The sequence below is a fragment of the Streptomyces sp. NPDC001816 genome (genome assembly GCF_042892235.1).
GTDB lineage: Bacteria > Actinomycetota > Actinomycetes > Streptomycetales > Streptomycetaceae > Streptomyces.
Genome location: NZ_JBIATY010000013.1, coordinates 112,104 through 224,628, shown reverse-complemented (window position 1 = coordinate 224,628; position 112,525 = coordinate 112,104). Strand labels below are relative to the sequence as shown.

Below are 112,525 nucleotides of genomic sequence, written 5' to 3'. Positions count from 1 at the left end.
GTGATCTCGTCGCCGTCCAGCCAGATCGCTCCGTCGTCGATCTCCTCCAGGAGGTTGGCGCAGCGCAGCAGTGTGGACTTGCCCGACCCGGAGGCGCCGATCAGCGCGGTCACCGTGTGCGGGGCGACCTCCAGGTCGACGTCCCGCAGTACGACGGAACTCCCGAAGGTCTTGCGGACGGATTCCATCCGCAGCACCGGGGAGCCGTCCTGGGGTGCCGTACTCATATCGATCCTCCCTGGGCCCGCTGCCGGTCCATCCTGGCCGTCACCCAGTCCGTGAAACGCGTCATCGGGATGGTCAGCGCAACGAAGACCAGGCCCGCGACGATGTACGGCGTGTAGTTGAGGCTCCGGCCCACGATGATGTCGGCGGCCCGTACGGCGTCCACCGCGCCGCCGATCGACACCAGGCCGGTGTCCTTCTGCAGCGACACCAGGTCGTTGAGCAGCGGCGGCACCTGACGGCGCACCGCCTGCGGCAGCACGACGTAGCGCAGGGCCTGCCGGTTGGTGAGGCCCAGCGAGCGGGCCGCGGCGCGCTGCGAGGGGTGGATGGACTCGATGCCGGCCCGGAACACCTCGGCCACGTACGCCGAGTACGTCAGCGTCAGCGCCGTACCGCCGAGCAGCACCGGATCCACCGTCACGCCCTGCAGTCGCAGCGCGGGCACGCCCAGCACCACGATCATCAAGTTGATGATGAGCGGCAGACCGCGGAAGAAGTCCGTGTACGCCGCCGCCAGCACGCGCAGCGGGAAGAACACGGGGCCGCGCAGGGTGCGGGCCACGGCGATGAGCATGCCGAGGACCAGCACGGCGGCACCGCAGACGATCAGGAGGCGGACGTTCAGCCACAGTCCTTCGAGGACCTTGGGGAACGCCTCGCGCGCGTACTGCGCGCTGAAGAACGTCTCCTTGGTGCGCGGCCAGCCCGGAGCGTTGACGACGACCAGGTAGAGCACGGCGGCCGTGACCAGGGTGGAGAGCGCCGCGACGGCCGTGGCGCGGCGGGCCCGCGTCCGCTTGTGGCGCTCGCGCTCCAGCCGCCGCTCGGAGGGCACGTAGCGGTCACCGGCGCCGGGCACCGCGTCCCCGGCGCCGCCGGTCATGTCACCCTTGTCGTCCGCCCCCTCCGCCGCGGACTCGCCCTTGGTGACCGTCACTTGAGCACCGGTGCGTCGACGGCGTCGGAGAGCCACTGCTTCTCGATCCGCGCCAGCGTGCCGTCCTTGCGCAGCGCGTCGACGGCGCCGGTCACGCACGAGGTCAGCGCGCTGCCCTTGTCGAGCACGAGCCCGAACTGCTCGGGCGTGCCGCCCTGGTTCTCGAACTGGCCGACGATCTTCGCGCTCGTCACCTCGGCCGCGGTGATGTAGAACGCGGTCGGCAGGTCCGTGACGACGGCGTCGACCTGACCGTTCTTCAGCGCGGACTTGGCCTGGTCGTTCTTCGCGTACACGGCGGCCTCCTGCTTCGGCTTCACCACGTCGGTGATGTAGTCGAGGCTCGTGGTGCCCACCTGGGCGCCCAGCTTGAGGTTCTTCAGGTCCGCGATGCTCGTCGCCTTGGCGGCCTTGCTGCCCTTGAGCGCGATGACGGCCTGACGCACGTCGTAGTAACCGGAGGAGAAGTCCACGGCCTTCTTGCGCTCCGTGCTGATCGACACCTGGTTGATGTCGAAGTCGAAGGTCTTCACACCGGGCGCGAACGCCTTGTTGAAGGGCACGCTCTGCCAGACCACGGCGCTCTTGTCGTAGCCCAGCCGCTGCGCCACGGCGTAGGCCACCGCGGACTCGAAGCCCTTGCCGTTGCTGGGCTTGTCGTCCTTGAACCACGGCTCGTACGCGGGCTCGTCCGTCGCGATCGTCAGCTTCCCGGACGTCTTGGTGGCCAACTTGCCCTTGGCGCAGCTCTTCTCGGCGGACCCGGACGGGGCGGCCGACGCCTTGTCCTCGGGCTGCGGAGCACAGCCGACGGCGGTGGCGAGCAGGGCTATGGTGGCGGCGGCTACCGCGCGGCGCAGTGCGCGAGAGGCAAGGTGCATGGCGGGAGATTGGCAGCGAACCCCGTGTTTGTCCAGGTCACGGCGTTCATTGTCCGCATACTGGGAACGGGTGTTGCGGTCGTGTGAACGCTGCCGCTCGAGGTCGCCCTGGCCTGGGCCGCCGGCCGAGGGCGGGGTTGGAAGACCGGCGGCCCATACCGCGCAGGAGCCGTCATCCTGTGCGGGGCTGCCACCAGTTGACTGCGTGACACGGCGCGAGGGGAGCGCGCATGCGCCGTCGGCGCGTGCGAACAGTTCACACGGGGCGCGCGCCCGGCGCGGAATCGCCGACTTCTTGAGCTACGTCCGCTTCACCAGGGGCGCGAGGCCACGAACCAGGCGCCCCGAGCCATCAGGCGCCCGGAACATCACCACCCGCGCGCGTGCCACTCCGGCAGATGCGGCCGCTCCGCCCCCAGCGTGGTGTCGTTGCCGTGCCCCGGGTACACCCAGGTCTCGTCCGGCAGCACATCGAAGATCTTCGTCTCCACGTCGCGGATCAGACTCGCGAACGCCTCCGGGTCCTTGCGCGTGTTGCCGACGCCGCCCGGGAAGAGGCAGTCCCCGGTGAAGACGTGCGGGTGGCCGTGCGGGTCGTCGTAGACCAGCGCGATGGAGCCCGGAGTGTGCCCCACGAGGTGACGCGCGGTGAGTTCCACGCGCCCCACCCTGATGACGTCACCGTCGTCGACCAGGACGTCCGTGGGCACCGGGATGCCCGGGGCGTCCTCCCGGCCGGCGTACGTACGGGCACCCGTGGCGGCGGCGACCTCGGCGAGCGCCTGCCAGTGGTCGCCGTGCTGATGCGTGGTGACGACGGACGCGATGCCGTCGTCGCCGATCATGGTGAGCAGGGTCGGTGCCTCGTTGGCGGCGTCGATCAGGAGTTGCTCGTCAGTGGCCCGGCAGCGCAGCAGATACGCGTTGTTGTCCATCGGGCCGACCGCGATCTTCGTGATCATCAGGTCCTTCAGCTCGTGCACGTCCGCCGGGCCGCCGACCTTGACCTCTCCGCTGTACGTCATGGTGATCAGCCTATAGCGGGGGAGTGCCCGGCGGGCCGTCGTCGCGCTACAGCGGAGGCAGCTTCGGGAGCGCGCCGCCCGTGGCCTCCAGCGCGGTGCCCTCGCGGCGTCCGGCGAGCCAGCCCAGCAGGTCCGCCGGAGACCCGCTGACCGTGATCTCGGGCTCGGCGGCCTCGCGTCCCGTGCTCCACGTGCGCGTGCCGTCCGTGACGCGGGTCGCCGGGACGTCGGGGTTCCCGGAGAACCGCTGTGTCAGGAACTCGATCTCCCGCTCGGTGAACTCCGCCGGCAGGTCCTCCAGCTCGTACCCGGTCCCGAGGTCCACATGGTGCAGGTCGACCTCGACCCAGCGCCGGAACGGCACCCGGGACGCGGAGTCGGTGACCCCGTTGCGCAGCTCCACCGTGCGCGTCCAGTCCGCCGGCGCGGCCCCCCTCTCCTGGAAGCGGTCCCCGCTCTCGCGCACGTCGGCGAGCTGGACGTCCAGGGGGCGCGGGGCGTCCCGCTCGATGTCGGCGTCCCGGGCCTCGGCACTCGCGTACATGGGACGGCCGTCGAGGACGTTCACGAGCGCGTCCGCGTTGCGGGCGAGGTGGGCGAGGACGTGTCCGCGGGTCCAGCCGGGCAGGCGTGACGGCTCGGCGAGAGATGCGTTGTCCAGCTTGGCGACAGCGGTGAGGAGTCGCTCGGTCGCTTCGCGTACACAGGCCAGGTCATGAGCGTGATCAATCATGGGCCTGACCTTAGCCCCGCCACACGTTTGGGTGAAGGTGGTGAACCCCCACCGAAAATCGAAAGCACGTGCTATATCGTCGGGGGTGGCGTCGGGCATGCTGGATGACCGGGGGTTGTTATGCAACCGGGAAATCCGACCGGCGTTGTCAGTGGCTCCCCCTAGTCTCGAAGAAGCACGGGGGCCCCGCCCCTGTCACTTCTCTCAAGAAAGGTGCGGACCGGCGTGGCCGACCGTCTCATCGTCCGTGGCGCGCGCGAGCACAACCTGAAGAATGTCTCGCTCGACCTGCCGCGTGACTCGCTCATCGTCTTCACGGGCCTGTCGGGGTCGGGCAAGTCCTCGCTGGCCTTCGACACGATCTTCGCCGAGGGCCAGCGCCGTTACGTGGAGTCGCTCTCCTCGTACGCCCGCCAGTTCCTCGGCCAGATGGACAAGCCGGACGTCGACTTCATCGAGGGTCTGTCCCCGGCGGTCTCCATCGACCAGAAGTCGACCTCGCGCAACCCGCGCTCGACGGTCGGCACCATCACCGAGGTCTACGACTACCTGCGTCTGCTCTTCGCGCGCATCGGCAAGCCGCACTGTCCCGAGTGCGGCCGCCCGATCTCGCGCCAGTCGCCGCAGGCCATCGTCGACAAGGTCCTGGAGCTGCCGGAGGGGAGCCGCTTCCAGGTGCTGTCGCCGCTGGTGCGCGAGCGCAAGGGCGAGTTCGTCGACCTCTTCGCCGACCTGCAGACCAAGGGCTACTCACGCGCGCGCGTGGACGGCGAGACCATCCAGCTGTCCGACCCGCCGACCCTGAAGAAGCAGGAGAAGCACACCATCGAGGTGGTCATCGACCGCCTCACGGTGAAGGACTCCGCCAAGCGCCGCCTCACCGACTCCGTGGAGACCGCCCTCGGCCTGTCCGGCGGCATGGTCGTGCTCGACTTCGTGGACCTCCCCGAGGACGACCCCGAGCGCGAGCGCATGTACTCGGAGCACCTGCACTGCCCGTACGACGACCTGTCCTTCGAGGAGCTGGAGCCCCGCTCCTTCTCCTTCAACTCGCCCTTCGGCGCCTGCCCCGAGTGCACCGGCATCGGCACGCGCATGGAGGTCGACCCGGAGCTGATCGTCCCGGACGAGGACAAGTCCCTGGACGAGGGCGCCATCCACCCCTGGTCGCACGGACACACCAAGGACTACTTCGGCCGCCTGATCGGCGCCCTCGCGGACGCGCTCGGCTTCCGTACCGACATCCCCTTCGCGGGTCTGCCGCAGCGGGCCAAGAAGGCCCTGCTCCACGGCCACAAGACCCAGATCGAGGTCCGGTACCGCAACCGGTACGGCCGCGAGCGCGTGTACACCACGCCCTTCGAGGGTGCGGTGCCCTTCGTGAAGCGCCGGCACAGCGAGGCCGAGAGCGACGCCAGCCGCGAGCGCTTCGAGGGCTACATGCGCGAGGTGCCCTGCCCCTCCTGCGAGGGCACGCGCCTGAAGCCGATCGTCCTCGCCGTCACGATCATGGAGAAGTCGATCGCCGAGGTCTCCGCGATGTCGATCAGCGACTGCGCGGACTTCCTGGGCGAGCTGACGCTGAGCGCCCGCGACAAGAAGATCGCCGAGCGCGTCCTGAAGGAGGTCAACGAGCGGCTGCGCTTCCTGGTCGACGTCGGCCTCGACTACCTCTCCCTCAACCGCGCGGCCGGCACCCTGTCCGGCGGCGAGGCCCAGCGCATCCGCCTGGCCACCCAGATCGGCTCCGGCCTCGTCGGCGTCCTGTACGTCCTGGACGAGCCGTCCATCGGCCTGCACCAGCGCGACAACCACCGGCTGATCGAGACCCTGGTCCGACTGCGCGACATGGGCAACACCCTCATCGTCGTGGAGCACGACGAGGACACGATCAAGGTCGCCGACTGGATCGTCGACATCGGTCCGGGCGCCGGTGAGCACGGCGGCAAGGTCGTGCACAGCGGCTCCCTGAAGGAACTGCTCGCCAACACCGAGTCGCAGACCGGCCAGTACCTCTCGGGCCGCAAGGCCATCCCGCTGCCGGACGTACGGCGCCCGCAGGACCCGACCCGCCGGCTGACCGTGCACGGCGCCCGGGAGAACAACCTGCAGGACATCGACGTGTCCTTCCCGCTCGGCTTGTTCACGGCCGTCACGGGCGTGTCCGGATCCGGCAAGTCGACGCTGGTCAACGACATCCTCTATACGCACCTGGCCCGCGAGCTGAACGGCGCGCGCAGCGTCCCCGGACGGCACACGCGCGTGGACGGCGACGACCTCGTCGACAAGGTCGTGCACGTCGACCAGTCGCCCATCGGCCGCACCCCGCGGTCCAACCCGGCGACGTACACCGGCGTCTTCGACCACGTCCGCAAGCTGTTCGCCGAGACCACCGAGGCGAAGGTCCGCGGCTACCTGCCCGGGCGGTTCTCCTTCAACGTCAAGGGCGGCCGCTGCGAGAACTGCGCGGGCGACGGCACCATCAAGATCGAGATGAACTTCCTCCCGGACGTCTACGTCCCGTGCGAGGTCTGCCACGGCGCCCGGTACAACCGGGAGACCCTGGAGGTCCACTACAAGGGCAAGTCCATCGCCGACGTGCTGAACATGCCGATCGAGGAGGCGACCGAGTTCTTCGAGGCGGTCCCGGCCATCTCCCGGCACCTGAGGACGCTGAAGGACGTCGGCCTCGGGTACGTGCGGCTCGGCCAGTCCGCGACCACCCTGTCCGGCGGTGAGGCGCAGCGTGTGAAGCTCGCCAGCGAGCTGCAGAAGCGCTCCACCGGACGCACGGTCTACGTCCTGGACGAGCCCACCACCGGCCTGCACTTCGAGGACATCAGCAAGCTGCTGAAGGTCCTCGCCGGCCTGGTCGACAAGGGCAACACGGTCATCGTCATCGAGCACAACCTCGACGTGATCAAGACCGCCGACTGGGTCGTCGACATGGGTCCGGAAGGCGGCGCCGGCGGTGGGCTCGTGGTCGCCGAGGGCACGCCCGAGGAGATCGCAGGCGTTCCGGCCAGCCACACCGGCAAGTTCCTGCGCGAGATCCTCGACGCCGACCGCATCAGCGACGCGGCAACGGTGAAGGCACCGCGTGGCGCGGCGGCCAAGAAGACGGCCGCGGCCAGGTCGACGGCGAAGAAGACCGTGACGGCCAAGGCCAACAACACGGCGACCAAGAAGGCCGCCGGGGCCACGAAGAAGACGACACCGGCGAAGAAGACGACGACGCGGGCTCGCAAGGCCTGAGGTCGGTTCGGGTCATGCCCTGACACGTCATCAAAAAAGCGGCGCCCCGCGGGAACTCCCCGCGGGGCGTCGCTCGTTCCACCATCAGCCACCCCGGCTCCGCGGTCCGGCCGTTCCACGAACCGCGGGTCCGGCCGAACCTTGACACGAGCACAGAGGAAAGAGACCGCTCACAACTCGCCCAGCTCGGCCGCGTACGGCGGCTCCGCACCCGCGCGTGAGCAGGTGATCGCCGCCGCGCGTGCCGCGAACCGCAGCAGTCGCCGCCAGCCGTCCCGTCCCAGGGTGGCGAGTCCCTCCGGCGACAGCGCGTCCTGAGCGGACAGGCCGTGCAGCAGGGCCGCGTTCACCGTGTCACCGGCGCCGATGGTGTCCACGACCTCGACCTTCTCGCCCGATACGGAGTACTCCGCGCCGTCCCGGGTGTGGACGGTGAGACCGTCGCCGCCCCGGGTCACCACGACGGCCGCCGGTCCCGCGGCCAGCCACTCGCGCGGGGTGCCGCCCAGCCACTCCGCGTCCTCCGCGGACAGCTTCAGCAGCGTCACCGAGGGCAGCCAGCTCTTGAAACGCGCCCGGTAGGCGTCCGCGTCCGGGATGAGGCCCGTCCGGATGTTGGGGTCGAGGGCGGTGAACAGGCCCTGCGCGGCCGCGGTCCGCATCAGCTCCTCGTAGGCGCTCGCCCCCGGTTCCAGGACGAGCGAACAGGTGCCGAAGGACACCGCGCGCGTGCCGGCGGGGAGACCGGCGGGGGCGCTGAAGAGACGGTCGGCGGTGCCGTCAACATAGAAGGAGTAGGCGGCCGAGCCCCCGCCGTCGATCGTGGCGACCGCGAGCGTGGTCGGCTCGGGGCCGCGCTGCACGCCGGACACGTCCACCCCGGCCCGGCGCAGCCCGTCCAGCAGGGCCTCGCCGAAGGCGTCGTGCGAGGTGCGGGAGCAAAACGCGGTCGGGGAGCCGAGGCGGCCGAGGGCCACGGCGGTGTTGTACGGGCCGCCGCCGAGCGCCGGCTTCAGGTCCGCCAGCGCACCCGGGCCGTGCGGTACCAGGTCGATCAGTGCCTCACCGGCGACGACGATCACGAGGCGGTTCCCTTCTCGGACAGCGCGGGCAGCGCGGAATGTGCGGAGGCGGAATGTGCGCAGAGCGCGGCCGGTTCGGTCGTCCCACCGGTCCCGGCCGGCCTTGCGTCTCTTGCACCTGCGATCTCGTCCCGGTCCTCCGGGCATCCGCAGGAGGTGCGGTGGACGAGGGTGCAGGGCAGCCGGACGGTCCGGGCGGGCCGGCTGGGGTCGGCCAGCCGGTCCAGGAGCACCCGGACGGCCTGGGCGCCGATCTCCCTACTGGGCTGGGCGACGGCGGTGAGCCGGGGCGAGAACAGATCGGCCCAGGCGAAGTCGTCGAAGCAGCACAGGGCGATGTCGTCCGGGACGGTCAGGCCCTCCCGGCGCAGGGCGCGCAGGGCGCCGATGGTCATGGCGTTGTTGGCGGTGACCAGCGCCGTGGGCGGCGTCGGCAGGGAGAGCAGGGCGGCCGTGGCCCGCTCGGCACCCGCCGACTCGGAGTTGCCGGACACCACGAGGCCCTTGTCGTGGGCCAGCCCGGCGGCGGCGAGTCCCTGCTGGTAGCCGGTGATCCGCTCAGCGGTGGTGCTGAGCCCGGGCAGGCCCGCGACCAGGCCGATCCGGCGATGCCCGAGCCCGGCGAGATGGGTGACGATGCGGGCCGTCGGACCCTCGTTCTCGGCGCAGACCTGGTCGAAACGGGCCTGCTCGGGGAGCACCCGGTCCAGGAACACCGTCGGAACCTCGTGGCGGCCGAGGTAGGCGACGAGGTCGTGCGGGTGTGCGGACGGAGCGACGATCATGCCGTCCACCCGGCGCTCGTGAAGAAGTTGGACGACCTTCCGCTCGTGCGCGGGGTCGTCGTGCGGGTCGGCGATGAGCAGGCTGTAGCCCGCCTCCAGGGCGGCGGCCTCGACGCCCTGCAGGATCTCCGTGAAGTACGGGTTGCTGATCGCCGACACCGCGAGGCCGATGGAGCGGGTGCGGGAGGTCACCAGGGAGCGGGCGAGGGTGTTGGGCGTGTAGCCGAGGGCGTCGACTGCGTCCAGCACGGCCTGGCGGGTGTGGGGCAGCACCGGACGCGTGCCGTTGAGCACGTGGGAGACGGTCGCCACGGAGACTCCGGCACTCCGGGCGACGTCCGCCATGGTGGCCATCGCGTTTTCCTCTCCCTGAACCGCTGAACCGCTGAACCGCTGAACCGCTGAACCGCTGAACCGCCGAGCCGCCGAGAGGCGGCACTGTCGAGCCGGCAGGACTGCCGGACGCCGGGAAGGTATCCCATCCACCCCCTCCGCGTAAACGCTTACGCAAACGTTTACGCGCCCGCGCCGCCCGTGGATCCGCGCTCCTCCCCGTTCACCACCCCCGCCCCGGAGTCGGCCGTTCCGTCCGGGTATCGTCGGCCTGCACACCCCCTGACCAGTGGAGACATGATGTCCGCCCGATCGGCCCGCCCGTCCACGAGTCGTCGTACCGTCCTTCGAGGAGCCGCCGTGGTTCCGGTGGCAGGGCTCGGACTGGCCGCCTGCTCGGCGCCGGGCGGCACCACCGCCGACGCGACCCCGACCGCGCCGGTCGACCTCGGTGCCGAGAGCGAGGTCGCGAAGGGCGGCGCGAAGCTCTACCGGGACCACAACGTGGTGGTCAGCCGGGACGAGAGCGGGGCCCTCAAGGCGTACAGCACCATCTGCACGCACGCGGGGTGCCCCATCAACAAGCTCCAGGGGACGACTCTGATCTGCCCCTGCCACGGCAGCCAGTTCGACGCTGTGACGGGCAAGGTGGTCCAGACGCCGGCCACCGTGCCGTTGAACGAGCTGCCGGTGAAGGCGTCGAACGGCAGGATCATCGCCGGTCCGGGCGCCTGACGGACCGCACCGCCGAGCGGCGCCCAGGTACTTGCACCTGGCCCCCGCCGCGCCGGCTCCGGGCGTTCCGGCCCCGCGTCACTCCCAGTCCCAGGCGATGCCGACCAGGCCCGGACGGATCCGGGGTTCGACCACGTGGACGCTGTGGTGCGGCCCGCTGACCGTCAGCTCGTGGCGGCCGCTGCGCGGCGCCGCGGGGGAGTGCTGGGAGAAGCGGTGGCAGCGGGTCGGCAGCGCGGCCCGGTCGAAGCGCACCTGCAGCGCGTACTGACCGCCCGGGAAGCCGAACCCGTGGGCGAACTCGCGCGAGACCCCCGCCGTGCCGTCCTCGATGCCGTACCGGAAGAGGAAGGTGTCGCCGGCGCGCAGCCGGGTGCCGAAGAGGAGCTCGGCCACCAGTACACCCGTGTCCTGGTCCAGGCGGACGCGCCCGGTCCGGCAGTTCTCCAGGGCGTGCACCGCCATGGCGCGGGGGCTGCAGCCGGGGTCGCCGTGGTGGACGGCGAGGAAGCGGTCGACGCCGTCGCGGTGGGCCCGCACGATGTGGTGGGACTCGAGGCCGGCCAGCTCGCGGCGGGCGCCGATCCGGACCCGCTCGTGGTGGCCGAGGGTGTGCAGGCCGCCGTCGAGGGACCAGCCCAGGTCGCCCTGGAGCCGGTTCAGGGCGTCGGAGGCCTCGATCAGGGAGCGGTAGGAACGGGCCGAGGGGCGCCGGACGGAGGAGGGTTCGCTGGATTCGGTGAGCAGCCGGATCAGGGACTCGTCCGGCAGCTGGAGGATCTCCTCCAGGGCCCGTACGGCGCGCAGTGACTCGGGGCGCTGCGGGCGGCGGGCGCCCTGCTGCCAGTAACTCAGGCTGGTGACACCGACCTTGACCCCATGGCGCGACAGATGGTGCTGCACACGCTGGAGCGGCAGTCCGCGGGCGGCGATCGCGGCGCGCAGCGCCACGTGGAAGGGGCCGCCCCGCAGGGCCGTGTCCAGTTCCGCGGTGGGGACGTCCGCGTGCTCTGTGGCTTGCCGCATGCACAGGGGCCTTTCTGTGAGGTGTCGCGACGGCTGGTCAGACCGCTGGCGCAGGTGCGCGGGGCCACCCCCGTGGGCGTCGGGAGACGCCCCTGTGCACGCACACCGCGTCCGTACGCCGGCGTGCACGGCCCCGAGTTCCCCCGCATTGAAGCGTGTTGACCAGACCCCGACAACACCTCGGACCCGGTCACGGCGTTCTCCTGGCCGAGCCGCACCCCCTACGCATGCGGGCCGAGGCCGCCACGGGCCGCAGGAGGGCAGCCCGGGTGCCCTGCCGGGCAGGTCCGCAGGGTCCGGCATGGCCGGAAATGCAGCCCTCGGGGGCAGTGCGGCGAGGGACCGCACCGATCGGGGCTGACCGGGGATCTGCGCCGGTGGGCGTTGTCCACAGGCGCGACGCGGTGTCGGTGCTCGCCAGTAGGGTGTGAGACATGGCCGACCCCTCCAGCTACCGCCCCAGGCCGGGTGAGATCCCGGACTCCCCGGGGGTGTACAGGTTCCGTGACGAGCACCGCCGGGTGATCTACGTCGGAAAGGCGAAGAGCCTGCGTCAGCGCCTGGCGAACTACTTCCAGGACCTGGCGAACCTGCACCCGCGCACCCGGACGATGGTGACCACCGCCGCGTCCGTGGAGTGGACCGTGGTGTCCACGGAGGTCGAGGCGCTGCAGCTGGAGTACTCCTGGATCAAGGAGTACGACCCCCGGTTCAACGTCAAGTACCGCGACGACAAGAGCTACCCGTACCTCGCGGTGACGATGAACGAGGAGTTCCCGCGCGTCCAGGTGATGCGCGGTCACAAGAAGAAGGGCGTCAGGTACTTCGGTCCGTACGGCCACGCCTGGGCCATCCGGGACACCGTCGACCTGCTGCTGCGGGTCTTCCCGGTGCGCACCTGCTCGGCCGGCGTCTTCAAGAACGCCTCCCGCACCGGCCGCCCCTGCCTGCTCGGCTACATCGGCAAGTGCTCCGCCCCCTGCGTCGGCCGGATCGCCCCCGAGGACCACCGGGATCTGGCCGAGGAGTTCTGCGACTTCATGGCGGGCCGCACCGGCACCTACCTCCGCCGTCTGGAGAAGCAGATGATGGAGGCGGCCGAGGAGATGGAGTACGAGCGGGCCGCCCGCCTGCGCGACGACATCGAGGCCCTGAAGAAGGCCATGGAGAAGAACGCGGTCGTGCTCGCCGACGCGACCGACGCGGACCTCATGGCCGTCGCCGAGGACGAGCTGGAGGCGGCCGTCCAGATCTTCCACGTGCGCGGCGGCCGGGTGCGCGGCCAGCGCGGCTGGGTGACCGACAAGGTCGAGGAGGTCACCACCAGTGCCCTCGTCGAGCACGCCCTGCAGCAGCTGTACGGCGAGGAGACCGGGGACGCCGTCCCCAAGGAGGTCCTGGTCCCGGCCCTGCCCGAGCCGGTCGAGCCGGTCCAGGAGTGGCTGACCGGCCGCCGCGGCTCGAACGTCTCGCTGCGCATTCCGCAGCGCGGCGACAAGAAGGCGCTCATGGAGACCGTGGAGCGCAACGCCCAGCAGGCCCTCGCCCTGCACAAGACCAAGCGCGCCTCCGACCTGACGACGCGCTCCCGGGCACTGGAGGAGATCGCCGACGCCCTCGACCTGGACAGCGCCCCGCTGCGGATCGAGTGCTATGACATCTCCCACCTGCAGGGAGACGACGTGGTCGCCTCCATGGTCGTGTTCGAGGACGGCCTGCAGCGCAAGAGCGAGTACCGCCGCTTCCAGATCAAGGGCTTCGCCGGCCAGGACGACGTCCGCTCCATGCACGAGGTCATCACCCGCCGCTTCCGGCGTTATCTCGCCGAGAAGGAGAAGACGGGGGAGTGGGCCGACGGCGAGGAAGCACTCACCGACGGTGAGCCGGCCCTCGGCGAGGGCGATCCCCTCACCAGCTCCCTCAAGGACGACGACGGCCGCCCCAGGAAGTTCGCCTATCCGCCGCAGCTCGTCGTGGTCGACGGCGGGCAGCCGCAGGTCGCGGCGGCCCGGCGGGCGCTGGACGAGCTGGGCATCGACGACATCGCCGTGTGCGGCCTCGCCAAGCGCCTGGAGGAGGTCTGGGTGCCCGGTGACGACGACCCGGTGGTCCTGCCCCGTTCCAGCGAGGGCCTCTATCTGCTCCAGCGCGTCCGCGACGAGGCGCACCGCTTCGCGATCACCTACCAGCGCGCCAAACGCGCCAAGCGCTTCCGTGCCGGCCCCCTGGACGACGTGCCCGGCCTCGGCGAGACCCGTAAACAGGCGCTCATCAAGCATTTCGGTTCGGTGAAGAAGCTGCGGTCCGCCACAATCGAGCAGATCCAGGAGGTGCCCGGGATAGGCCGGAAGACGGCCGAGACCATCGCAGTGGCCCTCGCCCAGGCGGCTCCGGCCGCACCCGCCGTGAACACGGCGACCGGAGAGATCATTGATGACGAGGAACCCGATACGACGGCGGGTTCCTCGGGGGAGCCCGTGTCCGCGGGTCTCCCGGACGAACGACGGGGGCAGGAGAGATGACCGAGCACGACGCACAGCCCGCAGCGGACCGAGATCAGGCGGCCGCGGGGGAGCCGCAGCAGGCGGCTCAGGAAAACGGAGCACAGGTGAGTACGGATGCCACGCCGGCCGGGGCGCCCGAAGCGGCCATCCCCGAGCTGGTGATCATCTCCGGCATGTCCGGAGCGGGCCGGTCGACGGCCGCGAAGTGTCTGGAGGACCTCGGCTGGTTCGTCGTGGACAACCTCCCGCCCGCCCTGATCCCCACCATGGTGGAGCTGGGTGCCCGCTCGCAGGGCAACGTGGCGCGGATCGCGGTCGTCGTCGACGTCCGCGGGCGGAGGTTCTTCGACAACCTGCGCGAGTCCCTCGCCGACCTCGACACCAGGGGCGTCACGCGCCGGATCGTCTTCCTGGAGTCCTCGGACGACGCCCTGGTGCGCCGCTTCGAGTCGGTGCGCCGCCCGCACCCCCTCCAGGGCGACGGCCGGATCGTCGACGGCATCGCCGCCGAGCGCGAGCTGCTGCGCGAGCTGCGCGGCGACGCGGACCTGGTGATCGACACCTCCAGCCTCAACGTGCACGAGCTGCGCGCCAAGATGGACGCCCAGTTCGCGGGCGAGGAGGAGCCCGAGCTGCGGGCGACCGTGATGTCCTTCGGCTTCAAGTACGGCCTGCCGGTCGACGCCGACCTGGTCGCGGACATGCGGTTCCTGCCCAACCCGCACTGGGTCCCGGAGCTGCGCCCGTACACCGGCCTCAACGAGGAGGTCGCCGCCTATGTCTTCAACCAGCCCGGCGCCAAGGAGTTCCTCGACCGCTACGCCGAGCTGCTGCGGCTCATCGCGGCCGGGTACCGGCGCGAGGGCAAGCGGTATGTGACCATCGCGATCGGCTGCACCGGCGGCAAGCACCGCTCGGTCGCGATGTCGGAGAAGCTCGCCGCACGTCTCGCGGCCGAGGGCGTGGAGACGGTGCTCGTACACCGGGACATGGGACGGGAATGACGGAACGTACACCGCGGCTGAGCAGGCTGCGCCGGGTGGTGCCGGAGGGCCGTGCGAGCCGTGCCGCGACCGACGCGCGGGCGGCTCGCCCCGTCGAGGCCCGCGGCGGCCGGGTCCGCCGGCGCGGCGCCCAGCCCAAGGTCGTCGCCCTCGGCGGCGGCATGGGCCTGTCCGCCTCGCTCGCCGCGCTGCGCCGGATCACCGGCGACCTCACCGCCGTCGTCACGGTGGCCGACGACGGCGGCTCCAGCGGCCGCCTGCGCGACGAGCTGGGGGTGCTTCCCCCGGGTGATCTGCGCAAGGCCCTGGCCGCGCTGTGCGGCGACGACGACTGGGGCCAGACCTGGGCCCGGGTCATCCAGCACCGCTTCCAGTCCCAGGGCGAGATGCACGGCCACGCGGTCGGCAACCTGCTGATCGTGGCCCTGTGGGAGCAGCTCGGCGACCACGTCCAGGCCCTGGACCTGGTCGGCAAGCTGCTCGGCGCGCACGGGCGCGTGCTGCCCATGTCCGCCGTGCCGCTGGAGCTGCAGGCCCTGGTCAAGGGGCACGACCCGGAGCGCCCGGACGAGGTCGACACCGTGCGCGGGCAGGCGACCGTCGCCCTCACCCCCGGTGAGGTGCAGTCCGTGCACCTCGTGCCGCACGACCCGCCCGCCGTCCCCGAGGCCGTCGCGGCGGTCCTGGACGCGGACTGGGTCGTGCTCGGCCCCGGTTCCTGGTTCTCCTCGGTCATCCCGCACCTGCTCGTCCCGGAGCTGCTGGACGCCCTCACCGAGACCAAGGCGCGCAGGGTCCTGTCCCTGAACCTCGCCCCGCAGCCCGGAGAAACCGAGGGCTTCTCCCCGCAGCGTCATTTGGAGGTTTTGGGGCGACACGCCCCTAAACTCGCCCTGGACGTGGTGCTGGCCGACGAGGCCGCGGTGCCCGACCGCGACTCGCTCACCGAGGCCGCCAAGCGGCTGGGAGCCGCGGTCGAGCTGGCGCCGGTGGCCCGGACCGACGGCAGCCCCCGGCACGACCCGGAGCTGCTGGCCGCCGCGTACGACCGTATTTTTCGGATGCATGGAAGGATCGGCCCATGGCGATGACGGCAGCGGTGAAGGACGAGATCTCCCGGCTCCCCGTCACCCGGACCTGCTGCAGGAAGGCGGAGGTCTCCGCCATTCTGCGGTTCGCCGGCGGCCTCCACCTGGTGAGCGGGCGCATCGTGATCGAGGCGGAGCTGGACACCGCGATGGCGGCCCGCCGGCTCAAGCGGGACATCCTGGAGATCTTCGGCCACAGTTCGGAACTGATCGTGATGGCGCCCGGCGGCCTGCGCCGCGGCTCGCGCTACGTGGTGCGCGTGGTCGCGGGCGGCGACCAGCTGGCCCGCCAGACCGGCCTGGTCGACGGCCGGGGCCGCCCGATCCGCGGCCTGCCCCCGCAGGTGGTCTCCGGGGCCACCTGTGACGCGGAGGCGGCCTGGCGCGGGGCCTTCCTGGCGCACGGCTCGCTGACCGAGCCCGGCCGCTCCTCCTCCCTGGAGGTGACCTGCCCGGGCCCGGAGGCCGCGCTCGCGCTGGTGGGCGCCGCACGCCGGCTGTCCATCGCGGCGAAGGCCCGCGAGGTGCGCGGGGTGGACCGGGTCGTCGTACGCGACGGTGACGCGATCGGTGCCCTGCTGACCCGGCTCGGTGCGCACGAGTCCGTGCTGGCCTGGGAGGAGCGCCGGATGCGGCGCGAGGTGCGGGCCACCGCCAACCGGCTCGCCAACTTCGACGACGCCAACCTGCGCCGCTCGGCCCGCGCCGCCGTGGCCGCCGGTGCCCGTGTCCAGCGCGCCCTGGAGATCCTCGGCGACGAGGTGCCCGAGCATCTCGCGGCCGCCGGCCGGCTGCGCATGGAGCACAAGCAGGCCTCCCTGGAGGAGCTGGGCGCTCTCGCCGACCCGCCGCTGACCAAGGACGCGGTCGCCGGCCGGATCCGCCGTCTGCTGGCGATGGCCGACAAGCGCGCCGCCGACCTGGGCATCCCGAGCACGGAGGCCAACCTCAGCGAGGAGCTGGCGGACAACCTGGCGGGCTGACCCGAAACACCGTCAACTCGCCGGTGCCGACGTCCATTCGGGTGGTCGGCACCGGCGTTTGTATGTCCATGAGGCGCCCTTGACTCGATCATGATGTGACATGAGCCTGGCAACCTGTTCGCCGCTGTGGCGAACCACTGGTAGGGGGGTTCATGAGACCCAGAGCGAGATCGATCCTCGCTGTCGGCGCGCTCCTGATCGGGGGAGCGAGCCTTGCACCCATCGCCCAGGCGCAGAGCGGAAGTCCAGGCCCGTCCGACCCCGACGCGGTCAAGGTCTTCCGAGCAGACGTCACCCAGAAGCAGATTCCCCTGCTCCTCAAGGCCGGGCAGGACGGCCAGGAACTCGGCGAGCAGGTGGCCGGGCACGGGAAGACCACCGTCGAGGTCTACCTCACCGACAAGCAGGCGAGGAAGCTCGAGAAACAGGGCGTCCGGCTCACCGAGCACGCCCTCACGGCCAGGGCCGAGGCACGCGTCGAGGGCGCCGCCCAGGGCGTGTTCCGGCCCTACGGCGGGAGCGGAGGTCTGGAGCAGGAGATCGTCCGGACCGGGCAGGACCACCCCGGTCTCACCAAGGTCGAGTCCATCGGCAAGACGATCGACGGCCAGGACATCCTCGCGCTCAAGCTGACCAGGAACGCGCAGAAGTCGAAGGACGGCTCCAAGGCGGCCGTGCTGTACCTGTCCAACCAGCACGCGCGCGAGTGGATCACGCCGGAGATGACCCGCCGTCTGATGCACTACTACCTGGACAACTACAGGACGGACCGGCGCATCAAGAAGATCGTCGACTCCACCGAGCTGTGGTTCGTCCTGTCGGCCAACCCCGACGGCTACGACTACACGTTCAAGGACTCCACCACCCGCCTGTGGCGCAAGAACCTGCGGGACGTCAACGGCGACGGCGCCATCAGCACGGGTGACGGCGTCGACCTCAACCGCAACTTCCCCTACAAGTGGGGCTACGACGACGAGGGCTCGTCCCCGAACCCCACCAGCCAGACCTACCGCGGCGCGAGTCCCGAGTCCGAGCCCGAGACCAAGGCCCTCGACGCCTTCGAGAAGCGCATCGGATTCACGTACGGCATCAACTACCACTCCGCCGCCGAACTCCTCCTCTACGGCGTCGGCTGGCAGGTCGCCACGCCCACCCCGGACGACGTGCTCTACAAGGCGCTCGCCGGCACTCCCGACAACCCGGCGATCCCGGGCTACCGCTCGCAGGTCTCCTCGGAGCTGTACACCACCAACGGCGAAGCGGACGGCCACGCCTCGAACGTCAACGGCATGGCGATGTTCACCCCCGAGATGTCGACCTGTCAGACCGCGTCGAACCTCGACCCGAACGACGCCTGGAAGGCGTCCGACTGCCAGTCGGTCTTCAACTTCCCCGACGACGAGAAGCTGATCCGGCAGGAGTTCGAGAAGAACGTCCCGTTCGCGCTCTCCGTCGCCGAGACCGCAGCCCACCCCGACCGGCCGGTCTCCTCGGTCGGCCTGAGCGCCGCCGACTTCACCCCGGCCGCGTTCTCCACGTCGTACGCCCGGGGCGCGGACCAGGAGGTCTCGGTCGTTGTCCGCAAGGCCGTGCGCCACAAGGAGCTCAAGTACCGCGTCAACGGCGGCCGTACGCGGGACCGGACGCTCAGACACTGGAAGGGCGGCGAGACCTACGGCGGCGGGGACGACCTCTACTTCGACGAGTACCGGGCCAAGGTCCGAGGCGGCGAACCGGGCGACAAGGTCGAGGTGTGGTTCACCGGTGAGACGAGGAGCGGCAAGAAGGTCTCCAGCTCCCACTTCACCTACACCGTCGCCGAGCGGCCCAGGGCCGACACCCTCGTCGTCGCCGAGGAGGGCGCGGCCGCCACGCAGGCGCAGGCGTACGTGGACGCGCTGAAGGCGGCCGGGCACCGGGCGATCGTCTGGGACGTCGCCACCCAGGGTGCGCCCGACGCGCTCGGCGTGCTGGGGCACTTCAGGACCGTCGTGCACTACTCGGGTGCCGACGGCCCGGGCAACGCCACCCAGCTCCAGCTGCGCGCCTACCTCAACGAGGGCGGCCGGCTGATCGAGGCCGGCGAGCTGGCCGGCGGCAGCGTCGACCTCGGCCGCGGCACCCTCTCGGACGACTTCAGCCAGTACTACCTGGGCGCCTACAGCCGTACGTCGACCAAGGGGGCCACCGCCTTCACCGGCTCCGGCGGCCTCGACGGCTACACCGGCGCCCTCGGTGACGTGTCCGGCAACCCGCTCGACAAGGCCGGCACCTACGGCGTCACCTCGGACGAACTGCCCACCGCCACGTACCCGCAGTTCAAGAGCGCGGGTGCGGGCCGGTTCGCCGGGAGCGTCAGCCCGTACGGCCCGTACTCCGGCTCCTACATGGCCGCGGCCCTGCACACCGACGACGCCTACAAGCGCCTCACCCGCACCATCGATCTCACCGGGGTCACCGCCGCCGACCAGCCGGCCCTGCGCACCCGGCTGTTGTGGGACACCGAGCCCGGCTACGACCACGCGGTCGTCGAGGCCCACACCGTGGGCGCCGACGACTGGACGACCCTCCCGGAGGCCGGCGGCGCCACGAAGACGGCCGTACCGGCCGAGTGCGGGGCCGGGTTCCTGATCGGGGAGCACCCCTGGCTCAGGCACTACCTCACGCTCGCGGACAACACCTGCACCGCGACCGGCACCACCGGCTCGTGGCACAGCCTCACCGGCAGCTCCGGCGGCTGGCAGCAGGTGAGCTTCGACCTGAGCGCGTACGTCGGCAAGTCCGTCGAGATCTCGGTCAGCTACCTCACCGACCCGGGCAGCGGCGGACACGGCGTCCTCGTCGACGACGCCTCGCTCGTGGCCGGCGGCGTGGCGAAGGAGACCGAGGGTTTCGAGACGTCCCTGGGTGCCTGGAAGGCGGCCGGACCGCCCGCGGGCAGCCCGGCGGTCCTGAGGGACTGGACGCGCACCGGAACGCTCTTCCAGACCTACGGAGCGGTCACCACCGCGGACACCGTTCTGCTCGGCTTCGGTCTGGAACAGGTGCCGTCGGCGGCCGACCGGGCGGCCCTGCTGAGGAAGGCGTTCGGCTCGCTCGACAGATGAGACAGCCGTATTCAACATGTGAGCGGGACCCCCACTCAACGGTGCGCGAGAACGGCACCTATCAGGTGAGCCGACCCGCTCACGAACGAGTGAAAAGGGCGCCAACAGGCGGCGGCATTACGTAACAAAGAGCGGCAAAACGACCGCCGATCCGAGGTGGTCCGTACCCTACTGGCCGGTACGGACCGCCTGCCCTTTTATGCGGCATCTCGATGTCACCGCGGGGCCCCCAGAGGGGTAGGGTCGGGGGTGGTCGGGGACATCCCAAATACAGCTCGCCGGCACCGCATGGCCGGCGTACCAACGAGGAGATCGGTTCGTGACGATCCGCGTAGGCATCAACGGCTTCGGCCGTATCGGGCGTAACTACTTCCGCGCACTGCTGGAGCAGGGTGCCGACATCGAGATCGTGGCTGTCAACGACCTGGGTGACACCGCGACCACCGCTCACCTGCTGAAGTACGACACCATCCTGGGCCGTCTGAAGCAGGAGGTGTCCCACACCGCCGACACCATCACCGTCGACGGTCACACCATCAAGGTGCTCTCCGAGCGCAACCCGGCCGACATCCCCTGGGGCGAGCTGGGCGTCGACATCGTCATCGAGTCGACCGGCATCTTCACCAAGAAGGATGACGCCGCGAAGCACATCGCCGGCGGCGCCAAGAAGGTCCTCATCTCGGCTCCGGCCTCCGGCGAGGACATCACCATCGTGATGGGCGTCAACCAGGACAAGTACGACCCGGCGAACCACCACGTCATCTCCAACGCCTCCTGCACCACCAACTGTGTGGCGCCGATGGCGAAGGTCCTCGACGAGAACTTCGGCATCGTCAAGGGTCTGATGACCACGGTGCACGCGTACACGAACGACCAGCGCATCCTCGACTTCCCGCACAAGGACCTGCGCCGCGCCCGTGCCGCCGCCGAGAACATCATCCCGACCACCACCGGTGCCGCCAAGGCCACCGCCCTGGTCCTCCCGCAGCTCAAGGGCAAGCTGGACGGCATCGCCATGCGCGTCCCGGTCCCCACCGGCTCGGTCACCGACCTCGTCCTGGAGCTCGGCCGCGAGGTCACCAAGGAAGAGATCAACGCCGCCTTCCAGAAGGCCGCCGAGGGCGAGCTCAAGGGCATCCTGGAGTACACCGAGGACCCGATCGTCTCCTCCGACATCGTCAACGCCCCGGCGTCCTGCACGTTCGACTCGTCCCTGACCATGGTCCAGGACGGCAAGAACGTGAAGGTCATCGGTTGGTACGACAACGAGTGGGGCTACTCCAACCGCCTCGTGGACCTGACGGTCTTCGTCGGCACCCAGCTCTGATCGGCCGCAGCAGGCCGCTGATGCGTCACGCAGGGCTCGGGCAGCGCACCGTCGCGCTGCCCGAGCCCTGACGCGCGTGCAGGCCGCCCCGGCCGACCTGCGAAGATCGGCCCTCGTAGGAACAAGAGCCCTCAGGAGTCCCCTCTCATGAAGACCATCGACGAACTTCTCTCCGCGGGCGTGGACGGCAAGCGGGTCTTCGTCCGTGCCGACCTCAACGTCCCGCTCGCCGACGGCGTCATCACCGACGACGGCCGCATCCGCGCCGTCCTGCCCACCGTCAAGGCCCTCGCCGAGGCGGGCGCCAAGGTGGTCGTCGCCTCGCACCTGGGCCGTCCCAAGGGCGCCCCGGACCCCGCCTTCTCGCTGCTGCCCGCCGCCGAGCGGCTCGGTGAACTCCTCGGCGCGCCGGTCGCGTTCGCCCAGGACACCGTCGGCCCCGCCGCCCACGACGCCGTGAACGGCCTGCAGCCCGGCCAGGTCGCGGTCATCGAGAACCTGCGCTTCAACGCCGGCGAGACCTCCAAGGACGACACCGAGCGCGGCGAGTTCGCCGACCGGCTCGCGGCCCTCGCCGACGTCTACGTCGGTGACGGCTTCGGCGCGGTGCACCGGGGGCACGCCTCGGTCTACGACCTCCCGGCCCGCCTGCCGCACTACGCCGGCTACCTGATCGCCACCGAGGTCGGCGTCCTGAAGAAGCTCACCGAGGACGTCGAGCGCCCCTACGTCGTCGCGCTCGGCGGTGCCAAGGTCTCCGACAAGCTCGCCGTCATCGACGAGCTGCTCGGCAAGGCCGACCGCCTCCTCATCGGCGGCGGCATGGCCTACACCTTCCTCAAGGCCAAGGGCTACGAGGTCGGCATCTCCCTCCTCCAGGAGGACCAGGTCCCGGCCGTCACCGAGTACATGGAGCGTGCTCAGAAGCAGGGCGTCGAGCTGCTGCTCCCCGTGGACGTCGTGGTCTCCCGGGAGTTCCCGGACCTGAAGGCCAAGGCTCCCACCGAGAACACCGTGGTCGACGCGGACAAGATCCCCGCCGACCAGGAGGGGCTGGACATCGGCCCCAGGACCCGAGAGCTGTACGCCTCGAAGCTCGCCGACGCCCGGACCGTGTTCTGGAACGGTCCCATGGGTGTCTTCGAGCACCCCGACTACGCCGAGGGCACCAAGGCGGTCGCCCAGGCCCTCGTGGAATCCGACGGCTTCAGCGTCGTCGGTGGCGGCGACTCCGCCGCGGCCGTGCGTACGCTCGGCTTCGACGAGAACGCATTCGGCCACATCTCGACCGGTGGCGGCGCCTCCCTCGAATACCTCGAGGGCAAGACGCTCCCCGGCCTCGCCGCACTGGAGGACTGACCTACATGAGCACGCGCACGCCGCTGATGGCGGGCAACTGGAAGATGAACCTCAACCACCTCGAGGCCATCGCCCACGTCCAGAAGCTCGCCTTCGCCCTGGCCGACAAGGACTACGAGGCCGTCGAGGTCGCCGTCCTGCCGCCCTTCACCGACCTGCGCTCCGTGCAGACCCTGGTCGACGGCGACAAGCTCAAGATCAAGTACGGCGCCCAGGACCTCTCGGCGCACGACTCCGGCGCCTACACGGGCGAGATCTCGGGCCCGATGCTGGCCAAGCTGAAGTGCACCTACGTGGCCATCGGGCACTCCGAGCGCCGCCAGTACCACAACGAGACCGACGAGGTCGTGAACGCCAAGGTCAAGGCCGCCTACAAGCACGGTCTGACCCCGATCATGTGCGTCGGCGAGGAGCTGGACGTCCGTGAGGCGGGCAACCACGTCACCCACACCCTCGCCCAGGTCGAGGGCGGTCTGAAGGACCTCCCGGCCGAGCAGGCCGAGACCATCGTGATCGCCTACGAGCCCGTCTGGGCCATCGGTACCGGCAAGGTCTGCGGCGCCGAGGACGCTCAGGAGGTCTGCGCCGCCATCCGCGCCAAGATCGCCGAGCTGTACTCCCAGGAGCTGGCCGACCAGGTCCGCATCCAGTACGGCGGCTCCGTGAAGTCCGGCAACGTCGCCGAGATCATGGCGCAGGCCGACATCGACGGCGCCCTGGTGGGCGGTGCCTCGCTGGACGCCGACGAGTTCGTCAAGATCGTGCGCTTCCGCGACCAGTGAGTATGCGCTAGACGCGATCCGTCGTACCCTGGCGGGGACACAGCCGTGGTGCTGTGTCCCCGTCGTTCATCCGAATCCGAGGAAGTTGGTCCAGCCGTGGTTTTGGGGTTCTCGATCGCCCTGATCGTCTTCAGCCTGCTGCTGATGCTGCTGGTGCTGATGCACAAGGGGAAGGGCGGCGGCCTCTCCGACATGTTCGGTGGCGGCATGCAGTCGTCCGTCGGCGGCTCCTCGGTCGCCGAGCGCAACCTCGACCGCATCACCATCGTGATCGGTCTGCTCTGGTTCGCGTGCATCGTCGTCCTCGGCATCCTGATGAAGACGACCAGCTGATCGGCGTCTCGCAAGCACATACATTCCGTACGTAAGGCCCCATGTTCGGTACGCGCTCCTGAGCGCGGCCTATCATGGGGCTTGCGTCTAGGTGTGGGGGCTGTAACTCCAATCACTGGACGCGCGTTGGGCCTTACGTAGACTGAGGCGCTCGCGGCGAAGCGGAACGCCGACTCGCTTCGCGGCACCATCACGCAGGGAGTTACACCGTGGCAAGTGGCAACGCGATCCGAGGAAGTCGGGTCGGGGCGGGGCCGATGGGCGAGGCCGAGCGCGGCGAGTCCGCGCCGCGTCTGCGCATCTCCTTCTGGTGCTCCAACGGGCACGAGACGCAGCCGAGCTTCGCCAGCGACGCACAGGTGCCCGAGACCTGGGACTGCCCGCGCTGCGGCTTCCCGGCCGGCCAGGACCGGGACAACCCGCCGGACCCGCCGCGCACCGAGCCGTACAAGACGCACCTCGCGTACGTACGGGAGCGGCGCAGCGATGCGGACGGCGAGGCGATCCTCGCGGAGGCGCTCGCGAAACTGCGCGGCGAGATCTAGGACTTGTCATCGGCCGGGTGCCCCACACGGTGCCTGGCCGAAGCCGTTCCTCCCCGCAGGTCCGGCCGACTGTCAGTGGCACCCCCTACGGTTTTCGTGAAGGCGTGAACCGCGAGGGGGAGTTGTGACGGGGGCCGGAGTGGCGGAGTCGGGTGTGCTCGCGTGGCGCGGGGGATTCGGGCGGCTGTGGAGTGCCGCGGTGCTCTCCAGCTTCGGTGACGCGCTGCGTACGGCCGCGCTGCCGCTGCTGGCCGCCTCGCTGACCGACAAGCCCCTGCTCATCGCCTCGGTCACCGCCTGCGGCTATCTGCCCTGGATCGTCTTCGGGCTGCTCGGCGGCGCCGTCGCCGACCGGGTGGACCAGCGGCGGGCCATGTGGACGGTGGACGCGCTGCGGGGCCTCCTGGTCGCCGGATTCGCGGTGGCCGTCGCGCTGGGGCAGGCCTCGATCGGCCTGCTGATCCTGCTGGCCTTCACCCTGACCACGCTCCAGACGCTGTTCGACAACGCGTCCACGGCCCTGCTGCCCGCTCTGGTGGAGGCCGAGGCCCTCGGCAGCGCGAACGCCCGGCTGATGACCGGACAGCGGATCGCCGGCGGACTGCTCGGCGCGCCGGCCGTGCCGCTGCTGATCGCCGCCGGGGCAGCCCTCCCCTTCGCCGTCGACGCGGCCACGTTCCTGGTGGCCGCCGCCCTGGTCGCCACCCTCCCGGTCACCCGGCGGGCGGCCGGCCCCGGGGGCGGCACCCTGCGCCGGGACATCGCGGACGGACTGCGCACACTGTGGCGCGACGGCGCCCTGCGCGGACTCTGTGCCGCCACCGCCCTGTGCAACATCGGCATGGGCGCACTGCTCGCCACCCTGGTCGTCCTGGTCACCGGCTGGCTGGACGCGGGACCTGCCGGATTCGCGGCAGCGGGCACCGCCGTCACCCTGGGCAACCTGGCCGGAGGTCTGGTGAACGGCCGGCTGGTGGACCGCCTCGGCCGGACGGGCTCCGTCCTGCTCGCCGGCGCGGTGCAGACCGGGTCGCTCGTCGTCATGGGCACCGTGCGCAGCCTGGCCGTGCTGGTGGGGGCGCTCGCCGTCTTCGGGGTCATGGGCATGGTGTGGAACGTCAACACGACGACCCTGATGCAGGAGCGCAGCCCCGCCGAGCTGCTCGGCCGGGTCGCCGCGGCCTTCCGGACCCTGGCCTGCGCCGGAGTGCCCCTGGGCGCCCTGCTGGGCGGCGCCGTCGCGACCGCCTGGGGCCGCAACACCCCGCCGCTGCTCGCGGCCGGCTTCTTCGTCCTCGCCGTCATCGCGCTGATACCCGCGCGTAAGCCGGACGTACCTGTTGTTGCCCCGCAGGACGGCGCCGCAGCAGCTCAGGGCACCCACTGATCAACTAGGTTGGAACCGGCAGCGGGGCAAGGTACGCAACAGGACAGGTTGCAGGAAAGAAGGCTGAAGTCGGATATGAACGCAGACGGACGTACCAGGCTCAACCAGACGCCCGAGTGGACCGCTCTCACCAAGCACCGGGAGGAGCTGGCCGACACCCATCTGCGCGAGCTGTTCGCCGCCGATCAGGAGCGTGGCGCCGGATACACCCTGCAGGTCGGCGACCTGTACATCGACTACTCGAAGCACCTGGTCACCGACGAGACGCTGCGGCTGCTGCGTGAGCTGGCCGCCGCGACGGACGTCTTCGGCCTCAGGGACGCCATGTTCCGCGGCCAGAAGATCAACGTCACCGAGAACCGGGCGGTGCTGCACACCGCGCTGCGCGCCCCACGGGACGCGGTGATCGAGGTCGACGGGGAGAACGTCGTCCCGGCCGTGCACGCCGTCCTGGACAGGATGAGCGACTTCGCCGAGCGCGTGCGTTCGGGCGCGTGGACGGGGCACACCGGCAAGCGCATCAAGAACGTGATCAACGTCGGCATCGGCGGCTCCGACCTGGGTCCCGCGATGGCCTACGAGGTGCTGCGCAGCTTCACCGACCGCGACCTCACCGTCCGCTTCGTCTCCAACGTGGACGGCGCCGACCTGCACGAGGCCACCCGCGACCTGGACCCGGCCGAGACGCTGTTCATCATCGCCTCCAAGACCTTCACCACCATCGAGACGATCACCAACGCCACCTCGGCCCGGAAGTGGCTGCTGGACGCGCTCGGTGCCGAGTCCGCGGTGGCCAAGCACTTCGTGGCCCTGTCGACCAACGCCGAGAAGGTCGCCGAGTTCGGCATCGACACGGCCAACATGTTCGAGTTCTGGGACTGGGTCGGCGGCCGCTACTCCTACGACTCCGCGATCGGCCTGTCCCTGATGATCGCCATCGGGCCCGACCGCTTCCGGGAGATGCTCGACGGCTTCCGCCTGATCGACGACCACTTCCGCACCGCGCCCGCCGAGTCCAACGTGCCACTGCTCCTGGGCCTGTTGGGCATCTGGTACGACAACTTCCACGACGCCCAGTCGCACGCGGTGCTGCCGTACAGCCACTACCTGTCCAAGTTCACGGCGTACCTGCAGCAGCTGGACATGGAGTCCAATGGCAAGTACGTGGCGCGGGACGGCAAGAGGGTCGAGTGGCAGACCGGCCCGGTGGTCTGGGGCACGCCCGGCACCAACGGACAGCACGCCTACTACCAGTTGATCCACCAGGGCACCAAGCTGATCCCGGCGGACTTCATCGGCTTCGCCGAGCCGGTCGCCGAGCTGAGCGGTGAACTCAAGGCCCAGCACGACCTGTTGATGGCCAACTTCTTCGCCCAGACCCAGGCCCTCGCGTTCGGCAAGACGGCCGAGGAGGTCCGTGCGGAGGGCGTGCCCGAGGAGCTGGTCCCGCACAAGACGTTCCCGGGCAACCGGCCGACGACCACGATCCTCGCGCGCGAGCTGACCCCGTCGGTGCTCGGCCAGCTCGTCGCGCTCTACGAGCACAAGGTGTTCGTCCAGGGCGCCGTCTGGAACATCGACTCCTTCGACCAGTGGGGCGTGGAGCTGGGCAAGGTCCTCGCCAAGCGCGTCGAGCCGGCCCTGACCGAGGGCACTGAAGTCCCCGGCCTGGACGTCTCCACGAAGGCCCTGGTCGCGAAGTACCGGGAGCTGCGCGGCCGTAGCTGACGCCATCGCCCGAGCGCTGCCGCGGACGATTCTTCTGTGCGTTTTCTGTGCGCGTCCCCTAGGGTTCCCCTGGATTCAGGGGAGGACACGCGTGAGACGCAGGAGGTTCGCCGCGGCAGTCGCGGTGGCCGTGTTGGGAGTGTCGGCGGTGGGCTGCGGCAGCAGAGACCAGCAGCCGGAGGCGGAGAGCAGCGGGCCCGCGGTCATGGCGGAGACCAAGCCGGCCTATTCCGGACTGGAAGCCGTGCCGGAGCGGCTGGAGGCGGACGGGACGACCATCACCGTCGGTGACCCGCACGCCAGGGTGACCGTGCACCTGTACGAGGATCTGCGGTGCCCGGTCTGCGAGGAGTTCGAAAGCACCGGGGGAGCCCCGCGACTGCGCGAGGCCATGATCCGGCGGGGGGCGAAGACCGAGTACACCCTCGCCTCCTTCCTGGACGACCGGCTCGGCGGCAACGGCTCCAAGAAGGCGGTCAACGCCCTGCGGGCCGCGCTGGACGCGGGCAAGTTCGCCGAGTACCACGACCTGCTGTACGCCAACCAGCCCGCCGAGAGCGTCGACGGATTCACCGACGCCTACCTGCTCAAGCTGGCAGGGCGGATCCCCGGGCTGCGCGGCAAGGCGTTCGACTCGGCCGTCACAACCATGAAGTACCGCTCGTTCGTGACCGCCGCCCAGAAGGCGTACGTACGCGCGGGCGGGACCCGGGATCCGCAGGGACCGGGCACCCCCACCGCCGAGATCAACGACGTACGCGTCCCGCCGGAGAGCAACGGTGTGCTGTTCGATCCGGACGTGTTCGGCCTGCTGCTGTTGAAGTTCGGGGCGGGGCCGGGGAAGTAGCAGGACGCCGATTTCCGGGCCTGCGGAACCGGGCTCAGGCCACCGCGCTCAGCGTGTCCGCCAGGCGGCGGCGGGCCGCCCGGGCCGCGGGGAGGGCGGCCAGGGCCGCGGCTCCCAGTACGGCGCCCGCGGCCAGCAGGAGCAGCAGGCCGGGCGAGGGCGACTGGGCGATGCCGGCGCCGATGCCGTTGGAGCTGCCCTGGGCGTCGATCAGCCGGTGCGCCAGCGGCAGCCCCAGGGCCGTACCGGCGAGGACCGCGGCCAGGGCCGTGCAGGTCGTCGCCGTGACGGTGATCGCGGTGATCTGCCGAGGGGACATGCCGATCGCCCGGAGAGCGAGCATGTCGCGCTCGCCCTCCCGGACGCTTCCGCCGATCGCGGTGAGCAGCTCGACGAGCCCGATGAGGGCGAGCACGGCGATGAGCCCGGCGACGACCGCGCGCAGCGGGGACAGCCCGTCGGCCGGGTTGGTCACGGCGTGCACGTCCAGGTGCCCGTTTCCGGCTGTGGCCAGGGCGGAGGCGACCTGATGCGGGTCGGCGCCAGGGCGCAGCCGCAGCTGGTAGAAGGCCGGGGACAGCCGCGGGTCGTTCTCGCGCAGGGTGTCCAGGGAGGTCGTCACGACCCGGCCGGCGTTCTGCGGTTCGATGCTGCGGCCCACGATGTGCAGGATCTGCGGCTGCTCGCCCAGCGTCATCCGCACCCAGTCGCCGACCCGCACATGCAGCAGGTCCAGCAGGCCCTGGCCGGCCACGGCCTCGTCCGGTCCGTGCGCGGCCCGGCCCTCGGCGAGGGTGTAGGGGTAGGGCTGCGAGCGCGTGCCGAGGCCGCGCAGGGCGATCGTCCCGGTCTGACCGGGGACCAGCGCGGCGAGTTCGACGCCCGGGTAGGCGGCGGTGACCTGGTGGTTCGCCGCCAGCAGGGCCCGCACGTCCGGGTCGCTCAGATTGCCGTCCGAGCGGAGGGTGAGCGCCGTCGGCAGGCCCACCCGTTCCGGGCTGCTGTGGAACCGGTCGATGGTGGTCCATGCGCTGAGCGCCACCACGATCAGCAGCAGCGGAAGCGTCAGCCGGGCCACGCCGGCCAGCGACCGGCCGCGGCCGGCGAACGCCTTGTGGCAGCCCAGGACCAGCGCGGCCGGCAGCCGCAGCCCCAGGGCACGGCGGGCCAGGCCGGTCAGCCGGCCGCCCGCCGGAGCCGACGGGCGGGGCACCGGCACCGGAGGCACCCGGCCCGCCCGCCAGGCCGCGAGTCCCGTGGTCAGGCCGATGAACAGCACCGCTGCCACGGGCACCGCGGACAGCGCCACGGTGTGCCCCGGCAACCCCTGCCACACGCCCACCGCGTCGCCGAGCCGCCCAGGGACCCGGGTGCCGAGACTCTCGGTCACCGCGGCTGCGGCCACCGCACCCAGCGCGGCGTACGCCAGATGCTGGAGCAGGAAGATCCGTACGACCTGGCCCGGCGTGAAGCCGATCGCCTTCAGCACCGAGATGTCCCGCAGATGGCCCCGGATGCGGGTGCCGATCGCCCCGTGCACCGCGAATCCCGCGGCCACCAGGGCGCCGATCCCGAACAGGCCGAGCACCTGGCCGAGGAGCCGGTTCTCGCCCTGTGCGTCGGCCCGCGCCTGCTGCCAGGTGGAGACCTCGCCGACCGCGCCCGCGCCCAGCACGGTGACCGCGCGCTGGACCGCGTAGTCCGTGTCGGAGGGGTCCTTCAGGCGCAGCCCGGTCACCTGGCCGCCGGGGGCCCGCACGGCGGACGGCAGCGCCCAGACGAGCCCCGGCTGGGCGCCCGGGCTGTAGCCGGGCTCCGCGCTGTCGGCGATGCCCTCGACGGTGAGCGTGCGGGCGGTGCCGGGGAGCGTGAGGGTGTCGCCGGGCTCGGCCAGCAGGGCCCGGGCCAGCCGGGTCTCCAGGACCACGCCGTCCGGCTGCGCCGGGTCCAGCCACCGGCCGGCGGTGAGCAGCGGGCGCCCGACGGCGGGCAGCTGCGGGGTGCCGCGCAGCTCCACGGCGGCGCGGGTGCCGCGGGAGGCGACGGTGGCGGCCTCGGTCCGGTAGGGGCCGGCGACGGACTCGACGCCGTCCAGCCGGGCGAGCCGCCGGGCGTCGGTGGAGGCTGCCGTGTGGATCCAGACGTGGGCCCCGCGTGCCTGGGTGAAGGTCCGCTGCCACGGGTTGGTGGCGTAGCCGAAGAGGGCGGCGGCCAGCAGCAGCGAGGCGACGATGCCGGCGGTGGCGAGCGTGATGAACAGCGCCTCGCCGCGGTGCGTGCGCAGATCGGAGTGGGCCCAGCGCAGGGTGGCTCGCACGGCTCAGTCCCCGGCCCTGGGCAGTCGGCGCGCCATCAGTCCCTCAGCTCCAGCACACCCGAGGTCCCGGGCTTGCGGGACGGGGCGGCGTCCAGTGCGGCGTCGTCGGCTATGCGGCCGTCGAAGAAGCTGATCACCCGGTCTGCGGCGCTGGCCAGCCGGGCGTCGTGGGTGACCAGCACGATGGTCTGGCCGCGCCCGTGGAAGCGGGACAGCAGCCGCATCACCTCACGGGTGCCCTTGCTGTCGAGGCTGCCGGCGGGCTCGTCCGCGAGCAGCAGCGGCGGGTGGTTGACCAGGGCGCGGGCGAGCGCGACCCGCTGCTGTTCGCCGCCGGACAGCTCGCCCGGCATGCTGCGCTCCTTGCCCTGCAGACCCAGCTCGGAAAGGAGCGTCTCGCGCTCGGCCCGGGCCCGCTTCGGCGGGACGCCGGCGAGCAGGGCGGGCAGCTCGACGTTGTCGGCGACCGACAGGTTCGACACCAGGTTGAAGAACTGGAAGACGATCCCGATGGCCTTCCTGCGCTCCACCGCCCAGCGCGCCTCGCTGAAGGAGTCCGTGCACCGGCCGTCGAGCCAGATGCTGCCCTCGTCCGGCCGCTGCAGGCCGCCGAGCAGGTGCAGCAGCGTGGACTTGCCGGCGCCGGACGGTCCGGTGATCGCCACGAACTCGCCCCGCTCGACGCTCAGGTCGACCCCACGGACGGCACGCGCGGGCGCGCCCTCGCCGTGGTGGGTCTTCACCAGACCTTCGGCGCGCAGCACAGGAGCGTGGGCGTCGCTCACTCCAGCTCCTCCAGTTCCTCCTGGCACCGCTCCAGCCAGTCGAGGTCGGCCTGCAGGTGCAGCATCGCGCCCTCTATGAGCAGATGGGCGATTCGGTTGTCCCGGTTCTCGGCCGCGGCCAGCTTCGACAGGTTGCGCATGGTGTTGAGGTACTGGCGCCGCTGCTTGTTGATGAGGGCGATCTGCTCGACGAGACCGGTCTGCGGGGCGAGCGCGAGCTTCATGAAGAACTCGTCCCGGACCCGCGGCTCGTCCTCGGTCTCCTCGAACCAGGCGTGCAGCGCCTCCCGCCCGGCGTCGGTGAGGTGGTAGACCTTCTTGTTGGGCCGGCTGGCCTGCTCGACGTCCTCGCCCGCGATCAGTCCCGACTTCTCGAGGCGGCCGAGGGTCACGTAGATCTGGCCGACGTTCGGCTGAGGGTACGCGGAGCCCAGCAGTTGCTCAAGGTCCTGCTTCAGCTCGTAGCCGTGGGCCGGGCCACGTGCCAGGAGTGCCAGGAGGGCAAGGCGCACTCGTGCTCTCCTCCTGTCTGCTCAATGTGCTCCAGGCCCTAGTATCGCCCATACCTAACAGGTATACATGGCCTCTGACCGTCGGGCGAGGGTGCCCGTGGCCGGGTGTACGTGTTCAGGGAGGAACCTATGCGGTGGATGCGCGCCGCCGGTAGGGGGCTCCTTGTTCTGGCCGTGGTCCTGTCCGGGTACACGGCCTCCGGTGCGCATGCCGACGAGGGTGACCGGACCGGTCCGCTCACCCTGGCCACCGCCGGTGACCTCACCGGCTACCTCGGTCCGCTCCTTGCGGGCTGGAACCGTACGCATCCCGCGGAGAGGGTCACCCTCGTCGAGCTGCCGGACTCCGCCGACGAGACCCACGCGCAGATGACCACCGACCTGCGCGGCGGCGACCGGGGCCGGTTCGACGTGCTCAACATCGACGTCAACTGGACCTCGGAGTTCGCGGCCGCCGGCTGGATCCGCCCGCTGCCGCGCGACCGCTTCCCGCTGAAGAGCTTCCTGCGGCCGGTCGTGGACACGGCCACGTACGAAGGGCGGCTGTACGCCGTGCCGTACGTCACCAACGCCGGGCTGCTGCTGTACCGCAAGGACGTCCTCGCCAAGGAGGGCGTGCCGCCGCCGCGCACCTGGGCCGAGCTGGAGCACGACGCGAAGACCATCGCGCCGAAGTACGGCCTGGACGGCTACGCGGGCCAGCTCCTGCCCTACGAGGGCCTGACCGTCAACGCGGCCGAGGCCGTGTACTCGGCGGGCGGCTCCATCCTCGGCGACGAGGGCACCCGCGTGACCGTCGACTCGGACGCGGCCCGCGAGGGCATCGGCTTCCTCGCCCGCGGTCTGCGCGAGGGCTGGATCCCGAAGGCGGCGCTGACGTACAAGGAAGAGGAGTCCAAACAGGCCTTCCAGGACGGCCGGCTGCTCTTCCTGCGCAACTGGCCCTACGCCTACGCCGTGGCCTCGGCCAGGGGCTCCAAGGTCGCCGGCCGGATCGGCGCCGTACCGCTGCCCGGGCCCGACGGTCCGGGCAAGAGCGTCCTCGGCGGCTCCAATCTGGCGGTCAACACCCATGCCCGGCACCCCGACTCGGCCGCGCGCCTGATCGCGTACCTCACCAGCGAGGGCGTCCAGCGCCAGGTGCTCACCCGGGGCTCGCTGCCTCCCGTGCGCGCCGCGCTCTACGAAGATCCCGCGCTGGTACGGAAGTTCCCCTATCTGCCGACCCTGCGCACGGCCGTCCTCACGGCCGCTCCGCGCCCCAAGAGTCCGCACTACGACCAGGTCAGCCTGGTGGTGCAGGCGGTCGTGCAGGACGCGCTGACCGGGCACGAGACGCCCGCGGCCGCGGTGCGCCGACTCGCGCGCGAGCTGGCCGCCGTCTCCAGTCGCTAGTTACTTGTTAGGTAACGCGGATATCTCATCTGGCTCCAGAGTGCCCCGGTAAGTCCGTATTTGTTACCCCAACTCCCCAGTAGCCTTCGTTCTTTTCATTGACACCCTCGCGACACACCTACCTAACATGCATGCATAACTGCTGCCCTTCACAGAGACAGGCCACAGGGTTGAACAGGCATCATTGGTGGCGTGACGCGGTGATCTACCAGGTCTACGTCCGCAGCTTCCTCGACAGCACCGGCGACGGCATCGGCGATCTGGCCGGAGTCCGCGCGGGACTGCCGTACCTGAAGAAGCTCGGCGTCGACGGGATCTGGCTGAGCCCCTTCTACCCCTCGCCCCAGCACGACCACGGCTACGACGTCGCCGACTACTGCGGCGTCGACCCGCTCTTCGGCGACCTCGCCGAGTTCGACCTGCTCATGGCGGCCGCCCGGCGGCTCGGCGTCAGGGTGCTCCTGGACATCGTCCCCAACCACTGCTCCAGCGAGCACCCGTGGTTCCGCGAGGCCCTCGCCGCCGAGCCCGGCAGCCCGGCCCGAGCCCGCTTCCACTTCGCCGACGGCCGCGGCCCGGACGGCAGCGAGCCGCCCAACAACTGGCACGCCATGTTCGGCGGCCCGGCCTGGACCCGGATCACGGACGCGGACGGCCGCCCCGGCCAGTGGTACCTGCACATGTTCACGCCCGAACAGCCCGACTGGAACTGGCGCAACCCCGAGATCCCCGCCGAGTTCGACCGCGTCCTGCGCTTCTGGCTGGACCGCGGCGTGGACGGCTTCCGCATCGACGTCGCCGCCGGCCTCTACAAGCACCCCGAACTGCCCGACTCCGACGACCCGGAGGCCGACGCCCGCACCCGCGACTCGGTCAACCCGCTCGCCTGGAACCAGCCCGAGGTGCACGACGTGTGGCGGCACTGGCGCGCGGTGTGCGAGGAGTACACGGCACACGACGGACGCGAGCGGCTGCTGGTCGGCGAGGTCTCGGTCCCCACCGCCCGCGAACACGCCCAGTACGTCCGCCCGGACGAACTCCACCAGGCCTTCTTCTTCGACCTGCTCGGCGCGGCCTGGGACGCCGACGCCTTCCGCAAGGTCGTCTCCGAGGCCATGCAGGACATAGCCGGCACGGGCTCGACGGTCACCTGGGTCCTCAACAACCACGACCAGGTCCGCACCGTCACCCGCTACGGCGAACCCGCCACCGAGGGCAGCGGCCTCGGCCCCGCCCGCGCCCGCGCCGCCGCGCTGCTGATGCTGGCGCTGCCCGGAGCCGCGTACATCTACCAGGGCGAGGAACTGGGTCTGCCCGAGGTCGTCGACCTGCCCGACGACGTGCTCACCGACCCGATCTTCCGCCGCACCGGAAGCCGCGCCCGCATCCGCGACGGCTGCCGGGTGCCCCTGCCCTGGTCCGGGCAGGCCTCCCCGTTCGGCTTCACCTCCGGCGCCGAGAGCGCCAAGCCGTGGCTGCCGCAGCCGTCGTACTTCGCCGAGTACGCCACCGACCGCGCTCTCGCCGACACCCGCTCCTTCTGGCACCTGTACCGCGACGGCCTCCAACTCCGCGCCTCGCTGCCCCAGTTGGGCGAGGGTGCGCTGCGCTGGCTGGACACCCCGCCGGGCGTCCTCGCCTTCGTCCGCGGCGACGACCTCGTCTGCGCCGTCAACTTCGGTACGTCCCCCACGCCCGCGCCGGTCTCCGGTACCCCCCTGTTGTCCAGCGGTTCCTGTCCGGCCGGGGTGCTGCCCGGCTCGACGGCCGCCTGGTGGCTGAGCGACTCCGACCTCTGATCCTCCGCCAACTCACACCCCTCGAAGGGACATCAACGATGATGCGACGCCGTACCACCCTGCTCACCAGCTGCACCGCCCTCGCCCTGGCCCTCGGCGCGACCGCCTGCGGCGGCGGCCCGGTCACCGCGGGAGGTGGCGACAAGGCGCTCAGCGGCCAGACGGTCACCGTGGCCGGCGTCTGGTCCGGCAGCGAGCAGAAGAACTTCCAGAAGGTGCTCGACGCGTTCACCGCGAAGACCGGCGCCAAGACGCAGTTCGTCTCCACCGGCGACAACGTCTCCACGGTCGTCGGCAGCAAGATCGAGGGCGGCAACGCGCCCGACGTCGTCATGGTCCCGCAGGTCGGCGTGCTCCAGCAGTTCGCACAGAAGGGCTGGCTCAAGCCGCTGTCCCCGACCGCCGGGCAGACGGTCGACGCCGACTTCGCGCCCGTGTGGAAGAAGTACGGCAGCGTCGGCGGCACCCTCTACGGCCTCTACTTCAAGGCCGCCCACAAGTCGACGGTCTGGTACAGCCCCGACGCCCTCGCCCAGGCCGGCGTCAAGCCGCCCAAGACCTACGACGAGATGCTCAAGGCCGGGCACACCGTCTCCGACTCCGGGCTCTCGGCCTTCGCCGTCGCAGGTCAGGACGGCTGGACGCTCACCGACTGGTTCGAGAACATCTACCTCTCCCAGGCCGGACCCGAGAAGTACGACGCCCTCGCCGCCCACAAGCTGAAGTGGACGGACGCCTCGGTCGTCAAGGCGCTCACCACGCTCGGCAAGCTCTTCAAGGACAAGCAGCTGATCGCCGGCGGCCAGAAGGGGGCGCTGAACACCGACTTCCCCAGCTCGGTCGAGAAGGTCTTCGGGCCCAAGCCCGAGGCCGGCCTGGTCTACGAGGGCGACTTCGTCGCCGGCGTCGCCCACGACCAGTTCCAGAAGACCATCGGCAAGGACGCGAACTTCTTCCCGTTCCCGGCGGTCGGCGGCGGCACGGCACCGGTGGTCAGCGGCGGCGACGCGGCCGTCGTCCTCAAGGACGGCAAGAACGCCAAGGCGGGCATGAAGCTCCTGGAATACCTGGCCACCCCGGAGGCGGCGGCCGTGTGGGCGAAGGCGGGCGGCTTCCTGTCCCCGAACAAGAAGCTCGACCTCGCCTCCTACAGCGACGACGTCACCCGGGCCACCGCCAGGTCCCTCGTCTCGGCCGGGGACTCGGTCCGCTTCGACATGTCCGACCAGGCACCGGCCGCCTTCGGCGGCACCAAGGGCGCCGGCGAGTGGAAGCTCCTCCAGGACTTCCTGCGCGACCCCTCCGACCCGAAGGGCACCGCGGCGAAGCTGGAGTCCGCGGCGGCCAAGGCCTACCAGGGCTGAGCGGACAGATGACCGCCACCACACTCGCCGAGCGACAGGCGAACCCGCGGGCCGCAGGCGCGGCCCGCGGGCGCCGCGGCCGGCGGCGCGCCCGCACCGTCGCCCTGCTCTTCGTCTTCCCCGCCCTGCTCCTGCTCGGCGCCCTCGTCGTCTACCCGGTGCTGTTCTCCGTCGGCCGCAGCTTCTTCGACGCCTCCGGCACCCGGTTCGTCGGCGGCGACAACTACGCCGAGATGTTCCGCGACCCGGCCACCCTGAAGGCCATCCGCAACACCACCATCTGGGTCGTCGTGGCCCCGGCCCTGCTCACCGGCCTCGGCCTGATCCTGGCCGTGTTGGTGGAGAAGGTGCGCTGGGCCACCGCCTTCAAGCTCCTGCTGTTCATGCCGATGGCCGTGTCCTTCCTCGCCGCCGGCATCATCTTCCGGCTCGCCTACGACGAGGACCCGGACAAGGGCGTCCTCAACGCGGCCGTGGTCTCCGTCCACGACGCCTTCACGGGGACCTCGTCGTATCCGACGGCCCGGGCGCGCGACGGGCAGGGCCTCAGCCCGGGCCGGGACGGCTCGTATCTGACGGACGCGGACCTGTCCCCGGGGCACTCGGTGGCCCTCGGCCTGGTGGGCGTCCTGCCCAAGGACCTGCCGAAGGGCACCTCGCCCGCCTATCCGGCCGCGGCCCGCACGGCAGCGGCCGACGAACTGCGCGGCGTGGTCTACCTGGACTTCACGCCCGGCGGGGGAGGGAAGCAGGGCAGGGTCGACCCGAAGGAGCGCGGCCTGCCCGGCATGAAGGTCGAGGCGCTGCGCGACGGAAAGACGGTCGCGAGCACCACGTCCGCGTTCGACGGCTCCTTCCGCTTCTCCGGGCTCGACCAGGGCTCGTACACCGTGAAGCTGCCCGCGTCGAACTTTGCTCCGCCCTACCAGGGAGTCTCCTGGCTCGGCCCGACGCTCGTCACACCGGCGATCATCGGCGCGTACCTGTGGATCTGGACCGGCTTCGCGATGGTGCTGATCGGCGCGGGCCTGTCGACCCTCCCACGGGACGCGCTGGAAGCCGCCCGGATGGACGGCGCGAACGAGTGGCAGATCTTCCGCAGGATCACGGTCCCGCTGCTCGCCCCCGTGCTGACCGTCGTGTTCGTGACCCTCGTGATCAACGTGATGAAGGTCTTCGACCTCGTCTACATCATCGCGCCGGGACCGGTGCAGGAGGACGCCACCGTCCTCGCGACCCAGATGTGGCTGGTGTCCTTCGGCGGTGGCAACAACCAGGGCCTGGGCAGTGCCCTCGGTGTGCTGCTCCTGCTCCTGGTGATTCCCGCGATGGTCTTCAACGTCCGCCGCTTCCGAAGGAGTCAGCGATGAACTCGGCCATGAACACGGTCAGGCGCGGCCTGGGCAACGGCCTGGTGCAGGCGTTCCTCGTGGTGATCGGCCTGGTCTGGCTGACTCCGCTGGCGGGACTGTTCGTGTCGTCCCTCCGGTCGGCCCAGGACACGGCGAAGGGCGGCTGGTGGACCGCCCTGGCGAGCCCCGGCCAGTTGTCCTTCGACAACTACTCGGCGCTGCTGAAGAACTCCGGCATGACCCAGGCGTTCTGGAACACCGTGCTGATCTCGGTGCCGACGACCGCCCTGGTCGTCGTCATCGCGGCGCTCGCCGGATACGCCTTCGCCTGGCTGGACTTCCCCGGCCGCGAACCGCTGTTCCTGCTGGTGGTGGCCCTGTTGGTGGTGCCGGTGCAGATCGGCCTGCTGCCGGTGGCCAAACTCTTCGGCCAACTGGGCCTGTTCGGCACGATCCCCGGCGTGGTCCTCTTCCACGTCGCCTACGGCCTGCCCTTCGCGGTGTTCCTGCTGCGGAACTACTTCGCGGAGATGCCGAAGGAGATGCTGGAGGCCGCGCGCATGGACGGTGGCAGCGAGTGGCGCATCTTCACCCGTCTGGTCCTGCCGGTGGGCCGCCCGGCCATCGCCAGCCTCGCCATCTTCCAGTTCCTGTGGGTCTGGAACGACATGTTGGTCGCCCTGCTCTTCGCCGACAGCTCGTCCCAGCCGCTGACGGTTGAACTCCAGTCCCAGATCCGCCAGTTCGGCAGCAACATCGATGTCCTGGCCCCGGGCGCGTTTCTGTCCCTGATCGTGCCGGTGGTGGTGTTCTTCGCGTTCCAGCGGCACTTTGTGCAGGGGGTGATGGCGGGGTCGGTCAAGTAGTCACCCCGACACAGCCAGGGGGCTCCGCCCCCTGGACCCCCGGCCTATGCCCACGGGGGTCCAGGGGGCGGAGCCCCCTGGACGGTCACCGCAACTTACGGGGACGCCGGCGGGTACAGCGACCGAGGCAGCTGTGAAGCCGCGGCAGCGTCGAGCAGCCACAGCGTGCGCTGCCTGCCGTACGCGCCCGCCGCCGGTGCCTGGACCTCGCCCGCGCCCGACAGGGCGATGGCCACGGCCTGGGCCTTGTCCTCGCCGGCCGCGAGCAGCCAGACCTCACGGGCCGAGCGGATCGCCGGGAGGGTCAGCGAGACCCGGGTCGGCGGCGGCTTGGGGGCGCCGTGCACGCCGACCACCGTCCGCTCCGTCTCGCGCACCGCGGGCAGCTCCGGGAAGAGCGAGGCCACGTGGGTGTCCGGGCCGACGCCCAGCATCAGCACGTCGAAGGAGGGAACGGCCCCGTGGTTCTCCGGGCCGGCCGCCTTCGCCAGTTCCGCCGCGTAGGCCTCCGCGGCCGCCTCCACGTCCGCACCGTACGGCCCGTCGGATGCGGGCATGGCGTGCACGCGCTCCGGGTCCACCGGCACGGCGTCCAGCAGGGCCTCGCGGGCCTGCGTGACATTGCGCTCCGGGTCGCCCTCGGGGAGGTAGCGCTCGTCGCCCCACCAGAGGTCGAGCCGGCTCCAGTCGACGGCATCCCGGGCGGGGGCCGCCGCCAGCGCGGCCAGCAGGCCATTGCCGTTGCGGCCACCCGTGAGGACCACGGACGCGTGGCCCCGGGAGGCCTGCGCGTCCACGATCTTCGTGATCAGACGGGCCGCGGCCGCCTGCGCCATCAGTTCCTTGTCGCGGTGCACGACCAGCTGCGGAGTGCTCACTTCGCCGCCGCCTTCTTCGCCGGGGCCTTCTTCGCGGCCGCCTTCTTCGCGGGCGCCGCGGCGACCTCCGCCTCGGCCCCCGTCCCGGCCTGTGCCACCGGCTCCGCCGCGGCGGGTCCGGTGCCCGGGTTCAGCCGCTCCACGCCGTAGCGCAGCGCCGACGCGTAGGTGTCGTCCGGGTCGAGGCGGCGCAGCTCCTCCGCGATCAGCTCGGCGGTGTCCCGCCGCTTGAGCGCGACCGCGCGGGCCGGCTGGCCGTCGATGGCCAGGGTGGCCAGCGAGCCGTCGGCCCGGTCCAGGACGATCGGACCGCAGCTGGTGTCGATGCGGACGGCGGTCAGACCCGGGCCCGAGGACAGCGAGCGCCGCACGGGGACGTCCAGCCGGTCCGCGAGCCACATCGCCAGCAGCTCACAGCTCGGGTTGAACTCCTCGCCCTCCACCTCGACGGCCTTCACCTCGCAGACCACCTGGTCCAGGGCCGCCGCCAGCATCGAGCGCCACGGCGTGATCCGGGTCCAGGACAGGTCGGTGTCGCCTGGCGTGTAGGTCTCGGCACGGGCGGACAGCTCCCGTACCGGCTGCTCGGCGGCGTAGGTGTCGGTGACCCGGCGCTGGGCCAGCGCGCCCAGCGGGTCCTTGGCCGGGTCCAGCGGGGCGTTCGCCGGCCACCAGACGACGACCGGGGCGTCCGGCAGCAGCAGCGGCAGGACGACCGAGTCGGCGTGGTCGGACACCTCGCCGTACAGCCGCAGCACCACCGTCTCGCCGGTGCCCGCGTCCGCGCCCACCCGCACCTCGGCGTCCAGCCGGGACGACGTACGGTTGCGCGGGGAGCGGGAGACGCGCTTGATGACCACCAGCGTGCGCGAGGGGTGCTCGCGCGAGGCGTCGTTGGCGGCCTTCAGGGCGTCGTACGCGTTCTCCTCGTCGGTGACGATGACGAGGGTCAGGACCATGCCGACGGCCGGAGTGCCGATGGCCCGGCGGCCCTGCACGAGCGCCTTGTTGATCTCGCCGGCGGTGGTGCCGGTCAGGTCTATCTTCATGGCCGGCGCCAGCTCCGTCCGTCTCGTGCGAGCATCTCGTCCGCCTCGGCGGGGCCCCAGGTGCCCGACGGGTACTGCGCGGGCCTGCCGTGCTTGTCCCAGTACTCCTCGATCGGGTCGAGGATCTTCCAGGACAGCTCGACCTCCTCCGTGCGCGGGAAGAGGTTGGCGTCGCCCAGCAGCACGTCCAGGATCAGCCGTTCGTAGGCCTCCGGGCTGGACTCCGTGAAGGACTCGCCGTACGCGAAGTCCATGGACACGTCCCGGATCTCCATCGAGGTGCCCGGCACCTTGGAGCCGAAGCGGACCGTGATGCCCTCGTCCGGCTGGACGCGGATGACGACCGCGTTCGAGCCCAGCTCCTCCGTCGCCGTGTGGTCGAAGGGGGAGTGAGGGGCCCGCTGGAAGACGACGGCGATCTCGGTGACGCGGCGGCCGAGACGCTTGCCGGTGCGCAGATAGAAGGGGACACCCGCCCAGCGGCGGTTGTCGATGCCCAGCTTGATCGCGGCGAAGGTGTCGGTCTTCGACTTCGGGTCGATGCCGTCCTCTTCGAGGTAGCCGATGACCTTCTCGCCGCCCTGCCAGCCCGCGGCGTACTGCCCGCGGACGGTGGAGCGGCCCAGGTCCTTCGGCAGCCGGACGGCGCCGAGCACCTTGGTCTTCTCGGCGGCCAGCGCGTCCGCGTCGAAGGAGGCGGGCTCCTCCATCGCGGTCAGCGCGAGCAGCTGGAGCAGGTGGTTCTGGATGACGTCACGGGCGGCGCCGATGCCGTCGTAGTAGCCGGCGCGGCCGCCGATGCCGATGTCCTCGGCCATGGTGATCTGCACATGGTCCACGAAGGACCGGTTCCAGATCGGCTCGAACATCGTGTTGGCGAAGCGCAGCGCCAGGATGTTCTGGACGGTCTCCTTGCCGAGGTAGTGGTCGATCCGGAACACCTGGTCCGGCTCGAACACCTCGTGCACGACCTTGTTCAGCTCCTCGGCCGACTCCAGGTCGTGGCCGAAGGGCTTCTCGATGACCGCGCGGCGCCAGGAGCCGCCGGTCTGGTCGGCCAGCCCGTGCTTCTTCAGCTGCTGGATGACCACGGGGAAGGAGCGCGGCGGCACCGACAGGTAGAAGGCGAAGTTGCCGCCCGTGCCCTGTGCCTTGTCCAGCTCCTCGATGGTGGCGCGCAGCCGCTCGAACGCGTCGTCGTCGTCGAAGGTGCCCTGGACGAAGCGCATCCCCTGGATGAGCTGCTGCCAGACCTCCTCACGGAACGGCGTCCGCGCGTGCGCCTTGACGGCGTCGTGGACCTCGGCCGCGAAGTCCTCGTTCTCCCACTCGCGGCGGGCGAAGCCCACCAGGGAGAAGCCCGGCGGAAGCAGACCGCGGTTCGCGAGGTCGTACACCGCGGGCATCAGCTTCTTGCGGGACAGGTCGCCCGTGACGCCGAAGATCACCAGGCCCGACGGCCCCGCGATACGCGGGAGCCGTCGGTCGGCGGGGTCACGAAGCGGGTTCGCTCCGGAACCAGCAAGGGGTGACAACTCAGCCCTCCGAGGGGGCGAGGCGCTTCAGCTCCGCCTCGGTCGACTTCAGCAGGTCGTTCCAGGACGCCTCGAACTTCTCGACGCCCTCGTCCTCCAGGACCTGGACCACGTCGTCGTACGAGATCCCGAGCTTCTCGAGCGCGTCGAGGTCGGCGCGGGCCTGCTCGTAGGTACCGGCGACGGTGTTGCCGGTGATCTCGCCGTGGTCCTCGGTGGCCTCCAGCGTGGCCTCCGGCATGGTGTTGACCGTGTTCGGCGCGACCAGGTCCGTCACGTACATGGTGTCCTGGTACGCCGGGTCCTTCACGCCGGTCGACGCCCACAGCGGACGCTGCTTGTTGGCGCCCGCGTTCTCCAGCGCCTTCCAGCGGTCGGAGGAGAAGACCTCCTCGTACGCCTGGTAGGCGAGACGGGCGTTGGCGACGGCGGCCTTGCCGCGCAGCGCCTTGGCCTCGTCGGTGCCGAGCCTTTCCAGGCGCTTGTCGATCTCGGTGTCCACGCGGGACACGAAGAAGGACGCCACGGAGTGGATCAGGGAGAGGTCCAGGCCCTTCTCGCGCGCCTTCTCCAGGCCCGTGATGAAGGCGTCCATGACCGCGCGGTAGCGCTCCAGGGAGAAGATCAGCGTGACGTTGACGCTGATCCCGTTGCCGATCGTCTCCGCGATCGCAGGCAGACCCGCCTTGGTGGCCGGGATCTTGATCAGGGTGTTCGGGCGGTCGACCAGCCAGGCCAGCTGCTTGGCCTCGGCGACGGTCGCCCGGGTGTTGTGGGCCAGGCGCGGGTCGACCTCGATGGAGACCCGGCCGTCCTGGCCGTCGGTGGCGTCGAAGACCGGGCGCAGGATGTCGGCGGCGTCCCGGACGTCCGCCGTGGTGATCATGCGGATGGCCTCGTCGACGGTGACCTTGCGGGCGGCGAGGTCCGACAGCTGCTGCTCGTAGCCGTCGCCGCCGCTGATCGCCTTCTGGAAGATCGTCGGGTTGGTGGTGACGCCCACGACGTGCTGCTGGTCGATCAGCTCGGCGAGGTTGCCGGACGTGATCCGCTTGCGCGACAGGTCGTCCAGCCAGATCGCGACGCCTTCCTCGGAGAGGCGCTTGAGTGCGTCTGTCATGGAATTACATCTCCTACGTGTCGTGTATGGGCGTCAGCGCTGGGCGTCGGCGAGGGATTCCCGGGCCTTCGCGGCCACGTTCTCGGCAGTGAAGCCGAATTCGCGGAAGAGGACCTTGCCGTCCGCGGACGCACCGAAGTGCTCCAGGGAAACGATGCGGCCGGCGTCCCCGACGTACTTGTGCCAGGTGAGGCCGATGCCCGCCTCGACCGCGACACGGGCCTTCACGGACGGCGGCAGCACGGAGTCCCGGTACCCCTGGTCCTGCTCCTCGAACCACTCCACCGACGGCATCGACACGACCCGCGTCGGCACCCCGCCGGCCTGCAGCTGCTCGCGCGCCTCGACGGCCACGTGCACCTCGGAACCGGTGGCGATCAGGATCACCTGCGGCTCGCCGCCCTCGGCGTCGAACAGGACGTAACCGCCGCGCGCGGCCTCGTCGTTGGGCTCGTACACCGGCACACCCTGGCGGGTCAGCGCGAGGCCGTGGGGCTGGCCCTTGCCGAACTCCTTGGTGTAGCGCTTGAGAATCTCGCGCCAGGCGATCGCGGTCTCGTTGGCGTCCGCCGGGCGGACGACGTTCAGACCGGGGATCGCGCGCAGCGAGGCCAGGTGCTCGATGGGCTGGTGCGTCGGGCCGTCCTCGCCCAGACCGATGGAGTCGTGCGTCCACACGTACGTCACCGGCAGGTGCATCAGGGCCGACAGGCGCACCGCGTTGCGCATGTAGTCGGAGAAGACGAGGAACGTACCGCCGTAGACACGGGTGTTTCCGTGCAGCGTGATGCCGTTCATCTCCGCGGCCATGGAGTGCTCGCGGATGCCGAAGTGGATGGTGCGGCCGTACGGGTCCGCCTCCGGCAGCGGGTTGTCCGCCGGCAGGAACGAGCTGTCCTTGTCGATGGTCGTGTTGTTCGACCCGGCGAGGTCGGCGGAGCCGCCCCACAGCTCGGGGACGACCGCGCCCAGCGCCTGCAGCACCTTGCCGGAGGCGGCACGCGTCGCGACGCCCTTGCCCGGCTCGAAGACCGGGAGCTTCTCCTCCCAGCCGGTGGGCAGCTCGCCCGCGCTGATCCGGTCGAACTCGGCCGCGCGCTCGGCGTTGTTGTCGCGCCAGAGCTGGAAGGACTTCTCCCACTCCGCCTTGGCGTCGCGGCCGCGCTCCAGGGCCTGGCGGGTGTGGCCCAGCACCTCGTCGGAGACCTCGAAGGACTGCTCCGGGTCGAAGCCGAGGACGCGCTTGGTGGCCGCGACCTCCTCGTCGCCGAGCGCCGAGCCGTGTGCGGCCTCGGTGTTCTGCGCGTTCGGGGCCGGCCAGGCGATGATCGAGCGCATCGCGATGAAGGACGGCCTGTCCGTGACCTTCTTCGCGGCCTCGATCGCGTTGTAGATGGCGTGCGGGTCGAGGTCGCCGTCCGGCTTCGGGGCGATCCGCTGCACGTGCCAGCCGTAGGCCTCGTACCGCTTGACCGTGTCCTCGGAGACGGCCGTCTCGGTGTCGCCCTCGATCGAGATGTGGTTGTCGTCCCACAGCAGGATCAGGTTGCCGAGCTGCTGGTGGCCGGCGAGCGAGGACGCCTCGGCGGAGATGCCCTCCTGCAGGCAGCCGTCACCGGCGATGCAGTAGATGAAGTGGTCGAACGGGGACTCGCCCTGGGGGGCGTCCGGGTCGAACAGACCGCGCTCGTAGCGGGCGGCCATGGCCATGCCCACCGCGTTGGCGACACCCTGGCCCAGCGGACCCGTGGTGGTCTCGACACCCTTGGTGTGCCCGTACTCCGGGTGGCCCGGGGTCTTCGAGCCCCAGGTGCGGAAGGCCTTCAGGTCGTCCAGCTCCAGGCCGAAGCCGGCCAGGTAGAGCTGTGTGTAGAGGGTCAGGGACGAGTGGCCGGCGGACAGCACGAAGCGGTCGCGGGCGACCCACTCCGGGTCGGCCGGGTCGTGCCGCATCACCTTCTGGAAGAGGGTGTACGCGGCCGGAGCCAGGCTCATCGCCGTACCGGGATGGCCGTTGCCGACCTTCTGTACGGCGTCGGCGGCCAGGACGCGAGCGGTGTCCACGGCCCGCTGGTCCAGCTCGGTCCACTCAAGGTCTGTGGTGGTCGGCTTGGTGCTCACCCTGGGTCAGGGCTCCTCTCCACATGTCGGTCGCCGGTCTTCGGGGCATGCGCCCACCCGGCCGCCGGTGCACTTCTGCCCACCGGCCGTTGTTGAGCCTACCCCCGTAAGGACGTGCATTTTTTCGAGTGATTCCAGACTGCCGGGACTCTTGGAGATCCGCCTCCCGACTGGCCGAGGACCCATTCGGCACATGAATACGGAGCCGCTCATCTGACTGCTCAATCGAGCCCCATGACCCCTCTAATGCGCCGCCCGCCAACACGACCCCACCCCCGCGAAGGCCGAGGTATGGGCAACGTCTAAAGTGGCGTGGTACGCGCGAGCCTTTACCCCCACTTCACACGGGGAGGCTTGCTGGGATGTCTCTGTCAGGGGTGTGCGTGACGGCCGTCGAATCCCGTCCAGCGGGTGCGCTCGGGACGAGCCAAAGCCCGGTTCACCGGCCGTTCGGGGCCCGTGTCAAGGCGTTCGTGGCGCTGACCAAGCCGCGGATCATCGAGCTGCTGCTCATCACCACGGTTCCGGTGATGTTCCTGGCGCAGCAGGGTGTGCCCGACCTGAAGCTGGTCCTGCTCACCTGCCTCGGCGGCTACCTCTCGGCGGGCGGCGCGAACGCGCTGAACATGTACATCGACCGGGACATCGACGCCTTGATGGACCGCACCTCGCAGCGCCCGCTGGTGACCGGGATGGTCAGCCCGCTTGAGTGCCTGGTCTTCGGCATCACCCTCGCGGTGGTCTCGACGCTGCTGTTCGGGTTGACCGTCAACTGGCTGAGTGCCTGGCTGTCACTCGGAGCGCTCCTTTTCTACGTCGTCGTCTACACGATGATCCTCAAGCGGCGTACGTCGCAGAACATCGTGTGGGGCGGCATCGCCGGCTGCCTGCCGGTGCTGATCGGCTGGTCCTCGGTCACCAATTCGATGTCCTGGGCGCCGATCATCCTCTTCCTCGTCATGTTCTTCTGGACGCCGCCGCACTACTGGCCGCTGTCCATGAAGGTCAAGGACGACTACGCGCGCGCGGGCGTGCCGATGCTCCCGGTCATCGCCTCCAACAAGGTGGTCGCCCGGCAGATCGTCATCTACAGCTGGGTGATGGTCGCCGTCTCCCTGCTGCTGACCCCGCTCGGCTACACCGGCTGGTTCTACACCCTGGTCGCCCTCGCGGCCGGCGGCTTCTGGCTGTGGGAGGCGCACGGGCTGCAGAACCGGGCGAAGGCCGAGGTGACCGGCGCCAAGCTCAAGGAGATGCGGCTCTTCCACTGGTCGATCACCTACGTGTCGATCCTCTTCGTCGCGGTCGCCGTGGACCCCTTCCTGCACTGACCGACCGCCGTACGTCACAGGTCACAGGGTCCTGCTCTCGCCAGCGGATCTACCCGTGAGTAGCATCCTGGCCATGGCAGACACGCAGCAGGTTGACCCGAAGGCCGAGCGCATCGCAGCCCGGCTCGCGAAGCAGATCAGCGCCTTCTCCAAGACCCACGGCGGCGCCGAGGGCCAGGTGGCCCACATCGGCGAGCGCGGCGCCCGGATCGTCCTCGTCGGCGAGGACGGCGGCTGGGGCGACCTGGTGGCCCCCAGCACCGAGATCGCCGAGCAGGCGGTGCAGAAGGCGGGCATCACGGTCCACGAGTCCTTCGACGGCGAGTTCGCGGCGAAGGTGAAGACGGGACAGTACGAGTGGAGCCGCATGGCCGGAATCCAGGTGGGCGGTCCGCGTAACAGCTGACGCTTCGGGCATCACCTGATCCTGGGTTCACCCGTTAGGACCTGTAAGGCACAGCGTCCCGCGGGGAGTCCGGATGATCGAAACGCCGTCCCTCGTGGACCAGTACTGCCACGGCGTACTGAGAACGGAACTGGGCCTCGGCACCTTCGAGGCCCAGCTCGCCCGCACCGAGGGCCCGCCCGCACCGGGCACCACCCTCTTCGACACCCAGACCGGTTTCGCCGTGCGGCGCTGGTGCCCGCCCCTGCTCGGCCTGGAACCCCACTGCTCGCCGGCCCACTATCTCGCCCAGCGCCGCGAACTCGGCATGCTGGAAGCCGGCCGCAGACTGCTGCGGGGCAGCGGCATCACCACCTACCTCGTCGACACGGGCCTGCCCGGCGACCTCACCGGCCCCGCCGAGATGGCCTCCACGGGCGATGCCGAGGCCCGCGAGATCATCCGGCTGGAGCTGCTCGCGGAGCAGGTCGCCGACACCTCCGGCACGGTCGAGTCCTTTCTCGCCAACCTCGCCGAGTCGGTGCACGCAGCCGCCGTGAACGCCGTCGCCTTCACCTCCGTCGCGGGCGTACGGCACGGCCTCGCGCTCGCGCCGGAGCCGCCCGGACCGGGCGAGGTGCGCGGGGCGGCGGGCCGCTGGCTGGCCGGTCGGCGGGTCGGCGGCGAGCTGACCGATCCGGTGCTGCTACGGCACCTGCTGTGGATCGCGGTCGCCTCGGGACGGCCCCTGCAGCTGCACTCCGGGCTCGGCGAGCCGGGCTCGCGCATCGACCGTACGGACCCGGTCCTGCTCACCGACTTCGTCCGGGCCACGGCCGGGCTCGGCACGGATCTGATCCTGCTGCACAGCTACCCGTACCACCGCCACACCGCCCACCTGGCCGGCGTCTTCCCGCACGTGTACGCCGACTCGGGCGCGGCCCTGGTGCGCACCGGTGCCCGTGCGGCCACGGTCCTCGCCGAGATCCTGGAGCTGGCCCCCTTCGGCAAGATCCTGTTCTCCAGCGGCGCCCACGGCCTGCCCGAGCTGCATGTCGTCGGGGCCCGGCTGTTCCGCGAGGCGCTGGGCCGGGTGCTGGGCGGCTGGGTGGCCGAGGGCGCGTGGTCCCTGGGGGACGCGCAGCGGGTGGCCCGGATGGTCGCGGCGGACAACGCGCGGCGGGTGTACGGGCTGGGGTGAGCTGTACAGACTGAGGGGATGGACACCGAGACGTTACTGGCCCGCTTCCTCCGTGAACTGACGGCACTGAGGCCCGTCGCCGTCTGGGCGCACGGTTCGCTCGCCGCGGGCGACTACCAGGAGGGTCGCAGCGACCTTGATCTGATCGCGGTGCTGCCGCAATCCGTGACCCCTCGGGTCGTATGGAAGGTCGCAGTGGTGCATGCCCGCATGCGTGCCCAGCCCCTCGCCTCCAGGATGCACTGCACCTATCTGACCCCGGACACCGCGGACGACGCCGCCCGCCGCCATCTGACGTGGGCGCACGAGCAGCTGTTCAAGCGGCCGGTCACCCCGGTGACACGGCGGGAGCTGCAGACCTTCGGGCGGGTGCTGCACGGGTGCGGGCCCGCCGGGCTGCTGCCGCCGGTGCCGGACCGGGAGCTCGGCGACTTCGTCGTACGGGACCAGCGGGACTTCTGGCGGCCCGCCGTCGACAACGCCCCGCTGTGGACGCGGGACGTGTGGGTCGACCTGGGGATGATCACCTTCGCCCGGGCCACCGTCACCGCGCGCGACGGCCGGCTGATCTCCAAGCGCGAGGCCCTGGACATGCTGCCCGGCCTGGGTGCACCCGTCGAGGTCGTCGAGGACATCCGCCGACGCCGCTACGGCGACTGGGCGCCGCCCACCGCGGAGTGGACGGCTCGTCGGGCCCGGCTGACCCGGGACTACCTGGGTCCGGCGATCGAGACGTTCACGGAGTCGTACGACTGAGCGGGGAAACCGGCCGTCGCATCGGGACGTTCCCGCAGCGACAGCAGGACGCGCAGGACACCGATCCACACCAGGCACGAGCCGAACATGTGGAGGGCGACGAGCACCTCGGGCAGGTGCGTGAAGTACTGGACGTAGCCGATCACGCCCTGCGCGAGCAGGATCAGGAACAGCTCGCGGGTGCGGTCGAGGGGGCCCTTGGGGGCGTCGACGGCCTTGAGTACGAACCACAGGGCGAAGGTGAGGGTCACCACGATCCAGGCGAGCACGGCGTGCAGCTTGCTGACGGTCTCCCAGTCGATCGGGATCCGGTTGATCTCCTTGGAGTCACCCGCGTGCGGCCCGGCCCCGGTGACCACCGTGCCGACCGCGACGAGCAGCACGGACGCGAGCACCAGGAACCAGACCAGCTGCTGCACGGCCTTGCCGACCAGCGGCCGCGGCGCCGCGTCGCCCTCACGGGTGCGCTGCCACATCACCGTGGCGACGGTGATCAGGGCCGTCGAGAGCAGAAAGTGCGCGGCGACCGTGTACGGGTTCAGACCCACGAGGACCACGATGCCGCCGAGCACCGCGTTGCCCATGACCACCCAGAACTGCGTCCAGCCGAGCCGGGTGAGGCTGCGCCGGTACGGCTTCTCGGAGCGTGCCGCGATGATCGCCCAGCCGATGGCGGCGCACAGCACGTACGTCAGCATGCGGTTGCCGAACTCGATGGCACCGTGGAAGCCCATCGCGCTGGTGGTGGTCAGCGAGTCCTCGGTGCACGTGGGCCAGGTCGGGCAGCCCAGACCCGAGCCGGTCAGGCGCACGGCACCGCCGGTGACGACGATGACGACCGACATCACGAGCGCGGAGAGCGCCGCCCGCCGGACCGTCCGGGGGTCCGGGGTCCAGCGCGCGGCGATGAAGGCGAGCGGGTTGCGCAGCGCCGCTACGACGTCGGCGCGGGTCAGCTTTGGCACGTGCACCATCGTAGGCCGCCGCTTGTGCACGCTTTCACGAGGGTCCCGTGCCGGGACTACTCCCAGCGGAAGAACCGCCCGGCCGCCGCGAGCCCCACGACCCCCCACACGGCGAGGATGCCCAGGTCGCCCCACGGCATCCCGGCGCCGTGCTGGAGCACGTCCCGCAGGCCGTCCGAGAGGGCCGAGATGGGCAGCAGGCCGAGGATGTGCTGACCGGCCGAGCCGAACTTGTCCAGCGGCACGATCACACCGCCGCCGACGAGCAGCAGCAGGAAGACCAGGTTGGCGGCGGCCAGCGTCGCCTCCGCCTTCAGGGTGCCCGCCATCAGCAGGCCGAGCCCCGAGAAGGCGGCCGTGCCGAGGGTCAGCAGGAGCAGGACGGCGAGCACGCTGGTCCCGGCGCGGTGCGGGGACCAGCCCAGCGCGAAGGCGATCACCGTCAGCAGGATCACCTGGAGGACCTCGGTGACCAGGACGGACGCCGTCTTCGCGGTCATCAGGCCCCAGCGCGGCAGCGGGGAGGAGGCGAGCCGCTTCAGCACGCCGTAGCGGCGCTCGAAGCCGGTCGCGATGGCCTGCCCGGTGAACGCCGTCGACATCACGGCGAGGGCCAGGATGCCCGGGGCGAGGAAGTCGACCGCCCTGCCCTTGCCGGTGTCGACGATGTCCACGGAGCTGAAGAGCACCAGCAGCAGGGTCGGGATCACGACCGTCAGCAGCAGCTGCTCGCCGTTGCGCAGCAGCATCCTGGTCTCCAGCGCCGCCTGGGCCGCGATCATGCGCGGGAGGGGCGCCGCACCCGGCTTCGGGGCGTACGTACCGGTCGCGGTCGTCATGAACGCAGCTCCTTGCCGGTCAGCTCCAGGAAGACATCTTCCAAAGTGTGCCGCTCGACCGAGATCCGGTCCGGCATCACCCCGTGCTGGGCGCACCACGAGGTCACCGTGGCCAGCAGTTGCGGGTCGACCTTGCCGACGACCCGGTAGCTGCCCGGGGTCAGCTCGGCGGCCGTGCAGTCGGCCGGCAGGGCCTTGAGCAGGGAGGCCACGTCGAGGCCGGGACGGCCGGTGAAGCGCAGGGTGTTCTCGGCGCCGCCCTTGCACAGCTCCTCCGGGGAGCCCTGGGCGATGACCCGGCCGCCGTCGATGATCGCGACGTCGTCGGCGAGCTGCTCGGCCTCGTCCATGTGGTGCGTGGTGAGGATCACCGAGACGCCGTCGGAGCGCAGGTCCCTGATCAGGTCCCAGGTGGCCCGGCGGGCCTGCGGGTCGAGGCCGGCCGTCGGCTCGTCCAGGAAGACCAGCTCGGGGCGCCCGACGACGGCCATCGCGAGCGCCAGCCGCTGCTGCTGGCCGCCGGACAGCCGGCGGTAGCCGGTGCGGCCGCAGGAGCCGAGCCCGAGGCGTTCCATCAGCGTGTCCACGTCCAGCGGGTGCGCGTGCAGCCTGGCCACGTGGCGCAGCATCTCGTCCGCTCGGGCGCCGGAGTACACGCCCCCGGACTGGAGCATCACGCCGATGCGCGGACGCAGCTCGGCGGACTGCCGCACCGGGTCGAGGCCCAGGACCCGGACCGTGCCGGAATCCGGCTTCCGGTACCCCTCGCAGGTTTCGACCGTGGTCGTCTTCCCCGCCCCGTTGGGGCCGAGTACGGCGGTCACGCCCGCCTGGGCCGCCAGGTCGAGGCCGTCCACCGCGGTCTTCGTGCCATACCGCTTCACCAGGGCCTGGACCTGGACCACGGGCTCACTTCGCATGGCTCCAGAGTCTAGGGAGGTGCCGAGCCGCTCAGGCGTGGGGGTGCGGGAACTCCTCCTCACGGGGCCGGTGCACGGCCAGCCACCGCTCGGCGTAGGCCACCGCGTCCGCCACCGGGAACAGCCGGGCGTCAGCCGCGCCGACCTTGCCGCGTACGACGGGACGGTCCCGTTCGAAGTCGTGGCCCAGCTCGTCGAAGCGGTCCGAGGTGATCGACACCTCGGTCACCGTCTCCCAGCCGCCGCCCGGTGCCGGCCGGCCGACCGGCACCAGCGGGGACGGGATGCGGTACTCGGCCAGGTGGAAGCTGGTGCAGGCGTCGTAGCCCGCGCCGAGCAGCAGGACCCGGGCGCCCAGCCGCTCCAGCCGGGCCAGCGGGCTCCGCTCGCCCAGCCGGCAGTCGGGGGTGTGACCGTCGACGATCTCCGCGGCGCGGGGCCCGAGCGCGGCGAAGGAGGTCTGCGGGTGGGCGCTGCGCAGGGCACCCGGCCAGGTGCGGACGGTCTCCGGGATCACCCCGACCCCGCGCGAGGGGGTGATCAGCGGGTCGTAGGCGGGCATCGTGGCCCGGATCCTGTCCCACCACTCCTCGGGTACCGGAGGGTTGCCCCACACGGCCGGGTCGGACAGCCCGCCCGACTGGGTGGGCACGACGAGCGTGCCGGCGGGGCCCAGCGCGTCGAGGAGTCCCTGGACGACCGCGACGGCGCCTCCGTTGACCCAGCCGAGGGAACTCAGCGAGGAGTGCACGAGGAGGATCTCGCCGGTCTCGACACCCAGCAGACGCAGCTGCGTGGAAACCGTGTCGCGAGTGACAAGAGGGCCGGTCGGAGGGGGTGTGGACATGGTTCGGGAGTCTTCCTGACGGGTGGGTCAGCCGCCAGCTCTTTTGCTGTCCCGGCCCTGCTCGGACGACCACCGGGCGACCGGCGAATGATCGATCAGAAGATCATTTCCGCAGGTCAGATTAGGTATGCCTAAGTGACGCAGGGCACCGCCCGATGATCCGGACCGCGCTTGTCAGGCTCTGAAGAATTACGCAACAATGGCGTTGTGAAAAACGTCGGCGAGGCTCGGGAGACCCCGGTGGGTACCCACCAGGAGGAGTTCGCGACCGGTGAGCGCTCCACGCGCAACCGGGTCGCGCGGTCCATCCTGGACCACGGCCCGTCGACCGTCACCGAACTCGCCGGACGCCTGGGCCTGACCCCGGCGGCCGTACGGCGGCACCTGGACGCGCTGGTCGCGGACGACGTCGTCGAGGCGCGCGAGCAGCGGGTGTACGGCACGCGCACGCGTGGCCGTCCCGCCAAGGTCTTCGCGCTGACGGACTGCGGCCGGGACGCCTTCGACCAGTCGTACGACAAGCTCGCCGCCGACGCCCTGCGCTGGATCGCCGAGCGGGAGGGCGGCGCCGAGGCGGTCGCCGCGTTCGCCCGCGCCCGGATCGCCGCCCAGGCGGGCGCGTACCGCAAGGCGATCGAGAGTGTCAGCCCCGACGAACGCGCAGAAGCGCTGGCCAAGGCCCTGAGCGTGGACGGGTACGCTGCTACGGCGCGCAGCGCACCGGTCGGCGAGCAGCTGTGCCAGCACCACTGCCCGGTCGCCCACGTGGCGGAACAGTTCCCGCAGCTGTGCGAGGCGGAGACGGAGATCTTCGCCGAGCTGCTCGGGACCCACGTCCAGCGACTGGCGACGATCGCGCACGGCGACGGCGTCTGCACGACGTTCATCCCCAAGATTTCCAAGACCAGCGACAACGCATCTGCAAGCACGGCCGGGAGGAACCCCGCATGACTCTCCCCACGGAGACTGCCCACCCCGAACTCGAGGGTCTGGGCAAGTACGAATACGGTTGGGCCGACTCCGACGAGGCCGGTGCCTCTGCGAAGCGTGGTCTGAACGAGGACGTGGTCCGGGACATCTCGGCGAAGAAGTCCGAGCCGGAGTGGATGACCAAGCTCCGCCTCAAGGGCCTGCGCCTCTTCGAGAAGAAGCCCATGCCGAACTGGGGCTCGGACCTCTCGGGCATCGACTTCGACAACATCAAGTACTTCGTGCGCTCCACGGAGAAGCAGGCGGAGTCCTGGGAGGACCTGCCCGAGGACATCAAGAACACGTACGACAAGCTCGGCATCCCCGAGGCGGAGAAGCAGCGCCTCGTGGCCGGTGTCGCGGCCCAGTACGAGTCGGAGGTCGTCTACCACCAGATCCGCGAGGACCTGGAGGAGCAGGGCGTCATCTTCCTCGACACCGACACCGCGCTGAAGGAGCACCCGGAGCTCTTCAAGGAGTACTTCGGCACGGTCATCCCGGTCGGTGACAACAAGTTCGCCTCCCTGAACACCGCCGTGTGGTCGGGCGGCTCCTTCATCTACGTCCCGCCGGGCGTCCACGTGGAGATCCCGCTCCAGGCCTACTTCCGTATCAACACGGAGAACATGGGCCAGTTCGAGCGGACCCTGATCATCGTCGACGAGGGTGCCTACGTGCACTACGTCGAGGGCTGCACCGCCCCGATCTACAAGAGCGACTCTCTGCACAGCGCGGTCGTCGAGATCATCGTCAAGAAGAACGCCCGCTGCCGCTACACGACCATCCAGAACTGGTCGAACAACGTCTACAACCTGGTCACCAAGCGCGCCGTGGCCTACGAGGGCGCGACCATGGAGTGGATCGACGGCAACATCGGCTCCAAGGTGACGATGAAGTACCCGGCCGTCTACCTGATGGGCGAGCACGCCAAGGGCGAGACCCTCTCCATCGCCTTCGCGGGCGAGGGCCAGCACCAGGACGCCGGTTCCAAGATGGTCCACATGGCGCCGAACACCTCGTCCAACATCGTCTCCAAGTCGGTGGCGCGCGGTGGCGGCCGTACCTCGTACCGCGGCCTGGTCGAGATCGGCGAGGGCGCCGCCGGCTCCAAGTCGAACGTGCTCTGCGACGCGCTGCTGGTCGACACGATCTCCCGCTCCGACACGTACCCCTACGTGGACGTCCGCGAGGACGACGTGTCCATGGGTCACGAGGCGACCGTCTCCAAGGTCTCCGAGGACCAGCTCTTCTACCTGATGAGCCGCGGTCTGACCGAGTTCGAGGCGATGGCGATGATCGTGCGCGGCTTCGTCGAGCCAATCGCCAAGGAACTTCCCATGGAGTACGCGCTGGAACTCAACCGGCTGATCGAGCTGCAGATGGAGGGCGCGGTCGGCTGATCACCGGCCCGCAGTCCCCATCAAGCCACTTACGCAAGAAAGCGAGCACTACGACAGCCATGGCTGAGGCTCAGAACATCCCCGTGGGCTCCACCACCGCGGGCCAGATCGCGGTGGCCGCCGAGTCGACCGTCGCCACGCGCATGAGCGCGCCCCCGTCCTTCGACGTCGCGGACTTCCCCGTCCCGCACGGCCGCGAGGAGGAGTGGCGGTTCACCCCGCTGGAGCGCCTGCGCGGGCTGCACGACGGCACCGCCGTCGCGAACGGCGAGGGCGTGAAGGTCACCGTCGAGGCCCCCGAGGGTGTCACCGTCGAGACCGTCGGCCGCGACGACGCGCGCATCGGCAGGGCGGGCACCCCGGTGGACCGTGTGGCCGCCCAGGCGTACTCGGCGTTCGAGCAGGCCGGCGTGGTCACCGTCCCCAAGGAGACGGTGCTCGCCGAACCGATCCGGATCGCCGTGCACGGTGCGGGCGGGGTCGCCTTCGGCCACCAGGTCATCGAGCTGGGTGCCTTCGCCGAGGCCGTCGTCGTCATCGACCACACCGGTGACGCGGTGCTGGCCGCCAACGTCGACTACATCCTGGGCGACGGCGCCAAGCTGACCGTCGTCTCCGTCCAGGACTGGGACGACAAGGCCGTGCACGTCGGCCAGCACAACGCGCTGGTCGGCCGGGACGCCTCCTTCAAGTCCGTGGTCGTCACCTTCGGCGGTGACGTGGTGCGGCTGCACCCGCGCGTGGAGTACGCCGGCACCGGCGGCGAGGCCGAGCTGCTCGGCCTGTACTTCACCGACGCCGGGCAGCACCAGGAGCACCGCCTGCTGGTCACCCACAACACCCCGCACTGCAAGTCGAACGTCGTCTACAAGGGCGCGCTCCAGGGCGACGACGCGCACGCGGTGTGGATCGGTGACGTGCTCATCGAGGCCAGGGCCGAGGGCACCGACACCTACGAGATGAACCGCAACCTGGTGCTGACCGACGGCGCGCGGGTCGACTCGGTGCCGAACCTGGAGATCGAGACCGGCGAGATCGTCGGCGCCGGCCACGCCTCCGCGACCGGCCGCTTCGACGACGAGCAGCTCTTCTACCTGATGGCCCGCGGCATCCCGGAGCACGAGGCCCGCCGTCTCGTCGTCCGTGGCTTCTTCGCCGAGCTGGTCCAGCAGATCGGTGTCGCGGACATCGAGGAGCGCCTGCTCGCGAAGATCGAGGAAGAGCTGGAGGCTTCGGTCGCATGACCTTCGTACGCGCCTGTGCGCTGAGCGAGCTGGAGGAGGACACCCCGAAGCGGGTGGAACTCGACGGCACGCCCGTGTCCATCGTGCAGACCGAGGGCGAGGTCTTCGCGATCAACGACATCTGCTCCCACGCGAACGTCTCGCTCTCCGAGGGCGAGGTGGAGGACTGCCAGATCGAGTGCTGGCTGCACGGCTCCAGCTTCGACCTCCGCACCGGCAAGCCGTCCGGCCTTCCCGCGACGCGCCCCGTCCCCGTATACCCCGTAAAGATCGAAGGGGACGACGTGCTCGTCTCCCTCACCCAGGAGTCCTGAGGCACCCATGGCAACGCTTGAAATCCGAGACCTGCACGTCACCGTCGAGGCCGACAACGCCACGAAGGAGATCCTCAAGGGCGTCGACCTCACCGTGAAGCAGGGCGAGACGCACGCCATCATGGGCCCCAACGGCTCCGGCAAGTCGACCCTCGCCTACTCGCTCGCGGGTCACCCGAAGTACACGATCACCAGCGGCACCGTGCTGCTCGACGGCGAGGACGTCCTGGAGATGTCCGTCGACGAGCGCGCCCGCGCGGGCCTGTTCCTGGCGATGCAGTACCCGGTCGAGGTCCCCGGCGTCTCGGTCTCCAACTTCCTGCGCACCTCCGCCACCGCCGTCCGCGGCGAGGCCCCCAAGCTGCGTACCTGGGTGAAGGAGGTCAAGGGGGCCATGGAGCGCCTCAACATGGACCCGGCCTTCGCCGAGCGCAACGTCAACGAGGGCTTCTCCGGCGGTGAGAAGAAGCGCCACGAGATCCTTCAGCTGGAGCTGCTGAAGCCGAAGGTCGCGATCCTCGACGAGACCGACTCCGGTCTGGACGTCGACGCGCTCCGCATCGTCTCCGAGGGCGTCAACCGCGTCCGCGAGACCGGCGAGGTCGGCACCCTGCTGATCACGCACTACACGCGCATCCTGCGCTACATCAAGCCCGACTACGTCCACGTCTTCTCCGCGGGCCGGATCGTCGAGTCCGGCGGTGCCGAGCTCGCCGACAAGCTGGAGGACGAGGGCTACGAGGCGTACACGAAGGGTGGCGCATCCGAGTGACACAGCTGCCGGGCCTCCTCGACACCGAGGCGATCCGCAAGGACTTCCCCGTCCTGGACCGAGTGATCCACGACGGCAAGAAGCTCGTGTACCTGGACAACGCGGCGACCTCGCAGAAGCCGCGCCAGGTGCTGGACGCCCTGAGCGAGTACTACGAGCGCTACAACGCCAACGTCCACCGCGGTGTGCATGTGCTCGCCGAGGAGGCCACGGCGCTGTACGAGGGCGCGCGCGACAAGGTCGCCGATTTCATCAACGCGCCGAGCCGCGACGAGGTGATCTTCACCAAGAACGCCTCCGAGTCGCTGAACCTCGTGGCGAACATGCTGGGCTGGGCCGACGAGCCCTACCGGGTGGACCACGAGACCGAGATCGTCATCACGGAGATGGAGCACCACTCCAACATCGTGCCGTGGCAGCTGCTGGCGCAGCGCACCGGCGCGAAGCTGAGGTGGTTCGGCCTCACCGACGACGGCCGCCTTGACCTGTCCAACATCGACGAGATCATCACCGAGAAGACGAAGATCGTCTCCTTCGTGCTGGTGTCGAACATCCTGGGCACGGTCAACCCGGTCGACGCGATAGTCCGTCGCGCCCAGGAAGTCGGTGCGCTGGTCTGCATCGACGCCTCGCAGGCCGCCCCGCACATGCCGCTGGACGTGCAGGCCCTGCAGGCCGACTTCGTGGCCTTCACCGGCCACAAGATGTGCGGCCCGACCGGCATCGGTGTCCTCTGGGGCCGCCAGGAGCTGCTGGAGGACCTGCCTCCCTTCCTGGGCGGCGGCGAGATGATCGAGACGGTGTCGATGCACTCCTCGACGTACGCCCCGGCCCCGCACAAGTTCGAGGCGGGCACGCCCCCGATCGCCCAGGCGGTCGGTCTCGGTGCCGCGATCGACTACCTGAACTCGATCGGCATGGAGAAGATCCTCGCCCACGAGCACGCGCTCACCGAGTACGCGGTGAAGCGCCTGGCAGAGGTACCGGACCTGAGGATCATCGGCCCGACCACGGCCGAGGACCGCGGGGCGGCGATCTCCTTCACGCTGGGCGACATCCACCCGCACGACGTGGGCCAGGTTCTCGACGAGCAGGGCATCGCGGTCCGCGTCGGTCACCACTGCGCGCGGCCCGTCTGCCTCCGCTACGGAATTCCTGCGACCACGCGAGCGTCGTTCTATCTGTACTCCACGCCGGCCGAGATCGACGCACTGGTCGACGGCCTGGAGCACGTACGGAACTTCTTCGGCTGACGGGACGAGCGATCGCATGAAGCTGGATTCGATGTACCAGGAAGTCATCCTGGACCACTACAAGAACCCGCACGGGCGTGGTCTGAGGGATGGCGACGCCGAGGTGCACCACGTGAACCCGACGTGCGGCGACGAGATCACCCTTCGCGTGAAGTACGACGGAACGACGATCAGGGACGTCTCGTACGAGGGCCAGGGCTGCTCCATCAGCCAGGCCTCGGCCTCCGTGCTGAACGAGCTCCTGGTCGGCAAGGAACTGGCCGACGCGCAGAAGATCCAGGAGACCTTCCTGGAACTGATGCAGTCCAAGGGCAAGGTCGAGCCCGACGACGCCATGGAGGAGGTGCTGGAGGACGCGGTCGCGTTCGCCGGTGTCTCCAAGTACCCGGCCCGGGTCAAGTGCGCCCTCCTCAGCTGGATGGCGTGGAAGGACGCGACGGCCCAGGCCCTGGGCGGGGCCGACGCCGAAAGGAAGACGGCATGAGCGACACCGTGGAGACAAAGCCGGCCTCGGAGGAGGAGCTCCGCGAGGCCCTGTACGACGTCGTCGACCCCGAGCTGGGCATCGACGTCGTCAACCTCGGCCTGATCTACGGCATCCACATCGACGAAGCGAACATCGCGACGATCGACATGACCCTGACCTCGGCGGCCTGTCCGCTGACCGATGTCATCGAGGACCAGGCCAAGTCCGCCACCGACGGCCTGGTGAACGAGCTGCGCATCAACTGGGTCTGGATGCCCCCGTGGGGCCCCGACAAGATCACGGACGACGGCCGGGAGCAGCTTCGGGCGCTCGGGTTCAACGTCTGAGACATCCGCGTACGTGAAGCGGCGGCACCTGGGAGGTGCCGCCGCTTTCGTGTGTTCAGGCGAGCCCGTCCACCAGCAGGAACGCCGAGTCGGCCCGGTACAGGTCGGTGTTCCGGTACGGGTCCAGCCTCAGCTGGAAGTTCTGGTGGCGCAGGAAGCGGCCGGGGTAGTTGACCGACTCCAGCATGGTCGCGCCGGTGAAGGAGGACGGGCGGGGGCAGAACGTGGCGTCCTGCTCGAACAGGCGGGAGCCGTCGTCCTGTTCGGCGCGCAGCAGGAAGTTGCGGTGGCGCAGGTAGTCGCCGTCGGTCGTGGCGAAGGAGTAACAGCGGGCGTCGGACAGCCCCTTGACGAGGGTGAAGGTGGCGGCGCGGCGGGCGGAGGGTGAGTCGGCCCGGTCGAGCTTCACGTAGTCGCCGACGACGTGCCAGTAGCGGTCGGGATAGTTCAGGGAGCGGACGGAGCGCCGGTCGGCGGTGGTCGGCTTCGGGGAACTGCCCTGGTGCGCCGGGGACTTGGCCGGGGTGGGCTTCGAGCCGGCCGGGTGGGTGGGTGTCGGGGACCCGGTCGTGGCGGGTGCTGCCGAGGCCATGCTCGTCCTCCCCTTCGGCGCAGCGGGCGTGCTCGCCGAAGGGGAGGCGAAGGAGAGCAGGCCGGGGCCGCTGTCCGTGGAGGCTCCGGCCGTGGGCCGGGCGGTCCGCTGCTCGCGGGTCTGGCCGGTCATGGCTATCGCCGTCACACAGGCCGTGATCGTGGCCACGGCAAGTGCGCCTGCCAGCCAGAGTCTTCGGGTGCCGGGGGCCCGGGAGGTGTCCGGGTTCCAGTCGTTCTCCCAGGGTTGGCGTTGCGGGGAGTGGGGGGTGTTTTCAGGCATGCGGTTCTCCACCGCCGCCCGGGGGCGGCGGCCGGGGTGTGTGGGTGACGTGAGTGAAGCGTGAAGCAGAAGTGGTGCCGAGGGGCTGCACATTAGTGGAGTGGGGTGGTGTAGCGAGCGATTTCTATGAAAATGAAACTTCCTCGTTGTGTACGCCCGTACACAACGCTGGGTACCCTTGTCCTCATGGGATACCTGTTGCTCGCCGGCGCCATCGCCGCCGAGGTCGCCGCCACGACGGCGATGAAGTACAGCGAGGGCTTCAGCAGGCTCGGACCCTCGCTGGTGACGGCTCTGGGCTACGTCGTCTCCTTCGCGCTGCTCGCCCGGACGCTGAAGACCGTGTCGATCGGCACGGCGTACGCGATCTGGTCCGGGGTGGGCACCGCGACCATCGCCGGCATAGGCCTGATGCTGTTCGGGGAGGGGCTGAGCGCGACCAAGGTCGCCGGGATCCTGCTGATCGTCGGGGGAGTGGTGGTGCTGAACCTGGGCGGGGCGCACTGATGCCCCGCCGTTACGACCCCGAGCGGCGGCAGCGGATCATCGACGCGGCGATCCGGGTCGTGGGGGAGAAGGGCATCGGCGGGCTGAGCCACCGCACGGTCGCCGCCGAGGCGGACGTGCCGCTCGGCTCCACGACCTACCACTTCGCCACCCTGGACGACCTCCTCGTGGCCGCCCTGTGCCAGACCAACGAGGGCTTCGCCAAGGTGCTCGACGCCAGCGAGGTGCTGGCCGACACCGACGGTGATCTCGCGGCGAGCCTCGCCCGGATCCTCGGCGAGTGGCTGGGCGGCGACCGGCCGGGCATCGAGCTGGAGTACGAGCTGTATCTCGCGGCCCTCAGGCGCCCCGCCCTGCGCCCCGTCGCCGCCCAGTGGACCGAGGAGACGGCCGCGCGGCTCGCCGCACGCACCGATCCGGTGACGGCGCGGGCGCTGCTCGCGCTGATGGACGGCATCTGTCTGCAGGTGCTGCTGACGGGCGGTTCGTACGACGAGGAGTACGCGCGCGAGGTGCTGAAGCGGGTGATTCCCTGATCACCCGCGTGTTCACCGGTCGAGCGACGACTTCCGGAAAACCGTGAACTCTCCGATGCCCATCGGGGAACAGGAGGTGACACGCACTCACCGACGAATCAGGGGAGCCTTGTGAGCGGACCACCGCCGTCCACGGTACGGACGGAGGACGACGCGGATATCGTCGCGCAGTCGCTGGAACAGCCGGAGCTGTTCGCCCTGCTCTACGACCGCTACGCCCCCGACATCCACCGCTACGCGACTCGCCGCCTGGGCGACACCGCTGCCGACGACATCACCGCCGACACCTTCCTGGTCGCGTTCCGGATCCGGTCCCGCTACGACCGTACGCGTCCCAACGCGCGTCCCTGGCTGTACGGCATCGCCGGAAACCTCATCGGCAAGCAGCGCCGCGCCGAGGTACGGGCGCTCCGGGCGCTCGCCCGCACAGGCCACGACCCGGTCGCCGCGTCCTGGGGCGAGTCCTGGGTCGAGGACACCGACACCCGGATCGCGGCGCAGGGCCCCCTGGCCGGCGCCCTCGCCGGGCTGTCGGCGCCCGACCGGCACGTCCTGCTGCTCGTCGCCTGGGCCGAACTCACCTACCAGGAGGTCGCGGAGGCGTTGGACATACCGGTCGGCACGGTTCGCTCGCGGCTCAACCGGGCGCGACGCAAGGTACGTACGGCGCTCGGCGCCGATCCCGCATTCGTGACCGACGCGGCGGAGGTGGCGTAGCGATGGACGAGATGACCGAGGTGCGCGAGCTGCGCGCCCACGCACCGGTGCCCGACCGGGCCCGGCTCGCGCCGGGACGGGCGCGGCTCACCGAGGCCGCGCGGGCCGGGGAGCTGCGCCGCGCGTTGTGGCGACGGCGGGAGTTCGTGATCGTCGCGGTCGTGGCCGCGGTGACCGCCGTCGCCGTCACCGCCACCCTGCTGGTGGGCGGGAAGGGCACGGGACGCGAGGTGCGGCCCGCGGCCACGCCGGGCGTGCGCTTCAAGGGGGTGAGCGCCGCCGAGTTCCTGCGGCAGGCCGCCGACGCAGTCGAGGCACAGCCGGACGGCGCCGTTCCGACGGCGAAGCAGTGGATCTACACCAAGTCGGCGCAGGAGCCTTTGGACAAGTCCCGGAGCCTGCTGGGCGAGCAGGAGAGCTGGATCCGGTACGACGGCTCCGCCAGCGCCTCCCGGATGGGGGACGAACCGCTCGACATCACCAAGATGCACCTGGAGAACGGCGGTGAGGGCGACGACCGCTCGCCGCGCGAGATGTACCGGGTCCTCGTCGCCCTGCCGGCCGACGGCGAGGGGACGCTGAAGGCGCTCCGTGAGCAGAACGCCATCGCCGACAGCAAGGGAGTCTCCCAGGCAAAAAACGACTACGTCGAGATCAGCGTCCTGCTGTCGGCCGACGTGATGCCGGCCAAGGGCCTGGCCTCTCTCTACCGCGCCCTCGCGCTCCTGCCGGGCGGGAAGGTCACCGGCCACCTCGTCGAGACCGCAGCCGGAGGCCGGGCGATCGCCCTGGACTACGGCCGCGAGGAGAACCCCAAGACCGGTGAGTCGATGCATGACCAGTGGCTGATCGACCCGAAGACCTACCGGATCGTCGGCATGCGGCTGGTCGACGGCGGCAAGGTCCGCGGCGGCAATTCGGTCGTCACGACGGCTGTGGTGGACCGGGCGGGCGACCGCGGCTGACCACCTGCGATCCCGGGCGGCCCGCACCACAGGGGAGTGCGGGCCGCCCGTGTCCCGCCCCGGCGGGAGAGACACCGCAGAGACGATTCCGCCCGGCACCTGAGACGGCCCCCGTGCGGGTTCGCCCGCACGACCTCCCCCACGTTAGGTTTCCTACATGACCGACACTGCTTCCCGTACCACCGGCGCCGTCGCCGCCGGCCTCGCCACCCTCGCCTCCGACGGCACCGTTCTCGACACCTGGTTCCCGGCTCCCCGGCTCGTGGCGGAGCCCGGCCCGGCCGGCACCGAGCGGCTCTCCGCCGAGCAGGCCGCCGAGCTGCTCGGCAGCGGCGCCACCGCGGCGATCGGCCCGGACGCCCGCCGGGGCGTCGAGGTGGTCGCGGTCCGTACGGTCATCGCCTCCCTCGACGACAAGCCGCTCGACGCACACGACGTCTACCTGCGCCTGCACCTGCTCTCGCACCGGCTGGTCAAGCCGCACGGCCAGAACCTGGAGGGCATCTTCGGGCACCTCGCCAACGTCGCCTGGACCTCGCTCGGCCCGGTCGCCGTGGACGACGTCGAGAAGGTGCGGCTGAACGCCCGCGCCGAGGGCCTGCACCTCCAGGTCACCTCGATCGACAAGTTCCCGCGCATGACGGACTACGTCGCCCCGAAGGGTGTCCGCATCGCCGACGCCGACCGGGTCCGCCTCGGCGCGCACCTCGCCGAGGGCACCACGGTCATGCACGAGGGCTTCGTGAACTTCAACGCCGGCACGCTCGGCACCTCCATGGTCGAGGGCCGTATCTCCGCGGGTGTCGTGGTCGGCAACGGCTCGGACATCGGCGGCGGCGCCTCCACCATGGGCACGCTGTCCGGTGGCGGCAGCGTGATCATCTCCATCGGCGAGCGCTGCCTGATCGGCGCCGAGGCGGGTGTCGGCATCGCGCTCGGCGACGAGTGCGTGATCGAGGCCGGCCTGTACATCACCGCGGGTACCCGGGTGACGATGCCCGACGGCCAGATCGTCAAGGCCCGTGAGCTGAACGGCGCCTCCAACATCCTCTTCCGCCGCAACTCGGTCACCGGCGTCGTCGAGGCCCGTCCGAACAACGCGGTGTGGGGCGGTCTGAACGACATCCTGCACAGCCACAACTGACGCAGACGACACAGACGATCAACGGCGGCCGCATCTGCGGCCGCCGTTGCTGTTCGTACGTGTCCGTCACAGGCCCAGGGAGATGGCCAGCCGGGTCAGCTCGGCCGTGCTGTTGATGTTGAGCTTGGCCCGGATGCGGCGCAGGTAGGCGTCGACCGTGTGCTTGGAGAGTCCCATGTGGCGGGCGGTCTGCAGATAGGTGCGGCCGGCCGCGATGTGCCGCAGGGTCTCCCGCTCACGCGGAGCCAGCTCGGGGGCGGGGGCTTCGGCGATGGTGGTGGTGAGAGTGAGGCTCATGGGATTTCCTTCGGCGGGTCGACTCGGTCGTCGCTGCTCGCATCCTCGGAAGCGGTGGGCAAATGTCCGAATCTCGGCTTTTCGCCCTCTTTCTTCGAGTTTGGGATGGTGACGTCATGGCCGTGTCCGCCGACTGTCACAGCCGTGTCACGAGCCCGCCCAGAGCGTTTGCCAGCACCGTGAAGTCCTCCTCACGCAGTCCGAGCCGCGGATTGACGTGGTGCAACAGCGCAGGCCCGGGGTGGTGTGCCGCCGCGTAGGCGGTGTCCGCCGGACTCTGCTCGTCGTCCACCCAGACGAAGGGCCGCCCCGCCGCGTACGCCACGATCGCCGACATCTTCCAGTGGACCCCGTCCGGCCGCTCGGCGAACAGGTCCGCGCCGAAGTCGACGTACGGCAGCTCGGGCAGGCCGACGACCGGCGCGATCCAGCGGTTGGCCTCCGCCATCCAGGTCGTCGCCCAGCACAGGTCGTAGCCGAGCGACAGCAGTGCCGGGCCGTGGGACGGGTTGAGCCAGACCCGCAGGGGGCGGCCCGGGCGCAGGGACGCCCTGATCGTCGTGTAACCCTCGGGGCGGCGTTCCGGCTTGGCCGCGTACGGGTTGAGGGGGCCGTCGACGTCCAGGAACAGCAGGGGGCGGGTCATGGGAGCACCGTACGGCGGCGGGGCCGGGTGATCTTCTGAATTTTCTGTGGCGGGCAGGCATAGCGGCGGGTCGCCCCGCACGTCACATGGGGTACAGGGCCCGGACAGCAGGTCGGCCCGGCGGAAGAGAAGGTGACGATGGATGCCCAAGCGCAGGAGAGTTTTCGACAGTTCGTGGCCGGCAGGTCCTCGGCGCTGCTGAAGACGGCCGTCCTGCTGAGTGGCGGGGACCAGCACGCGGCCGAGGATCTGCTGCAGAACGCGCTGGTCAAGGCGGCCGGGCGATGGCAGCGGATCGACGAACCGGAGGCCTACGTCCGGCGGATCCTCTACCGGCAGCAGGTCAGCCGCTGGCGGCTGAAGTGGCGGCGCCGTGAGGTCACGGTCGCCGAGCTGCCGGAGGCCGCCGCGGCCCCGGACGCGTCCGGCACCGCCGAGCTGCGGCTCGTGCTGCGCACCGCCCTGTCCCGGCTCACCGCGCGCCAGCGCACCGTGCTGGTGCTGCGTTACTTCGAGGACCTGCCCGAGGCCGACGTGGCCCGGCTGCTCGGCTGCTCCGTCGGCACCGTACGGTCCACCACCCACCGCTCCCTGGCCCGGCTGCGCACCCTCGCGCCCGAGCTGGCCGCGCTCGGCCCGGACGGCAGCGACCAGCGGCCGCCCCGTGACTTCTCGCCCGTGGAGGTGCGTCCGTGAACGTCGAGGAACTGGTGCGCGACTCCCTGAAGGAGATGGCGGGACACACGCAGCCCGCGTCCGCGAACCTCGCCGACCGGGTGTTCGTGCTGCGCCGCAGGCGCCGTACCCGTCGGATCGCCGTGGTCGCCGCGTCCGCCGCGGCCGTGGTCGCCGTCGCCGTGGGCGTGCCGCTGCTCGACGGCGGCGGCCGGGACGTACGGCCCGCGGCCGTCTCCGACGGCCGGGTCGTGGCCCACCCCGACCAGTCGCCGCCGCGCGAGCTGATCGGCGCCGGCGACGCCGTCATGGCCGGGTACAGCACGACGAAGACCGTGAAGCTGCCGAACAAGGACTGGCTCTACGCCCAGCACTACCGGCTGCTGGATCCCGGGAGCGGCACCTACAAGAAGGACGACCGCTGGTCCTTCGTGACCGTCGCGCCGGGCGCGCGCACGGCCGCCGTGCTGGAGCGCGAGCTGCCCGCCGCCCGGGTGGGACTGCTCGACCTGGCCAGCGGCGAGGTCAAGCGGTGGATCCCGGTGCCGCAGGGCGCCGGCGGAGCCGCCTTCTCGCCGGACGGGACCAAGCTGGCCGTCACCACCTACGCCAAGAACCCCGACCGCGCCTTCTGGAGCGCCAAGGTCATGGTCAACGACACGATGGAGCCGCAGCGGGTGCCCAGCCGGACCGGGTTCACCCTGATCGACGTCGCCTCGGGCACGGGGCAGTGGCACAAGCTGCCCTTCAGGAAGGACAAATATGGGATGGGCGGCAACGCACGCGCGGATCTGGAGTTCAGTCACGACGGGAAGTACCTCTGGGAATCCCTGACCGAGAAGCCGTACCGCAAGTACCACGCCCTGGACGGCACGGACGTGCGGACGCCCGCTGTGGAGAAGTACGTGATGCCGTACGTCGAGGCCGGCCTCTCGCCCGACGGGAAGTACGCGGCGGGTGACTTCGCCGGGCAGGGCAACGAGATCGCCTCCGCCATCATCGACCCCGTCACCGGCAGGATGATCACCAAGGTTCCCGGTCAGCAGCTGCTGGCCTGGGCCGACGGCAAGCGGCTGATCGCCTGGGGCATCGGCGGCGACGGCAACGAGTTCCATCAGCGGCTGGTCCTCGTCGCCGTGGGCAGCGACAAGGTGCAGCCGCTCAGCGGCTTCCGCTCGCCGAAGTTCGAGGGCAGCGGCCGCTGGGAACCGCTGTTCACGACTCGCTGACCAGCTCCTCGTACCGCGCCAGCAGCCCGTCGGCCGTCTCCCGGCCGGCGGGCAGCAGTGGTGCCCGCACCGGGCCCGCGGGCAGGCCGAGTGCACCGAGGAGCGCCTTGGCGGTGACCGTGCCGGGCAGGCCCGCGCCCATCATCGCCTCGATCAACGGCGTGGCCCGCAGCTGGAGTTCGGTCGCGCGGGCCGTGTCGCCCGCGTCGAACGCGTCCAGGATGGCTGAGACATGGCCCGGTACGGCGTTGGCGACCGTGCTCACGCAGCCCGCCGCACCCACCGCGTACAGCGCGAGGACATGCTCGTCGCAGCCCGCGTAGTACGCCAACTCCGTGTGCGCCAGCACCTTCTGGGTGCCGAGGAAGTCGTAGGAGCAGTCCTTGACCGCCACGATCCGCGGGTGCGCGGCGAGGCGGATCATCGTCTCCGGCTCGATCCGGGTGCCCGTGCGGCCCGGGATGTCGTAGAGCATCACCGGCAGCCCGCTCGCGTCGGCGACCTGGCGGAAGTGCGCCTCCAGCGACTCCTGCGGCGGCCGGCTGTAGTACGGCGTCACCACCAGCACGCCGTCCGCGCCCGCCTTCTCGGCGCCGAGGGCCAGCTCGATCGTGTGTCGGGTGTCGGCGGTGCCGACGCCGGCGACCAGCGCGATCCCGTCGCCGACCGTCTCCCGCACGGCCGCGATCAGCTCCGCCTTCTCCGCGTCCGTGGTGGTCGGCGACTCGCCCGTGGTGCCGTTCAGCACCAGGCCGTCGCAGCCCTCGGCCACCAGTCGGCCGGCCAGCCGCCGCGCCCCCTCCACGTCGAGCGTGCCCGCCTCGGTGAACGGGGTGATCATCGCGCAGAGTGTGCGGCCGAAGGGCCGGCGTCGATTCGTCATGGGAGTAGTCTCGGCAGGGCGACGGTGAAGCTCTACTTAATTTTTCTTAGAAGTATTGCTAAGTGTTGCTGATGGATTGAGAGGGTGGGTGGTCGAAGGCCCTATGGGCAATTCGGTCCTTCATGCGTCACCATGGGCCGGGACGGTCATCGATGTCGGTCATGGGAGGCACCATGAAGCTCGGCAAGGCACTGGCCACCGGGGTCGCCGAAGAGCGGCCGCTCGTCCACGAGGAGGAGCCCCAGCTCCCCGAGGAAACCACCCTCAGCGCACCGGCCGAGCCGGCCCGCGAAGAGGTACCGGCGGCCCGATGAGGCTGCGGCTCCCGGCCGAACGCCCGACGGAGCCGCCGACCGGATACAAGATCGCCCGGCCGGTGCTGTCCCAGGACGGCACCCGGGCCGGGTTCACCGGCGTGTCGCTGGGCAGCGCGCTGCCGTACGGCGTGCTCGACGACGCCTCCTGCGTCTACGGGCGCAGACACCGGGCGCCCGCGCGCCTGTGCGACTGCGGCTTCCACTGCGTGCACGACCGCGCGGCCGCCGAGGCCCTGCTGTGCGCGGCGGAACACCGGGCGGCGGTCCTGCTGGAAGTCTCCGTGCTCGGCGCCTACATCCGCTTCGAGCGCGGCTTCCGCTACGCCCGCCAGCGGGTGCGCACGGCGACCGTCGGCCCCTGCGCCTGCGGTGCCACCGCGGTCGCGCTCGCCGTCGGCGACGAGTGGGGCAGGCCCGGCTGGCGGGGTCTCGCCCCCGTGTGCGCGGGCTGTGTACGGGGTCGTACGTCCGTCTCGCTCGCCGGATTCGCCCGGCTGGCCGGGGAGGGTCTGCGGGTGGTGGCGGGCGGTGCCGGTGAGCCGGCTCCGAACGCCGGGTTGACGGCCGACGGCGAGCTGGGCGTTCCCGAACTCGTCGCGGAGGCCGCCCTGTTGCAGGCCCGGCTCGACTGGTTCCAGACCCAACTCGCACGGCTCGGCGACCGCGGGGCCGGGGGAGCGGGGCACGACTGACGTTCTTCGGTGGGGGTACCCGGATGTGATCAGGGAAAGGGCACACCGATGAAGCACAGGATGATCCCGCACGGCTCGGGCGCCAAGGGCCCCGACGAGCTGCGGCACCAGTTCGAACAGACCCGCAGCCGGCTCGGCCACAGTGTCGCCCAGTGGAAGGACAGGGCCGACGTGAAGGGCCGGGCGTCCACCAGGGCCGCCGACCTCAAGGACAAGGCCGGCGCCATGACCGTCCAGCTGCGTACGAGCGCCGCCGCACACCCGCGCCCCCTGCTGATCGCGGGCGCGGCGGGCGCCGCCGCCCTGGCCACGGCAGGCGTGCTGCGCCGACGGCATCACTGACCGCGCCCCGGCTCGCGACGGCTCAAGGGTTCGCACACCCTCGCGCCGAAAACTCTGCCCTCCTGGACAAAAAAAGTTTTCGGTGCGAGGGTGGACGCATGCTGGACGTGACCGTGATCGAGGACCCCGAGGCGGCGGCCGTATCGCTCGACCCGATACGAGCCCGGCTGCTCGCCGAACTGGCCGCCGGACCCGCGTCGGCCGCGATGCTGGCCGGCAAGGTCGGACTGCCCCGGCAGAAGGTGAACTACCACCTCAAGGCGCTGGAGCGGCACGGCCTGGTCGAGCTGGCCGGGGAGCGCCGCAAGGGCAACGTCACCGAGCGGCTGATGCGCGCGACCGCCGCGTCGTACGTCATCTCGCCCACCGCGCTCGCCCCCGTGCAGCCGGACCCGGAGCGCTTCCGCGACCAGCTCTCCGCGCGCTGGCTGCTGGCGCTCGGCGCCCGCCTGGTGCGGGACGTCGGCGCGCTGATCACCGGCGCCGAAAGGGCCCGCAAGCGGCTGGCGACCTACGCCCTGGACGGCGAGGTCCGCTTCGCCTCCGCAGCCGACCGCGCGGCCTTCGTGCAGGAGCTGACGGCGGGCGTGAGCGCCCTGATCCGCAAGTACGACGCCCCCGACGCCGAGGGCGGCCGCGACCACCGGATCGTCGTCGCGCTCCACCCCACGGTCAAGGACCAGCCCACCCCCGAACCGGACCGGTAAGCAGCAGGAGCCCCATCATGTCCAAGGAATTCGAGATCGTCCGCGAGTTCGAGGTCGACGTCCCGCCCGAGAAGGTGTGGGAGGCGGTCACCACCGGAACCGGCGGCTACCTCTGGCCGATGGACCCGCCCGAGCCCCGGGTGGGCGGCAGCGGGCCCTTTGGGTCCACCGTCACCGCCTGGGATCCGCCCCACCGCTACACGAACCGCAGTGAGGACGTCGGCTTCCCGGTCCAGTCGGTCAACCAGCTCGACTACACGATCGAGCCCCGCGACGAGGGCCGCCGCGCCTGGGTGCGCTATGTGCACAGCGGCATCTTCACCGACGACTGGAACAACCAGTACGACGGCGCGAGCAAGCACACCAACTTCTACCTGCACACCCTGTGCGAGTACCTCACGCACTTCGCGCCCCGCCCGGTCACCTTCGCCCAGCTGGAGGGGCCCGCGGCCTCACAGTCCCCGCGGGCGCTCGCCGCCGTCGGCCACGCGCTCGGCCTGGCGGACGACACCTCCGCGGGCACGAAGGTCGGCGTCCAGGGGCCCGGCGGGCAGACCCTGGACGCCGTACTCGACTACCGCAACCCGTACTTCATCGGGCTGCGCACCGACAACGCCCTCATCCGCTTCTTCGGGCGCGGTCACTGGGGCGCGCCGCTCGGCATCAGCGTCCACGACTTCGCGCCGGACGCCGACGCCCAGGCGAACGAGACCGCCTGGCAGGACTGGCTGAACGGCGTGTTCGGCCAGTCCTGAGGTCCCCGGACCGGGTTACGGGCGGAACCGCAGCACCTGCGGGTCGTGGTCGGAGATCTGGTCGTTGAACTCCGAGTTGACGTGCACGGAGTCGTACTCGAAGTCGCAGCCGCGCCGGATCGAGGGGCTCACCAGGATCTGGTCCAGGACCTGCTGGTTGCCCTGGTAGTCGTAGGTGTAACGCTCGCTCTTCGGCAGCGACTTGATCGCCGACCACAGCTCGCCGTCGCCCTCGAGGATCTTCGCGGTCTCGGAGAACTCGAAGTCGTTCATGTCGCCGAGCGCGATGACGTTCGCGTTCTTCTGCACGGACAGGATGTCCTTGACGAAGGTGTTCACCTCGGTCGCCTGCGCGTGGCGCTGGATCTCCGAGCTGCGCACCGGCGGCTGGTACTGCGAGGTCAGACCCTGGTCGCCGCCCTTGGAGTTGAGGTGGTTGGCGATCACGAACACGGTCTTGCCACGGAAGACGAACTCGCCGGCCAGCGGCTTGCGGCTGCTGTTCCAGGCCGCGTTGGCCGGGTCGATCCGGCCCGGGGAGAGGGTCAGCTGCGCCTTGCCGTTCACCTTGGTGACGCCGACGGCGGTGGTGGAGTCGCCGCCCGCGCGGTCCACGAAGGACACGCGCTCCGGGTTGAACAGGAACACCTGGCGGATGTTGCCGCCCGGCTGGCCGCCGTCCTGGTCGCTGACCGGGTTGATCGAGCGCCAGTCGTACTTCGGGCCGCCCGCCGCGACGATCGCGTCGATCAGCTTGTTCACGGTCTCGCTCGCGTCGACCGTGCCGTCGTCCTTGGCGCCGTTGTTGTCCTGGATCTCCTCCAGGGACACGATGTCCGGCGACTGCAGGTTGTTCACGATCGCGGCGGCGTGCTTGTCGAAGGTGGCGTCCGACGGGTCGAGGTTCTCGACGTTGTAGGTCGCCACCGCCAGCTCGCGGCTCGACTGCTTCTGCGTGGTCTCGCGCTCCAGGCCGCCGCTCTCCAGCGTGCCGAGCTTGCTCGCGACCAGGGTGTAGCCGCCGAACTGGTTGAAGTCCAGCGGGCCCGTGGTGGTGCCCTCCAGGGTGTCGCCGACGTTCGCCTTCGGGAAGTCGGCGGTCGAGCCCAGCGACTGGATCTGCAGCCGGCCGGTGTTCTGGGACGCGTAGGAGCCGTAGACCGTGCCGCCGCGGCGGTTGCGGTGCTCCCACGGCTTCACCGTGACCCACAGCTCGCTGTACGGGTCGGTCGCGGTGACCACACGGGCGTCCTCGACCTGGAGGTTCATGCCCTCCAGGGACTCGTAGTAGTCCAGGGCGTACGCCGACGGGTCCAGGGCCAGACCGTTGATCGACCCCGCGGCGGCGGTGTCGCCCTGCGGGGCATACGCGTCCGGCACCGAGTCCTCGTCGACCACGACCGGCGCCGGGACCGCGTTGCCCGTGGAGACGGTGGTGATCGTCGGCTTGGTGATCTCCGTCAGCGACTGGTTGCCGGAGGAGGCACCGCCCGGGACGTACTCGGAGACCGTGCCGGTCACCGTGACCGAGTCGCCGACGGCGACCTTCGGCGCGGAGCTGGTGAAGACGAACACGCCCTCACTGGTGGCCGGGTTGTCGTCCGGGGTCGGGTCCTGGATCCAGAAACCCTTGGAGGAGCCATAGGCGCGGGTGGCCGTGACGATGCCGGGCACGTCCGTGACCTTCTGGCCCGCGAACGGCGATATCCGGGTCGTGCCCTGGACGTCGTGGATGCGCACCGAGTCGGCGTGCGCGGGCGAGGTGAGGACGACGGCCGACGCGGCGGAACAGACGGCGGCGACGGTGAGCGCGGCGAGGCGCGCGGAAGACCTGCTCGGCAAGGGAATCCCTCCGGGGGCGTACATGAGCGCCGGGACGAGGTGGTGACGGAAGCGTGCGGGCATGTAGCCCTGTGTGACACGCGTAGAGCCGAGTGAACAGTTGTCCCCCCAACTTCTACGCGCGTCAATCTCCTGCCTGCGCCCGGGAGTTGTCAAGGTTTCGGCCATGTACGAGATCTGACGGAGACATGAACCGGGCGGCATGGGTGGAAATCCGTCTAGGCTGAGCGGTCGAGTCCTTTCACGGCCCGAGGAGAACCAGCCGATGTCAGACAGCTCCCCCCTGCCGCCCGTACGGCTGCATCCCGAAGCGGAGCTGGCGCGCGCCGCGCTGTCCACGCCGTTGCTCTCCCGCGCCGCCCGCCTCGCCCGCTGGGCCGGACCCGACACCCGGGTGGACGCCGGCGGCGGACTGGTGGAGGAACAGCTTCCGGCCGCCGCCGAACTGCTCGGACTGAGCGGGGAGGACGCCGCCGCGTACGCGAGCGAGGCCTGGCGGGTGGCCGTGGACGCCGCACTGGTCGAGATCACCGACGAGGAAGCCGGGACCGTGGCGGCCGGGGAGGAGCTGGCGCTGCTCACCGGCGGCTCCCCGCAGGACGTGCTCACCGTCTGGCTCTCCGCCCTGGAGACCGTCGTCGCGGACGCGAGCGTGCCCGACCTGGACGATCTGGTCGACGCGATGGACGAGGGCGGCGAGGTCGATTTCTCGTCACTCGACTGGGACCCGGAGGCCGAGGCGGAGTTCCTCGACGGCGTCCTCGGCAACCTCTACCTGCTGACCGTCAGTGAGGACGGCTCCGGCGACGCTCCGGTGCCGCTGCCCGCCCTCGCCGCCTCGATGATCCTCCCCAGCGACATGGGCGAGCCCACCAACGACGTCCTGGAACAGGTCTCCGACGCGATGATGCGCCTCGACGACCAGTTCCGGATGCTGGAGCCGGTCGGTCTGGTGGAGTACCAGCCGGTGGACGAGGCGCTGATGGCGGACATCGAGGGCGCTGCGGAAGAGTCCGCGGCGCCGGTGGACGACACCGACGTCTCCCGCTACGGCATGGTCCGGCTGACCCCGCTCGGCGCCTACGGGCTGCGGGCGCGGCTGCTGGACGCCGGGTTCGAGGCGCCCGCGGTCGGTGAACTCGCCGACAAGGGCGCCGACGTGCTGCTCGACGGCACCGCCCGCTTCGGGCAGTCCGCCGCCCAAGCTGAGACCGAGCAGTGGGTGGCCCGGCGGGAACCGCTCGCCGCGGCACGGGAGTTGCTGGCCGCGGCGCGGGGTGCCGACGCCGGGGCGCCGCTGCGCAGGCTGCGCTGCCAGCAGGCGCTGTCCCTCGTCGGCCTGGAGGCCGAGGCCGCGCTGCGGGAGGTGCTGGACGACCCCGAGCTGGGCGGGCTCGCCCGGGTGTGGCTGAGCGAGCGCGGCGCCTCCGACGTGCCCGCGCCCTCGCAGGAGCTGGTGTTCTGGCTGACCGTCGACACGCTGGCCGCGCAGCTCCAGGCCGAGGGGAACTCCGAGGAACTGCGGGCGCTGGTGGAGGGGCTCGCCGAACAGCACAGCGGGTTCTTCGCGGCGGCCTGGCGGGTGGAGCACCCCGCCACCGCGGACGTGCTGGAGGCGATGGGACGGCTGCACCCGGACAAGAAGGTGGCGAAGGAAGCGCGCAAGGCCGCCTTCAAGGCGCGGTCGGCGCAAGGGGGTTGAGCGGCCCCGCCGATCGCGGACGGTTCGGCACGGCCTGATGGCGATGGCGACGGCGGGGCGACGGCGACGGTGACGGTGATGGCGATGGCGACGGTGATGGCGACGGCGTGACCGATCGCCGTTTCGCCGTTTCGCCGTTACGGCGGGGAAGAGCTGGTGACGCCGGGGAAGAGCTGGTGACGCCCGGGAAGAACATGGCCGGCGTTTTGGGCGGCCATGGCTCTGTGTATACGGATTCATGGAACAGGGGTCTCTGAAGTAGCCGGGTGTTCAACCGCCGTTCAAAAGGTGGCGCGAGTGTGAGCGCCGCAACGAGGTCGCCACCCTCCACCCGGCACGCCCACCGTCACAGGAGACACCATGTCGCTCAGCCGCAGGGACTTCGCCAGGAAATCCGCGATCACCGGTGCCGGAGTCGCGCTGGCGGGCAGCGTCGGCGCCCTGGCCACCGCCCCGAACGCCCTCGCCGCCACGGACGACGTCGAGACCGTGGACGGCGCGTCGGCGCACGGGCACCACGGCGTCGGCTACGGCCCGCTGGTCCCGGACCCGGACGGCATCCTCGCGCTGCCCGAGGGCTTCACGTACCGGGTCATCACCTACAGCGGCAGGACCAAGCTGGAGTCGGGTGAGTTCACCCCGTCCAACCACGACGGCACCTCCACCTTCGAGGGCCCCCGCGGCGCCACCCTCCTCGTCAACAACCACGAGCTGAAGGGCCCGCGCGCCAACTGGAAGTACCCGGTCCCGCTCACCGAGGGCCTCGTCTACGACCCCGCCGCCTCCGGTGGCTGCACGGTCGTTGAGGTGCGCCGCGACCACGTCGCCGAGTGGGTCGGCATCGCCGGCACCTCCACCAACTGCGCGGGCGGCAACACCCCGTGGGGCACCTGGCTGACCTGCGAGGAGACCGAGGACAAGGCCGGCCAGAACGGCATGACCAAGGACCACGGCTACGTCTTCGAGGTCGACCCCGAGGACCGCCGGGCCAACCGCGACCCCAAGCCCGTCAAGGCGCTCGGCCGCTACGCCCACGAGGCCGTCGTCGTCGATCCCAAGCGCGGCCACCTGTACCTCACCGAGGACGCGGCCGGCCCCAACGGCCTGTTCTACCGCTGGACCCCGCCGGAGGGCTACCGCCACGGCCGCGGCAAGCTGCGCACCCTCGCCGACGACGCGGGCGTCCTGCAGGCCTTCAAGTGCTTCGACTCCGGCGGCAAGTTCGTCGACGACCTCTCCCGCGCGACGAAGATCGGCACTGTCTACGGCGTCGACTGGGTGGACGTCCCGGACCGCGACGCGAAGACGACCTCCGTCCGCAAGCAGTTCACCGAGGGCCAGGTCACCCGCGCCCGCAAGCTCGAGGGCATGTGGTGGGGTGACGGCGGCACCTATGTCGTCTCCTCCTTCGCCCGGACCGAGAGCCCCGTCCAGCACGACGGCGCCGTCTGGTTCTACGACCCCAAGCGCCGCACCCTGACCCTCAAGGTCCTCCTCGGCGTCAACGCCGACCCGTCCGCCGACAACGGCAACTTCGACGGCCCGGACAACATCACCGTCTCCCCGTACGGCGGCCTGGTCATCGCCGAGGACGGCGAGGGCATCCAGCACCTGTTCGGCGCCACCGAGAGCGGCCGCACCTACCCGATCGCCCGCAACGACCTGAACATCGGCACCGCGGAGAAGCCCGAGTACAGCGAGTTCACCGGCGTCACCTTCTCGCCCGACGGCCGCACCCTGTTCGCCAACATCCAGGAGCCCGGCATCATGGTCGCCATCACGGGGCCCTGGAAGCGGCAGAAGTGCGCCTGACGTCCGCGCGGTAATTAATTCGCTCGCTCGTCCCGCGGCTCCCCTCCTAGAGTGATCCTCGTCCAGGTGCGACAGGCAGGACCTACTTCCACTCTTAATGGGGAGGCCGCGGGTTCGAGTCCCGCCACCGGCTCCACGGGCCGGTGTAGCTCAGAGGCAGAGCACCAACCGTCGGTTCCGCCGACCTCGATCTCTGGACACCGAAAACTTCATGCACCTCCCGGTGCGCAGGCTGCGGTTACTTCTTTTGCAAAGAGAATCCACGACCGCCGCCGAATTGATCTCGGGAGGCGCAGCACATGGTGGGTGTCCGGTGCGCAGGCAGCGGTTACTTCATTGGATCGGGCGGTTGCGGGTTCGAGTCCCGTCATCGACTTCGGGTCGGTGTAGCTCAATTGGGTAGAGCACCTGGACAAGTCCGTCGTCGACCCCTGATCTCGGACACCTTCCATCTGCTGCGCCTCCCTCCGAAACGGAAACGAATTCGGGGGAATTCACCATGGCGCGATTCAACACGCGTGCCGCCAAGGCGCAGCTGAAGTCGGCGGTGACGTCGACGGGCCGCATCCTGCGGACCTACGAGGGCGGCCGGGGCCAGGAGCGCGATCCGCGATCCGAGCTTTTCCTTCTCGCGGTCTCCAACTTCGTCTCGCAGGACACCTTCTACGAGAGCGGCGCCGACCGCGACGACCGGTTCACCCGCCTCCTCCGCGACCTCGCCGTCAGCGACCCGGAGTGGACGGCCGGACTGCTCGGCTGGCTGCGCGGTGAGGGCAACATGCGGACGGCCTCGATCGTGGGCGCCGCCGAGTACGTGCACGCCCGGCTGACCGCGGGCGCCACCGACGGCCCGTCCAACCGGCAGGTCGTGGCATCCGTACTGCAGCGCCCGGACGAGCCCGGCGAGCTGCTCGCGTACTGGACGGCGACGTACGGCCGCGCCGTCCCCAAGCCGGTCAAGCGCGGTGTCGCCGACGCCGTACGACGGCTGTACCACGCCAAGTCGCTGCTCAAGTACGACACCGCGTCCAAGGGCTACCGCTTCGCCGACATCCTCAACCTGGTGCACGCGTCGCCGGACGCGGACAAGCCGTGGCAGGGCGACCTGTTCCGGTACGCGCTCGACCGGCGGCACAACCCGGACACCGCCGTGCCGCCCGCGTCGAGCCCGGTGCTCACCGCGCACCGCGAGCTGATGGCGCTGCCCGTCGAGCAGCGGCGGGCGGTCGTCACCGCGCCCGGCGGCGCCGAGCGGCTGGCGGCGGCCGGTATCACCTGGGAGGCGCTGGCCGGCTGGCTGCAGGGCCCGATGGACAAGGCGGCCTGGGAGGCCGTGATCCCGTCCATGGGCACGATGGCGCTGGTCCGCAACCTGCGGAACTTCGACGGGGCGGGGGTCTCGGACGAGGTCGCCGCCCAGGTCGCGGCGAAGATCAGCGACCCGCAGCAGGTGGCTCGTTCGCGGCAGTTCCCCTTCCGCTACCTGGCCGCCTACCGGCACGCGCCCTCGCTGCGCTGGGCGTACCCGCTGGAGCAGGCGCTCGGTCACTCGCTGGCCAACGTGCCCGCGCTGCCGGGCCGGACGCTGGTGCTGGTCGACCGGTCGGCCTCGATGTTCTGGTCGACGGTGTCCGAGCGCGCCCAGCTCACCCGGGCCGACGCGGCGGCGATCTTCGGCACCGCGCTCGCGCTGCGGGCGGCGGACGCCGACCTGGTCGAGTTCGGCTCGACCAGCGCGAAGGTGGAGTTCCGCAAGGGCGAGTCGGTGCTGAAGATCCTGGAGCGCTTCGGCAACCTCGGCGGCACCGACACCACGGAGGCGGTGCGCCGGCACTACAAGAAGCACGACCGGGTGCTGATCGTCACCGACGAGCAGTACTCCCCGCACCAGCAGGGTGACCCGACCGCCCAGATCCCGTCCCGTGTCCCGGTCTACACCTGGAACCTGGAGGGCTACCGGGCGGGCCACGGGCCGTCGGGCACGGACAACAGGCACACCTTCGGCGGCCTTTCGGACTCGGCCTTCCGGATGGTGTCCCTGCTGGAGGACGCTCGTGACTCCCGCTGGCCGTGGCAGGCCTGACCGGCGGCCGGTTCTGATGGTGGCCCGCACTCCCACCGGGGGTGCGGGCCACACCCTTGCCTGCTCCCGCACTGATATCTAACATTTCAGTTCGTGGAGACGCTACGACCCGTTCCCCGCACCCTGCTCCGGGACCGCGCCTACGCGGCGATCCGGGACGCCATCGTGGCCGGGGAGATCGAGCCCGGCGCGGTGGTGCGCGACGCCGACCTCGCCGAGCAGCTGGGGCTGTCCCGGGCGCCGGTGCGCGAGGCCTTCGCGCGGCTCGTGGACGAGGGGCTGCTGGAGAGCAAGCCGCAGAGCTACACCCGGGTCACCCCGCTCGTCGCCGCCGACGTACGGGACGCGGCGGCGGTGGTCGGTGCCCTGCACGAACTGGTCACCCGGGTCGCCGTACCCCGGCTGAGCCCGGCGGACCTCGACCGGATGCGCGCGGCGGGCGACCGGTTCGCCACCGCCGTGGGCACCGGTGACGTGGACGAGGCCCTGCGTGCCGACGACGAGTTGCACGACGTCCTGGTCCGGGTGAGCGGCAACCGCGCCGCCGCCGCGACCGTCGCCCGCTACACCCCGCTCATCCGCCGCCTGGAGCGGCAGCGCTTCGGCGAGGGCGGCTCGTGCCGCTCGACCGGGCTGCACGAGCGGCTGATCGAGGCCTGCGCCGACGGTGACGTGGACGGCGCGGTCCGGGTCACGGCGGACATCTGGCGTACCCTCGCAGACCTGGCCGACCCCGACTGAACCTGGAGGTCCCGTGTCCCTGTCTTCCTACGCCCGCTATCCGCTGCTGTTCGGCCCCTCGCCCGTGCACCCCCTGGAGCGTCTGACCGCCCACCTCGGCGGCGCCGCGCTGTGGGCCAAGCGGGAGGACTGCAATTCCGGGATCGCCTACGGCGGGAACAAGACCCGCAAGCTGGAGTACCTGGTCGCCGACGCGCTCGCGCAGGGCTGCGACACACTCGTCTCGATCGGCGGGGTGCAGTCCAACCACACCCGCCAGGTCGCCGCCGTCGCGGCCCGCGCCGGACTCAAGTGTGTGCTGGTGCAGGAGAGTTGGGTCGAGTGGCCGGACTCCGTGTACGACAAGGTGGGCAACATCCTGATCAGCAGGCTCGCCGGGGCCGAGGTGCGGCTGGTGCGGGCCGGGTTCGGGATCGGGTTCAAGGAGAGCTGGGAGCAGGCGCTGAGGGACGTGGAGGAGGCGGGCGGGAAGCCGTACGCCATTCCTGCCGGTGCCTCCGACCATCTGCTCGGCGGCCTCGGCTTCGCCCGCTGGGCTCATGAAGTCGCCGATCAGGAGGAGGAGTTGGGCGTCTTCTTCGACACGGTGGTGGTGTGCTCGGTCACCGGCTCGACCCAGGCGGGCATGATCGCCGGATTCCGGGCCCTGGAGGAGGCGGGCGGTCGGCCCCGCCGGGTGCTCGGCATCGACGCCTCGGCCGAGCCCGCCCGCACCCGCGAACAGATCGCCCGGATCGCCCACGCCACCGGCCGACTCATCGGCGTCAAGGGTGAGTTGACCGTCGAGCTGGACGAGCGGTACCACGCGGGGACCTACGGCATCCCCGACGAGTCCACCCTGGACGCCATGCGGCTCGCCGCGCGGACCGAGGGCATGGTCACCGACCCCGTCTACGAGGGCAAGTCCATGGCCGGGCTCGTCGACCTCGTCCGGCGCGGTGAGATCGGCGCGGACTCGACGGTGCTCTACGCCCACCTGGGCGGCCAGCCCGCGCTCAACGCCTACAGCGCGCTGTTCTAGGCGGTACATCGCGCTGTTCTAGGCGGTACATGGGGGACAGCCCGCGTGGGACGGCCCGGGTGCGGTCGGGCAGCGGCCGTCGGCGGGCGGGGCCATGATGGCGGTGTGCCCTGCCCCTCGACGCCCGGTCCGGGCGACGCCCTCGCCAGTCTGGAGTCGGCCCCCACGCCCCGGACCGCCGTGGTCTGGCTTCCCCCGGCCGACCTGTGGCCCGCCATCCAGCACATCCGAGCCGAGCACGACCCGCAGATCCGCCGCTGGCCACCCCATGTGAACCTGGTCTTCGGCTTCGTACCGGAGGAGGACTTCCCGGCGGCGCTCCCGCTGCTGGCCGCCGCGGCCGCCGGGTGCGAGCCCTTCGACATCCGGCTCAGCGGGGTCCGCTTCTTCCGCCACCGGTCCTACGCCACCGTGTGGCTCGACCCCGCGGCGGCCGGCGCGGCGCCCTGGACGGAGCTTCAGCGCGCGCTCGCGGAGCCCTTCCCGTACTGCACGGACCGCTTTCCCCGCTTCACCCCGCACCTCTCGCTCGGGCGCACCCACGTCCCGCGCGTCCTCGCGGCCGAATGCGCCGCCCGGCTCGGGGTGCTGCACGCGCGCGTGGCCGAGATCGAACTGCTCTCCCGCCGCGGTGACGGCCCCATGCGGACGCGCGCCACGATCGGCCTGGGCACCGGCGAGGTACGCCGCACTTTCGGGCCGGACCCGGCCACCGGGGGCCTGACCGGACGGCGGTGAGCCTTTCGTGGTGCTCGATAATCAGCGAAGAGGATCCCCGGTCGGCAAGGAGCATCTGGATGGCGCAGGTCAGACCCATGCGTGCGGACGCTCGGCGCAACCACGAGCGGTTGCTGAAGGTGGCGGCCGAGGCCTTCGCCGAGCATGGGGAGAACGCCTCGCTGGACGACATCGCCAAGCGCGCCGGCGTCGGCTCCGGCACGCTCTACCGGCACTTCCCGACCCGGCAGGCGCTGCTGGAGGCCGCGTACGTGGACCGGATCCAGGCCATGGCCGCCCGGGCCGACGAGTTCGCAGCGGAACTTCCGCCGGGCGAGGCTCTGGTGGAGTGGCTCAACGAGGTGTGCGTCGGGACGATCCAGGTGCGCGGCATGAAGACGCTCCTGGGCTCGGCCGTCACCGACGGCAGCTCCGTGGCGGCCACGGCCTGCGGCACGCATCTGCAGGAGGCGGCCCGGCGGCTGGTGGAGGCGGCGCAGCGGGAGGGCAGCCTGCGCGGGGATGTCGAGCCGATCGAGGTGCTGCGGCTGGCGCATGGCGTGGCGTCGGCGTCGGAGCTGGCGGATGGGCAGGGGCGGGAGATCCGGCGGTATCTGTCGCTGCTGACGGAGGGACTGCGGCCGCGCGGGGAGGCCTGACAACCGGGCGCCCCCTGACCGAAGGGGACGCCGATGGCTGTGTCGTACGACCGCTTACAGGGCCCGAGCCCCCGGCTCGACCATGTTGCGTACCGTGCGGGCCTTCACGAAGTCGCCCATTGCCGTCATGTCCCACTCGCCGGAGAACTGGCGGATGAGCTTGGCCATCATGACGCCGGTCTGCGGTTCGGCGTTGGTGAGGTCGAAGCGGACCAGCTCCTCTCCCGTGGCCGCGTCCACCAGGCGGCAGTAGGCCTTGGCGACCTCCGTGAACTTCTGGCCGGAGAAGGAGTTGACCGTGAAGACCAGGCCGGTGACCTCCTGGGGGAGCCGGCCGAGGTCGACCGTGATCACCTCGTCGTCGCCCCCGCCCTCGCCGGTGAGGTTGTCACCCGAGTGTCTGATCGCGCCGTTCAGGATCGTCAGCTTGCCGAAGTAACAGCTGTCGATGGCGTTGCGCTGGGGGCCGTAGGCGATGACCGAGGCGTCCAGGTCGATGTCCTTGCTGCGGAACGCGGGCTCCCAGCCGAGGCCCATCTGCACCACGGAGAGCAGCGGGCGGCCGCCCTTGACCAGGGAGACGGTCTGGTTCTTCTGGAGGCTGACCCGGCCCTTGTCCAGGTTGATCTTCCCGGCGCCGGGCACCGGGGCGGGCGGCGCGGGCGGTGCCGCAGGAACGGGCGGTGCGACCGGTGCCTGCGCGGCGGGCGCCGGCGGTGCGGCCGGTGCTGCCGCGGGTGCCGCGGCGGGCTCCTCCACCGTCACACCGAAGTCCGTCGCGATGCCGGCCAGGCCGTTGGCGTACCCCTGGCCGACGGCGCGGACCTTCCACTGGCCGCCCCGCCGGTAGATCTCCACGATCACCAGCGCCGTCTCCGTGCCGAGCTGCGGCGGCGTGAACGTGGCCAGGACCGAGCCGCCGTCCGCGTCCCGGATCGTGGCCGTCGGCTCGATGCCCTGGAAGGTCTGGCCGGCCGCGTCCGGGCTGGCCGTGACCACGATCTTCTCGATGTCCGGCGGCACGGCGCCGGTGTCGACCGTGATCGCGTCGGGCGCCGCGCCACCACCGGACGTGTACGTCACGCCCGGCCCGGCGGGCTGGTTGTAGAAGATGAAGTCGTCGTCGGAGCGCACTTTGCCGTCGCCGGTGAGCAGCAGGCCCGACACGTCGAGCCGCACCGGCGCGGAGACGTCCACCGTCACGCGGGCGGCCGACAGGGAGACGTTCGAGCCTGGGGTCATAGCTGTCATGCCTGAGGTAACGAGCGGAAGCGCTTTACCGTTCCCTTACCCGGGCAACGGACCGCTCAGTTCGCGGCGACGACCTCGTCCAGCCAGGTCAGCGGCCGCTCGGCGGGCCACGTCAGAAGTCGGTCCTGATCGGCGGGGTCACGGGCTTCGTGATAGCGGAAGACGAGGTCGTGGGCATGGCGGCCGAGGATCTCGATCTTGCCGGTGGCGTGCGAGGCGACGAGGCGGAAGCGTTTGGCCAGGCCGTTCAGCCGGGCGCGGGTGGCCGTGATGATGTCCACGGCCTCCGCGAGCGGCACGGCGTAGCGGTCGTTGCCGTGGGTCGGCCGGCACAGGAAGACGTAGTAGGGCGCCACGCCGGTCGAGGCCAGGCGCCGTTGCAGCCGGGCGAGTTCCTCGGGGTCGTCGTTGACGCCGCGCAGGAGCGGGGTCTGGTTGGTCAGGACGAGACCCGCGTCCTGGAGCCGGGTCGTGGCGGCCAGGGCCTCCCGGGTGAGTTCCCGGCTGTGGGTGAAGTGGCACATCACGTGGGTGCGGGCGTCGGCGCGGGCGGCCGAGGCGAGGGTGTTTGCTAGCTCCGGGGTGATCCGCGCGGGGTCGAAGGCGGGGACCTTGGTGCCGATCCGGATGACGTCGACGTGGGGCACGGAGCGGACCTCGGTCAGTGCCGCGGCCAGCCGGGAAGGAGCGAGCATCAGGGGATCGCCGCCGGTGAGCAGGACGTTGTCGATCTCCGGATGGGCGCGGATGTAGCGCACGCCCTCGCTGATGTCGAAGGTCGTCTCGCGTTCCGCGCTGTCCAGTTCGCTTTCCGGACGCAGCTGGTGCGCGGGGTCGGTGGCGAGCGTGAAGCGCTTGCGGAAGCAGAAGCGGCAGTAGGTCGCGCAGACGTCGGTGAGCAGCAGCAGGGCTGTCGGCGGGTACTTGTGCTGCAGGCCGCGCACCCGGGTGTTGGCGGCCTCGTCGCTCGGGTCGAAGTCGAGGGTGTCGGACAGTTCCTCGACCTCCGGCATGACGATCAGCCGCAGCGGATCACGCGGGTCGCTCCAGTCGATGAGGCCGGCGTAGTAGGGGGTGATACGGAACTCGAATTCGCGTACGACCGCCGCGCGCGCCCGGGCCTCGCCCGGCGGCAGGCCCTCGACCCGGGACAGGTCCCTGATCACCGCGGCCGGACGGTGCTCACGCGCCATGGCTCCCACTCCCTTCTCCGTCGCCGCCCGCGGTGATCGTGGCCGCCGGGGCCTGTCCCGGCGCGGTTCCGAAGGCGGGCCCGGACGCCGGAGCGGGTGGCGGAACACCGTTCTTCAGCACCGTGCCCCGGCTGTACGTCACCGTCATCCACACGATGTCCCGAGCGCTCACGATCATCACGTGCGCCTCGGGAAGTGCCGTCTCCTCGGTCGCGCCGCCGGCTCTCAGCCTGATCTCGCCGCGCAGCAGCAGATCGCGGTCCCCGGTCTCGGCCGACAGCCGGCTGTGGCTGAGGAGCGTCCCGGCCACGTGCGAACCGTCCCGCAGCCGACAGCCGACGTAGATCCTCGAATCGACGTAGTCGTGGAGACGGTGCCGGGCCGGGTACGCCTGGAACGCCCACCACCACCCCGGCCGCTCGGCGCGGTTGTCGGCCCGTCGGACCGTGGCAAGTCCGTAGCCCAGCGCGGTCGAGAGCCCCAGGAGCCCGGCTCCCCACAGCGCCACGGACAGTGCGTTCCCCGTCAGGTGGGCGGGATCGCCACGCAGCGCCCGCACATCGGGAACGGCGTGCGGCGCGAGGTGCGCGAACAGCAGGAACGCGACGCCGACCACCCAGTCCGCCAGGACGCTGACGAGCACGATCGCGGCGGTCTCGGCGAGGGTCGAGCGATCGTAGGCCGGCACGTCACGGGCATGGCGGCGCTGGTACACGAATCCGGGGGCCAGCAACGTGAGGAACAGGACCAGGCCGGTCAGGTTGGTCGGCATCGAATCCTCTCGGAGCTTGGTCGACCGGGCGTGGACGAGGTGCCGAAATCAGGATCGATGTGACGGGGGCCGGGGCCGTTTTCCGGGCCGGTGTCGATGGCCGTGACAGTGGGTACAAGGCCTGGCGCCCACGGTAGTGGCTCGGTGCCGGGACTGTCACCGGGCCTTCAGGTGTGGAGGTTTGTCCATGGCCGACGAAGCCGACGACGCCTTGAACTCCGATCCATCCGACTTCGAGGGGGACGTCCCCGAGCTGCCCGAAAGCAACCTGCGCGGCGGCCATGCCACGGTCGGCGAGGAGGCGTTGCCGGACTTCGCGGTCGGCATCCCTCTGCCCCCGGCGCCCCCGGCGCCACCGGCGCAGCCGTCCGACTCGGCGACCACGGACTGAGGGCGGGTTGGATGGGGGGCGAGGGGGAAGTACGGCGCCTGACCGAGCGGGCGCTGGCCGATCTGCGTACGGCACTGGCCCGGTTCGGCCTGCTCAGCGACGAGGCGGACGCCGCCGCGGTGCGGTTGATGGCGGTGGCGGACCTGCGTCAGGAGTCGGAGGAGCGGACCGAACTGCTGCGCTACTACTACAACAGGGCTTTCGACGACGGCCCGGCAGGCACCGCGGCGCTGGAGGTCTGGCGGCGACTGCTCGAGGTGGTGTCCCCGGGGTGGAACGACGACGTCGACCCGGACGACGACAGCACCGTCGTCTTCGACATGAGCACCGGAAGGATCATCGGGCCGGACGGCTCCCCACTGATGCCTGACGAGGCGGACGAGGCGTATGCGGCGGACGAGTCCGACGACGTCCTGCTCGGTCAGGTCCAGGAACTGATCAATGCCTACGGCGTCGAGGGTGACCCCTCGCTGCTGGCACGGGCCGTGGCCAAGCTCCTGGAGTCCGACGGCACCGACCCCGCCCACCTGCGCGCGGCGGTGGAGTTCGGCGGCTGGCTGGGCGAGAACGCCAAAACCGAGCACGACCCGCGGATGGCCGTGCTGTCGGTCACTCTGCTGGAGTGGGCCTGCGACCGGGACCCGGAACCGGATCTCCAGAACCTGGTCCAGCTGGGCAGCCACCTGGACACCCTCTACGACCTGACCCTCGACCAGGGCACGATCCTGCGAGCCATCGAGGTGCGCCGCGCCGCCCTGGACCTGGTGGACGAGGACTCGCCGGCCCACCCCAACATCGAGGGTGACCTCTGCGGCGGGCTGTGGACCTACGGCAGGAACACGGACGTCACGGCGCTCGATGAGGCGCTGGAGCGACTGCCCCACGTCATCGCCCACCCCGCGCTGAACCCCTCGATCCGGCCGGGATGGATCTGGAACCTGGGCACGGTTCTGCGCGATCGCGGAGTGCTTGCCTCCGACGGGGGATCGATCTCCGAAGCGATGGATGTGCACGAGTGGGCGTTGCGCGAAGCCGAGGAGCACGGCTGGCTGGAACAGCAGACGTTCGAGATCCGCTGGTCGCAGGCCACCACGATCCACACCTGGTGGACGTACTCGCACAATCCCGACGCGGGGAACGACTCCGTCCGTATGTTCCGGGATCTCCTGGCCGAGATCCCACCGCAGAGCCCGCGGCTGGCCCCGGCGCTCAACGACTTCGGTCTCGCCCTGGGGTCCCTGCCCTACGGCGACGGCTCGGCCGCCCGGGAGTCCGCAACCGTGCTGCGGCACGCGCTGACCCTGATCGGGCCCGGCGACGCGATACGGCCGCGGGTGCTGGCCAACCTGGTGGGCTCGCTGTGGGCGCCGGCCGACCACGGCACCGTCCTGTCCGCGGCCGAGGTCGACGAGCTGACAGCCCTGGCCACCGAGTCGGTCGAAACGACTCCCGAGGGCAGCCCCGAGCTGGGACATCGGCTCAACCATCTGGGCCGGGCCCACTCCCTCCGATTCGAACGGCACCACGACACCACGGATCTGGATGCCGCGGTCGAGAACTACCGCCGCTCGGCCGAGTACGAGTCCTCGCCCCTGTGGGTGCGCTGGAACTCCGCGTACAGCTGGGTCGAAACCGCGACGGCAGCAGGGGCCTGGGAGTCGGCGGCGCAGGGCTGTGTCCGCCTGGTCGGGCTGATCCCGCTGGCCGGCGGCGAGTTGGTGCGGCGCCGGGACCGCGAACTCCAGCTGATCAGGCTGGGCGACGCACTGCGGGACGGGGCCGCGGCCGCTCTCCATGCCGGGCAGGCCGAACTCGCTCTGGAGCTGCTGGAGTCGGGGCGGGGCGTGCTGCTGCGCCATGCGATGGTCCGGGCAGCCGCGGTCGAGGAGCTGCGCGAGAAGGCGCCCGCCCTTGTCGACACGTACGTGGCCCTGCGCAGGACCCTCGATCAGGACGACGGCTCGCTGCAGATGATCCGCTCCATCGGGGACACAGCGCGCCGTATCGAAGCCGCCCAGGAACTTCAGGCTCTGATCGAGCACATCAGGACCCTGCCCGGTCTCGCGGACTTCCCGGGAACCGGCGCGCCCCATGCGACGGATACGTCGACTCGGACGGTCGTGGTGCTGAACCTGAGCCGTTACCGCAGCGATGCGATCATCGTGGGGGCCGGTGGGGGTCAACCGGTCGTGGTGCCCCTGCCGCTGGTGACGCCGGACAGTGTGGCGGCGCAGGTCCGCGCCCTGTACGGCGCGCTGGGCCGGCGTGGTTCCGCCAAGGCCGATGCGGGAGGCGGGGAGGAGGCCGAGCGTGCCGTGGCGTCCGTCCTCGCCTGGACCTGGGATGCCGTTGTCGCGCCCGTCCTGGCCGCGCTCGGGTGGGACCACCCGTCGCCCGCGGCGTCGCGCCCGCGCCTGTGGTGGTCACCGACCGGTGCGTTGACGCTGCTTCCGCTGCATGCCGCGCTGCGGCCCGCCGACGGCTCCGGCGGGAAGCTGTGTGCGCTGGAGTGCGTCGTCTCCTCCTACACCCCCACCCTCGCCGCGCTGCACAAACCCGCGATGCCGGCCGTGCCGGCCGCGTCGGCGTGCGTGGTGGCGATACCGGTGACGCCAGGACAGTCGGACCTGCTGGGCGTATCGGAGGAGGCGAAGGCGGTGGCCGACTGCTATCCCGGCTCGGTTCCGCTCGTCGGGGCCGACGCGACGCACACCGCGGTGGCCTCGGCGCTCTCCCGTGCGGTGATCGCGCACTTCGCCTGCCATGGCGTCAACGCGCCGGACGACCCCTCCCGCAGCGGCCTGGCGCTCGCCGACGGCACGTTGTTGTCCGTGGCCGAGCTGTCGGTCCAGGACCTGGAGGGTCACGCCTTCCTGGCGTATCTGTCGGCCTGCGACACGGCCCGGGGCGGCACCGTCCTCACGGACGAGGCCATCACGCTCTGCGCCGGCCTGGTGCTGGCCGGATTCAGGCACGCGGTCGGGACGCTGTGGCCGGTCGACGACGCGGCGGCCACGTTTCTCGCGCGCAGGTTCCACCAGGCGTTGGCCCGGCGGCTGAGCCGGGGTGAAGCCGTGGAGCCCGCCAGGATGCTGAACCAGCTGGCGGAGTGGGTCTCGGGAGGCTGGCTGGAACAGCCCAGCCGCTGGGCGACGCTGATCCACTTCGGCGGCTGAACGGTCGCAGGCGGACATCCGCCCGCCTGCGACCCGCTACGGCACCACCACGATCTTCCGCCCCACGCCCGCCGCGAACTGCTCCAGCGCCTCGGGGTACCGCTCCAGCGGGATCCGGTCGCTGATGAACACCTCGGGGTCCAGCACCCCGTTCGCGAACAGTTCCGCGGCCCGTTCGAAGCTGTGCAGGACCGCCATCGAACCGGTGATGGTGATCTCCTGGTTGTAGATGCGGTACGGATCGATCGTCACGCGCGTCGCGTAGTCGGCCACCCCGAACTGCAGGAACGTGCCCGCCTTCGCCACCCGGTCCAGGCCGTCCTGGATGGCCGCCGCGTTGCCGGTCGCGTCGACGACCACGTCCCAGCCCTGCGGGCGGTCCAGTTCGTCCGCGGCCGCGGCGGACGCCGAGACGCCGAGGCGGCGGGCCGTCTCCAGGCGGGCCGGGTTGAGGTCCACGACGTCCACGCTCGCCGCGCCGGTGCGCTTGGCCAGTTCCAGCATCATCAGGCCCATGGTCCCGGAGCCGTAGATCAGGACGTGGGCGCCGAGGCGGGCGCGGAGGACGTCGTAGCCGCGTACCGCGCAGGACAGGGGTTCCACGAGGGCCGCGTCCTGGGTGCGGACGTGTTCGGGGAGCTTCACGCAGTTCGCCACCGGCGCCACCGCGTACCGGGCCGCGCCGCCCGCCGTCGTCACGCCGATCGCGGCCCAGCGCTCGCACAGATTGTTGTGGCCGGTACGGCAGTGGCGGCACTCGTAGCAGTAGAGAGAGGGGTCCACGGCCACACGGTCGCCGACCGCGACCTCCGTGACCTGGGTGCCGACGCCGACCACCTCGCCGGCGAACTCGTGCCCGGGGACGATCGGCAGCTTGGGTGCGAACTCGCCCTGGAGGATGTGCAGGTCGGTGCCGCACAGGCCGCAGGCGGCGACCTCGACGACGACCTCGCGGGGACCTGGCGTCGGGTCCGGGACCTCGGTGACGACGGCGCGGCCCACGGACTCGATGACGGCGGCCTTCATTTCACGGCTCCCAACGACAGGCCCTGGACCAGCTTGTCCTGGGCGGCGAACCCCGCGGCGAGCACCGGCAGGGAGATGACGAGCGAGGCGGCGCACACCTTCGCCAGGAACAGGCCCTGGCTGGTGATGAAACCGGTCAGGAAGACGGGGGCGGTCTCGGCGACCACGCCGGTCAGGACTCGGGCGAAGAGCAGTTCGTTCCAGCTGAAGATGAAGCAGATCAGGGCGGTGGCGGCGATGCCGGGCAGGGCGATGGGGGCCACCACGCGGGCGAGGATCGTCGGCAGGCGGGCGCCGTCGATCTGCGCCGCCTCGATCACCGCCACCGGGACCTCGGCGAGGAAGGACTGCATCATCCACACCGCGATCGGCAGGTTCATGGAGGTGTAGAGGATGACGAGGAGCCAGATGTTGTCGAGCATCCCGGTGTTCTTGGCGAACAGGTAGATGGGCAGCAGGCCCGCCACCACCGGCAGCATCTTGGTGGACAGGAAGAAGAACAGGACGTCCGTCCACTTCTTCACCGGGCGGATCGAGAGCGCGTACGCCGCCGGGAAGGCCAGCAGGAGCACGAACAGCGTCGAGACCACCGATGCCATGGTCGAGTTGATCAATGCCGGCCAGGGGCTTGCGCCCCCGCCCGTGCCGAAGAAGTCGCGGTAGCCGTCCAGGGTCAGGGCCGCGCCGAAGGACGGGGGATTCGTGGCGGCGTCGGCCTCCGAGTGGAAGGAGGTCAGGACCATCCAGGCGATGGGCAGGAAGAACAGCAGACCGACCAGCCAGGCCAGCAGGCCGAGGCCCACTGAGCGGCGGCTGCGGATGCGTGTGGCGACGGTGCTCATGCGCGGGACACCTCCTCGCGGAACAGGGACGACACCACGCGCAGGGCGAAGGTCGCGATGACGATCGAGCCGATGACGACCAGGACGCCGGCGGCCGAGGCGAGGCCGTTCTCATGGGCCTGGTAGAAGCTCTGGTAGACGGTGTAGGGGAGGTTCGCGGTGCCCAGGCCGCCGGAGGTGATCGTGAACACCGCGTCGAAGTTCTGGACGATGTAGATCGAGCCCAGCAGGGCGCCCAGTTCGAGGTAGCGGCGCAGATGCGGGAGCGTGAGGTGGCGGAAGATCTGCCAGTCGCTCGCGCCGTCCACCCGCGCCGCCTCGATCTGCTCGGCGTCGCGGCTCTGCAGTCCCGCCAGCAGGATCAGCATCATGAACGGCGTCCACTGCCAGATCAGCGCGGCCTCGACCGCGAGGAGCGGGTTGTCCGAGATCCAGTCCGGCTGGGGGCCGCCCACATAGTGCAACAACCCATTGAACAGGCCGTATTCGGGGTTGTAGAGCACATGCTTCCACAGCAGGGCCGCGGCGACGGGGACCAGCAGGAACGGGGCGATCAGCAGGGTGCGGACCACGCCGCGGCCCCGGAACCTCTGGTTGAGCAGCAACGCTATGGCGAGGCCCAGGATCAGGCTGACCAGGACCACCGTGACCGTCAGCAGGACCGTCGTCCACACCGAGTTGCGCAGGTCCGGGTCGGTCAGGACCTGGCGGTAGTTGTCGACGCCGGCGAAGTGACGGGCCTTCGGATAGAGGGCGTTCCAGTGGAAGAACGAGATCACCACGGTCGCCACGAATGGCAGCTGGGTCACCACGATCATGAAGACCAGGGCGGGCAGCAGCGGGGCCCGGACGGCCCACGCTCGCATACGGTTCGGCGGCCGGGTCGCCGGCCGCGCGGTGGTGGCGGCGACTCGGGCGGAGGAGGTGGTGACGGTCATGATCCCTCGTACTTCTTGGCGACGGCCTCGGCGAGCTGCTGCGACTTCTGCAGCGCGCTGTCGACGGACTCCCGGCCGGCGACGGCGGAGCTGATCTCCTGGGAGACCTTGGTGCCGAGGTCGGTGAACTCGGGGATGCCGACGAACTGGATGCCGGGCGCGGGGCGGGGCTGCACACCCGGGTCGTTCGGCTTGGCGCCGGCTATGGCGTTCCGGGTGACGTCCGCGAAGGCGGCCGCCTCCTTGCGGTACTCCGGGATGTCGTACGTCGACGAACGCTTGCCGGCCGGCACGTTGGCCCAGCCGGCCTTCTCGCCCACGAGCTTCTCGTAGTCCTTGCCGGACGCCCACGACATGAACTTCCAGGCGTCGTCGGGGTTCTTGGACGCCTTCTGGATGCCCCACGCCCAGGTGTAGAGCCAGCCGGAGCTGTCGGTCTTCTCGACCGGGGCCTGGACGTAGCCGATCTTGCCCTTGACCGGGGAACCGGAGGCCTCCAGCGAACCCGCGCCGGACGTGGCGTCGTACCACATGGCCGTCTTGCCCTGCGTCATGTCGTTCAGGCACTCGGCGAAGCCGGACTGCGCGGCGCCGGACTCGCCGTGCTTACGGACCAGGTCGACGTAGAACTGGGTGGCCTGCTTGAACTCCGGGGAGTCCACCTGCGCCTTCCAGTCCTTGTCGAACCAGGTGCCGCCGAAGGTGTTGACGACGGTGGTCAGCGGAGCCATCACCTCGCCCCAGCCGGGCAGCCCGCGCAGGCAGATGCCCTTCATCCCGGACTCGGCGCCGTCCGCCTTGGCGGCCAGGTCGGCGACCTGCTTCCAGGTGGGCTTGGCCGGCATGGTCAGGCCCTTCTTCTGGAAGACGTCCTTGCGGTACATCAGGAAGGAGGACTCGCCGTAGAAGGGCTCGCCGTAGAGCTTGCCGTCCGCGGCGGTGAGGGCCTGCTGCATCGGCTTGAGGATGTCCTGCTGGTCGAAGGCGGTGTCGCTCTTGACGTACGAGTCGATCGGGTGGAGCCAGCCGTTCTTGGCGTAGATCGGGATCTCGTAGTTGCTGAGCGTGGCGACGTCGTACTGGCCCGCCTGGTTGGCGAAGTCCTGGCTGATCTTGTCTCTGACGTCGTTCTCCGGCAGGACGGTGAAGTTCACCTTGATCCCGGTGTCCTTGGTGAAGTGGTCGGCGGTGAGCTTCTGCAACTCCACCATCTGCGGGTTGTTCACCATCAGGACGTTGATGGAGTGGGCGGAGGACCCGCCGCCGGCGCCGCCTGCGCCCGAGCAGCCGGTGAGCAGTGGAGTGATCAGTGTTCCTGCGGCGGCCACGGCAAACAGGGCGCGGGGCGTTCGGCGGCTCTGGGTTTGCATGGAGTACTCCTGGGCGTATGGGGAGATAAAGGGCACCTGCGGCATGGGTGTGCCCCGGGGGACGGTGTTCGGTTTTTCAGACCCGGATGACCTGCGGGCCCAGCAGGGAGTAGCGGTGGGCCTCGGCCGTCGGGAGCAGCGTGCTCGTCACGATCGCCTCCAGCGCGCCGACCTCGGCGAACCGGCAGAAGCTGACCGCTCCGAACTTGGTGTGCACGCCCGCGAAGACCGTCCTGCGCGCGGCGCGGATGGCCTGGGCCTTGACCTCGCTGACGGCGGGGTCGGGGGTGGTCAGGCCGTGTTCGCGGGAGATGCCGTTGGCGCCGATGAAGGCGAGGTCGACCACGAAGCCGGACAGCATCCTGGTCGTCCAGTGGTCGACGGTCGCCAGGGTGCCGGCCCGGACCCGTCCGCCGAGGAGCAGGACCGACATGTTCTCGGCCTCGGCGAGGGCGCCCGCGACGGGCAGCGACGCGGTGACCACGGTCAGCGGCCGGTCCGTCGGCAGGGCCTCGGCGATGAGCTGCGGGGTGAAGCCCTCGTCGGCGAAGACCGTCTCCGCGTCCCCCAGCAGCTCGGCCGCGGCGGCCGCGATCCGGCGCTTCTCGGGGACGTGACTGGTGGCACGGAAGGCGAGTGTCGTCTCGAAGCCGGCGCTCTCGACCGGGTAGGCGCCGCCATGGGTGCGACGGACCAGCCCGTGGTCCTCCAGGGCGCGCAGATCGCGCCGGATGGTCTCCTTGGCCACGCCCAGCCGGGCGGCGAGTGCGGTGACGTCGACCGAGCCCGTGGCGCGCGCGGCCAGCACGATCTCGCGCTGGCGTTCTTCCGCCGTCCTCGTGCTCATGTCGTCACCCACTTCCCTGTGGAGCTGCCCGTTCGGGCCCATGGGGGAAGTTCTACAGCGGGTGCGCGGCGCTGACCAGGTCTGTTGCGGGTCCGATACTGCCCGTGTGTGCCCGTTTGCGAAGCGGTGTGCCCGCCTCGGACCTGCGCGGCTGCCGGGCGAGGAGTGGGAGCGGGCGGCCCGGATGCCCGAACACGGGTGCGGGCGGGCCCGTTCGGTGCCCGCCCGCCGCGATGAGCGATCGTTTTCCGCCGCCTTGCCGGATACCCGGCCCCGCCAAAGGCTCAGTACGGCCAGATGGGCGGATCGTTCACGAAGTGCCCGCCCAGGTGGCTGTGGGCCGGGTTCTCCGGGTCCAGCTCGCCCTGCTCGGCGATCAGCTTCTCGGCGTACGGTTCCGAGTCGTCCTGCGGCTCGTAGCCGAGCGACCGTGCGGTCGTGAGGTCCCACCACAGGCGGGTGTTCGCCGAGGAGCCGTAGACCACGGTGTGGCCGACCTCCTCCGCGGTGAGGGCCGCGTGGAAGAGGCGGGCGCCGTCGGCCGGGCTCATCCAGATGGAGAGCATGCGCACACTGGTCGGCTCCGGGAAGCAGGAGCCGATGCGCACCGAGACGGTCTCCAGACCGTGCCGGTCCCAGTAGAGCTGGGCGAGGTCCTCGCCGAAGGCCTTGGACAGGCCGTAGAAGGTGTCGGGGCGGTGCGGGGTGTCGATCGGGATCAGCACTCTTGAATCAAGAGGTGTGCCCGGGCGCGGGGCCGGGGTGAAGCCGACGGCGTGGTTGGAGGAGGCGAAGACGATCCGCGGCACGCCTTCGAGGCGGGCGGCCTCGTACAGGTTGTAGGTGCCCTCGATGTTCGACCTGAGGATCTTCTCGAAGGGCGCCTCCAGGGAGATGCCCGCGAGGTGCAGGATCGCGTCCACGCCCCGCACCGCCTCGCGCAGCGCCTCCTTGTCGGCGAGGTCCGCGGTGATGGCGTCCGGTGCGTCCTCGACGGGGCGCACGTCGAGCAGGCGCAGCGTGTAGCCGTACTCCGGCAGCAGGAACCGCATCAGGGTGCCGAGCCCGCCGGCGGCGCCGGTGAGCAGCACGGTGCGGGGAGCGGGCATCCTCGATCTCCTCGATCTCCTTGACGACAGCGGCTGCATGCATGGACAGGATTCACATTCGTGGACACGCTAGGGAGCGGCGGCGGATCTAGTCAAGTGTGCCGTGGAGTGGGGAAATCCGTTGCTGTGTTGCGGGTTTGCCCGCTTGACCCGCCCCGAGACGGGCCCGTAGCGTGAAGCTGTTCAGAAATATGGACACCGATCACAAGCATGCACCGACGACGTGCACCGACAGGGAGCGCCCGTGACGCCAGCTCCTCTCGCCGCCCGGCTCCGCGACCCGAGCGGGCCGCTGTTCTTCCCCGTCACGGCCTACGGCCCGGACGGCTCGGTCGACCTCGACGTCTACCGCACCCATGTGCGCCAGGGCGTCGCGGCCGGCGCCGCCGCCGTGTTCGCCTGCTGCGGCACCGGGGAGTTCCATGCGCTGCTGCCGGAGGAGTTCGAGGCCTGCGTGCGGGCGGCCGTCGAGGCGGCCGAGGGGCGCGTCCCGGTGCTTGCGGGCGCCGGCTACGGCACCGCGCTCGCCGTCCGCTACGCGCGACTCGCCGAGGACGCGGGCGCCGAGGGGCTCCTCGCCATGCCGCCGTACCTCGTGCTGGCCGGCCAGGAGGGCCTGCTGCGGCACTACCGTGAGGTCGCCGCCGCCACCGCCCTGCCGGTGATCGTCTACCAGCGCGACAACGCCGTCTTCACCCCGCACACCGTGGTCGAGCTGGCCCGCACCGACGGCGTCATCGGTCTCAAGGACGGCCTCGGCGACCTGGACCTGATGCAGCGGATCGTCAGCGCCGTCCGCACCGAGGTCCCCGGCGACTTCCTGTACTTCAACGGCCTGCCCACCGCCGAGCAGACCCAGCTCGCCTACCAGGCCCTCGGCATCACCCTGTACTCCTCGGCCGTCTTCTGCTTCGCACCCGAGATCGCCCTCGCCTTCCACCGGGCTCTTCGGACGGGCGACCGGGACACCGTGCGCCGCCTCCTGGACGGCTTCTACCGCCCGTTCGTGGAGCTGCGCGCCCAGGGCCGCGGCTACGCCGTCTCGCTCGTCAAGGCGGGCGTACGGCTGCGTGGCCTGGACGTCGGCGAGGTCCGGCCCCCGCTGCACGAGCCCGGCGAGGACCACGTCAAGCAGCTCGCCCAGCTGATCGAGCGCGGCTGCGCGCTGCTGGAGGAGGACGCGTGAAGGCGTCGGCGTTCGTCTACCCCTGGGACGTCAACGGGGACCCCGACGCCCCCGCCCGCATCACCGCACTCGGCGTACGGCAGGTGACCCTCGCGTCCGCCTACCACTCCACCCGCGCCCTGACCCCCCGCCACCCGCGCCACCGCATCGTCACCGCCGAGTACGCGGCCGTCCTGTACCCGGTCGGCAACCGCTGGGCCGGCCGCGGCCTGCGCCCGTACCCCGCCGGGCGCTGGGCCCCCGCGGACGCCTACGGCGAGGCCGCCGAGGCACTCGCGTCGGCCGGCCTCGACGTGCACACCTGGGTCGTCCTCGCGCACAACTCCCGCCTGGGTGCCGAACATCCGGACACCTCGGTCGTCAACGCCTACGGCGACCGCTACCCGTGGGCCCCCTGCATCGCCCAGCCCGCCACGCGCGCGTACCTGGTCGACCTGGCCGCCGAGGCCGCCGTACGCCCCGGCGCGCATGGCACCGAACTGGAGTCCCTCGGCTGGTACGGGCTCCAGCACCTGCACGCCCACGACAAGACCTCCGGGGTCGGCCTCGGGGACGCCGGGCAGTACCTGATGTCGCTCTGCTTCTGCCCCGCCTGCCGTGCCGGCTACGGCGAACAGGGCCTGGACGCCGACGGGTTGGCGGCCACCGTACGGGACGCCCTGGAGCCGCTGTGGCGGGGCGCGGCCGACGACGGGGGCTGGCCGACGGTCGAGAAGCTCCTCGGCCAGGACACCGCGGCCGCCACGCGCGCGTGGCGCGACACCACCGCCCGCACCCTCCAGGAGCAGGCCGTCACCGCCGTACGCGCCGCCGCACCCGACGGCTTCCAGGTCCTGCTGCACGCGGACCCGGTGCCGTACCACTGCGGCGCCAACGTCGGCGTCGACCCCGCCCACATCCTCTCCGTCGCGGACGGCGTGGTGGTGCCATGCACAGCCGGCACGCACCTGCTGACACCCTTCGCCGAGCAGGCCCGCGAAGGGACGGTGCTGGCCGCCAACTTCACGGTGGTCTCCGGGATGGGCGGCAGCCCTGGCACCCTCGCGGCCGACGTGGCGCGTGCGCGTGGCCGGGGTGCGACGGAGGTGCGGTTGTATCACGCCGGGTTGGCGTCGGACGGGGATCTTGCGGCGGTGCGTGAGGCGCTTGGCGTGCGTTGAGTCGCGAGCGTGGCGGCCCTCAGGAGCAGCAGCAGGCCGTACAGGGGCAGCAGCAGCCCGGGGCCGGCCAGTTCGACCAGGCCGGCCCCTACGGCCAGACCGATCACGTTCGGTGTGAACATCAGCGTGTGGGCGGTGGCGGTCGCCCGGCCCAGCAGCGGACCCGGGGTCTCGCGCTGCACGGCGGTGAGCGCGGCGATCAGCACGCAGGGCAGACCGAGGCCGACGGCGGCCCCGGCCACCAGCGCCACCGGATCCGACGGCACGGCCCGCGCGGCCACCCCGGCCGCCGTCAGGGCGATCCCGGCCGCCGCGAACCGCCGCCCGCCCAGCCGCCGCAGCGCCGGCCCGGAGACCAGCCCGACCGCCACCGAGCCCGCGCCCTGGACGGCGTACAGCACACCCGCATAGGCGGGGGAGTGCCCGAGGCGGTCCACGACGGCGTACAGCGTCGTGCTGCCCAGCGAGGCGAGGAGCATCGTCGTACCGCCCGCCCGGACCAGCGGACGCAGCCCCGGGTGCCCCCACAGATGGCGGACGCCCTCGGTGGTCCGGCGCCACCAGCCGTCGCCCGACCGGGCGGGCAGCTCCTCGGGGACGCGCACGAGGGCGCACAGCCCGGCGGCGAGCACGAACGTGACCGCGTCGAGGCAGGCGACGGCCGGACCGCCGAAGGCCGTGTACAGGCCCGCCCCGGTCAGCGGGGCGACCAGCTTCATGCCCTCGTTGGCGGTCATGCGCAGCCCGTTGAAGTCGCCGCGCAGGTCCGGGCCGACGGCTGCGGTGACCAGGGCCGACTCGGCCGCGTCGTGCACGACACCGGCGGCGCCGTACCCGAACAGCACGGCGAACAGCAGCCACAGGCGGCCGGGGGAGTCCACGGCGAACAGGGTGAGCAGGAGGCCGGCCAGGGCGAGATTGACCGTGATGAGCAGGGGTCTGCGGCGGAAGCGGTCGGCGAGGGTGCCGAGCGCCGGGCCGGCCAGGGAGGGCGCCCACAGGGCGAGCATGCACAGGGCGGCCAGGCCGTTGGAACCGGTGAGGTCCTTGACCCACACGCCCGACGCCAGCCACAGCGAGGACGTGCCGAAACCGGACACGACCACACCCGTCAGAGACAGCCCCGCAGTGCGGTCCCGCAGCACGCGGAGCACGGTCCAGGAAGTCGTCATGCCAGGTCATCGTGGCTCTAAGGGGGGTGCACGCGGATCGGGCACGTGCCCTATCCCGGCCACCATGGCTTCGCGGGGCACCGATGAGTTTCGCCGAGCCGGCCGGTCACCCCTCCGTACGGGCAGCGCAACCCCCAAGGAGCAGGACATGACCGACCCGATCCTCGACCTCGGACCACAGACCCGGATCCTGGCACTGCTCGCGGAATCCGTGACCGACGACCAGCTGTCCGGCCCCACCCCGTGCCCTGACCTGGCGGTACGCAATCTGCTCGGCCACCTGCTGGGCCTGTCCGTCGCCTTTCGTGACGCCGCCCGCAAGGACCTGGGTCCGAACACCGACACACCCCCGAACACCGTCCTCCCGGACCTCGGCCCCGGCTGGCGCGAGGAGCTGCCGAAGGTGCTGGACGAACTCGCCGACGCCTGGCGCGACCCGGCCGCCTGGACCGGCATGACCCGCGCGGGCGGGGTGGACCTGCCCGGCGCGGTCGCGGGTGCGGTCGCCGCCGACGAGCTGGTGATCCACGGCTGGGACCTGGCCCGCGCCACCGGCAACCCCTACGCCCCCGACCCCGCGGCCCTCACCTCGGCCCACGGCTTCCTCCTCGCGGCGGCCGACGAGCCGAACCGCGGCAACGGCCTCTTCGGCCCGGTCGTCCCGGTCCCGGCCGAGGCGCCGCTGCTGGACCGGGCGGTGGGGCTGAGCGGGCGGGATCCGGGGTGGCGGCCGTAGGGCCTGTCGTAGCCGTACCGGCGATCTCCGGGCGGCGGAAGCGGCGCATCGGCCCTACGGTGACCTGAGAGGGGGGCAGGCCGTACAGGTACTACGGAGGATGCCGCCATGCAGGAGCACTACGTGTGGGTGACGACGCGCCGCCTTCAGCCCGGCACGTTGGAGGAGTTCGAGCGGGCATGGCGCCCGGCCCCCGCCCCGGCGGGCCTGCACCGCGCCTACGCGTACTGGTCCGAGGACGGGCAGGAGATCACCGGCGTGTCGTTCTGGGACAGCCAGGAGTCGTGCGACGCGTGGCGGGCCTCCGACCCGGAGGCGCAGCGGCGGGCGGCCATGGCCCCGTACGTCGTCTCGGAGAGCGAGGGCTTCTACCGCGGCCGTGAACTCACCCTCCCCGGCGTCGGCCATGAGTGAACGGCTGACATGAGCGAGATCGTCGTCGTGTACGAGCTCGACCATCCGGCGGCCGCACACACCTCCCCGCCCGGCCGGCCCGGTGCGGAACGCCTCCCGCGCCGGGTGCACGCGGTGCCCACCGCCCCCGGCAGACCGGACGCCGCCGGCCCGCGGACGCTCTGCGGCAAGGACACCTTCGCCATGGAACCGGCACAGTGGAGGCCTTCCGAGCACCCCGGGGCGCCCTGGTACCCCGCCGAGTACGCGTCCGTGGTCTGCCCCGAATGCGCTGCCGGGATGGAGGTCTGAGCAGGACCCCTGGTCCGGGCGGGGAGCGTAGGCGTCTCCGGGCGGGAACGCAGGCGTCATGGCGCGCCCCCGCCGACGCCGAGTTCCTCGCCGCCCGGCTGCGGCACCCCGGTCTCCACTTGGCGAAATGAGTCGGAGCCGGGCGAAAGGCGTCGTACTCTCCTGCCATGCCGCTCACCCTCACCGTCCTCGGTACCGCCTCGCCGCACCCGGGCCCCGACCGGCCCTGCTCCGGCTATCTGGTGTCCGGCGGCGGCGCCGAGGTGTGGGTGGACGCGGGGCCCGGTACGTTCGCGGCGTTGCAGCGGCACACGGATCCCGCCCGGCTCACCGCGATCTGGATCTCGCATCTGCACGCCGACCACAGCGCCGACCTGCTCGCCGCCGCCTACGCCTTCGCCTTCGGCGGCATGGCCCCGCACGCGCCGATCCCGGTGTACGCGCCCCAGGACTGCGCCCGCCGGCTGGCCGGCTTCTTCGGCCGTCCCGACGTCGAGTTCCTCAAGGGCGTCTTCGACTTCCGGGACCTGTACGACGGCCACGACGTGAGGCACTGGAACCTCCGCCTGACCACCCGAGCCGTCGCCCACGACACCGAGGCGTACGGGCTGCGCGCCGAGTCCCAGGGCAGCGTCCTGGCGTACTCGGGAGACAGCGGACCCTGCCCCGCGCTCACCGAACTCGCCTCCCGTGCCGACCTGTTCCTGTGCGAGGCAGACATCGACGGGCATCGCGTCGGCGAACACCCGCGTCAGGTCCATCTGACGCCCGAGGACGCCGGCCGCATCGCCCGGGACGCCCATGTGCGCGAGCTGCTCGTCACCCACGTCGGCCCCACGCTCACCCGGGAGGCGGCCACCGGGCGAGCCGCCGCGGTCTCCGGCCGGCCCACGTACACCGCCGTCGAGGGCGACATCCGCACCGTCTGAACCGGCCGCCCGAGCGCCTCAACTTCCTTTGTCAGAAGCATTGACGAATCACGAGCCCCCTCCTACCTTCAACGCGTCTTACTTCGTACGTCATATATGAGACGCGATATGTGAGATCCGAGAGGGCTGCATGACCTCTGTGCCCACCCCGATCCCGTCCCGCACGCAATACGTGCTGGACGCGATCAAACACCGCATCCTGACCGGCCGGCTGACGCCCGGACAGGCCCTGGTCGAGACGGAGCTGGCCGCGCAGTACGGGGTGTCCAAGACCCCCGTGCGGGAGGCACTGAAGACCCTCGCCGGGACCGGGCTCGTCGTGATGAGCCAGTACAAGGGCGTCACGGTGCGCATGGTGGACGCGGACATGGCGCGCGAGGTCTACGACGTGCGGCTGCTGCTGGAGCCCGAGGCGCTGCGCCGGGCGGTACGGCGCGGAGCCTCCCTCGACGCCGCCCGCGACGCGCTCGCCCGGGCCGACGCCGCCACCGACACCGCCGAACGCTCCCTGGCCAACCGGGAGTTCCACCGCGCCCTCTACCTGCCGTGCGGCAACCCGCTGCTCGGCCGGATGCTGGACGAGGTCCGCGACCAGGCCGCCCTCGTCTCCGCCGTGGCCTGGGCGACCGACCCCTCCTGGGAGCGGGAGGCCGCCGAGCACCGGGAGATCCTGCGGCTCGCGCTGGACGGCGACGCGGACGGCGCCGCGAGCGCCCTGCACTCCCACATCGCCTCGTTCGTACGGCGCGCTTTCCCCTCGGACACCGAGCCCCGCCCAGAGGAGGGTCATCAATGAGCAGCGTGACGTTCGAGACCCAACGGGCGGCCCTGGCCGACGTGGTGGCCATCCCGGTGACCCCCTTCGCCGAGGACGGCTCCGTCGCGCAGGACACCCACCGGGCCCTGCTGCGTCGCCTGCTCGACGGCGGGATCCGCACCCTCACCCCGAACGGCAACACCGGCGAGTTCTACGCCCTCACCCCCGAAGAGCGCCGCCTGGTCACCGAGTCGACCGTCGACGAGGTCGGCGACCGCGCCGTGATCCTGGTCGGTGTCGGCCACGACCTGCCCACCGCGAGCGCCTCCGCCCGGCACGCCCGCGCCCTCGGCGCGCAGATGGTGATGGTCCACCAGCCCGTCCACCCGTACGTCTCGGCGGCCGGCTGGGTCGACTACCACCGCGCCATCGCCGAGTCCGTGCCCGAACTGGGCGTGGTCCCCTACATCCGCAACGCCCAGCTGCCCGGCGCCCGCCTCGCCGAACTCGCCGACCACTGCCCCAACGTCATCGGCGTGAAGTACGCCGTACCGGACGCCGCACGCTTCGCTGCCTTCGCGCGGGACGCGGGCCTGGACCGCTTCGTCTGGGTGGCGGGCCTCGCCGAACCGTACGCACCCTCCTACTTCTCTGCGGGCGCCACCGGCTTCACCTCGGGGCTCGTGAACGTCGCCCCGGCCGTTTCGCTGAACATGATTGAAGCGCTTCGATCCGGTGACTACCCGGCCGCCATGAAGGTCTGGGAGCAGATCCGCCGCTTCGAGGAACTGCGCGCCGCCCACGGCTGCGCCAACAACGTCACGGTCGTCAAGGAGGCCCTCGCCGCGCTCGGCCTGTGCCGCCGGGACGTCCGCCCGCCGGCCAGGCAGCTGCCCGAGGACGAGCGCGCCGAGGTCGCCGCCATCGCCGCCGGATGGTCGATATGAAGCAGCCGCACGAAATGAAGCAGCCGCACGAACTGAGAAGCCACCAGTGGTACGGCACCGACGGCCTGCGCTCCTTCAGCCACCGCGCCCGTACCCGCCAGCTCGGCTACCTGCCCGAGGAGCACCTGGGCAAGCCGGTCATCGCGATCCTCAACACCTGGTCGGACATCAACCCCTGCCATGTGCACCTGCGGGACCGGGCGCAGGCCGTGAAGCGCGGGGTCTGGCAGGCCGGGGGCTTCCCGCTGGAGTTCCCGGTCTCCACGCTCAGCGAGACCTTCCAGAAGCCGACCCCGATGCTCTACCGCAACCTGCTCGCCATGGAGACCGAGGAGCTGCTGCGGTCGTACCCGGTCGACGGCGCCGTCCTGATGGGCGGCTGCGACAAGTCCACGCCCGCCCTGCTGATGGGCGCCGCCTCGGTGGACCTGCCCGCCGTCTTCGTACCGGCCGGGCCCATGCTCCCGGGCCACTGGCGGGGCGAGGTCCTCGGCTCCGGCACCGACATGTGGAAGTACTGGGACGACAAGCGGGCCGGCCTCATCGGGGACTGCGAGATGGCCGAGCTGGAGAGCGGCCTGGCCCGCTCGCCGGGCCACTGCATGACCATGGGGACGGCGTCCACGCTGACCGCGGCCGCCGAGGCGCTCGGCGTCACCGTGCCCGGCGCGTCCAGCATCCCGGCGGTGGACTCCGGACACGACCGGATGGCCGCAAGGGCGGGCCTGACGATCGTCGAACTGGTCCACAAGGACCGCAGGTTGAGCCAGATCCTCACCCGGGAGGCGTTCGAGGACGCGGTCACCACCGTGCTCGGCCTCGGCGGCTCCACCAACGCCGTGATCCATCTGATCGCCATGGCGGGCCGGGCCGGGGTGAAGCTGACGCTGGACGACTTCGACCGCATCGCCCGCACGGTCCCGGTCCTCGCCGACGTCCGCCCCGGCGGACAGCGCTACCTCATGGAGGACTTCCACTTCGCGGGCGGCCTGCCCGGCTTCCTCTCCCGGATCCCGGACCTGCTCCACCTCGACCGGCCGACGGCCCTGCACGACACCCTGCGCGAGCAGCTGGAGGGCGCGCAGGTGCACGAGGACGACGTCATCCGCCCCCGCGGCAACCCGGTCGCGAGCGAGGGCGGGGTCGCGGTGCTGCGCGGCAACCTCTGCCCCGACGGCGCCGTCATCAAGCACATCGCCGCCGAGCCCCACCTGCTCAGGCACACCGGCCCAGCCGTCGTCTTCGACGACTACAAGGCCATGCAGCGCACCATCAACGAGCCGTCCCTCGGCATCACCGCCGACAGCGTGCTCGTCCTGCGCAACGCCGGCCCCAAGGGCGGCCCGGGCATGCCCGAGTACGGCATGCTCCCGATCCCGGACCACCTGCTCAGGCAGGGCGTGCGGGACATGGTGCGGATCTCCGACGCCCGGATGAGCGGCACGAGTTACGGCGCCTGCGTGCTGCACGTGGCACCGGAGTCGTACGTCGGCGGGCCGCTGGCGCTGGTGCGCACCGGGGACCCCATCACCCTGGACGTCGAGGCACGCACCCTCCAACTCCACGTGGACGACGAGGAGCTGGAGCGCAGGCGGGCCGAGTGGACGCCGCCGCCCGCCCGTTACGAGCGCGGCTACGGCGCCCTCTACAACGAACAGATCACCCAGGCCGACACCGGCTGCGACTTCGAGTTCCTGGCCCGCCCGGGCAAGGTGCCGGACCCGTACGCCGGCTGAACCCCCGCACGCCCCCTGGTGAAGCGCTTCACCCATGTGTATGCAGCAAGCGCTTCCTGCACCCGCTGTACATGTCCCATTGCGAACCGAGAACAGTCATGGCCCAAGCCGCAGCCGTGGCGAAACCGCCCGCGCCACCCCGGCGGCGCCGTGCCTCCACGACCCCGCGCAGGCTGCCGTACCTGCTGATCGCCCCGGCGGCCCTGCTCATGCTGGGCTTCATCGCCTACCCGGTGCTCAGCGTCTTCTACTACAGCCTGCAGAACTACAACCCCACCAAGCCGTGGCGGAACGGGCTCACCGACGCAGAGATCGGGTCGCACGGCACCAGCTGGCTGTCGGACACCTCGACCGTCTTCCCGGCCGTGGTCGTCGCCGACCTCTGGCGGGGCGTCCCCTTCTTCGCGATCCTCATCCTCGCCGACGGTCGCCCACGTCGCCAACAACTCCGCCGCCTGGGACAACGCCGGCAACGGCTTCACCCCAAGGGCACCTCGGTGGTCTCCGCCCGCAACAACTGGGACTCCGGCATCTCCACCCCGTCCTTCGTCTCCACGGACGCCTCCACGACGTACAACGCCCGCAAGCCGGACGGCTCTCTGCCGTCGAGGACGTTCCTGACGACGGGCTCCACCACCATCGGCGCGACGATGAACTAGAGACCGGAATTACCGGGTCAGGTTCCACCCGGGACCCCTACCCTGTTGCCTGACGGTTCGTTTGGGACTGGATGCAGGATCGGGGGAACCTGTGGACGTACGCGTGGATGTCCGTGGCACGGACGGCGCCGGCGGCACCGCCGCCGACGAGACGCGATCACTGCTCGCCTGGCTCACCGAGGCGGACGAACTGCGCGGCAGAGTCAGTCCCCAGGAGGGACCACCGGTGCCCGGCACGCTGGGCCCGGTCCTGGACGGCCTGGTGGTCGCGCTCGGCTCCGGCGGCACGGTCACCGGACTCACCACCGCCCTGGTGGCCTGGATCCGCAGCCGGCACAGCAACGTCACCGTCAAGGCGACCCGGCCCGACGGCGCCTCGCTGGAGATCTCCACGAAGCTCGTCGGGCCGATGACCGCCCAGGAACTGCGCACCTTCGTGACCGACACCTCCTGGATCCTGGAGAACGGCCGGGAAGCGGACGGCGGCGCGTTATGACCACCAGGTCCGCCGAGTCACCGACCCTCCCCACGCCCGGCACCGCGCTGGCGTCCTCCGGCGCCCGGGTGCTGCTCATCGGCACCGGCACCCACCACGGCCCCACGCTGACCTCCGTACCCGCGGTGCCCCGCAGCGTGGAAGCCCTGGCGGCCACCCTGACCGAACGCTGCGGGGTGACCCCCGACCGGCTGCGCACGCTCATCGACCCGGCGGACGCCCGCACGATGGCCCTGGCCGTCGCCGACGCGGCGCAGGAGGCCGAGAGCACCCTGCTCGTGTACTACGTGGGACACGGCCTCATCGGCCCCGGCGACGAGTTGTACCTCGCCGCGAGCGCCACCGACCGGCTGACCCCGGGCCTCGCCGCACACCAGGCCCTCTCGTTCTCGGCCCTGCGCGAGGCGCTCACCCTGTGCCGCGCCGCGTCCGTGATCGTCATCCTGGACTGCTGCTTCTCCGGACGTGCCCGGCTGGGCAACGGCACGCCCCAGCCCGCGGCCTTCAGCCTGCCCGCCGGACACGGGATGTACTTGCTGGGATCCGCCGAGCAGCTGGCGCTGGCCCCCGACGACGCCGAACACACCGCCCTCACCGGCGAGTTGATCACCCTCCTGCGAGACGGCGATCCCCGCGCACCGCGCCTGCTCACCCTGGACGACGTCTACGACCACCTGTTCCGCGCGTTACGTGCCCGCGGCGGGCCGCTGCCGCGCCGCCAGGCCGGCGACCGCTCGGGCGGGCTGGTCCTCGCCGTCAACGCGGCCGCACCGACGACGGACGAGCCGGACGCCACCGCGGCCGAGGAGCCCGCGCCGGGTCCCTGCCCGTACCCGGGCCTCGACGCGTTCACCGTGGACGACGCCGAGTTCTTCCACGGCCGGGAGAAGCTGGTCGACGAACTGCTCCACGGCTGCCTCCAGGCAGTCCAGCAGGGCCGGCCACTGGCGGTGGTCGGGCCGTCCGGCGCCGGCAAGACCTCCCTGCTGCACGCCGGACTCCTCGCGGCGTTACGGGCCGGAACCCCGCTGCTCCCCGGCTCGGCCGCCTGGCCCGGCCTAGTCCTCACCCCCGGCGAGCACCCTCTCCACAGCCTGACCACCGCCCTGCGGGGTGACACCGTCCTGTCGGCCGAGGACCCGAAAGCCGCCGTCGGCTGGGCCCACGACCTCGTTCCGGACCGGCGGCGCCTCGTGCTGGTGGTGGACCAGCTGGAAGAGCTGTTCACCCTCTGCCGCAGCCGGGCCGAACGCACCGCGTTCCTCGCCGCGTTGACGGCCCTGGCCGAGGCCGGGACGCTCGTCGTCGCCGCCCTGCGCGCCGACTTCTACGGCCACGCCCAGGCCCTGCCCGAGCTGGACGCGGTGCTGCGGGCCAACCAGGTGCTCGTCAGCCCGATGCAGCAGGAGGAGCTGAGGGCCGCGATCGAGCGCCCGGCCGGTGCCGTCGGCCTGGAACTCGACGAGGGCCTCGCGGACCTGCTCATCCACGAACTGGGCGCCGCCCGGCTGACCCGGTCCCAGACCGGCACCCTGCCACTGCTCTCCCATGCACTCTGGTCCACCTGGCGACACCGGCAGGGGAGACGGCTGACCGTCGCGGGCTACCGCGAGAGCGGGGGCATCGACGAAGCCATCAAACAGACCGCCGACGACACCTACGACCACCTCGACGACGCGGGCCGCGCCGCCGCCCGCCGCATGCTGCCGCGTCTCGTGCACATCGACGACGACGCCCCGGACACAAGCCGCCCCGTCGACCGGACCGTACTGCTGGACGGCCTGCCGGACCCGGCGGCGGCCGAGCGGGCCCTGAACCAACTGGCCGCGGCACGGCTGCTGGTCCTCGACGAGCGGACGGTCCGCATCAGCCACAACGCCCTGCTGCACGCCTGGCCCCGGTTGCGGGAGTGGATCGACGCGGACCGGGACTGGCTGCGTGCGCGGCAGCAGGTCGCCGTCGACGCCGCCGTCTGGTGGGAGGCGGACCGGCATCCCTCGCTGCTCTATCGGGGCCCCCGGCTCGCCGCCACCCGTGAACGCCTGAAGGGCGCGGGTCTGACCGCTGCCGCCGAGGGCAAGGGACATGCCGGTGAACTCGAACCACGGCTCGCGGAGTTCCTGAACCAGTCGTGGCGTCAGGAACGGCGCGGGGTACGCATCCGCAGGGCTGTGATCGCCTGTATGTGTGTGCTGACGCTGCTGGCAGGGGCGGGCGGAGGCCTGGCCTGGTGGTCGGGGCAGAAGGAGGCGGCTCAGCGTCGGCAGGCTGTCGCACGGCTGGTCGCCGCGGAGGCGGACGCGCTGCGGGCAAGCCGCCCCGGGCTGGCCAAGCAGCTCAGCGTCGTCGCGAACAGGCTGGACCCGGGGGCCGCCACGGCTTCCATGATCGCAGCCATGGAGCAGCCGGGCGTCTTCATGGCCGACGCCCCCGCCGGCGACATCTCCCTGGACGCCCGAGGCGACCGGATGGCCATCTCGACCGGCTCTGATGTCGTCCTGTGGGACACGGCCCACGGCCAGGGGAAGTTGGGGAACCTGGGCCAGATGCGCACCGGTGCGGTGGCACTCAGCCCCGACGGACGGCTCGTGGCCGTCGTACGGACGGGCAGCACGGCAAGTGGGTCATGGGGGCTGTGGGATGTCACCGCACCGGGGACCCCGCACCGCATCGCCGTCCCCGAGCGGCAACAGGTCAAGACCCTGTCTCTGACGATCAGCCCCGACGGCCGCACACTCGCTCTCGGCCGCGTAGACGGAACCATCCAACTGTGGGACATTGCCCACCGGTCCGCCCCACACCCGCTGCGCACCCTGCGCGGCCACACCGGGGATGTCGACTCACTCGCCTTCGCACCGTCCGGGCGACTCCTGGCCAGCGCCGGCAGTGACGGCAAGGTACGGCTGTGGGACATGACGGACCAGCAGCGCACCTCTGCGTCAGCGGTCGTCCCCGGTCTCAAGCTGGGCTCCGACACCTACACCCTGACCGGAAGGCCGCTGCACCGGGTGGCGTTCAGCCCGGACGGTCGGCTGCTCGCCGGGCCGGGCGACGGGAAGGAGATCTCCGTCCGTCTGTGGCAGCTGCGGGACCGGGGGCAGCCGGTATCGGCGGGTACCGCGGAGGACAAGTGGGCGACCGACTGCGAGTCGACCTTGGCCTCCGCCGCGTTCAGCCCAGACGGAAAGGTCCTGGCCACCGCCTGTAAAAGCACCACCTATCTCTGGAGCGTCAACTCACATCCCCGCCTGCGACAGGCCGCACAGCTGCAAGTCGCCGCAGACATCGACGGGAAGGCCGGTCCGGCTCTCTTCACGCCACGTGGCCACCGGTTGCTGCGGGCCACGGGTCGCGGAGTCCTGCTGTGGTACGTGGAGAACACCGCGCGGCCCACCGCCGCGGCCAGTTTCGGCGAGTCCCCGTCAGGCTTCCAGACGACCACGACGTTTAGCGGTGGCTCCAAGCGGCTGTTGGTCATTCACGGTGCCAACGGCGGTGCCCTGTGGGACCTGACCGGTGCGGCGACGCTCCACAAGAGTCTGGCTCTGCTGCCGGGCAGCGGCGACATTGGAGCGGAGGGAGCCGCCTTCAGCCCGGACGGGAAGATCCTCGCCCTCAGCGAGCAGAGCGGAAACAAGCATGTCGTCCGGTTGCGGGACACCCGCCGGTCCGGCGCACCCGTCGTCGCCACCATCAAAGACTTCGCCTACGGCGTCGAGGACATCTCCTTCAGCGCGGACGGACGCCTGTTGGCCGTGGTCGACAACAACGACTATCACGCCTCCCGGAGCCAGACCCCCTCGGTCAGGATGTTCGACGTCACCACCGTCTCGCACCCCCGGCAGACCGCATCCATGAAGGGTGACGTCTACCGCGTCACCTTCGCCCCGAAGGGCCGGCTCCTGGTCGCCAACACCGCTGACAGGCTGCTCTCCTGGACCGTGGCCGACCCACGGCATCCGATGTCCCAGCCGACCCGGTGGCTCACTCGGGGCTCCGGTGTGTCGGAGTCCGCCTTCCGCCCCGACGGCAAACTGCTCGCCGTCACCGACAGCGAGGACACCACGCGCCTCTGGCCGGTCAAGGACGGCCGGATCACGGACGCCCCGCACTACCCGGTCGTGATGCGCACAGTCGGCTCGACAGGAGGACTCGCCTTCAGCCCCGACGGCAGGACCCTCGCCTGGGGAAGCGCCGGGGACCTGGACGCTGCCAGCGGGGAGGTCAAGGCTCACATCGAATTGTGGGACGTCAGCCACCCGCGGACTCCGCTCTACGAGGGCGCGTTCGCCTTCGACGCCGGGGGCCTCGGAGGCTTCGGGGGCCTGTCGTACAGCACTCAGGGGAAGCCCCTGCTGGCCGCTGCCGGATCGACCGTCGACGTCTGGTCCACCAACCCCCAGGACCTGAAGTACCTGATCTGCAAGAGCAACGGCGACGTGATCACCCAGGACGAATGGAAGGCCTACGTCCCCGGCGAGCCCTACAACCCGCCCTGTCACTGACTCCCCCTGCCTTAAACCAAATTGGTGTGTATCGATCAGGCAACGAATCTCGCCTTCCCCTGGGTGACGCGCGTAGAAACCTTGTCATGCATAAATCACTGCGGATCGCGGCGATCACTGCCGCCTGCGCGCTCGCCGGTGGCGCCCTGTACGGCGCCGGCGCGGCCACGGCCGGTCAGTCGACGGCGAACTCGACCCACGAGCCCTACAACATCGGGCTCCTGGTCAAGGACATCGACACCTACTACGGCACCACCGCCGACGCCAACGGCGTCTACCAGGCGTCCCCGGACAGCCCGTACGCCCAGGACCTGGCGGAGATCGACGCCAGCGCCAAGCACTACATCGACAAGGCGGCGCGCAAGGCGCACCGCCACGGCGAGAAGCCGGCCGTCGTCTTCGACATCGACGACACGCTGCTGCTCAGCCTCGACTACGAGAAGCGCTACAACTACACGTACAACCCGACCACTTGGGCCGACTACGTGAACAAGGCCAGCCGTCCGGCCGTGTTCGGCAGCCCGGAGCTGGTCCAGTACGCCGAGTCCAAGGGCGTCGAAGTCTTCTACAACTCCGGTCTCAGCGAGGCTCAGCGCAGCGCCGCCGTCGAGAACCTGAAGAAGATCGGCGCCGATGTGAACCTCGACGCCGACCACATGTTCCTCAAGGACAAGGCCAACCCGCCGGCCTACCTGGGCGACTGCGCCACGCCGGGCACCTGGACCTGCACGACGGTGCAGTACAAGTCCGGTACTCGCGCGCACATCGAGGACGACCTGGGGTACGAGATCATCGCCAACTTCGGCGACCAGTACTCGGACCTGGAGGGCGGCTACGCCGACCGTACCTACAAGCTGCCGAACCCGACCTACTTCGTCTCCTGACGGTCATCCATAGGTCCTGAGCAGCCGCTCGTACTCGGCCCCCGTCACCGGCACAACCGTGCCGTGGCGGGGGCTGGCGGGCAGCGCGTAGTCCGTGGACAGGGTCCACTTGCCCGAGGCGAGGTCGGTGGTCTCGAAGGGTACGTAGCCGCGCAGGCCGTACTCGTCGATGAACAGGTACCACTTCTTCTCGGTGTTGGATCGGAACACGGTCGGCCCCTCGCCCCGCTGGACGGAGCCGCTGCCGATGCAGTCGGAGACGAAGTCGTACGACGTGTCGGTCAGGTTCCGCGACTTCTCCGCCGTGATGAACTTCGAGCAGGGCGAGCTGGAGCCGGGGTCCCGCTCGTCCTTGGTGAAGCGGTAGTACGTCCCCTTGTCCTTGATCACCGTCGAGTCGATGACCGAGTAGCCCGGGTCGTCCCAGACCTTCGGCTCGCTGAAGGTGCGGAAGTCCCTGGTCGTCGCGTAGAGCATCCGGTTGTACGTCGAGCCAGTGTGGCCGGGGTCGTCCGCGGCGTACAGCTTCGACGCCCAGAAGACCACGTACTCGTGCAGCCGGTCGTCCCAGTAGGCCTCCGGGGCCCAGGTGTTGCCCGCGTTGTCCGGAGCCACCTCCACCAGCCGCTGGTCGGTCCAGTGCACCAGGTCGGTGGACTCCCAGACCATGACGGACCTGCTGCCGTGCCGCTGGACGTAGTCCCAGCTGCCGCTGCTGTTCTGGTACATCCGCAGGTCGGTGGCGATCAGATAGAACCGGTCGCCCTTGGGGGAGCGGATCACGAACGGATCGCGCAGCCCCTTCTCGCCGATGGTCGACGTCAGCACCGGCTTGCCCGCGTTCAGCTCCCGCCAGTGCAGCGGGTCGTTGCCCTGGCTGAGGGCGTAACGGATCTGTTCGCCGTCGGCGGTGCCCTCGCCGGTGAAGTAGGCGAAGAGGTAGCCCGCGTACTTGGGGTGCCGCGACTGCGCGGAGCCCGGCGGGGCGGTCAGCAGGGTGAGAAAGAGGGCGGCCAGGAGGGGGACCAGCAGGGTTCTGGTTCTGGGGCGCATGGCAGTCCTGTGTGGGTTTGGGGATTTCTGTTGATCGGTGCGCGCTCTCGGAGTGTGGCCAGTGGGGAACAGTGCGTCAATCGATGTGCGGGCGAGAGGGGCAGCCGAAAGTTTCGGTTGTTTTCGCGCGGGGCGCGGCAACCTGTTCCGGCCACGGCGGCGACTGGATTGCGTCTCAACTCCCTAGGAAAGGAACGGCCAGTGCGGCAGAGCACTGGACGTCACCGCAGGACACGCACCCTCTCGATTGCCGCCGCGGTGGCCGTGGCCGCGGGGGCCGGCGGCGTCTGCCTCGGCCTGTCGAACGGCGGTGCCCAGGCCGCCACGACCACGGTCACCGTCTCCACCACCGCCCAGCTGGAGTCGGCCGTCAGGAACGCCACCGCCGGTACCGTCATCCAGGTGCGGGGCGGCACCTACTACCCGACCGCCACCCTCAAGTCCACGGCCAGCGGCACCGGTTCGAACCGCATCACGCTCCAGGCGTATGGCAGCGAGAAGGTGAAGATCGACGGCTCCAAACTCCCCGCGGGCTCCTGGCTTGCCGGGATCTACGGCAGCTATTGGACCGTGCAGAACCTCACCTTCCAGCAGTCCCCGGCCCAGGGCTTCGTCGTCACCTCCTCCACCGGAGGCGTCTTCAGGAACCTGGTCACCGCGAACAACGGCGACTCCGGGTTCACCCTGCGCGGCGACAACACCGTGAACAACCTCGTCCAGAACCTGGACAGTTACGGAAACTACGACGCCTCGGGGCACGGCCAGAACGCCGACGGCATCGCCGTCAAGTTCGGCTCCGGCACCGGCAACAGGGTCACCGGCGCCCGTCTGTACAACAACTCTGACGACGGCATCGACCTGTGGCAGTTCTCCTCGCCGGTCACCATCGAGCACAGCTGGGCCTTCGGCAACGGCAAGAACCGGTGGGGCGACTCCGCCTTCGAGGGCAACGGCAACGGGTTCAAGCTGGGCGGGGAGGTGTCGCGGTCGCCCATGTGGTCAACAACGACGCGGCCTGGGACAACTCGCTCAACGGGTTCACCGAGAACTCCAACACCGGAGCGATCGTGCTGAACCGGAACACCGCGTACCCGAACGCCGAGGCCGGTTTCTACTTCGCCACCGGTAAGGCACGGCTCGCCCGCAACCTGGCCGTGAGCAACAAGGGCGGGCTGGACAAGCTGAGCGCGAAGACCGTCTCCGCCGCGAACAACTGGGACAGCGGGGTCTCCACGCCGGCCTTCAGGTCGACCGATGCGACAACCGCGTACGGCTCCCGGAAGTCGGACGGCTCACTGCCCACGACGACCTTCCTCACCACGGGCTCGACCACCATCGGTTCCACGATGAACTAGTTGCTCCGCTGACCCACGCCGACGGAAACCCACATGCGCGGGCCGCACGGCCCGCGCTACCGTTCTGCCTCGTGCAGGTGCGCAGGTAGCGGCTACTTCTCCTGTCAAGAGCGTGACGCGGGTTCGAATCCCGCCGCCGGCCTCGTGCCGGTGTCGTCCAGCGGCCCAGGACGCGTACGTCGGCGCAGCCGACCTTGATCTCTGCACACCGGTCACGAGCCGCCCGCCACGGGGATTTCAGGCGGGCGGCTTCGTCATGTCCGGTCAGGCGACCAGGGCGCCGGTGCGGGCCGCGAACTCGCGGACGCCCTCGATCCGGGTCGGCCCGTACAGCAGACCGGCCGTCAGCGC

General features: G+C 70.8%; 101 protein-coding genes, 1 tRNA gene and 4 pseudogenes (2 of these 106 only partly in view). 69 read left to right on the top strand and 37 right to left on the bottom strand.

Annotated features, from left to right (window positions below; all coding sequences use genetic code 11):
• The 5 genes from ACFYZZ_RS36420 to ACFYZZ_RS36400 all read right to left on the bottom strand — a co-directional run.
• Positions 1–227, bottom strand: partial view of an amino acid ABC transporter ATP-binding protein gene (locus ACFYZZ_RS36420; protein WP_389185591.1) — the 5' portion only. 541 nt of this gene lie to the left of the window's left edge; 227 of the gene's 768 nt are visible here — the first part of the coding sequence; it begins with the start codon at positions 225–227; its stop codon lies beyond the left edge, outside the window.
• Positions 224–1,165, bottom strand: coding sequence for an amino acid ABC transporter permease (locus ACFYZZ_RS36415; RefSeq protein ID WP_389185588.1), 942 nt, complete (start codon positions 1,163–1,165; stop codon positions 224–226). Before ACFYZZ_RS36415 ends, ACFYZZ_RS36420 begins: the two co-directional genes overlap by 4 nt.
• Positions 1,162–2,046, bottom strand: coding sequence for an ABC transporter substrate-binding protein (locus ACFYZZ_RS36410; protein WP_389185585.1), 885 nt, complete (start codon positions 2,044–2,046; stop codon positions 1,162–1,164). Before ACFYZZ_RS36410 ends, ACFYZZ_RS36415 begins: the two co-directional genes overlap by 4 nt.
• 368 nt (positions 2,047–2,414) lie before the next feature.
• A complete protein-coding gene (locus tag ACFYZZ_RS36405) occupies positions 2,415–3,071 on the bottom strand; it encodes an MBL fold metallo-hydrolase (RefSeq protein WP_389185582.1) in 657 nt (218 codons plus the stop codon).
• A gap of 46 nt (positions 3,072–3,117) precedes the next feature.
• Positions 3,118–3,804 carry a maleylpyruvate isomerase family mycothiol-dependent enzyme gene (locus tag ACFYZZ_RS36400; protein WP_389185579.1) on the bottom strand — a complete coding sequence of 229 codons (687 nt, stop codon included), beginning with the start codon at positions 3,802–3,804 and terminating at the stop codon, positions 3,118–3,120.
• 225 nt (positions 3,805–4,029) lie between these two features.
• Between ACFYZZ_RS36400 and uvrA the strand changes: the two genes are divergently transcribed.
• Positions 4,030–7,059 carry an excinuclease ABC subunit UvrA gene (gene uvrA, locus ACFYZZ_RS36395; RefSeq protein WP_389185576.1) on the top strand — a complete coding sequence of 1,010 codons (3,030 nt, stop codon included), beginning with the start codon at positions 4,030–4,032 and terminating at the stop codon, positions 7,057–7,059.
• A gap of 170 nt (positions 7,060–7,229) precedes the next feature.
• On the opposite strand, the gene ACFYZZ_RS36390 is transcribed toward uvrA, so the two are convergent.
• A complete protein-coding gene (locus ACFYZZ_RS36390) occupies positions 7,230–8,141 on the bottom strand; it encodes a carbohydrate kinase (protein WP_389185573.1) in 912 nt (303 codons plus the stop codon).
• On the bottom strand, positions 8,138–9,280 hold the full coding sequence (locus tag ACFYZZ_RS36385; RefSeq protein ID WP_389185570.1) for a LacI family DNA-binding transcriptional regulator: 1,143 nt from the start codon (positions 9,278–9,280) through the stop codon (positions 8,138–8,140). Before ACFYZZ_RS36385 ends, ACFYZZ_RS36390 begins: the two co-directional genes overlap by 4 nt.
• Positions 9,281–9,559: 279 nt before the next feature.
• On the opposite strand from ACFYZZ_RS36385, the gene ACFYZZ_RS36380 reads away from it, so the two are divergent.
• Positions 9,560–9,994 (top strand): Rieske (2Fe-2S) protein, encoded by a 435-nt coding sequence (locus tag ACFYZZ_RS36380; protein WP_389185567.1) that lies wholly within the window; start codon positions 9,560–9,562, stop codon positions 9,992–9,994.
• 78 nt (positions 9,995–10,072) lie between these two features.
• On the opposite strand, the gene ACFYZZ_RS36375 is transcribed toward ACFYZZ_RS36380, so the two are convergent.
• Entirely contained in the window at positions 10,073–11,020 is a 948-nt protein-coding gene (locus ACFYZZ_RS36375) for a hypothetical protein (RefSeq protein ID WP_389185564.1), read from the bottom strand.
• Positions 11,021–11,454: 434 nt separating this feature from the next.
• On the opposite strand from ACFYZZ_RS36375, the gene uvrC reads away from it, so the two are divergent.
• The 13 genes from uvrC to ACFYZZ_RS36310 all read left to right on the top strand — a co-directional run bounded on the left by uvrC (position 11,455) and on the right by ACFYZZ_RS36310 (position 28,014).
• Positions 11,455–13,542 (top strand): excinuclease ABC subunit UvrC, encoded by a 2,088-nt coding sequence (gene uvrC / locus ACFYZZ_RS36370; protein ID WP_389185561.1) that lies wholly within the window; start codon positions 11,455–11,457, stop codon positions 13,540–13,542.
• Entirely contained in the window at positions 13,539–14,528 is a 990-nt protein-coding gene (gene rapZ / locus ACFYZZ_RS36365) for an RNase adapter RapZ (protein WP_389185558.1), read from the top strand. Before uvrC ends, rapZ begins: the two co-directional genes overlap by 4 nt.
• The gene (gene yvcK, locus ACFYZZ_RS36360) at positions 14,525–15,619 is read left to right on the top strand and encodes a uridine diphosphate-N-acetylglucosamine-binding protein YvcK (protein ID WP_389185556.1); all 1,095 of its coding nucleotides are present in this window, start codon (positions 14,525–14,527) and stop codon (positions 15,617–15,619) included. Before rapZ ends, yvcK begins: the two co-directional genes overlap by 4 nt.
• A complete protein-coding gene (gene whiA, locus ACFYZZ_RS36355) occupies positions 15,610–16,599 on the top strand; it encodes a DNA-binding protein WhiA (RefSeq protein WP_071381536.1) in 990 nt (329 codons plus the stop codon). Before yvcK ends, whiA begins: the two co-directional genes overlap by 10 nt.
• A gap of 152 nt (positions 16,600–16,751) precedes the next feature.
• The gene (locus ACFYZZ_RS36350; protein ID WP_389185552.1) at positions 16,752–19,706 is read left to right on the top strand and encodes a M14 family zinc carboxypeptidase; all 2,955 of its coding nucleotides are present in this window, start codon (positions 16,752–16,754) and stop codon (positions 19,704–19,706) included.
• A 319-nt stretch (positions 19,707–20,025) separates the two neighbouring features.
• Positions 20,026–21,033 carry a type I glyceraldehyde-3-phosphate dehydrogenase gene (gene gap / locus ACFYZZ_RS36345; RefSeq protein WP_389185549.1) on the top strand — a complete coding sequence of 336 codons (1,008 nt, stop codon included), beginning with the start codon at positions 20,026–20,028 and terminating at the stop codon, positions 21,031–21,033.
• A gap of 147 nt (positions 21,034–21,180) precedes the next feature.
• A complete protein-coding gene (locus ACFYZZ_RS36340; RefSeq protein ID WP_389185546.1) occupies positions 21,181–22,392 on the top strand; it encodes a phosphoglycerate kinase in 1,212 nt (403 codons plus the stop codon).
• 5 nt (positions 22,393–22,397) lie between these two features.
• Positions 22,398–23,174 carry a triose-phosphate isomerase gene (tpiA, locus tag ACFYZZ_RS36335; protein WP_389185543.1) on the top strand — a complete coding sequence of 259 codons (777 nt, stop codon included), beginning with the start codon at positions 22,398–22,400 and terminating at the stop codon, positions 23,172–23,174.
• Positions 23,175–23,270: 96 nt separating this feature from the next.
• A complete protein-coding gene (gene secG, locus ACFYZZ_RS36330) occupies positions 23,271–23,507 on the top strand; it encodes a preprotein translocase subunit SecG (RefSeq protein ID WP_389185540.1) in 237 nt (78 codons plus the stop codon).
• 257 nt (positions 23,508–23,764) lie between these two features.
• Entirely contained in the window at positions 23,765–24,052 is a 288-nt protein-coding gene (locus tag ACFYZZ_RS36325) for an RNA polymerase-binding protein RbpA (RefSeq protein WP_007448238.1), read from the top strand.
• A gap of 124 nt (positions 24,053–24,176) precedes the next feature.
• Positions 24,177–25,439, top strand: a complete 1,263-nt coding sequence (locus ACFYZZ_RS36320) for an MFS transporter (protein WP_389185537.1) — start codon at positions 24,177–24,179, stop codon at positions 25,437–25,439.
• A 75-nt stretch (positions 25,440–25,514) separates the two neighbouring features.
• Positions 25,515–27,167 (top strand): glucose-6-phosphate isomerase, encoded by a 1,653-nt coding sequence (gene pgi, locus ACFYZZ_RS36315; RefSeq protein WP_389185535.1) that lies wholly within the window; start codon positions 25,515–25,517, stop codon positions 27,165–27,167.
• Positions 27,168–27,258: 91 nt separating this feature from the next.
• Entirely contained in the window at positions 27,259–28,014 is a 756-nt protein-coding gene (locus ACFYZZ_RS36310) for a DsbA family protein (RefSeq protein ID WP_389185532.1), read from the top strand.
• Between the two features lie 34 nt (positions 28,015–28,048).
• Here the strand turns inward: ACFYZZ_RS36310 and ACFYZZ_RS36305 are convergent, their stop codons facing one another.
• Genes ACFYZZ_RS36305 through ACFYZZ_RS36295 form a run of 3 tightly spaced genes read right to left on the bottom strand, consistent with a single transcriptional unit; the run spans position 28,049 to position 31,628 of the window.
• Entirely contained in the window at positions 28,049–30,331 is a 2,283-nt protein-coding gene (locus tag ACFYZZ_RS36305; protein ID WP_389185529.1) for an FtsX-like permease family protein, read from the bottom strand.
• Positions 30,332–30,366: 35 nt separating this feature from the next.
• Positions 30,367–31,116: an ABC transporter ATP-binding protein gene (locus tag ACFYZZ_RS36300; RefSeq protein ID WP_389185526.1), complete on the bottom strand. Its 750-nt coding sequence runs from the start codon at positions 31,114–31,116 to the stop codon at positions 30,367–30,369.
• On the bottom strand, positions 31,113–31,628 hold the full coding sequence (locus tag ACFYZZ_RS36295; protein ID WP_389185523.1) for a PadR family transcriptional regulator: 516 nt from the start codon (positions 31,626–31,628) through the stop codon (positions 31,113–31,115). The genes ACFYZZ_RS36300 and ACFYZZ_RS36295 overlap by 4 nt, the downstream gene beginning before the upstream one ends.
• A gap of 129 nt (positions 31,629–31,757) precedes the next feature.
• On the opposite strand from ACFYZZ_RS36295, the gene ACFYZZ_RS36290 reads away from it, so the two are divergent.
• The 5 genes from ACFYZZ_RS36290 (at position 31,758) to ACFYZZ_RS36270 (ending at position 38,404) form a co-directional block, all read left to right on the top strand.
• Complete coding sequence (locus ACFYZZ_RS36290; RefSeq protein WP_389185520.1) at positions 31,758–33,023, top strand: ABC transporter substrate-binding protein; 1,266 nt, start codon at positions 31,758–31,760, stop codon at positions 33,021–33,023.
• Between the two features lie 131 nt (positions 33,024–33,154).
• Positions 33,155–34,822, top strand: coding sequence for a glycoside hydrolase family 13 protein (locus tag ACFYZZ_RS36285; protein WP_389185517.1), 1,668 nt, complete (start codon positions 33,155–33,157; stop codon positions 34,820–34,822).
• Between the two features lie 38 nt (positions 34,823–34,860).
• Complete coding sequence (locus ACFYZZ_RS36280) at positions 34,861–36,186, top strand: ABC transporter substrate-binding protein (RefSeq protein ID WP_389185514.1); 1,326 nt, start codon at positions 34,861–34,863, stop codon at positions 36,184–36,186.
• 8 nt (positions 36,187–36,194) lie between these two features.
• Positions 36,195–37,556 (top strand): ABC transporter permease subunit, encoded by a 1,362-nt coding sequence (locus tag ACFYZZ_RS36275; RefSeq protein WP_389185511.1) that lies wholly within the window; start codon positions 36,195–36,197, stop codon positions 37,554–37,556.
• Between the two features lie 8 nt (positions 37,557–37,564).
• Complete coding sequence (locus ACFYZZ_RS36270; RefSeq protein WP_386574474.1) at positions 37,565–38,404, top strand: carbohydrate ABC transporter permease; 840 nt, start codon at positions 37,565–37,567, stop codon at positions 38,402–38,404.
• Between the two features lie 95 nt (positions 38,405–38,499).
• Here ACFYZZ_RS36270 and pgl read toward each other — a convergent pair whose 3' ends face one another.
• The 5 genes from pgl to tkt are packed head-to-tail and all read right to left on the bottom strand — an operon-like array spanning position 38,500 to position 45,107.
• Positions 38,500–39,282, bottom strand: coding sequence for a 6-phosphogluconolactonase (gene pgl, locus ACFYZZ_RS36265; protein WP_386574073.1), 783 nt, complete (start codon positions 39,280–39,282; stop codon positions 38,500–38,502).
• Positions 39,279–40,331 (bottom strand): glucose-6-phosphate dehydrogenase assembly protein OpcA, encoded by a 1,053-nt coding sequence (gene opcA / locus ACFYZZ_RS36260; protein ID WP_389185508.1) that lies wholly within the window; start codon positions 40,329–40,331, stop codon positions 39,279–39,281. Before opcA ends, pgl begins: the two co-directional genes overlap by 4 nt.
• Entirely contained in the window at positions 40,328–41,866 is a 1,539-nt protein-coding gene (gene zwf / locus ACFYZZ_RS36255; RefSeq protein ID WP_389185506.1) for a glucose-6-phosphate dehydrogenase, read from the bottom strand. The genes opcA and zwf overlap by 4 nt, the downstream gene beginning before the upstream one ends.
• Before the next feature lies 1 nt (position 41,867).
• Positions 41,868–42,986 (bottom strand): transaldolase, encoded by a 1,119-nt coding sequence (gene tal, locus ACFYZZ_RS36250; protein ID WP_389185503.1) that lies wholly within the window; start codon positions 42,984–42,986, stop codon positions 41,868–41,870.
• A gap of 33 nt (positions 42,987–43,019) precedes the next feature.
• A complete protein-coding gene (gene tkt, locus ACFYZZ_RS36245; protein WP_389185499.1) occupies positions 43,020–45,107 on the bottom strand; it encodes a transketolase in 2,088 nt (695 codons plus the stop codon).
• Between the two features lie 362 nt (positions 45,108–45,469).
• Here tkt and ACFYZZ_RS36240 point away from each other — a divergent pair, with 362 nt between their 5' ends.
• From ACFYZZ_RS36240 to ACFYZZ_RS36225, 4 genes are all read left to right on the top strand, one after another.
• Positions 45,470–46,438 carry a heme o synthase gene (locus ACFYZZ_RS36240; protein ID WP_389185496.1) on the top strand — a complete coding sequence of 323 codons (969 nt, stop codon included), beginning with the start codon at positions 45,470–45,472 and terminating at the stop codon, positions 46,436–46,438.
• Between the two features lie 73 nt (positions 46,439–46,511).
• The gene (locus tag ACFYZZ_RS36235; RefSeq protein ID WP_389185493.1) at positions 46,512–46,844 is read left to right on the top strand and encodes a hypothetical protein; all 333 of its coding nucleotides are present in this window, start codon (positions 46,512–46,514) and stop codon (positions 46,842–46,844) included.
• Between the two features lie 73 nt (positions 46,845–46,917).
• Complete coding sequence (locus ACFYZZ_RS36230; protein ID WP_389185490.1) at positions 46,918–48,024, top strand: amidohydrolase family protein; 1,107 nt, start codon at positions 46,918–46,920, stop codon at positions 48,022–48,024.
• An 18-nt stretch (positions 48,025–48,042) separates the two neighbouring features.
• Entirely contained in the window at positions 48,043–48,780 is a 738-nt protein-coding gene (locus ACFYZZ_RS36225) for a nucleotidyltransferase domain-containing protein (RefSeq protein ID WP_389185488.1), read from the top strand.
• Here the strand turns inward: ACFYZZ_RS36225 and ACFYZZ_RS36220 are convergent.
• The 4 genes from ACFYZZ_RS36220 to ACFYZZ_RS36205 are packed head-to-tail and all read right to left on the bottom strand — an operon-like array spanning position 48,735 to position 52,351.
• A complete protein-coding gene (locus ACFYZZ_RS36220; RefSeq protein ID WP_389185485.1) occupies positions 48,735–49,754 on the bottom strand; it encodes a heme A synthase in 1,020 nt (339 codons plus the stop codon). The two genes, ACFYZZ_RS36225 and ACFYZZ_RS36220, sit on opposite strands and share 46 nt — an antisense overlap.
• Before the next feature lie 47 nt (positions 49,755–49,801).
• Entirely contained in the window at positions 49,802–50,584 is a 783-nt protein-coding gene (locus ACFYZZ_RS36215) for an ABC transporter permease (protein WP_389185482.1), read from the bottom strand.
• Entirely contained in the window at positions 50,581–51,504 is a 924-nt protein-coding gene (locus ACFYZZ_RS36210) for an ABC transporter ATP-binding protein (protein ID WP_389185479.1), read from the bottom strand. Before ACFYZZ_RS36210 ends, ACFYZZ_RS36215 begins: the two co-directional genes overlap by 4 nt.
• A 31-nt stretch (positions 51,505–51,535) precedes the next feature.
• Positions 51,536–52,351, bottom strand: a complete 816-nt coding sequence (locus tag ACFYZZ_RS36205; RefSeq protein WP_389185476.1) for an aminoglycoside N(3)-acetyltransferase — start codon at positions 52,349–52,351, stop codon at positions 51,536–51,538.
• Positions 52,352–52,558: 207 nt separating this feature from the next.
• Between ACFYZZ_RS36205 and ACFYZZ_RS36200 the strand changes: the two genes are divergently transcribed.
• Genes ACFYZZ_RS36200 through ACFYZZ_RS36165 form a run of 8 tightly spaced genes read left to right on the top strand, consistent with a single transcriptional unit; the run spans position 52,559 to position 59,116 of the window.
• Positions 52,559–53,302: a helix-turn-helix transcriptional regulator gene (locus ACFYZZ_RS36200; RefSeq protein WP_389185473.1), complete on the top strand. Its 744-nt coding sequence runs from the start codon at positions 52,559–52,561 to the stop codon at positions 53,300–53,302.
• Positions 53,299–54,720, top strand: a complete 1,422-nt coding sequence (gene sufB / locus ACFYZZ_RS36195) for a Fe-S cluster assembly protein SufB (protein WP_381665113.1) — start codon at positions 53,299–53,301, stop codon at positions 54,718–54,720. Before ACFYZZ_RS36200 ends, sufB begins: the two co-directional genes overlap by 4 nt.
• 59 nt (positions 54,721–54,779) lie before the next feature.
• Positions 54,780–55,964, top strand: a complete 1,185-nt coding sequence (gene sufD, locus ACFYZZ_RS36190) for a Fe-S cluster assembly protein SufD (protein ID WP_389185471.1) — start codon at positions 54,780–54,782, stop codon at positions 55,962–55,964.
• The gene (locus tag ACFYZZ_RS36185; RefSeq protein WP_389185468.1) at positions 55,961–56,278 is read left to right on the top strand and encodes a bifunctional 3-phenylpropionate/cinnamic acid dioxygenase ferredoxin subunit; all 318 of its coding nucleotides are present in this window, start codon (positions 55,961–55,963) and stop codon (positions 56,276–56,278) included. Before sufD ends, ACFYZZ_RS36185 begins: the two co-directional genes overlap by 4 nt.
• Before the next feature lie 7 nt (positions 56,279–56,285).
• On the top strand, positions 56,286–57,050 hold the full coding sequence (gene sufC / locus ACFYZZ_RS36180) for a Fe-S cluster assembly ATPase SufC (protein ID WP_386574058.1): 765 nt from the start codon (positions 56,286–56,288) through the stop codon (positions 57,048–57,050).
• Positions 57,047–58,303 (top strand): cysteine desulfurase, encoded by a 1,257-nt coding sequence (locus tag ACFYZZ_RS36175; protein ID WP_389185465.1) that lies wholly within the window; start codon positions 57,047–57,049, stop codon positions 58,301–58,303. The genes sufC and ACFYZZ_RS36175 overlap by 4 nt, the downstream gene beginning before the upstream one ends.
• 16 nt (positions 58,304–58,319) lie before the next feature.
• Positions 58,320–58,787, top strand: coding sequence for a Fe-S cluster assembly sulfur transfer protein SufU (gene sufU, locus ACFYZZ_RS36170; RefSeq protein ID WP_386574055.1), 468 nt, complete (start codon positions 58,320–58,322; stop codon positions 58,785–58,787).
• Positions 58,784–59,116 (top strand): metal-sulfur cluster assembly factor, encoded by a 333-nt coding sequence (locus ACFYZZ_RS36165; RefSeq protein WP_386574054.1) that lies wholly within the window; start codon positions 58,784–58,786, stop codon positions 59,114–59,116. Before sufU ends, ACFYZZ_RS36165 begins: the two co-directional genes overlap by 4 nt.
• 55 nt (positions 59,117–59,171) lie before the next feature.
• Here ACFYZZ_RS36165 and ACFYZZ_RS36160 read toward each other — a convergent pair whose 3' ends face one another.
• The gene (locus tag ACFYZZ_RS36160; RefSeq protein WP_389185460.1) at positions 59,172–59,990 is read right to left on the bottom strand and encodes an AbfB domain-containing protein; all 819 of its coding nucleotides are present in this window, start codon (positions 59,988–59,990) and stop codon (positions 59,172–59,174) included.
• A gap of 186 nt (positions 59,991–60,176) precedes the next feature.
• On the opposite strand from ACFYZZ_RS36160, the gene ACFYZZ_RS36155 reads away from it, so the two are divergent.
• The 5 genes from ACFYZZ_RS36155 (at position 60,177) to dapD (ending at position 63,859) form a co-directional block, all read left to right on the top strand.
• Positions 60,177–60,497, top strand: a complete 321-nt coding sequence (locus ACFYZZ_RS36155) for a DMT family transporter (RefSeq protein WP_389185457.1) — start codon at positions 60,177–60,179, stop codon at positions 60,495–60,497.
• Complete coding sequence (locus tag ACFYZZ_RS36150; protein ID WP_389185454.1) at positions 60,497–61,033, top strand: TetR/AcrR family transcriptional regulator; 537 nt, start codon at positions 60,497–60,499, stop codon at positions 61,031–61,033. Before ACFYZZ_RS36155 ends, ACFYZZ_RS36150 begins: the two co-directional genes overlap by 1 nt.
• 111 nt (positions 61,034–61,144) lie before the next feature.
• Positions 61,145–61,750, top strand: coding sequence for an RNA polymerase sigma factor (locus ACFYZZ_RS36145; protein WP_389185451.1), 606 nt, complete (start codon positions 61,145–61,147; stop codon positions 61,748–61,750).
• 2 nt (positions 61,751–61,752) lie between these two features.
• Positions 61,753–62,715, top strand: a complete 963-nt coding sequence (locus ACFYZZ_RS36140) for a CU044_5270 family protein (RefSeq protein ID WP_389185448.1) — start codon at positions 61,753–61,755, stop codon at positions 62,713–62,715.
• Between the two features lie 157 nt (positions 62,716–62,872).
• Positions 62,873–63,859, top strand: a complete 987-nt coding sequence (gene dapD / locus ACFYZZ_RS36135) for a 2,3,4,5-tetrahydropyridine-2,6-dicarboxylate N-succinyltransferase (protein ID WP_389185445.1) — start codon at positions 62,873–62,875, stop codon at positions 63,857–63,859.
• 66 nt (positions 63,860–63,925) lie between these two features.
• On the opposite strand, the gene ACFYZZ_RS36130 is transcribed toward dapD, so the two are convergent.
• Together ACFYZZ_RS36130 and ACFYZZ_RS36125 are read right to left on the bottom strand one after the other, a co-directional pair.
• Positions 63,926–64,156: a response regulator transcription factor gene (locus ACFYZZ_RS36130; RefSeq protein WP_386574049.1), complete on the bottom strand. Its 231-nt coding sequence runs from the start codon at positions 64,154–64,156 to the stop codon at positions 63,926–63,928.
• 136 nt (positions 64,157–64,292) lie between these two features.
• Positions 64,293–64,802 carry a hypothetical protein gene (locus ACFYZZ_RS36125; RefSeq protein ID WP_389185442.1) on the bottom strand — a complete coding sequence of 170 codons (510 nt, stop codon included), beginning with the start codon at positions 64,800–64,802 and terminating at the stop codon, positions 64,293–64,295.
• A gap of 138 nt (positions 64,803–64,940) precedes the next feature.
• Between ACFYZZ_RS36125 and ACFYZZ_RS36120 the strand changes: the two genes are divergently transcribed.
• The gene (locus ACFYZZ_RS36120; protein ID WP_389185439.1) at positions 64,941–65,498 is read left to right on the top strand and encodes a SigE family RNA polymerase sigma factor; all 558 of its coding nucleotides are present in this window, start codon (positions 64,941–64,943) and stop codon (positions 65,496–65,498) included.
• Complete coding sequence (locus ACFYZZ_RS36115; RefSeq protein ID WP_389185436.1) at positions 65,495–66,706, top strand: WD40 repeat domain-containing protein; 1,212 nt, start codon at positions 65,495–65,497, stop codon at positions 66,704–66,706. The genes ACFYZZ_RS36120 and ACFYZZ_RS36115 overlap by 4 nt, the downstream gene beginning before the upstream one ends.
• On the opposite strand, the gene dapA is transcribed toward ACFYZZ_RS36115, so the two are convergent.
• A complete protein-coding gene (gene dapA, locus ACFYZZ_RS36110; protein WP_389185433.1) occupies positions 66,693–67,589 on the bottom strand; it encodes a 4-hydroxy-tetrahydrodipicolinate synthase in 897 nt (298 codons plus the stop codon). The two genes, ACFYZZ_RS36115 and dapA, sit on opposite strands and share 14 nt — an antisense overlap.
• A 161-nt stretch (positions 67,590–67,750) precedes the next feature.
• Between dapA and ACFYZZ_RS36105 the strand changes: the two genes are divergently transcribed.
• The 5 genes from ACFYZZ_RS36105 (at position 67,751) to ACFYZZ_RS36085 (ending at position 70,402) form a co-directional block, all read left to right on the top strand.
• Positions 67,751–67,903 (top strand): hypothetical protein, encoded by a 153-nt coding sequence (locus ACFYZZ_RS36105; RefSeq protein ID WP_389185779.1) that lies wholly within the window; start codon positions 67,751–67,753, stop codon positions 67,901–67,903.
• Complete coding sequence (locus ACFYZZ_RS36100) at positions 67,900–68,598, top strand: hypothetical protein (protein ID WP_389185430.1); 699 nt, start codon at positions 67,900–67,902, stop codon at positions 68,596–68,598. The genes ACFYZZ_RS36105 and ACFYZZ_RS36100 overlap by 4 nt, the downstream gene beginning before the upstream one ends.
• A 48-nt stretch (positions 68,599–68,646) precedes the next feature.
• Entirely contained in the window at positions 68,647–68,940 is a 294-nt protein-coding gene (locus ACFYZZ_RS36095) for a DUF3618 domain-containing protein (RefSeq protein ID WP_389185427.1), read from the top strand.
• A gap of 98 nt (positions 68,941–69,038) precedes the next feature.
• Entirely contained in the window at positions 69,039–69,647 is a 609-nt protein-coding gene (locus tag ACFYZZ_RS36090; protein WP_389185424.1) for an ArsR/SmtB family transcription factor, read from the top strand.
• Positions 69,648–69,664: 17 nt separating this feature from the next.
• The gene (locus ACFYZZ_RS36085) at positions 69,665–70,402 is read left to right on the top strand and encodes an SRPBCC domain-containing protein (RefSeq protein ID WP_389185421.1); all 738 of its coding nucleotides are present in this window, start codon (positions 69,665–69,667) and stop codon (positions 70,400–70,402) included.
• A gap of 15 nt (positions 70,403–70,417) precedes the next feature.
• Here ACFYZZ_RS36085 and ACFYZZ_RS36080 read toward each other — a convergent pair whose 3' ends face one another.
• On the bottom strand, positions 70,418–72,244 hold the full coding sequence (locus tag ACFYZZ_RS36080; protein ID WP_389185759.1) for an endonuclease/exonuclease/phosphatase family protein: 1,827 nt from the start codon (positions 72,242–72,244) through the stop codon (positions 70,418–70,420).
• Between the two features lie 265 nt (positions 72,245–72,509).
• Here ACFYZZ_RS36080 and ACFYZZ_RS36075 point away from each other — a divergent pair, with 265 nt between their 5' ends.
• The 7 genes from ACFYZZ_RS36075 to ACFYZZ_RS36045 all read left to right on the top strand — a co-directional run bounded on the left by ACFYZZ_RS36075 (position 72,510) and on the right by ACFYZZ_RS36045 (position 80,979).
• The gene (locus tag ACFYZZ_RS36075; protein WP_389185418.1) at positions 72,510–73,946 is read left to right on the top strand and encodes a hypothetical protein; all 1,437 of its coding nucleotides are present in this window, start codon (positions 72,510–72,512) and stop codon (positions 73,944–73,946) included.
• Between the two features lie 360 nt (positions 73,947–74,306).
• The gene (locus tag ACFYZZ_RS36070; RefSeq protein WP_389185415.1) at positions 74,307–75,758 is read left to right on the top strand and encodes an alkaline phosphatase PhoX; all 1,452 of its coding nucleotides are present in this window, start codon (positions 74,307–74,309) and stop codon (positions 75,756–75,758) included.
• A gap of 499 nt (positions 75,759–76,257) precedes the next feature.
• Positions 76,258–77,841: a TROVE domain-containing protein gene (locus ACFYZZ_RS36065; protein WP_389185412.1), complete on the top strand. Its 1,584-nt coding sequence runs from the start codon at positions 76,258–76,260 to the stop codon at positions 77,839–77,841.
• Positions 77,842–77,934: 93 nt separating this feature from the next.
• Positions 77,935–78,582, top strand: coding sequence for a GntR family transcriptional regulator (locus tag ACFYZZ_RS36060; protein ID WP_389185409.1), 648 nt, complete (start codon positions 77,935–77,937; stop codon positions 78,580–78,582).
• Between the two features lie 13 nt (positions 78,583–78,595).
• Positions 78,596–79,603 carry a 1-aminocyclopropane-1-carboxylate deaminase gene (locus ACFYZZ_RS36055; protein WP_389185406.1) on the top strand — a complete coding sequence of 336 codons (1,008 nt, stop codon included), beginning with the start codon at positions 78,596–78,598 and terminating at the stop codon, positions 79,601–79,603.
• Positions 79,604–79,708: 105 nt separating this feature from the next.
• Positions 79,709–80,341 (top strand): 2'-5' RNA ligase family protein, encoded by a 633-nt coding sequence (locus tag ACFYZZ_RS36050; protein ID WP_389185403.1) that lies wholly within the window; start codon positions 79,709–79,711, stop codon positions 80,339–80,341.
• Positions 80,342–80,400: 59 nt separating this feature from the next.
• The gene (locus ACFYZZ_RS36045) at positions 80,401–80,979 is read left to right on the top strand and encodes a TetR/AcrR family transcriptional regulator (RefSeq protein ID WP_389185400.1); all 579 of its coding nucleotides are present in this window, start codon (positions 80,401–80,403) and stop codon (positions 80,977–80,979) included.
• A gap of 54 nt (positions 80,980–81,033) precedes the next feature.
• On the opposite strand, the gene ACFYZZ_RS36040 is transcribed toward ACFYZZ_RS36045, so the two are convergent.
• The 3 genes from ACFYZZ_RS36040 to ACFYZZ_RS36030 form a co-directional block, all read right to left on the bottom strand.
• Positions 81,034–82,221 (bottom strand): TerD family protein, encoded by a 1,188-nt coding sequence (locus tag ACFYZZ_RS36040; protein ID WP_389185397.1) that lies wholly within the window; start codon positions 82,219–82,221, stop codon positions 81,034–81,036.
• A gap of 65 nt (positions 82,222–82,286) precedes the next feature.
• On the bottom strand, positions 82,287–83,423 hold the full coding sequence (locus ACFYZZ_RS36035) for a KamA family radical SAM protein (protein WP_389185394.1): 1,137 nt from the start codon (positions 83,421–83,423) through the stop codon (positions 82,287–82,289).
• Entirely contained in the window at positions 83,413–84,195 is a 783-nt protein-coding gene (locus ACFYZZ_RS36030; protein WP_389185391.1) for a DUF6338 family protein, read from the bottom strand. Before ACFYZZ_RS36030 ends, ACFYZZ_RS36035 begins: the two co-directional genes overlap by 11 nt.
• Before the next feature lie 187 nt (positions 84,196–84,382).
• Here ACFYZZ_RS36030 and ACFYZZ_RS36025 point away from each other — a divergent pair, with 187 nt between their 5' ends.
• Positions 84,383–84,586, top strand: coding sequence for a hypothetical protein (locus ACFYZZ_RS36025; protein WP_389185388.1), 204 nt, complete (start codon positions 84,383–84,385; stop codon positions 84,584–84,586).
• Between the two features lie 11 nt (positions 84,587–84,597).
• Entirely contained in the window at positions 84,598–87,762 is a 3,165-nt protein-coding gene (locus ACFYZZ_RS36020; protein ID WP_389185385.1) for a CHAT domain-containing protein, read from the top strand.
• A 36-nt stretch (positions 87,763–87,798) separates the two neighbouring features.
• Here ACFYZZ_RS36020 and ACFYZZ_RS36015 read toward each other — a convergent pair whose 3' ends face one another.
• From ACFYZZ_RS36015 to ACFYZZ_RS35990, 6 genes are all read right to left on the bottom strand, one after another.
• Complete coding sequence (locus tag ACFYZZ_RS36015; protein ID WP_389185382.1) at positions 87,799–88,788, bottom strand: zinc-dependent alcohol dehydrogenase family protein; 990 nt, start codon at positions 88,786–88,788, stop codon at positions 87,799–87,801.
• Positions 88,785–89,630: a carbohydrate ABC transporter permease gene (locus tag ACFYZZ_RS36010; protein ID WP_389185379.1), complete on the bottom strand. Its 846-nt coding sequence runs from the start codon at positions 89,628–89,630 to the stop codon at positions 88,785–88,787. The genes ACFYZZ_RS36015 and ACFYZZ_RS36010 overlap by 4 nt, the downstream gene beginning before the upstream one ends.
• Positions 89,627–90,568 carry a carbohydrate ABC transporter permease gene (locus ACFYZZ_RS36005; RefSeq protein ID WP_389185377.1) on the bottom strand — a complete coding sequence of 314 codons (942 nt, stop codon included), beginning with the start codon at positions 90,566–90,568 and terminating at the stop codon, positions 89,627–89,629. The genes ACFYZZ_RS36010 and ACFYZZ_RS36005 overlap by 4 nt, the downstream gene beginning before the upstream one ends.
• Positions 90,565–91,938: an ABC transporter substrate-binding protein gene (locus tag ACFYZZ_RS36000; protein ID WP_389185374.1), complete on the bottom strand. Its 1,374-nt coding sequence runs from the start codon at positions 91,936–91,938 to the stop codon at positions 90,565–90,567. Before ACFYZZ_RS36000 ends, ACFYZZ_RS36005 begins: the two co-directional genes overlap by 4 nt.
• A gap of 76 nt (positions 91,939–92,014) precedes the next feature.
• Complete coding sequence (locus tag ACFYZZ_RS35995; protein ID WP_389185371.1) at positions 92,015–92,785, bottom strand: DeoR/GlpR family DNA-binding transcription regulator; 771 nt, start codon at positions 92,783–92,785, stop codon at positions 92,015–92,017.
• Positions 92,786–93,069: 284 nt separating this feature from the next.
• Positions 93,070–93,894, bottom strand: a complete 825-nt coding sequence (locus tag ACFYZZ_RS35990) for an NAD-dependent epimerase/dehydratase family protein (RefSeq protein ID WP_389185368.1) — start codon at positions 93,892–93,894, stop codon at positions 93,070–93,072.
• A gap of 244 nt (positions 93,895–94,138) precedes the next feature.
• Between ACFYZZ_RS35990 and ACFYZZ_RS35985 the strand changes: the two genes are divergently transcribed.
• On the top strand, positions 94,139–95,080 hold the full coding sequence (locus ACFYZZ_RS35985; protein WP_389185365.1) for a 5-dehydro-4-deoxyglucarate dehydratase: 942 nt from the start codon (positions 94,139–94,141) through the stop codon (positions 95,078–95,080).
• Positions 95,077–96,240 (top strand): hypothetical protein, encoded by a 1,164-nt coding sequence (locus tag ACFYZZ_RS35980; protein ID WP_389185362.1) that lies wholly within the window; start codon positions 95,077–95,079, stop codon positions 96,238–96,240. The genes ACFYZZ_RS35985 and ACFYZZ_RS35980 overlap by 4 nt, the downstream gene beginning before the upstream one ends.
• On the opposite strand, the gene ACFYZZ_RS35975 is transcribed toward ACFYZZ_RS35980, so the two are convergent.
• Positions 96,177–97,412 carry an MFS transporter gene (locus ACFYZZ_RS35975; RefSeq protein WP_389185359.1) on the bottom strand — a complete coding sequence of 412 codons (1,236 nt, stop codon included), beginning with the start codon at positions 97,410–97,412 and terminating at the stop codon, positions 96,177–96,179. The two genes, ACFYZZ_RS35980 and ACFYZZ_RS35975, sit on opposite strands and share 64 nt — an antisense overlap.
• A 148-nt stretch (positions 97,413–97,560) precedes the next feature.
• On the opposite strand from ACFYZZ_RS35975, the gene ACFYZZ_RS35970 reads away from it, so the two are divergent.
• The 12 genes and pseudogenes from ACFYZZ_RS35970 to ACFYZZ_RS35915 all read left to right on the top strand — a co-directional run bounded on the left by ACFYZZ_RS35970 (position 97,561) and on the right by ACFYZZ_RS35915 (position 109,766).
• Complete coding sequence (locus ACFYZZ_RS35970) at positions 97,561–98,148, top strand: TIGR03086 family metal-binding protein (RefSeq protein ID WP_389185356.1); 588 nt, start codon at positions 97,561–97,563, stop codon at positions 98,146–98,148.
• 108 nt (positions 98,149–98,256) lie between these two features.
• A complete protein-coding gene (locus ACFYZZ_RS35965) occupies positions 98,257–98,562 on the top strand; it encodes a hypothetical protein (RefSeq protein WP_389185354.1) in 306 nt (101 codons plus the stop codon).
• Positions 98,563–98,571: 9 nt separating this feature from the next.
• The gene (locus ACFYZZ_RS35960; RefSeq protein ID WP_389185351.1) at positions 98,572–98,853 is read left to right on the top strand and encodes a hypothetical protein; all 282 of its coding nucleotides are present in this window, start codon (positions 98,572–98,574) and stop codon (positions 98,851–98,853) included.
• A 167-nt stretch (positions 98,854–99,020) separates the two neighbouring features.
• The gene (locus ACFYZZ_RS35955) at positions 99,021–99,782 is read left to right on the top strand and encodes an MBL fold metallo-hydrolase (protein ID WP_389185348.1); all 762 of its coding nucleotides are present in this window, start codon (positions 99,021–99,023) and stop codon (positions 99,780–99,782) included.
• 130 nt (positions 99,783–99,912) lie between these two features.
• The gene (locus tag ACFYZZ_RS35950; RefSeq protein ID WP_389185345.1) at positions 99,913–100,578 is read left to right on the top strand and encodes a GntR family transcriptional regulator; all 666 of its coding nucleotides are present in this window, start codon (positions 99,913–99,915) and stop codon (positions 100,576–100,578) included.
• Positions 100,575–101,486: a dihydrodipicolinate synthase family protein gene (locus ACFYZZ_RS35945; RefSeq protein ID WP_389185342.1), complete on the top strand. Its 912-nt coding sequence runs from the start codon at positions 100,575–100,577 to the stop codon at positions 101,484–101,486. Before ACFYZZ_RS35950 ends, ACFYZZ_RS35945 begins: the two co-directional genes overlap by 4 nt.
• A 14-nt stretch (positions 101,487–101,500) precedes the next feature.
• Positions 101,501–103,222, top strand: coding sequence for an L-arabinonate dehydratase (gene araD, locus ACFYZZ_RS35940; RefSeq protein ID WP_389185339.1), 1,722 nt, complete (start codon positions 101,501–101,503; stop codon positions 103,220–103,222).
• 98 nt (positions 103,223–103,320) lie between these two features.
• Positions 103,321–103,647 (top strand): annotated as a pseudogene (locus ACFYZZ_RS35935) (hypothetical protein); the annotation flags it as partial.
• Positions 103,595–103,881 (top strand): annotated as a pseudogene (locus ACFYZZ_RS35930) (pectate lyase); the annotation flags it as partial. The pseudogenes ACFYZZ_RS35935 and ACFYZZ_RS35930, both read left to right, overlap by 53 nt.
• 91 nt (positions 103,882–103,972) lie before the next feature.
• Complete coding sequence (locus ACFYZZ_RS35925) at positions 103,973–104,377, top strand: hypothetical protein (protein WP_389185335.1); 405 nt, start codon at positions 103,973–103,975, stop codon at positions 104,375–104,377.
• Entirely contained in the window at positions 104,374–108,882 is a 4,509-nt protein-coding gene (locus ACFYZZ_RS35920) for a hypothetical protein (protein WP_389185332.1), read from the top strand. The genes ACFYZZ_RS35925 and ACFYZZ_RS35920 overlap by 4 nt, the downstream gene beginning before the upstream one ends.
• Positions 108,883–108,968: 86 nt before the next feature.
• The gene (locus ACFYZZ_RS35915) at positions 108,969–109,766 is read left to right on the top strand and encodes an HAD family acid phosphatase (RefSeq protein ID WP_389185329.1); all 798 of its coding nucleotides are present in this window, start codon (positions 108,969–108,971) and stop codon (positions 109,764–109,766) included.
• A gap of 9 nt (positions 109,767–109,775) precedes the next feature.
• Here ACFYZZ_RS35915 and ACFYZZ_RS35910 read toward each other — a convergent pair.
• Positions 109,776–110,819: pseudogene (locus ACFYZZ_RS35910) on the bottom strand (glycoside hydrolase family 43 protein); the annotation flags it as partial.
• Between the two features lie 201 nt (positions 110,820–111,020).
• Here ACFYZZ_RS35910 and ACFYZZ_RS35905 point away from each other — a divergent pair.
• Positions 111,021–112,174 (top strand): annotated as a pseudogene (locus ACFYZZ_RS35905) (right-handed parallel beta-helix repeat-containing protein).
• Positions 112,175–112,247: 73 nt separating this feature from the next.
• A tRNA-Ser gene (locus ACFYZZ_RS35900) sits at positions 112,248–112,316 on the top strand.
• Between the two features lie 122 nt (positions 112,317–112,438).
• Here the strand turns inward: ACFYZZ_RS35900 and ACFYZZ_RS35895 are convergent.
• Positions 112,439–112,525 carry the 3' end of a helix-turn-helix domain-containing protein gene (locus tag ACFYZZ_RS35895; protein ID WP_389185326.1) on the bottom strand. The gene runs 1,191 nt beyond the window's last position, so 87 of the gene's 1,278 nt are visible here — the last part of the coding sequence; its start codon lies off the right edge, out of view; the stop codon is at positions 112,439–112,441.

What these genes read in the sequence shown, in the direction of transcription:
- ACFYZZ_RS36140 (WP_389185448.1), top strand. Translation starts at nt 61,753, where the DNA reads ATGGACGAGATGACCGAGGTGCGCGAGCTGCGCGCCCACGCACCGGTG.
- ACFYZZ_RS36000 (WP_389185374.1), bottom strand. Translation starts at nt 91,938, where the DNA reads ATGCAAACCCAGAGCCGCCGAACGCCCCGCGCCCTGTTTGCCGTGGCC.
- ACFYZZ_RS36290 (WP_389185520.1), top strand. Translation starts at nt 31,758, where the DNA reads ATGCGGTGGATGCGCGCCGCCGGTAGGGGGCTCCTTGTTCTGGCCGTG.
- ACFYZZ_RS36105 (WP_389185779.1), top strand. Translation starts at nt 67,751, where the DNA reads ATGGGAGGCACCATGAAGCTCGGCAAGGCACTGGCCACCGGGGTCGCC.
- ACFYZZ_RS36045 (WP_389185400.1), top strand. Translation starts at nt 80,401, where the DNA reads ATGGCGCAGGTCAGACCCATGCGTGCGGACGCTCGGCGCAACCACGAG.
- ACFYZZ_RS35970 (WP_389185356.1), top strand. Translation starts at nt 97,561, where the DNA reads ATGACCGACCCGATCCTCGACCTCGGACCACAGACCCGGATCCTGGCA.
- ACFYZZ_RS36015 (WP_389185382.1), bottom strand. Translation starts at nt 88,788, where the DNA reads ATGAAGGCCGCCGTCATCGAGTCCGTGGGCCGCGCCGTCGTCACCGAG.
- ACFYZZ_RS35990 (WP_389185368.1), bottom strand. Translation starts at nt 93,894, where the DNA reads ATGCCCGCTCCCCGCACCGTGCTGCTCACCGGCGCCGCCGGCGGGCTC.
- ACFYZZ_RS36235 (WP_389185493.1), top strand. Translation starts at nt 46,512, where the DNA reads ATGGCAGACACGCAGCAGGTTGACCCGAAGGCCGAGCGCATCGCAGCC.
- ACFYZZ_RS36120 (WP_389185439.1), top strand. Translation starts at nt 64,941, where the DNA reads ATGGATGCCCAAGCGCAGGAGAGTTTTCGACAGTTCGTGGCCGGCAGG.
- tpiA (WP_389185543.1), top strand. Translation starts at nt 22,398, where the DNA reads ATGAGCACGCGCACGCCGCTGATGGCGGGCAACTGGAAGATGAACCTC.
- dapD (WP_389185445.1), top strand. Translation starts at nt 62,873, where the DNA reads ATGACCGACACTGCTTCCCGTACCACCGGCGCCGTCGCCGCCGGCCTC.
- ACFYZZ_RS36285 (WP_389185517.1), top strand. Translation starts at nt 33,155, where the DNA reads ATGCATAACTGCTGCCCTTCACAGAGACAGGCCACAGGGTTGAACAGG.
- sufC (WP_386574058.1), top strand. Translation starts at nt 56,286, where the DNA reads ATGGCAACGCTTGAAATCCGAGACCTGCACGTCACCGTCGAGGCCGAC.
- ACFYZZ_RS35945 (WP_389185342.1), top strand. Translation starts at nt 100,575, where the DNA reads ATGAGCAGCGTGACGTTCGAGACCCAACGGGCGGCCCTGGCCGACGTG.
- ACFYZZ_RS36280 (WP_389185514.1), top strand. Translation starts at nt 34,861, where the DNA reads ATGATGCGACGCCGTACCACCCTGCTCACCAGCTGCACCGCCCTCGCC.
- ACFYZZ_RS36375 (WP_389185564.1), bottom strand. Translation starts at nt 11,020, where the DNA reads ATGCGGCAAGCCACAGAGCACGCGGACGTCCCCACCGCGGAACTGGAC.
- ACFYZZ_RS36040 (WP_389185397.1), bottom strand. Translation starts at nt 82,221, where the DNA reads ATGACCCCAGGCTCGAACGTCTCCCTGTCGGCCGCCCGCGTGACGGTG.
- ACFYZZ_RS36155 (WP_389185457.1), top strand. Translation starts at nt 60,177, where the DNA reads ATGGGATACCTGTTGCTCGCCGGCGCCATCGCCGCCGAGGTCGCCGCC.
- ACFYZZ_RS36020 (WP_389185385.1), top strand. Translation starts at nt 84,598, where the DNA reads ATGGGGGGCGAGGGGGAAGTACGGCGCCTGACCGAGCGGGCGCTGGCC.
- ACFYZZ_RS36100 (WP_389185430.1), top strand. Translation starts at nt 67,900, where the DNA reads ATGAGGCTGCGGCTCCCGGCCGAACGCCCGACGGAGCCGCCGACCGGA.
- whiA (WP_071381536.1), top strand. Translation starts at nt 15,610, where the DNA reads ATGGCGATGACGGCAGCGGTGAAGGACGAGATCTCCCGGCTCCCCGTC.
- araD (WP_389185339.1), top strand. Translation starts at nt 101,501, where the DNA reads ATGAAGCAGCCGCACGAACTGAGAAGCCACCAGTGGTACGGCACCGAC.
- ACFYZZ_RS36350 (WP_389185552.1), top strand. Translation starts at nt 16,752, where the DNA reads ATGAGACCCAGAGCGAGATCGATCCTCGCTGTCGGCGCGCTCCTGATC.
- ACFYZZ_RS36075 (WP_389185418.1), top strand. Translation starts at nt 72,510, where the DNA reads ATGTCAGACAGCTCCCCCCTGCCGCCCGTACGGCTGCATCCCGAAGCG.
- pgi (WP_389185535.1), top strand. Translation starts at nt 25,515, where the DNA reads ATGAACGCAGACGGACGTACCAGGCTCAACCAGACGCCCGAGTGGACC.
- ACFYZZ_RS36380 (WP_389185567.1), top strand. Translation starts at nt 9,560, where the DNA reads ATGTCCGCCCGATCGGCCCGCCCGTCCACGAGTCGTCGTACCGTCCTT.
- ACFYZZ_RS35975 (WP_389185359.1), bottom strand. Translation starts at nt 97,412, where the DNA reads ATGACGACTTCCTGGACCGTGCTCCGCGTGCTGCGGGACCGCACTGCG.
- ACFYZZ_RS36065 (WP_389185412.1), top strand. Translation starts at nt 76,258, where the DNA reads ATGGCGCGATTCAACACGCGTGCCGCCAAGGCGCAGCTGAAGTCGGCG.
- ACFYZZ_RS35920 (WP_389185332.1), top strand. Translation starts at nt 104,374, where the DNA reads ATGACCACCAGGTCCGCCGAGTCACCGACCCTCCCCACGCCCGGCACC.
- ACFYZZ_RS36325 (WP_007448238.1), top strand. Translation starts at nt 23,765, where the DNA reads ATGGGCGAGGCCGAGCGCGGCGAGTCCGCGCCGCGTCTGCGCATCTCC.
- ACFYZZ_RS35915 (WP_389185329.1), top strand. Translation starts at nt 108,969, where the DNA reads ATGCATAAATCACTGCGGATCGCGGCGATCACTGCCGCCTGCGCGCTC.
- ACFYZZ_RS36130 (WP_386574049.1), bottom strand. Translation starts at nt 64,156, where the DNA reads ATGAGCCTCACTCTCACCACCACCATCGCCGAAGCCCCCGCCCCCGAG.
- ACFYZZ_RS36095 (WP_389185427.1), top strand. Translation starts at nt 68,647, where the DNA reads ATGAAGCACAGGATGATCCCGCACGGCTCGGGCGCCAAGGGCCCCGAC.
- ACFYZZ_RS36090 (WP_389185424.1), top strand. Translation starts at nt 69,039, where the DNA reads ATGCTGGACGTGACCGTGATCGAGGACCCCGAGGCGGCGGCCGTATCG.
- ACFYZZ_RS35955 (WP_389185348.1), top strand. Translation starts at nt 99,021, where the DNA reads ATGCCGCTCACCCTCACCGTCCTCGGTACCGCCTCGCCGCACCCGGGC.
- sufU (WP_386574055.1), top strand. Translation starts at nt 58,320, where the DNA reads ATGAAGCTGGATTCGATGTACCAGGAAGTCATCCTGGACCACTACAAG.
- ACFYZZ_RS35995 (WP_389185371.1), bottom strand. Translation starts at nt 92,785, where the DNA reads ATGAGCACGAGGACGGCGGAAGAACGCCAGCGCGAGATCGTGCTGGCC.
- ACFYZZ_RS36005 (WP_389185377.1), bottom strand. Translation starts at nt 90,568, where the DNA reads ATGACCGTCACCACCTCCTCCGCCCGAGTCGCCGCCACCACCGCGCGG.
- ACFYZZ_RS36035 (WP_389185394.1), bottom strand. Translation starts at nt 83,423, where the DNA reads ATGGCGCGTGAGCACCGTCCGGCCGCGGTGATCAGGGACCTGTCCCGG.
- ACFYZZ_RS36150 (WP_389185454.1), top strand. Translation starts at nt 60,497, where the DNA reads ATGCCCCGCCGTTACGACCCCGAGCGGCGGCAGCGGATCATCGACGCG.
- rapZ (WP_389185558.1), top strand. Translation starts at nt 13,539, where the DNA reads ATGACCGAGCACGACGCACAGCCCGCAGCGGACCGAGATCAGGCGGCC.
- ACFYZZ_RS36340 (WP_389185546.1), top strand. Translation starts at nt 21,181, where the DNA reads ATGAAGACCATCGACGAACTTCTCTCCGCGGGCGTGGACGGCAAGCGG.
- ACFYZZ_RS36030 (WP_389185391.1), bottom strand. Translation starts at nt 84,195, where the DNA reads ATGCCGACCAACCTGACCGGCCTGGTCCTGTTCCTCACGTTGCTGGCC.
- ACFYZZ_RS36025 (WP_389185388.1), top strand. Translation starts at nt 84,383, where the DNA reads ATGGCCGACGAAGCCGACGACGCCTTGAACTCCGATCCATCCGACTTC.
- ACFYZZ_RS36215 (WP_389185482.1), bottom strand. Translation starts at nt 50,584, where the DNA reads ATGACGACCGCGACCGGTACGTACGCCCCGAAGCCGGGTGCGGCGCCC.
- ACFYZZ_RS36160 (WP_389185460.1), bottom strand. Translation starts at nt 59,990, where the DNA reads ATGCCTGAAAACACCCCCCACTCCCCGCAACGCCAACCCTGGGAGAAC.
- ACFYZZ_RS36230 (WP_389185490.1), top strand. Translation starts at nt 46,918, where the DNA reads ATGATCGAAACGCCGTCCCTCGTGGACCAGTACTGCCACGGCGTACTG.
- ACFYZZ_RS36185 (WP_389185468.1), top strand. Translation starts at nt 55,961, where the DNA reads ATGACCTTCGTACGCGCCTGTGCGCTGAGCGAGCTGGAGGAGGACACC.
- ACFYZZ_RS36275 (WP_389185511.1), top strand. Translation starts at nt 36,195, where the DNA reads ATGACCGCCACCACACTCGCCGAGCGACAGGCGAACCCGCGGGCCGCA.
- dapA (WP_389185433.1), bottom strand. Translation starts at nt 67,589, where the DNA reads ATGACGAATCGACGCCGGCCCTTCGGCCGCACACTCTGCGCGATGATC.
- tal (WP_389185503.1), bottom strand. Translation starts at nt 42,986, where the DNA reads ATGACAGACGCACTCAAGCGCCTCTCCGAGGAAGGCGTCGCGATCTGG.
- ACFYZZ_RS36410 (WP_389185585.1), bottom strand. Translation starts at nt 2,046, where the DNA reads ATGCACCTTGCCTCTCGCGCACTGCGCCGCGCGGTAGCCGCCGCCACC.
- uvrC (WP_389185561.1), top strand. Translation starts at nt 11,455, where the DNA reads ATGGCCGACCCCTCCAGCTACCGCCCCAGGCCGGGTGAGATCCCGGAC.
- ACFYZZ_RS36070 (WP_389185415.1), top strand. Translation starts at nt 74,307, where the DNA reads ATGTCGCTCAGCCGCAGGGACTTCGCCAGGAAATCCGCGATCACCGGT.
- ACFYZZ_RS36165 (WP_386574054.1), top strand. Translation starts at nt 58,784, where the DNA reads ATGAGCGACACCGTGGAGACAAAGCCGGCCTCGGAGGAGGAGCTCCGC.
- sufD (WP_389185471.1), top strand. Translation starts at nt 54,780, where the DNA reads ATGGCTGAGGCTCAGAACATCCCCGTGGGCTCCACCACCGCGGGCCAG.
- yvcK (WP_389185556.1), top strand. Translation starts at nt 14,525, where the DNA reads ATGACGGAACGTACACCGCGGCTGAGCAGGCTGCGCCGGGTGGTGCCG.
- ACFYZZ_RS36400 (WP_389185579.1), bottom strand. Translation starts at nt 3,804, where the DNA reads ATGATTGATCACGCTCATGACCTGGCCTGTGTACGCGAAGCGACCGAG.
- ACFYZZ_RS36085 (WP_389185421.1), top strand. Translation starts at nt 69,665, where the DNA reads ATGTCCAAGGAATTCGAGATCGTCCGCGAGTTCGAGGTCGACGTCCCG.
- ACFYZZ_RS36240 (WP_389185496.1), top strand. Translation starts at nt 45,470, where the DNA reads ATGTCTCTGTCAGGGGTGTGCGTGACGGCCGTCGAATCCCGTCCAGCG.
- opcA (WP_389185508.1), bottom strand. Translation starts at nt 40,331, where the DNA reads ATGAAGATAGACCTGACCGGCACCACCGCCGGCGAGATCAACAAGGCG.
- ACFYZZ_RS36220 (WP_389185485.1), bottom strand. Translation starts at nt 49,754, where the DNA reads ATGGTGCACGTGCCAAAGCTGACCCGCGCCGACGTCGTAGCGGCGCTG.
- ACFYZZ_RS36010 (WP_389185379.1), bottom strand. Translation starts at nt 89,630, where the DNA reads ATGAGCACCGTCGCCACACGCATCCGCAGCCGCCGCTCAGTGGGCCTC.
- ACFYZZ_RS36405 (WP_389185582.1), bottom strand. Translation starts at nt 3,071, where the DNA reads ATGACGTACAGCGGAGAGGTCAAGGTCGGCGGCCCGGCGGACGTGCAC.
- ACFYZZ_RS36125 (WP_389185442.1), bottom strand. Translation starts at nt 64,802, where the DNA reads ATGACCCGCCCCCTGCTGTTCCTGGACGTCGACGGCCCCCTCAACCCG.
- ACFYZZ_RS36210 (WP_389185479.1), bottom strand. Translation starts at nt 51,504, where the DNA reads ATGCGAAGTGAGCCCGTGGTCCAGGTCCAGGCCCTGGTGAAGCGGTAT.
- ACFYZZ_RS36270 (WP_386574474.1), top strand. Translation starts at nt 37,565, where the DNA reads ATGAACACGGTCAGGCGCGGCCTGGGCAACGGCCTGGTGCAGGCGTTC.
- ACFYZZ_RS35950 (WP_389185345.1), top strand. Translation starts at nt 99,913, where the DNA reads ATGACCTCTGTGCCCACCCCGATCCCGTCCCGCACGCAATACGTGCTG.
- ACFYZZ_RS36385 (WP_389185570.1), bottom strand. Translation starts at nt 9,280, where the DNA reads ATGGCCACCATGGCGGACGTCGCCCGGAGTGCCGGAGTCTCCGTGGCG.
- ACFYZZ_RS36225 (WP_389185488.1), top strand. Translation starts at nt 48,043, where the DNA reads ATGGACACCGAGACGTTACTGGCCCGCTTCCTCCGTGAACTGACGGCA.
- ACFYZZ_RS35960 (WP_389185351.1), top strand. Translation starts at nt 98,572, where the DNA reads ATGAGCGAGATCGTCGTCGTGTACGAGCTCGACCATCCGGCGGCCGCA.
- ACFYZZ_RS36205 (WP_389185476.1), bottom strand. Translation starts at nt 52,351, where the DNA reads ATGTCCACACCCCCTCCGACCGGCCCTCTTGTCACTCGCGACACGGTT.
- sufB (WP_381665113.1), top strand. Translation starts at nt 53,299, where the DNA reads ATGACTCTCCCCACGGAGACTGCCCACCCCGAACTCGAGGGTCTGGGC.
- ACFYZZ_RS35965 (WP_389185354.1), top strand. Translation starts at nt 98,257, where the DNA reads ATGCAGGAGCACTACGTGTGGGTGACGACGCGCCGCCTTCAGCCCGGC.